112 protein-coding genes, 5 tRNA genes and 1 pseudogene (2 of these 118 cut by a window edge) are annotated in these 115,343 nt (G+C 48.3%); 54 read left to right on the top strand and 64 right to left on the bottom strand.

Annotation, left to right across the window (positions count from 1 at the left end; all coding sequences use genetic code 11):
- Both IEV98_RS15275 and proS read right to left on the bottom strand, forming a co-directional pair.
- Positions 1-274: the 5' portion of a Rossmann-fold NAD(P)-binding domain-containing protein gene (locus IEV98_RS15275; protein ID WP_188506894.1), read on the bottom strand. The gene continues 515 nt to the left of window position 1, outside the view; the window shows 274 of its 789 coding nt (coding positions 1-274); it begins with the start codon at positions 272-274; its stop codon lies beyond the left edge, outside the window.
- Positions 275-291: 17 nt separating this feature from the next.
- Complete coding sequence (proS, locus tag IEV98_RS15280) at positions 292-1,764, bottom strand: proline--tRNA ligase (RefSeq protein ID WP_188506895.1); 1,473 nt, start codon at positions 1,762-1,764, stop codon at positions 292-294.
- Between the two features lie 186 nt (positions 1,765-1,950).
- On the opposite strand from proS, the gene IEV98_RS24650 reads away from it, so the two are divergent.
- Both IEV98_RS24650 and IEV98_RS15290 read left to right on the top strand, forming a co-directional pair.
- The gene (locus IEV98_RS24650) at positions 1,951-3,135 is read left to right on the top strand and encodes a hypothetical protein (protein ID WP_307726862.1); all 1,185 of its coding nucleotides are present in this window, start codon (positions 1,951-1,953) and stop codon (positions 3,133-3,135) included.
- Positions 3,136-3,247: 112 nt separating this feature from the next.
- Positions 3,248-4,840, top strand: coding sequence for an OmpP1/FadL family transporter (locus tag IEV98_RS15290; RefSeq protein WP_188506896.1), 1,593 nt, complete (start codon positions 3,248-3,250; stop codon positions 4,838-4,840).
- Between the two features lie 95 nt (positions 4,841-4,935).
- On the opposite strand, the gene IEV98_RS15295 is transcribed toward IEV98_RS15290, so the two are convergent.
- Complete coding sequence (locus tag IEV98_RS15295) at positions 4,936-5,415, bottom strand: Dps family protein (RefSeq protein ID WP_188506897.1); 480 nt, start codon at positions 5,413-5,415, stop codon at positions 4,936-4,938.
- A 62-nt stretch (positions 5,416-5,477) separates the two neighbouring features.
- Positions 5,478-6,836, bottom strand: a complete 1,359-nt coding sequence (locus tag IEV98_RS15300; RefSeq protein ID WP_188506898.1) for an NfeD family protein — start codon at positions 6,834-6,836, stop codon at positions 5,478-5,480.
- 40 nt (positions 6,837-6,876) lie between these two features.
- Here IEV98_RS15300 and IEV98_RS15305 point away from each other — a divergent pair, with 40 nt between their 5' ends.
- Genes IEV98_RS15305 through IEV98_RS15315 form a run of 3 tightly spaced genes read left to right on the top strand, consistent with a single transcriptional unit; the run spans position 6,877 to position 9,175 of the window.
- Positions 6,877-7,632 (top strand): DUF4905 domain-containing protein, encoded by a 756-nt coding sequence (locus IEV98_RS15305; RefSeq protein ID WP_188506899.1) that lies wholly within the window; start codon positions 6,877-6,879, stop codon positions 7,630-7,632.
- A gap of 18 nt (positions 7,633-7,650) precedes the next feature.
- Entirely contained in the window at positions 7,651-8,544 is an 894-nt protein-coding gene (locus tag IEV98_RS15310) for a DPBB and LysM peptidoglycan-binding domain-containing protein (RefSeq protein WP_188506900.1), read from the top strand.
- Positions 8,531-9,175: a uridine kinase family protein gene (locus tag IEV98_RS15315; protein ID WP_188506901.1), complete on the top strand. Its 645-nt coding sequence runs from the start codon at positions 8,531-8,533 to the stop codon at positions 9,173-9,175. The genes IEV98_RS15310 and IEV98_RS15315 overlap by 14 nt, the downstream gene beginning before the upstream one ends.
- Positions 9,176-9,182: 7 nt before the next feature.
- Here the strand turns inward: IEV98_RS15315 and IEV98_RS15320 are convergent, their stop codons facing one another.
- The 3 genes from IEV98_RS15320 to IEV98_RS15330 form a co-directional block, all read right to left on the bottom strand.
- Complete coding sequence (locus tag IEV98_RS15320; RefSeq protein ID WP_188506902.1) at positions 9,183-9,842, bottom strand: 3-oxoacid CoA-transferase subunit B; 660 nt, start codon at positions 9,840-9,842, stop codon at positions 9,183-9,185.
- A gap of 10 nt (positions 9,843-9,852) precedes the next feature.
- On the bottom strand, positions 9,853-10,551 hold the full coding sequence (locus tag IEV98_RS15325) for a CoA transferase subunit A (protein ID WP_188506903.1): 699 nt from the start codon (positions 10,549-10,551) through the stop codon (positions 9,853-9,855).
- Positions 10,552-10,877: 326 nt separating this feature from the next.
- A complete protein-coding gene (locus IEV98_RS15330; protein ID WP_188506904.1) occupies positions 10,878-12,107 on the bottom strand; it encodes an MFS transporter in 1,230 nt (409 codons plus the stop codon).
- A 105-nt stretch (positions 12,108-12,212) separates the two neighbouring features.
- Between IEV98_RS15330 and IEV98_RS15335 the strand changes: the two genes are divergently transcribed.
- The 5 genes from IEV98_RS15335 to IEV98_RS15355 are packed head-to-tail and all read left to right on the top strand — an operon-like array spanning position 12,213 to position 14,921.
- Entirely contained in the window at positions 12,213-12,704 is a 492-nt protein-coding gene (locus IEV98_RS15335) for a DUF4442 domain-containing protein (RefSeq protein WP_188506905.1), read from the top strand.
- Positions 12,705-12,733: 29 nt separating this feature from the next.
- A complete protein-coding gene (locus IEV98_RS15340) occupies positions 12,734-13,348 on the top strand; it encodes an AlbA family DNA-binding domain-containing protein (protein WP_229738785.1) in 615 nt (204 codons plus the stop codon).
- 47 nt (positions 13,349-13,395) lie between these two features.
- A complete protein-coding gene (locus IEV98_RS15345; protein ID WP_188506907.1) occupies positions 13,396-13,839 on the top strand; it encodes a membrane lipoprotein lipid attachment site-containing protein in 444 nt (147 codons plus the stop codon).
- Positions 13,840-13,845: 6 nt separating this feature from the next.
- Positions 13,846-14,484, top strand: coding sequence for an SCO family protein (locus IEV98_RS15350; protein ID WP_188506908.1), 639 nt, complete (start codon positions 13,846-13,848; stop codon positions 14,482-14,484).
- A gap of 41 nt (positions 14,485-14,525) precedes the next feature.
- Positions 14,526-14,921 (top strand): c-type cytochrome, encoded by a 396-nt coding sequence (locus tag IEV98_RS15355; RefSeq protein WP_188506909.1) that lies wholly within the window; start codon positions 14,526-14,528, stop codon positions 14,919-14,921.
- Between the two features lie 10 nt (positions 14,922-14,931).
- Here the strand turns inward: IEV98_RS15355 and IEV98_RS15360 are convergent, their stop codons facing one another.
- Together IEV98_RS15360 and IEV98_RS15365 are read right to left on the bottom strand one after the other, a co-directional pair.
- The gene (locus IEV98_RS15360; protein WP_188506910.1) at positions 14,932-15,312 is read right to left on the bottom strand and encodes a DUF3037 domain-containing protein; all 381 of its coding nucleotides are present in this window, start codon (positions 15,310-15,312) and stop codon (positions 14,932-14,934) included.
- Positions 15,290-16,078 carry a HipA family kinase gene (locus IEV98_RS15365; RefSeq protein ID WP_188506911.1) on the bottom strand — a complete coding sequence of 263 codons (789 nt, stop codon included), beginning with the start codon at positions 16,076-16,078 and terminating at the stop codon, positions 15,290-15,292. The genes IEV98_RS15360 and IEV98_RS15365 overlap by 23 nt, the downstream gene beginning before the upstream one ends.
- 110 nt (positions 16,079-16,188) lie before the next feature.
- Between IEV98_RS15365 and IEV98_RS15370 the strand changes: the two genes are divergently transcribed.
- The 11 genes and pseudogenes from IEV98_RS15370 (at position 16,189) to IEV98_RS15420 (ending at position 25,545) form a co-directional block, all read left to right on the top strand.
- On the top strand, positions 16,189-16,416 hold the full coding sequence (locus tag IEV98_RS15370) for a DUF433 domain-containing protein (RefSeq protein ID WP_188506912.1): 228 nt from the start codon (positions 16,189-16,191) through the stop codon (positions 16,414-16,416).
- Between the two features lie 28 nt (positions 16,417-16,444).
- A pseudogene (locus tag IEV98_RS24740) lies at positions 16,445-16,753 on the top strand (DUF5615 family PIN-like protein); the annotation flags it as partial.
- A 109-nt stretch (positions 16,754-16,862) separates the two neighbouring features.
- Positions 16,863-17,411, top strand: coding sequence for a DUF1599 domain-containing protein (locus IEV98_RS15380; RefSeq protein ID WP_188506914.1), 549 nt, complete (start codon positions 16,863-16,865; stop codon positions 17,409-17,411).
- 13 nt (positions 17,412-17,424) lie between these two features.
- Positions 17,425-18,618 carry a BT_3928 family protein gene (locus IEV98_RS15385; protein ID WP_188506915.1) on the top strand — a complete coding sequence of 398 codons (1,194 nt, stop codon included), beginning with the start codon at positions 17,425-17,427 and terminating at the stop codon, positions 18,616-18,618.
- Complete coding sequence (locus IEV98_RS15390; protein WP_188506916.1) at positions 18,611-19,123, top strand: shikimate kinase; 513 nt, start codon at positions 18,611-18,613, stop codon at positions 19,121-19,123. Before IEV98_RS15385 ends, IEV98_RS15390 begins: the two co-directional genes overlap by 8 nt.
- A gap of 70 nt (positions 19,124-19,193) precedes the next feature.
- On the top strand, positions 19,194-20,138 hold the full coding sequence (locus IEV98_RS15395; RefSeq protein WP_188506917.1) for a glycerophosphodiester phosphodiesterase family protein: 945 nt from the start codon (positions 19,194-19,196) through the stop codon (positions 20,136-20,138).
- Positions 20,139-20,145: 7 nt separating this feature from the next.
- A complete protein-coding gene (locus tag IEV98_RS15400; protein WP_188506918.1) occupies positions 20,146-20,859 on the top strand; it encodes an ATP-binding cassette domain-containing protein in 714 nt (237 codons plus the stop codon).
- Positions 20,860-20,964: 105 nt separating this feature from the next.
- Positions 20,965-21,540 carry a hypothetical protein gene (locus IEV98_RS15405; RefSeq protein ID WP_188506919.1) on the top strand — a complete coding sequence of 192 codons (576 nt, stop codon included), beginning with the start codon at positions 20,965-20,967 and terminating at the stop codon, positions 21,538-21,540.
- 113 nt (positions 21,541-21,653) lie between these two features.
- Positions 21,654-24,056 carry a gliding motility-associated ABC transporter substrate-binding protein GldG gene (gene gldG, locus IEV98_RS15410; RefSeq protein ID WP_188506920.1) on the top strand — a complete coding sequence of 801 codons (2,403 nt, stop codon included), beginning with the start codon at positions 21,654-21,656 and terminating at the stop codon, positions 24,054-24,056.
- 27 nt (positions 24,057-24,083) lie between these two features.
- On the top strand, positions 24,084-24,653 hold the full coding sequence (locus IEV98_RS15415; protein WP_188506921.1) for an HD domain-containing protein: 570 nt from the start codon (positions 24,084-24,086) through the stop codon (positions 24,651-24,653).
- Between the two features lie 19 nt (positions 24,654-24,672).
- The gene (locus IEV98_RS15420; protein WP_188506922.1) at positions 24,673-25,545 is read left to right on the top strand and encodes a YitT family protein; all 873 of its coding nucleotides are present in this window, start codon (positions 24,673-24,675) and stop codon (positions 25,543-25,545) included.
- An 18-nt stretch (positions 25,546-25,563) separates the two neighbouring features.
- Here the strand turns inward: IEV98_RS15420 and IEV98_RS15425 are convergent, their stop codons facing one another.
- The 5 genes from IEV98_RS15425 to IEV98_RS15445 all read right to left on the bottom strand — a co-directional run bounded on the left by IEV98_RS15425 (position 25,564) and on the right by IEV98_RS15445 (position 29,141).
- Positions 25,564-26,607: an adenylate/guanylate cyclase domain-containing protein gene (locus IEV98_RS15425; RefSeq protein WP_188506923.1), complete on the bottom strand. Its 1,044-nt coding sequence runs from the start codon at positions 26,605-26,607 to the stop codon at positions 25,564-25,566.
- Complete coding sequence (locus IEV98_RS15430) at positions 26,600-26,983, bottom strand: response regulator (RefSeq protein ID WP_188506924.1); 384 nt, start codon at positions 26,981-26,983, stop codon at positions 26,600-26,602. Before IEV98_RS15430 ends, IEV98_RS15425 begins: the two co-directional genes overlap by 8 nt.
- A 7-nt stretch (positions 26,984-26,990) precedes the next feature.
- The gene (locus tag IEV98_RS15435; RefSeq protein WP_188506925.1) at positions 26,991-28,358 is read right to left on the bottom strand and encodes a sensor histidine kinase; all 1,368 of its coding nucleotides are present in this window, start codon (positions 28,356-28,358) and stop codon (positions 26,991-26,993) included.
- Between the two features lie 218 nt (positions 28,359-28,576).
- A tRNA-Thr gene (locus tag IEV98_RS15440) sits at positions 28,577-28,649 on the bottom strand.
- Positions 28,650-28,718: 69 nt separating this feature from the next.
- A complete protein-coding gene (locus tag IEV98_RS15445) occupies positions 28,719-29,141 on the bottom strand; it encodes an OsmC family protein (RefSeq protein WP_188506926.1) in 423 nt (140 codons plus the stop codon).
- Positions 29,142-29,213: 72 nt separating this feature from the next.
- On the opposite strand from IEV98_RS15445, the gene IEV98_RS15450 reads away from it, so the two are divergent.
- Genes IEV98_RS15450 through IEV98_RS15470 form a run of 5 tightly spaced genes read left to right on the top strand, consistent with a single transcriptional unit; the run spans position 29,214 to position 35,763 of the window.
- Positions 29,214-30,401 (top strand): cysteine desulfurase family protein, encoded by a 1,188-nt coding sequence (locus IEV98_RS15450; protein ID WP_188506927.1) that lies wholly within the window; start codon positions 29,214-29,216, stop codon positions 30,399-30,401.
- Between the two features lie 53 nt (positions 30,402-30,454).
- Entirely contained in the window at positions 30,455-31,669 is a 1,215-nt protein-coding gene (locus tag IEV98_RS15455; protein ID WP_188506928.1) for a polysaccharide pyruvyl transferase family protein, read from the top strand.
- Positions 31,666-32,850 (top strand): class I SAM-dependent methyltransferase, encoded by a 1,185-nt coding sequence (locus IEV98_RS15460; protein WP_188506929.1) that lies wholly within the window; start codon positions 31,666-31,668, stop codon positions 32,848-32,850. The genes IEV98_RS15455 and IEV98_RS15460 overlap by 4 nt, the downstream gene beginning before the upstream one ends.
- A 43-nt stretch (positions 32,851-32,893) precedes the next feature.
- Positions 32,894-33,886 (top strand): LLM class flavin-dependent oxidoreductase, encoded by a 993-nt coding sequence (locus IEV98_RS15465; RefSeq protein ID WP_188506930.1) that lies wholly within the window; start codon positions 32,894-32,896, stop codon positions 33,884-33,886.
- Positions 33,887-33,921: 35 nt separating this feature from the next.
- On the top strand, positions 33,922-35,763 hold the full coding sequence (locus IEV98_RS15470) for a UbiD family decarboxylase (RefSeq protein ID WP_188506931.1): 1,842 nt from the start codon (positions 33,922-33,924) through the stop codon (positions 35,761-35,763).
- Positions 35,764-35,827: 64 nt separating this feature from the next.
- Here the strand turns inward: IEV98_RS15470 and IEV98_RS15475 are convergent, their stop codons facing one another.
- The 3 genes from IEV98_RS15475 to IEV98_RS15485 all read right to left on the bottom strand — a co-directional run bounded on the left by IEV98_RS15475 (position 35,828) and on the right by IEV98_RS15485 (position 41,175).
- The gene (locus IEV98_RS15475) at positions 35,828-37,150 is read right to left on the bottom strand and encodes an ABC transporter permease (RefSeq protein ID WP_188506932.1); all 1,323 of its coding nucleotides are present in this window, start codon (positions 37,148-37,150) and stop codon (positions 35,828-35,830) included.
- Positions 37,147-38,082 (bottom strand): ABC transporter ATP-binding protein, encoded by a 936-nt coding sequence (locus IEV98_RS15480; RefSeq protein WP_188506933.1) that lies wholly within the window; start codon positions 38,080-38,082, stop codon positions 37,147-37,149. The genes IEV98_RS15475 and IEV98_RS15480 overlap by 4 nt, the downstream gene beginning before the upstream one ends.
- 81 nt (positions 38,083-38,163) lie before the next feature.
- Entirely contained in the window at positions 38,164-41,175 is a 3,012-nt protein-coding gene (locus IEV98_RS15485) for a TonB-dependent receptor (protein WP_188506934.1), read from the bottom strand.
- Between the two features lie 263 nt (positions 41,176-41,438).
- Between IEV98_RS15485 and IEV98_RS15490 the strand changes: the two genes are divergently transcribed.
- Positions 41,439-42,284 carry a 3-hydroxybutyryl-CoA dehydrogenase gene (locus tag IEV98_RS15490; RefSeq protein ID WP_188506935.1) on the top strand — a complete coding sequence of 282 codons (846 nt, stop codon included), beginning with the start codon at positions 41,439-41,441 and terminating at the stop codon, positions 42,282-42,284.
- 22 nt (positions 42,285-42,306) lie between these two features.
- Here the strand turns inward: IEV98_RS15490 and IEV98_RS15495 are convergent, their stop codons facing one another.
- Positions 42,307-42,903, bottom strand: a complete 597-nt coding sequence (locus IEV98_RS15495) for a DUF502 domain-containing protein (protein ID WP_188506936.1) — start codon at positions 42,901-42,903, stop codon at positions 42,307-42,309.
- Positions 42,904-42,956: 53 nt separating this feature from the next.
- Positions 42,957-45,413, bottom strand: a complete 2,457-nt coding sequence (locus IEV98_RS15500; protein WP_188506937.1) for a bifunctional UDP-N-acetylmuramoyl-tripeptide:D-alanyl-D-alanine ligase/alanine racemase — start codon at positions 45,411-45,413, stop codon at positions 42,957-42,959.
- Positions 45,414-45,475: 62 nt separating this feature from the next.
- On the opposite strand from IEV98_RS15500, the gene IEV98_RS15505 reads away from it, so the two are divergent.
- Together IEV98_RS15505 and IEV98_RS15510 are read left to right on the top strand one after the other, a co-directional pair.
- Positions 45,476-45,964 carry a regulatory protein RecX gene (locus tag IEV98_RS15505; protein WP_188506938.1) on the top strand — a complete coding sequence of 163 codons (489 nt, stop codon included), beginning with the start codon at positions 45,476-45,478 and terminating at the stop codon, positions 45,962-45,964.
- 64 nt (positions 45,965-46,028) lie between these two features.
- Positions 46,029-46,104, top strand: a tRNA-Gly gene (locus IEV98_RS15510).
- A 31-nt stretch (positions 46,105-46,135) separates the two neighbouring features.
- On the opposite strand, the gene IEV98_RS15515 is transcribed toward IEV98_RS15510, so the two are convergent.
- The 5 genes from IEV98_RS15515 to IEV98_RS15535 all read right to left on the bottom strand — a co-directional run bounded on the left by IEV98_RS15515 (position 46,136) and on the right by IEV98_RS15535 (position 51,605).
- Positions 46,136-47,158: a cytochrome-c peroxidase gene (locus IEV98_RS15515; protein WP_188506939.1), complete on the bottom strand. Its 1,023-nt coding sequence runs from the start codon at positions 47,156-47,158 to the stop codon at positions 46,136-46,138.
- Positions 47,159-47,214: 56 nt separating this feature from the next.
- Entirely contained in the window at positions 47,215-48,075 is an 861-nt protein-coding gene (locus IEV98_RS15520) for an MbnP family protein (protein ID WP_188506940.1), read from the bottom strand.
- Positions 48,076-48,156: 81 nt separating this feature from the next.
- On the bottom strand, positions 48,157-50,148 hold the full coding sequence (locus IEV98_RS15525; protein ID WP_229738787.1) for a TonB-dependent receptor plug domain-containing protein: 1,992 nt from the start codon (positions 50,146-50,148) through the stop codon (positions 48,157-48,159).
- A 1-nt stretch (position 50,149) separates the two neighbouring features.
- Entirely contained in the window at positions 50,150-51,076 is a 927-nt protein-coding gene (locus IEV98_RS15530; protein WP_188506941.1) for a hypothetical protein, read from the bottom strand.
- A 226-nt stretch (positions 51,077-51,302) separates the two neighbouring features.
- The gene (locus IEV98_RS15535; RefSeq protein WP_188506942.1) at positions 51,303-51,605 is read right to left on the bottom strand and encodes a hypothetical protein; all 303 of its coding nucleotides are present in this window, start codon (positions 51,603-51,605) and stop codon (positions 51,303-51,305) included.
- 313 nt (positions 51,606-51,918) lie between these two features.
- On the opposite strand from IEV98_RS15535, the gene IEV98_RS15540 reads away from it, so the two are divergent.
- The gene (locus IEV98_RS15540) at positions 51,919-52,221 is read left to right on the top strand and encodes a hypothetical protein (protein ID WP_188506943.1); all 303 of its coding nucleotides are present in this window, start codon (positions 51,919-51,921) and stop codon (positions 52,219-52,221) included.
- Between the two features lie 148 nt (positions 52,222-52,369).
- On the opposite strand, the gene IEV98_RS15545 is transcribed toward IEV98_RS15540, so the two are convergent.
- The 11 genes from IEV98_RS15545 to IEV98_RS15595 form a co-directional block, all read right to left on the bottom strand.
- Entirely contained in the window at positions 52,370-52,645 is a 276-nt protein-coding gene (locus IEV98_RS15545) for a Txe/YoeB family addiction module toxin (RefSeq protein ID WP_188506944.1), read from the bottom strand.
- Entirely contained in the window at positions 52,636-52,839 is a 204-nt protein-coding gene (locus tag IEV98_RS15550) for a DUF2683 family protein (protein ID WP_188506945.1), read from the bottom strand. The genes IEV98_RS15545 and IEV98_RS15550 overlap by 10 nt, the downstream gene beginning before the upstream one ends.
- A 102-nt stretch (positions 52,840-52,941) precedes the next feature.
- Positions 52,942-53,027 (bottom strand) — tRNA-Leu (locus IEV98_RS15555).
- A 143-nt stretch (positions 53,028-53,170) separates the two neighbouring features.
- Complete coding sequence (locus tag IEV98_RS15560; RefSeq protein WP_188506946.1) at positions 53,171-54,097, bottom strand: sugar phosphate isomerase/epimerase family protein; 927 nt, start codon at positions 54,095-54,097, stop codon at positions 53,171-53,173.
- 42 nt (positions 54,098-54,139) lie between these two features.
- On the bottom strand, positions 54,140-54,868 hold the full coding sequence (locus tag IEV98_RS15565) for a (Fe-S)-binding protein (RefSeq protein ID WP_188506947.1): 729 nt from the start codon (positions 54,866-54,868) through the stop codon (positions 54,140-54,142).
- Positions 54,865-56,169, bottom strand: coding sequence for an MFS transporter (locus IEV98_RS15570; RefSeq protein WP_188506948.1), 1,305 nt, complete (start codon positions 56,167-56,169; stop codon positions 54,865-54,867). The genes IEV98_RS15565 and IEV98_RS15570 overlap by 4 nt, the downstream gene beginning before the upstream one ends.
- Positions 56,170-56,295: 126 nt before the next feature.
- The gene (locus tag IEV98_RS15575) at positions 56,296-57,294 is read right to left on the bottom strand and encodes a sugar phosphate isomerase/epimerase family protein (RefSeq protein WP_188506949.1); all 999 of its coding nucleotides are present in this window, start codon (positions 57,292-57,294) and stop codon (positions 56,296-56,298) included.
- A gap of 18 nt (positions 57,295-57,312) precedes the next feature.
- Complete coding sequence (locus tag IEV98_RS15580) at positions 57,313-59,028, bottom strand: RagB/SusD family nutrient uptake outer membrane protein (protein ID WP_188506950.1); 1,716 nt, start codon at positions 59,026-59,028, stop codon at positions 57,313-57,315.
- Positions 59,029-59,070: 42 nt separating this feature from the next.
- Positions 59,071-62,574, bottom strand: a complete 3,504-nt coding sequence (locus IEV98_RS15585) for a SusC/RagA family TonB-linked outer membrane protein (RefSeq protein ID WP_229738788.1) — start codon at positions 62,572-62,574, stop codon at positions 59,071-59,073.
- 404 nt (positions 62,575-62,978) lie between these two features.
- Positions 62,979-64,025 carry a FecR family protein gene (locus tag IEV98_RS15590; protein WP_188506952.1) on the bottom strand — a complete coding sequence of 349 codons (1,047 nt, stop codon included), beginning with the start codon at positions 64,023-64,025 and terminating at the stop codon, positions 62,979-62,981.
- A gap of 67 nt (positions 64,026-64,092) precedes the next feature.
- Positions 64,093-64,692, bottom strand: a complete 600-nt coding sequence (locus tag IEV98_RS15595; RefSeq protein ID WP_188506953.1) for an RNA polymerase sigma-70 factor — start codon at positions 64,690-64,692, stop codon at positions 64,093-64,095.
- Positions 64,693-64,852: 160 nt separating this feature from the next.
- Between IEV98_RS15595 and IEV98_RS15600 the strand changes: the two genes are divergently transcribed.
- The 4 genes from IEV98_RS15600 to IEV98_RS15615 all read left to right on the top strand — a co-directional run bounded on the left by IEV98_RS15600 (position 64,853) and on the right by IEV98_RS15615 (position 68,027).
- Positions 64,853-65,998, top strand: coding sequence for a PQQ-dependent sugar dehydrogenase (locus IEV98_RS15600; RefSeq protein WP_188506954.1), 1,146 nt, complete (start codon positions 64,853-64,855; stop codon positions 65,996-65,998).
- A gap of 58 nt (positions 65,999-66,056) precedes the next feature.
- Positions 66,057-67,181 (top strand): CofH family radical SAM protein, encoded by a 1,125-nt coding sequence (locus IEV98_RS15605; RefSeq protein ID WP_188507210.1) that lies wholly within the window; start codon positions 66,057-66,059, stop codon positions 67,179-67,181.
- Between the two features lie 5 nt (positions 67,182-67,186).
- Positions 67,187-67,747, top strand: a complete 561-nt coding sequence (gene scpB / locus IEV98_RS15610) for an SMC-Scp complex subunit ScpB (RefSeq protein WP_188506955.1) — start codon at positions 67,187-67,189, stop codon at positions 67,745-67,747.
- 94 nt (positions 67,748-67,841) lie between these two features.
- Positions 67,842-68,027 carry a hypothetical protein gene (locus IEV98_RS15615; protein WP_188506956.1) on the top strand — a complete coding sequence of 62 codons (186 nt, stop codon included), beginning with the start codon at positions 67,842-67,844 and terminating at the stop codon, positions 68,025-68,027.
- Between the two features lie 145 nt (positions 68,028-68,172).
- On the opposite strand, the gene IEV98_RS15620 is transcribed toward IEV98_RS15615, so the two are convergent.
- From IEV98_RS15620 to pckA, 9 genes are all read right to left on the bottom strand, one after another.
- On the bottom strand, positions 68,173-68,511 hold the full coding sequence (locus IEV98_RS15620) for a helix-turn-helix domain-containing protein (RefSeq protein ID WP_188506957.1): 339 nt from the start codon (positions 68,509-68,511) through the stop codon (positions 68,173-68,175).
- 78 nt (positions 68,512-68,589) lie between these two features.
- Positions 68,590-69,948: a UDP-N-acetylmuramate--L-alanine ligase gene (locus tag IEV98_RS15625; RefSeq protein ID WP_188506958.1), complete on the bottom strand. Its 1,359-nt coding sequence runs from the start codon at positions 69,946-69,948 to the stop codon at positions 68,590-68,592.
- Between the two features lie 2 nt (positions 69,949-69,950).
- Positions 69,951-70,793 (bottom strand): 50S ribosomal protein L11 methyltransferase, encoded by an 843-nt coding sequence (gene prmA / locus IEV98_RS15630; RefSeq protein WP_188506959.1) that lies wholly within the window; start codon positions 70,791-70,793, stop codon positions 69,951-69,953.
- A gap of 9 nt (positions 70,794-70,802) precedes the next feature.
- The gene (gene tpiA, locus IEV98_RS15635) at positions 70,803-71,573 is read right to left on the bottom strand and encodes a triose-phosphate isomerase (RefSeq protein WP_188506960.1); all 771 of its coding nucleotides are present in this window, start codon (positions 71,571-71,573) and stop codon (positions 70,803-70,805) included.
- Between the two features lie 40 nt (positions 71,574-71,613).
- On the bottom strand, positions 71,614-72,804 hold the full coding sequence (locus IEV98_RS15640; RefSeq protein ID WP_188506961.1) for a putative sugar nucleotidyl transferase: 1,191 nt from the start codon (positions 72,802-72,804) through the stop codon (positions 71,614-71,616).
- A 78-nt stretch (positions 72,805-72,882) separates the two neighbouring features.
- The gene (locus IEV98_RS15645; protein ID WP_188506962.1) at positions 72,883-73,131 is read right to left on the bottom strand and encodes a type B 50S ribosomal protein L31; all 249 of its coding nucleotides are present in this window, start codon (positions 73,129-73,131) and stop codon (positions 72,883-72,885) included.
- 110 nt (positions 73,132-73,241) lie between these two features.
- A complete protein-coding gene (locus IEV98_RS15650) occupies positions 73,242-73,886 on the bottom strand; it encodes a carbohydrate-binding family 9-like protein (protein WP_188506963.1) in 645 nt (214 codons plus the stop codon).
- 21 nt (positions 73,887-73,907) lie between these two features.
- On the bottom strand, positions 73,908-75,041 hold the full coding sequence (locus IEV98_RS15655) for a phosphotransferase enzyme family protein (RefSeq protein WP_188506964.1): 1,134 nt from the start codon (positions 75,039-75,041) through the stop codon (positions 73,908-73,910).
- A 188-nt stretch (positions 75,042-75,229) separates the two neighbouring features.
- Complete coding sequence (gene pckA / locus IEV98_RS15660) at positions 75,230-76,846, bottom strand: phosphoenolpyruvate carboxykinase (ATP) (protein ID WP_188506965.1); 1,617 nt, start codon at positions 76,844-76,846, stop codon at positions 75,230-75,232.
- Positions 76,847-77,131: 285 nt separating this feature from the next.
- On the opposite strand from pckA, the gene IEV98_RS15665 reads away from it, so the two are divergent.
- Positions 77,132-77,974 carry an MBL fold metallo-hydrolase gene (locus IEV98_RS15665; protein ID WP_188506966.1) on the top strand — a complete coding sequence of 281 codons (843 nt, stop codon included), beginning with the start codon at positions 77,132-77,134 and terminating at the stop codon, positions 77,972-77,974.
- Positions 77,975-78,034: 60 nt separating this feature from the next.
- Here the strand turns inward: IEV98_RS15665 and IEV98_RS15670 are convergent, their stop codons facing one another.
- From IEV98_RS15670 to IEV98_RS15680, 3 genes are all read right to left on the bottom strand, one after another.
- The gene (locus IEV98_RS15670) at positions 78,035-80,305 is read right to left on the bottom strand and encodes an aconitate hydratase (protein ID WP_188506967.1); all 2,271 of its coding nucleotides are present in this window, start codon (positions 80,303-80,305) and stop codon (positions 78,035-78,037) included.
- 166 nt (positions 80,306-80,471) lie between these two features.
- The gene (gene rpe / locus IEV98_RS15675; protein WP_188506968.1) at positions 80,472-81,152 is read right to left on the bottom strand and encodes a ribulose-phosphate 3-epimerase; all 681 of its coding nucleotides are present in this window, start codon (positions 81,150-81,152) and stop codon (positions 80,472-80,474) included.
- A gap of 64 nt (positions 81,153-81,216) precedes the next feature.
- A complete protein-coding gene (locus tag IEV98_RS15680; RefSeq protein ID WP_188506969.1) occupies positions 81,217-81,423 on the bottom strand; it encodes a hypothetical protein in 207 nt (68 codons plus the stop codon).
- A gap of 255 nt (positions 81,424-81,678) precedes the next feature.
- On the opposite strand from IEV98_RS15680, the gene IEV98_RS15685 reads away from it, so the two are divergent.
- From IEV98_RS15685 to IEV98_RS15705, 5 genes are all read left to right on the top strand, one after another.
- Complete coding sequence (locus IEV98_RS15685) at positions 81,679-83,826, top strand: HD family phosphohydrolase (RefSeq protein ID WP_229738789.1); 2,148 nt, start codon at positions 81,679-81,681, stop codon at positions 83,824-83,826.
- On the top strand, positions 83,823-85,079 hold the full coding sequence (locus tag IEV98_RS15690) for an RNA polymerase sigma factor (RefSeq protein ID WP_188506970.1): 1,257 nt from the start codon (positions 83,823-83,825) through the stop codon (positions 85,077-85,079). The genes IEV98_RS15685 and IEV98_RS15690 overlap by 4 nt, the downstream gene beginning before the upstream one ends.
- Before the next feature lie 14 nt (positions 85,080-85,093).
- Positions 85,094-85,888 carry a dihydrofolate reductase family protein gene (locus IEV98_RS15695; RefSeq protein WP_229738790.1) on the top strand — a complete coding sequence of 265 codons (795 nt, stop codon included), beginning with the start codon at positions 85,094-85,096 and terminating at the stop codon, positions 85,886-85,888.
- A 29-nt stretch (positions 85,889-85,917) separates the two neighbouring features.
- Positions 85,918-86,316, top strand: coding sequence for a YciI family protein (locus tag IEV98_RS15700; protein WP_188506971.1), 399 nt, complete (start codon positions 85,918-85,920; stop codon positions 86,314-86,316).
- An 88-nt stretch (positions 86,317-86,404) separates the two neighbouring features.
- Positions 86,405-86,491: transfer RNA gene (locus IEV98_RS15705), tRNA-Ser, on the top strand.
- A gap of 262 nt (positions 86,492-86,753) precedes the next feature.
- Here the strand turns inward: IEV98_RS15705 and IEV98_RS15710 are convergent.
- Together IEV98_RS15710 and IEV98_RS15715 are read right to left on the bottom strand one after the other, a co-directional pair.
- Positions 86,754-87,608, bottom strand: coding sequence for an NAD(P)H-binding protein (locus tag IEV98_RS15710; RefSeq protein WP_188506972.1), 855 nt, complete (start codon positions 87,606-87,608; stop codon positions 86,754-86,756).
- A 116-nt stretch (positions 87,609-87,724) separates the two neighbouring features.
- Positions 87,725-88,117 (bottom strand): DoxX family protein, encoded by a 393-nt coding sequence (locus IEV98_RS15715; protein ID WP_188506973.1) that lies wholly within the window; start codon positions 88,115-88,117, stop codon positions 87,725-87,727.
- Positions 88,118-88,250: 133 nt separating this feature from the next.
- Between IEV98_RS15715 and IEV98_RS15720 the strand changes: the two genes are divergently transcribed.
- The 4 genes from IEV98_RS15720 (at position 88,251) to IEV98_RS15735 (ending at position 91,002) form a co-directional block, all read left to right on the top strand.
- Positions 88,251-88,625, top strand: a complete 375-nt coding sequence (locus IEV98_RS15720; RefSeq protein ID WP_188506974.1) for a winged helix-turn-helix transcriptional regulator — start codon at positions 88,251-88,253, stop codon at positions 88,623-88,625.
- Positions 88,626-88,683: 58 nt separating this feature from the next.
- Positions 88,684-88,759 (top strand) — tRNA-Lys (locus tag IEV98_RS15725).
- 260 nt (positions 88,760-89,019) lie between these two features.
- On the top strand, positions 89,020-89,364 hold the full coding sequence (locus IEV98_RS15730) for a hypothetical protein (RefSeq protein WP_188506975.1): 345 nt from the start codon (positions 89,020-89,022) through the stop codon (positions 89,362-89,364).
- A 51-nt stretch (positions 89,365-89,415) separates the two neighbouring features.
- Complete coding sequence (locus IEV98_RS15735; RefSeq protein WP_188506976.1) at positions 89,416-91,002, top strand: Na+/H+ antiporter; 1,587 nt, start codon at positions 89,416-89,418, stop codon at positions 91,000-91,002.
- Positions 91,003-91,014: 12 nt separating this feature from the next.
- Here IEV98_RS15735 and IEV98_RS15740 read toward each other — a convergent pair whose 3' ends face one another.
- From IEV98_RS15740 to IEV98_RS15750, 3 genes are all read right to left on the bottom strand, one after another.
- Positions 91,015-91,242, bottom strand: a complete 228-nt coding sequence (locus IEV98_RS15740) for a helix-turn-helix domain-containing protein (RefSeq protein ID WP_188506977.1) — start codon at positions 91,240-91,242, stop codon at positions 91,015-91,017.
- A 3-nt stretch (positions 91,243-91,245) separates the two neighbouring features.
- Positions 91,246-91,725, bottom strand: a complete 480-nt coding sequence (locus IEV98_RS15745) for a DUF2975 domain-containing protein (protein WP_188506978.1) — start codon at positions 91,723-91,725, stop codon at positions 91,246-91,248.
- Between the two features lie 159 nt (positions 91,726-91,884).
- On the bottom strand, positions 91,885-92,667 hold the full coding sequence (locus tag IEV98_RS15750) for a carbon-nitrogen hydrolase family protein (RefSeq protein ID WP_188506979.1): 783 nt from the start codon (positions 92,665-92,667) through the stop codon (positions 91,885-91,887).
- Positions 92,668-92,862: 195 nt separating this feature from the next.
- Between IEV98_RS15750 and IEV98_RS15755 the strand changes: the two genes are divergently transcribed.
- On the top strand, positions 92,863-93,876 hold the full coding sequence (locus IEV98_RS15755) for a DUF6929 family protein (RefSeq protein WP_188506980.1): 1,014 nt from the start codon (positions 92,863-92,865) through the stop codon (positions 93,874-93,876).
- On the opposite strand, the gene IEV98_RS15760 is transcribed toward IEV98_RS15755, so the two are convergent.
- Both IEV98_RS15760 and IEV98_RS15765 read right to left on the bottom strand, forming a co-directional pair.
- Positions 93,869-94,600 carry a DUF4397 domain-containing protein gene (locus IEV98_RS15760; protein WP_188506981.1) on the bottom strand — a complete coding sequence of 244 codons (732 nt, stop codon included), beginning with the start codon at positions 94,598-94,600 and terminating at the stop codon, positions 93,869-93,871. The two genes, IEV98_RS15755 and IEV98_RS15760, sit on opposite strands and share 8 nt — an antisense overlap.
- 40 nt (positions 94,601-94,640) lie before the next feature.
- Complete coding sequence (locus tag IEV98_RS15765; protein ID WP_188506982.1) at positions 94,641-95,366, bottom strand: DUF4397 domain-containing protein; 726 nt, start codon at positions 95,364-95,366, stop codon at positions 94,641-94,643.
- 318 nt (positions 95,367-95,684) lie between these two features.
- Between IEV98_RS15765 and IEV98_RS15770 the strand changes: the two genes are divergently transcribed.
- The 4 genes from IEV98_RS15770 to IEV98_RS15785 all read left to right on the top strand — a co-directional run bounded on the left by IEV98_RS15770 (position 95,685) and on the right by IEV98_RS15785 (position 102,976).
- Positions 95,685-96,812 (top strand): FG-GAP repeat domain-containing protein, encoded by a 1,128-nt coding sequence (locus tag IEV98_RS15770; protein ID WP_188506983.1) that lies wholly within the window; start codon positions 95,685-95,687, stop codon positions 96,810-96,812.
- Positions 96,813-96,872: 60 nt separating this feature from the next.
- Positions 96,873-98,111 carry a GDSL-type esterase/lipase family protein gene (locus IEV98_RS15775; protein WP_188506984.1) on the top strand — a complete coding sequence of 413 codons (1,239 nt, stop codon included), beginning with the start codon at positions 96,873-96,875 and terminating at the stop codon, positions 98,109-98,111.
- Positions 98,112-98,150: 39 nt separating this feature from the next.
- Positions 98,151-101,624 carry a PVC-type heme-binding CxxCH protein gene (locus tag IEV98_RS15780; protein ID WP_229738791.1) on the top strand — a complete coding sequence of 1,158 codons (3,474 nt, stop codon included), beginning with the start codon at positions 98,151-98,153 and terminating at the stop codon, positions 101,622-101,624.
- 71 nt (positions 101,625-101,695) lie between these two features.
- The gene (locus IEV98_RS15785) at positions 101,696-102,976 is read left to right on the top strand and encodes a sugar MFS transporter (protein WP_188506985.1); all 1,281 of its coding nucleotides are present in this window, start codon (positions 101,696-101,698) and stop codon (positions 102,974-102,976) included.
- 17 nt (positions 102,977-102,993) lie between these two features.
- Here IEV98_RS15785 and IEV98_RS15790 read toward each other — a convergent pair whose 3' ends face one another.
- Genes IEV98_RS15790 through IEV98_RS15810 form a run of 5 tightly spaced genes read right to left on the bottom strand, consistent with a single transcriptional unit; the run spans position 102,994 to position 105,076 of the window.
- Positions 102,994-103,395: a VOC family protein gene (locus tag IEV98_RS15790; RefSeq protein WP_188506986.1), complete on the bottom strand. Its 402-nt coding sequence runs from the start codon at positions 103,393-103,395 to the stop codon at positions 102,994-102,996.
- 11 nt (positions 103,396-103,406) lie between these two features.
- Positions 103,407-103,856, bottom strand: a complete 450-nt coding sequence (locus IEV98_RS15795) for an SRPBCC family protein (RefSeq protein WP_188506987.1) — start codon at positions 103,854-103,856, stop codon at positions 103,407-103,409.
- 26 nt (positions 103,857-103,882) lie between these two features.
- Positions 103,883-104,263, bottom strand: coding sequence for an iron chaperone (locus IEV98_RS15800; protein ID WP_188506988.1), 381 nt, complete (start codon positions 104,261-104,263; stop codon positions 103,883-103,885).
- Positions 104,256-104,630 carry a DoxX family protein gene (locus tag IEV98_RS15805; protein WP_188506989.1) on the bottom strand — a complete coding sequence of 125 codons (375 nt, stop codon included), beginning with the start codon at positions 104,628-104,630 and terminating at the stop codon, positions 104,256-104,258. The genes IEV98_RS15800 and IEV98_RS15805 overlap by 8 nt, the downstream gene beginning before the upstream one ends.
- Positions 104,631-104,656: 26 nt before the next feature.
- Positions 104,657-105,076 (bottom strand): SRPBCC family protein, encoded by a 420-nt coding sequence (locus IEV98_RS15810; protein ID WP_188506990.1) that lies wholly within the window; start codon positions 105,074-105,076, stop codon positions 104,657-104,659.
- Between the two features lie 141 nt (positions 105,077-105,217).
- Between IEV98_RS15810 and IEV98_RS15815 the strand changes: the two genes are divergently transcribed.
- Positions 105,218-106,195: a GlxA family transcriptional regulator gene (locus IEV98_RS15815; protein ID WP_188507214.1), complete on the top strand. Its 978-nt coding sequence runs from the start codon at positions 105,218-105,220 to the stop codon at positions 106,193-106,195.
- A gap of 50 nt (positions 106,196-106,245) precedes the next feature.
- Here IEV98_RS15815 and IEV98_RS15820 read toward each other — a convergent pair whose 3' ends face one another.
- The 4 genes from IEV98_RS15820 to IEV98_RS15835 form a co-directional block, all read right to left on the bottom strand.
- Positions 106,246-106,863 (bottom strand): SIMPL domain-containing protein, encoded by a 618-nt coding sequence (locus IEV98_RS15820; protein WP_188506991.1) that lies wholly within the window; start codon positions 106,861-106,863, stop codon positions 106,246-106,248.
- A gap of 36 nt (positions 106,864-106,899) precedes the next feature.
- Positions 106,900-107,325: a hypothetical protein gene (locus IEV98_RS15825; RefSeq protein WP_188506992.1), complete on the bottom strand. Its 426-nt coding sequence runs from the start codon at positions 107,323-107,325 to the stop codon at positions 106,900-106,902.
- Between the two features lie 160 nt (positions 107,326-107,485).
- The gene (locus IEV98_RS15830) at positions 107,486-108,127 is read right to left on the bottom strand and encodes a response regulator (protein WP_188506993.1); all 642 of its coding nucleotides are present in this window, start codon (positions 108,125-108,127) and stop codon (positions 107,486-107,488) included.
- Positions 108,117-110,039: a tetratricopeptide repeat-containing sensor histidine kinase gene (locus tag IEV98_RS15835; RefSeq protein ID WP_188506994.1), complete on the bottom strand. Its 1,923-nt coding sequence runs from the start codon at positions 110,037-110,039 to the stop codon at positions 108,117-108,119. The genes IEV98_RS15830 and IEV98_RS15835 overlap by 11 nt, the downstream gene beginning before the upstream one ends.
- A 493-nt stretch (positions 110,040-110,532) precedes the next feature.
- On the opposite strand from IEV98_RS15835, the gene IEV98_RS15840 reads away from it, so the two are divergent.
- Genes IEV98_RS15840 through IEV98_RS15855 form a run of 4 tightly spaced genes read left to right on the top strand, consistent with a single transcriptional unit; the run spans position 110,533 to position 113,830 of the window.
- Positions 110,533-112,053, top strand: coding sequence for a sulfatase family protein (locus IEV98_RS15840; protein ID WP_188506995.1), 1,521 nt, complete (start codon positions 110,533-110,535; stop codon positions 112,051-112,053).
- 36 nt (positions 112,054-112,089) lie between these two features.
- Complete coding sequence (gene xth / locus IEV98_RS15845; protein WP_188506996.1) at positions 112,090-112,866, top strand: exodeoxyribonuclease III; 777 nt, start codon at positions 112,090-112,092, stop codon at positions 112,864-112,866.
- Between the two features lie 2 nt (positions 112,867-112,868).
- A complete protein-coding gene (gene gloA2, locus IEV98_RS15850; protein ID WP_188506997.1) occupies positions 112,869-113,264 on the top strand; it encodes an SMU1112c/YaeR family gloxylase I-like metalloprotein in 396 nt (131 codons plus the stop codon).
- 14 nt (positions 113,265-113,278) lie between these two features.
- Positions 113,279-113,830, top strand: coding sequence for a DNA-3-methyladenine glycosylase I (locus IEV98_RS15855; protein WP_188506998.1), 552 nt, complete (start codon positions 113,279-113,281; stop codon positions 113,828-113,830).
- Positions 113,831-113,850: 20 nt separating this feature from the next.
- Here the strand turns inward: IEV98_RS15855 and IEV98_RS15860 are convergent, their stop codons facing one another.
- Positions 113,851-115,343, bottom strand: partial view of a M13 family metallopeptidase gene (locus tag IEV98_RS15860; protein ID WP_188506999.1) — the 3' portion only. The gene runs 514 nt beyond the window's last position; the window shows 1,493 of its 2,007 coding nt (coding positions 515-2,007); the start codon falls outside the window, past its right edge; it ends in the stop codon at positions 113,851-113,853.

The raw sequence follows: 115,343 nt of genomic DNA on the forward strand, positions 1-115,343 counted from the left end.
TCAGCAATTTCGTGAAACGATGGCTCGCTACATCAATATGGTCCTTACGCTTAATCGGCACACTGATAATCGCAACATCAAACACTTCCTGCTCAAAACGAGGGATGGGTCCCTTATGATCAAAATCGGCAACGAGCGAATGTAATCCCATCTTCCTCAATTGCCCGGCTTTATCCGGTGAGGTGCAGGTCGCCCATATCCGATGCCCCGCCCCAAGCATTTCGGCAGCGACATACGTACCTACCCATCCACAGCCAACAATCAGTATATCCATTTAGCCGATCTGCTAATTTAGTAAGCTTTTGCAAACAGTACACGTTGGGTCGATGGCTTCCCGGTACGTATACATACACCTGCTTCAGCTTTGTTGTTCAACGGTATACAACGGATCGTTGCCTTAGTTTCCTCCTTAATGAGTTTTTCGGTCTCAGCGGTACCATCCCAGTGGGCGGCCACAAAGCCACCATTTCCATCGAGCACCTCCTTAAATTGGTCGTACGTATCCACTGCTATGGTATTGGCATCACGGAATGCCCTCGCTTTATCATAGATATTGCGCTGAATATCCGCCAACAGTTGTTCGATTCGATCCGACAGGCCCGCTTGAGGTACCGTTTCTTTGGCTTGCGTGTCGCGGCGAGCTATTTCTACCGTGCCACTTTGCATATCGCGCGTGCCCACAGCGATACGAACCGGCACGCCTTTCAATTCCCACTCAGCAAATTTGAATCCCGGCCGCTGGGTATCGCGGTCGTCATACTTGATGGAAATTCCCTTAGCTTTCAATTCGCCGATTAGTACATCCACTAAGTTTCCAATCGCCTGCCGTTCGTCTTCCGTCTTATAGATCGGCACGACAACAACCTGTATAGGCGCGAGCTTGGGTGGCAGTACCAACCCCTGATCATCCGAATGTGCCATGATCAGTGCACCGATCAATCGGGTAGATACCCCCCACGACGTAGCCCAGACATGATCCAGCTTCCCTTCCTTCGATGTGAACTTTACATCAAATGCCTTGGCGAAATTCTGCCCTAGAAAATGGGAAGTGCCTGCCTGCAGTGCCTTTCCATCCTGCATCAACGCCTCGATACACAAGGTATCCAATGCACCCGCAAACCGCTCATTTTCACTTTTCCGCCCCCGTACCACGGGCAGTGCCATCCAGTTCTCCGCAAAGTCGGCATATACTTCCAACATGCGGTGTGCTTCCACTACGGCCTCTTCTTCCGTTGCATGGGCAGTATGCCCTTCCTGCCACAAAAATTCGGCAGTACGCAAAAACAACCGGGTACGCATTTCCCACCGGACCACATTGGCCCACTGATTTACTAAAATCGGCAAATCGCGATAAGACTCGATCCATCCGCGGTAGGTATTCCAGATGATGGTCTCCGAGGTTGGCCTTACAATCAACTCCTCCTCCAATTTGGCATCTTCATCGACCACAATGTTACCAGCGCCATCATTTTTCAATCGGTAGTGAGTTACTACTGCACATTCTGTGGCAAAGCCCTCCACGTGGGACGCCTCCTTGGAGAAAAATGATTTTGGAATGAACAACGGGAAATAAGCATTGCTGTGGCCAGTGTCTTTAAACATTTTGTCCAAAGCCGCCTGCATCTTTTCCCAAATGGCGTAGCCATAGGGTTTGATGACCATACACCCCCGCACGGCGGAGTGTTCGGCGAGGTCAGCCTTTGCAACAAGTTCATTGTACCATTGGGAATAATCCGTTTCGCGGCTCGTAATTCCTTTGCTCATCGTTGATTTTCTGTAAAATTATTATAACATTTGCGGATTGACGCACGTATTGAATTTCGCCTAGCAAAGGTATATGGTTTTGTCAAATTACCGAATAAAAAATGATCCGACAATTAAACCAATCTCCTATAAAACAGTCTATACGTACAAAAGCATGGGCTTTAACCAAACGAAAGGATAGTTAAAATGAAAACCAATAGATTAAAAATCAGCGTAATAGCTTTGGCAAGTTTGCTGTTTTTAGGTGCATGCAGCACCTCTCGGCAGGCGGCATTCCGCGATGATGTCTATAACAATAATACCCGGGCAGTGGAAGAAAGCTACCAAAGCCCCGATTATTATTATGACGAAGGCGCTGCGCAAGAAGAGCAGTATGCCGAAGAGGGCTATTACGAAGACGGATATACGGATGATGGTTATTCCAACGATTACTATGCCGATGACTATAGTGACAGTGAATACGCCAACCGGATCAATCGCTTTTATTACAATACGCCAGGCATGGGTTACTATGATCCCTGGTTTGATCCGTGGTACGGAATGAACTCGTTTTACGGCTCCGGTTGGGGTTGGAATAGCGGGTGGAGTCTCGGCTTCGGCTGGGGTGGTGGTTTCGGTTGGGGTGGTGGTTGGGGCCTCGGTTGGGGCAGCAGCTGGTACAATCCCTACTACGGCGGTTACTGGGGCTGGGGATCGCCCTACTATGGCAGAGGTTTCGGTGGCCCATATGCGTACAACCGTTGGGGTTGGGGCGGCGGATGGGGTGGTTATTATCCCGGCGGTGGCATTATTATAGACAATCGCCGCATGGCTGTCCGTTCCTCATCACGTGACCGGATGAATACCCGTACTTCCCGCTCTTCGTCGCGGAGTGCTACGCGCACGGCAATTTCAAGAGATGCCAGTGGACGCATTTCCACACGCACGGTAGCGGCACGAGGCAGTGAAGACTCGAATGTAAGGAGCGGCACACGTGCATCCGGTACGCGCGAAGGAGTTCGTCCGAGCGCTACACGCGGCTCGCGTAACACCGAAGGTGTACGGAGCGGTACTACGCGGAGACCCGCCGGTCAAACCGTGAGACCGTCATCCGGTACTTCTCGGAGGCCTTCAGAAGGAGTTCGTCCGTCATCTACCCGCCGCCCATCAGGTAGCAGCGCACGCCCTGCACGGCCTTCTTCTTCGCGGCCAAGCGCAACGCCGTCCCGTCCTTCGAGACCAAGTAGCGCAGCACCCCGTTCTTCTGGAAGCAGCTCACGTGGTTCGTCGGTATCGCCTCCTTCAAGATCTTCGGGCTCAAGTGGAAGCAGTAGCCGTGGAAGCAGCGGAAGCAGTGGAAGTAGCCGCGGAAGCAGCGGCAGAGGCCGTTGATAGTTAGTTATTAGCACATTTGACCCAAGGGCCAACTAAATTCTATTCTTGACGGGGCATTTCCCAGAACTGTAATTTAGTTGGCTTTTTCATAAACTTAGTTCGAACCCCTATGAATATGTATATAAAAAAAATAGCACTGTCAGCGCTGTTGCTAAGTGTATGTTGTATAGCTGCACAAGCCCAGTATTTACAAGACGTCCTTCGTTTCTCACAGCCTGAACAGGGTGCAACAGCACGGTTTAAAGGACTAGGGAATGCCCAGACTGCTTTGGGAGGCGACTTAAGCTCCATCTCGGGCAATCCGGCCGGTTTAGGTTTTTTCGGCCAATCAGATATCAGCATCTCCCTAGACTATTCCAATGACCTGAATAAGGCAGGTTACTTCGGCACCAACAGCCAAAATTCCGTGGACAAATTAGGTTTTAACCAAGCAGGCGTCGTATTTCATATCCCTGCCCGTAGAGCGAGGGGAAGTAACCTTACATCGGGCTGGCTTAATTTCAACATCGGCATAGGATATAGCAAAACCAATAATTTCAACACGACCGTTGGCTATACTGGTGAAAACCCCTCATCCACATTTGCACACTTTTTATCGGATGAAATCGACCTTTTCGATTCAAATCTAGGTCAGTTTGGATACGACAGTTACCTTGTTGATTTCAATGGAATGGACCCAGACAACACCTACCACTATCCTATTGCAGTAGAAGGTGGAAATTCTCAACAAAATGCGTTCACCAATACAGGATCGCAATCGGAAACCAACATTTCTTTTGGCGCCAATTATAGTAATAAATTTTATGTGGGGGCGTCGATCGGCTTTGCTGCTTTCAATTACAATTCAAAACAGTTGTTCAAAGAATTTGGTTATACGAAAAACGTGGGAGAAATCTTCCCGGACAATCCTGACTCCGAATTTCTCGACGAAACATCAGATGCTTATGACATTCTGAATGCAGAATACGATTTGGTATACGATTACGATCAAATCACTCGCGGCCGTGGTGTAAATGCGAAGTTAGGCTTCATTTACAAGCCCGTTCCCCAGGTTAATATCGGGATATCCGCCACCACCCCTACTTGGTATAACGTGACGGATGATGCCCAAGAATTGCTTGATGTATACTATTACGACAATGCAGATGCCACCGATCCTTTTTTTGAATATTTGTCCAATGAAGACGATGGTTCTTATTATCTCGAATATAAACTACGCACTCCTTACCGGCTGAATGGCGGTGTTTCCGCAATATTCGGGCAAGGGCTGATCAGTGCTGATGTGGAATATGTGGATTATACAAGCATGCACTTTTCTGCGAGCGATGCATTGGGATTAGACGAAAAAACGCGCATCGACCAAGACATGACCGACGGTGTCGCCAATACCTATAAGGGTTCGGTAAACGTCCGTGTAGGGGGCGAATACGTGTTGGCCGACGGCCTATTAGTTCGTGCAGGTTACGGGCATAATGGCTCGCCATATAAAAACCAAAGCCTCACTACGCAAACCGTATCAGGGGGTCTGGGCTATCGCGTTAACAATATGTATATCGACCTCACGTACCAACACTTTTCACAATCGTTTGATAGCAGCCCATATACGGTAGACGAATGGTGGGGAGCCGACGTTACGACGCCGGTAGCCGCAATAACGAACAGTCGCAGTAGTGTGTTCCTCACATTGGGCGTAAAATTTTAACATCAACAGTTAGTTTGAACAATAACATAAAGCGGGCGGTAGTTATCAACTACCGCCCGCTTTGCGTAAATAAATCCGCGTTTTAAATTGCGCTGCTACGCCTTATTCACAAAGGCCCGAAGCATCCAGTTTTGCTTTTCATTGAACTGCATGAACGCGTTGATCATGTCATTGGTGCCTTCATCGTCCGCTGCCGAGGTAATTTCAAGCAAGTCACGCTGCATGGCGATTAGTGCCTCCAGGTCGTCGATTATTGCCTTTACCATATCAATATCCTTCATACCGATCGTGTCGATTTCCCCGATTTCGGAATGCTCCACATAATCCTTGAATGTACTAAAAGGAGATTTCCCCAAGGTAAGGATACGCTCTGCCAATTCATCGATGGTGGTCAATGCATTGGTATACAACTCTTCAAACTTCGCGTGTAACGTAAAGAAATGGTTGCCGCGCACATTCCAATGGCATCCCCTCAATTTCTGATAATGGATATGGTAATTGGCCAGCAGGTCATTCAAGTGGTCAACAACAGGTCTTAACTTTTTTTCCTCTAAACTGATTGCTTTTGGGTTCATGATGTTAAAATTTATATGTCCGCTGATAAAACAGCGTAAGCTACAAAAAGTTTACATCGGCGTCATGATGTACGTTTTTTTCTGACAAATAAATTATAGTTCACATGCTTCTCCACATAGATTTCCTCACCAATGTCGATAAAGCCATCAAGTGCAACAGCATCGTACCACTTACCTTCAATTTCTACCTTTCCCGATGGGCGGAGTACAGTCTTGGCTACCCCCTCCTTATTCACCAACGCCTGGTCAGTCGGGGAGGATGTATAACCTTCCGTCGAACGTTGCTCATCCTGCAAAACAAGGCGTTTGAATGCCCGTGTATTGAGCAGACTCTTACCGAAAATCACCATCAATATGGTTGCCAACACTACCGAGGCAATGACCAATAGAAATGAATTGAACAACATACCCGGTTCAGCTATCGAAAAATTAAAATAATCATTGACCACCATACTGAAGGCCAGCCCACAGACCAAACAAATAATGCCCAATATACCCGCTACTCCAAATCCCGGAATAACGAATAGTTCCAATAGGATCAATACAATACCCGCTACAAAGAGGGCTATCTCCCAATTATCGGCGAGTCCCTGGATGTACAAGGGCGCAAAAAACAGCACGGCAGCGATGATGGCCACTACCAACGCAAATCCGATCCCTGGCGTTTGCATCTCAAAATAGATTCCGCCGATGATGAGCAGTATGAGTATTCCGCTGACCGCCGGATTGATGAGAAACGATATAATCTGATCGATGATTGTTACCCGATGTGTCGTGATATCGGAATTACTGATACCTTCGGCAGTCAACACATCGGCAATGGTCGACGCTTCTGCCTCCGCCAATTGGATCTTCACCGCTTCGGCGGATGTCAGGGTCAGGATTTTACCCGTGGGCTTGATATTGGGCAAATCCACATCGCCATCCACAAATGCCTCGGCAACCTTGGGATCGCGTCCCTTGGCTTCCGCCGTTGCTCGCATCAATCCGCGCATATAAGACTGGTGTTTCTCAGGAAGCACCTGGCCGGACTGGTCCACCACACTGGCAGCGCCAATACTGGATCCCTTACTCATATAGATACGATCCGCCGCCAACGATATCAGGGCACCTGCAGATGCTGCATTGTGGTTGATGAAAACAACGGTTTCCAAAGGCGAATCCAATATCCGGCTACGGATCGAATCGGCAAAGTTGACCATTCCTCCGAAGGTATTCATTTCAATAAGCATCAGATCTACCTTAGCAGCCTCCGCCTGGGAATACGCGTTCTTTACCGTCCGCCAAGCACTGGGCCCGATATCTTCCTTTAAATCAAATCGGTAAACCTGCTGCGCCTGCACGACCGATACAGCCAGCATCAAACAGGCTACGACCGCCGATAGCATCAACAGCTTCTTTTGTGGTATTTTTTTATGCATATCATTCAAATCGTTATATTTTTGAAGCCAGTAACGGCGAATGGATAAATATACATTAAAAACCGCATTCAGAAAAAGTTTTTTGGGCATCGTATGGCGGATTGAGGCCGATATGGCCAACAACATACTGGCCATAGAAACTCGCGATGAAGCCACCGGCAACCCATCGTTTTCCGTTTTTGATTACACGACCGGCACATCGCTTGTCCATGAGCGGCCTTATGGCGACCGCAATTGGGCCTTGGCCGGAACCACGGACAGGAAGCTGATCGTGCGGGCATTCGGCCAGAATAGCCCCGACAGCGCTGGGATAGCCTGCATAGATGCGACAACCGGTGAGCTCCTATGGGAGCAATTCAACTACATGCTGGTGGGCATAGGTGACCAGCAACTCACTGTACGGCATCGGAATTTTGCAAGTGGTTATGAACAACGCATCGATATCCATACCGGAAATTTAACACAAGTCGATCAACCGACGGACAAACCTGCGGAATTAGCTATCGTCTTACCTCAACGGCATATCGGTAATGTGCCTGCGTTGCTCGCAAACTATGAGATACACGGTGATATATTCTGCTGTCCGATCGGATCAAAACAGGTGTGGGCATTTCATGAAGTAACACACCAAAAATACCGCGTAAGACTGGTCATATCCAACGGTTTAAATATCTTGTCCGAGGAGGTTGTTTTAACGAATCTGGCACACATGATTCCCGAACTGTTCTTTGCTATTGACAGGCAGCTTTTCTTAGTCAGCGATAATAAACGGGAAATTGTATCGTATTTAGTATAATTGCAACGAATTTTAAACATGGACATCACATATCGGACCTACTTATATCGTGCATCTTTTTTCGCAGCCATGCTGATAGGCTGTTGCACCCAGTCATTGAAAGCAGCCTCAACCCCATTGGATTCCATCGGTGTGGAGTATGAAGACGGCAGGAAAATCATTATCCATCAATTGGAAGCCAAGGAAACCTACTATGGGTTGAGCCGGAAATACCACGTATCCGTGAAAAACATCATCGCGGCCAACAGGAATAAAGCATTAAAAATCGGAGACACCGTACGCATACCTGCTGAAACCATGAGTGTCGCCGCAAATACAAGTACGACGACCACGGCGCAGCAACCCACCGCCCCGCCACCAACATTGGCTCAAGATGAATATACATCCTATAAGGTGGGGAAAGGCGAAACATTGTTTACCATTTCCAAGCGTTTCATCATCTCTGTCGAGAGCATCAAAAGGGCAAACGGACTTGCCAACGACTCGATTAAAGTAGGCGCCATTCTCAAAATACCCCATGAGGAGCTACCCCCGCCGCCTGTCACAGCAAACGAAATCATCCTTACGGATACCACAACCAACGACGAGGCCGATGTAGAAATCCCCGCCAATCGGTATGGCATCCGGGAGATGACAGAAAAGGGCATCGGGGTGTGGATAGACGATTTGAACCAGGAAAGTGGCAGCATGTTGGCGCTGCATAAAACCGCTCCCATCGGCACGGTTATCAAAATCACGAATCCCATGACCCAGCGCATAACGTTTGCTAAAGTCGTTGGTAAATTCGCGGATACTGCTGAAACCCAAAACGCCATCATTGTCATTTCCAAATCGGCCGCATCGCTAATTGGCGTGCTAGACAGGCGTTTTCAGGTAGAAATAGCCTATGGTGCGCCCAATGAAGAAAACTAACCCCCCCTTCGTAATTGGCATTGCCGGAAGCAGCGGATCGGGAAAGACTTTTTTTCTAAAACGCTTTCTTGATCACTTTGCACCGCATGAAGTGGCGCTCATTTCGCAAGACGATTACTATATACCAGCGAATACAAAAACCCAGGAAGAAAACAAACGCTATAATTTCGATCTTCCCACTGCTATCGACCAGTCTGCATTCCAGCGCGACATCAATTTACTTTTCGACGGCCAAACGATATACCGCGAAGAATATACATTCAATAATCCGGCACGGAAGCCAAAAATACTCGAAACCAAACCAGCACCGATTCTGATCGTCGAAGGGTTATTTATTTTTTATTATACAGCGGTCAATGCGTTGCTAAACCACCGCATATTCTTGCATGCGGAAGAGGAAATTGCATTGCAACGACGGTTGAAAAGAGATTTTATAGAACGGGGCTACAATGAAGACGACGTGCGCTATAAGTGGGTAAACCATGTGATGCCCGCTTACCGGCAATACTTACTGCCTTTCCGGGACCAATGCGACCGCATCATCATCAACAACACAGATGATCCAGCCCCCATCATCACCATCACCAATGAAATATCTGCCGAATTGCGGGCCTTGGTTTCCACGTCGTAACCCGGTCTTATAAATCCATTTCGGGCACGTGAACAGGTGCAAAGAATTTGCCCGCTGTAGCATTTCTTATTTCATCAACACTGATGCCCGGCGCCCGTTCCAACAGGTGAAAACCACCATTTTCAGCATCTACCTCAAAGACGGCCAGTTCCGTAACGATCTTACGGATACACCGTACACCCGTTAGGGGCAACGTGCATTGACGAAGCAACTTACTTTCGCCCGCTTTGTTTACCTGCTGCATGGCGACAATGATATTTTTAGCGGAGGCCACCAAATCCATTGCTCCACCCATACCTTTCACCAGCTTTCCCGGGATTTTCCAATTGGCGATGTCACCGTATTCAGATACTTCCATCGCACCGAGAATGGTTAAGTCTACTTTTTGGGATCTGATCATTCCAAAACTCATGGCCGAATCAAATATGGCCGATCCCGGCAACATGGTAATGGTCTGCTTGCCAGCATTGATCAAATCGGCATCTTCTTCGCCTGCATGGGGAAATGGCCCCATGCCCAACAGGCCATTCTCGGATTGGAGCACTACATTGATGTTTTCAGGGATATAATTGGCAACCAATGTAGGTATCCCAATCCCCAAATTTACATAGTAGCCGTCTTTTATTTCCTTTGCAATTCGCTTCGCTATTCCGTTTTTGTCTAACATGTTATCCGATTTAATGACCACGTACAGTCCGTTGCTCGATACGCTTCTCGTAATTCGTCCCTTGAAAGATCCGATGCACATAGATTCCGGGAGTATGGATATGGTCGGGATCAAGCGCTCCCACGGGTACCAACTCTTCCACTTCGGCAATGGTGATTTTGCCGGCCATGGCCATAACCGGATTGAAATTACGCGCGGTCTGCCGGTAAACGAGGTTTCCTGCCGTATCGCCTTTCCAAGCCTTAACGATAGCAAAATCGGCATCGAAGGCCATTTCCATCAAATAATCCTTACCTCCGAAATTGCGTACTTCCTTTCCCTCAGCTACCTCTGTTCCCACACCAGCGGGTGTAAAAATAGCGGGCATTCCATAGCCTGCTGCCATGCAGCGAGTGGCCAGCGTGCCCTGCGGCACCAATTCCACTTCCAACTCACCGGTGAGTAGCTGCCGTTCAAACTCTGCATTCTCCCCCACATAGGAGGCAATCATTTTCTTCACCTGCCGCTTCCTAAGCATGAGCCCGATGCCGAAGTCATCCACACCGGCATTGTTCGAAATACACGTCAAACCAGAAATCCCCCGTGCAACAATTTCACGGATGCAATTTTCCGGGATACCACATAGACCGAACCCACCCAGCATAAGTGTCATCCCATCGGTTATGCCCGCAATAGCGGCTCCGGCATCTGTCACTACTTTATTGATCATACGCGCTTTAAAATTGGTCCTTCCCTATAAATCGGGATGCCGACAAGGTACAAAAGTTGCGATAATCCTACAAGTTGAAATGATGGAAACACGAAACTTCGCGCACTTAATTGGAATTTTTCTAAATAAAAATATTACCTTTGCAGCGCAATGTGTGAGGAATATCCTTTTTTTAGCATAGACCAGTTGCCCTGCTCACGGCCTTATGCTACCGACCCGCAAAATTTCAAAGGACTGAACCCCTACAGTGAGGGCTGTGGCTGTGATTTCAAAAAATGCTGCAAGAAATATAAACGTGGCAAACGGTGCGGGAAATGCCCAAAACGTTAGCGTTCCACAAAGTCCAAATCCCGGCTAAAACTTTCTTTCAATTGGCTAAGCGCAAATATGGCAATACCTGTAAGCAAGAACACCATGAGGTAAGCGGCCGTGATAATATCGGTACGCCTCACGAAAAATTCAAACAATAAGGTCGATGGTATCAACGCTCCGCGTACGAAGTTTGGCGCGGTTGTCGTTACGGTAGCCCGGAGGTTGGTGCCGAATTGTTCAGAAGCAATGGTCACAAAGGTAGCCCAATAGCCGATGGCAATCCCCATAAAGAAGGCTATCCAATGGAAACGTTGTTCGGTAAGCCCATCGCTGCCCAGGTACCATATCGACGAGACGATGATCAATCCTTGAAAAATAAATACGGCCAGCCTACGTGATTTGGTGATTTGGGCAAACAAGCCTGCGAGCACATCACCCAATGAAAGCCCTAGATAGGTAAATAGGATCCCTTTTCCGGCGCTCAGCGTTATCGGCGCATTCAGCGCATGGCCAAATTCAGGTGCCTGCGTGATCAGTATCCCTACAACAAACCAGATTGGCAATCCGATCAACAGGCAATATACATACCGTTTAAAGCGTTTTCGATTCGTAAACAACATACTGAATTTCCCTTTTTCAATCGACTTACCCGCCACGTCTTTGAACATGCCCGACTCAAACGTTCCGATCCGCAAGACCAGTAACAGCAACCCCATTCCGCCACCCACAAAATAGGCACTGCGCCAATCGAAAAATTCGGAAACATAATATGCGGCAATAGCCCCTAATACCCCTACCGAGGCCACGACCATGGTACCATAGCCCCGCTTGTTTTTGCTCATCGTCTCACTTACCAAGGTGATACCTGCTCCCAACTCGCCTGCTAGGCCTATTCCTGCGATAAAACGGATGATGGCATAGGAATGGATGTCGGTCACCAATCCATTAGCGATATTGGCGAGCGAATACATGAGGATGGATCCAAACAACACCTTGATGCGGCCAAATTTGTCGCCCAATATTCCCCATAATAAACCACCGAGCAGTAATCCACCCATTTGCATATTAAGCACATATTCACCATCTACTCGCATTTCGGATTCGGGGATACCGATATCGTGGAAACTCTGTACCCGAACGATGGAAAAAATGACAAGATCATAAATATCAACAAAATAGCCCAGTGCGGCTACGATCACCAGCAGCCAAACGTTTTTGGTTGTGGAGGGGTTTTCCTTGGTCATTGCTTGCTAAATTACCGCGTAAAAATAGCGTTTTAATCGAAAGCCGACACGTCGACGTCCAAGAATTTTCCGTCTTTCAAAATTTGTGGTTATCTTAGTAGTCGTATGCAACTATCGGAGAACGTATTGAAATGGGTCATGCGGTTGTATCCGCCTTTTTTTTTCCAGCGGATCTGGGTCCGTCGGTTCGAGAAGGGTTTTACCGCTGTAGAGGTTAAAATCAACCGGAGTTTACTAAACCGCAACTACAACGCTTCCATTTTTGGAGGTACCATCTTCGCGGCGGCGGACCCATTCTATGCGCTGATGTTTGATCAGATTCTCCAGCGAAAGGGCTTCAATACGGTAGTTTGGCTCAAAAGCGCGGCCATCCAATACATCAAGCCGGGGCGAACGGCGCTATTTTTCCATATTTCGCTGAATGACCAAGAAATACAGGAAGTCGAAACAGCGTTAATTGAACACGGCAGGTTTGTGAAAACCTATCCCATGACCATTGTCAATACAAATGGGGAAACCTGTGCAATCATGCAAAATGAAGTCTACATCAAGGATGTCCGACACCAACGAGCAAAACAAGCAACGAATACGTTATAACCGGAGTATCAGGCGTGACGATCAAAACATTGATATTACAAGGAGAAGGCGAGCAGCTCGACTTTAAAAACAGAATCAGTAGTTGCGAAAAAATCGCCAAGACATTAGTTGCCTTTGCCAACAGCAAAGGCGGCAAATTATTGGTAGGCGTTGCCGACAATGGTTACATCAATGGTGTAAAAAGCGAAGATGAAGAAAAATATATGCTGCAACGCGCTGGCCATCTGTATTGCCGCCCGGCTCTCGAACTCCATTTCGAGGAAATCTACGTGGATGACAAACTGGTGCTGATCGCGGAGGTTGCACAAAGTGACACCAAGCCACACTATGCGCTCGGCGAGGATCACAAATGGTGGGTTTATGTACGCGTGCATGACAAAAGCCGATTAGCGGGCAAGGTTGCCGTGGATGTATTGCACAGAAGCAGCCTGCCTGAAGGCGTACTGATCAATTATACCGACAAAGAAAAAGAATTATTGGCATATGTGCACCACCACGCTAAAACGCAATTACCGGAGCTGTGCAAGCACCTCAAACTATCCCGTCGTAAGACACAACGGATCCTCGTCAATCTCATCGTTGCAGGCGTCCTTGAGGTGCATAGCGGTAACCGCGAGGAATATTATACCGAGAAAACGACATAGATACTTATAGTTTCCCTATCTTTGTAAGCCAACAACATCAATGAAACATGAAGAAGATCATATTTCTAGCCAGCGCTACCCTACTGCTTTTTGCTGCGTGCAATAATGACGGCAACGATGCCAGCGAAATTGAGCGCCTCCGCGAAGAAGCCATTGCGATCCATGATGAAATCATGCCCCAGATCAGCGCGTTCGACCGGAATACGGTAAAAATAGATTCCTTACTGCTTAATTTACCCCAGTTGAAGGAAGCATATCCGGATATGGACACGACCCAAACCCGTGCAGATCTGTCGGGGCTTAAAAGCCAGCTGGAACAGGCAACCAATTCCATGATGGACTGGATGACGGAGTTCGAAGTAGATCCGCAGGATAAATCTACCGCCGAAATCAAGGCCTATTATGAGGAAGAGGTCGAGAAAGTAAAGGATATGAAGCAACTTTTTGAAGCAGCATCGAAATCAAGTACCGATAAGCTGGCCCAATTCTGACAAACCATGCGCATTGCTCCCCTAGTAGGTGCTTGTTTGCTCGGCCTGATGGCCGGATGTAAGCAGAAATCCCACAACTCACTCCCTATTTTAGGCCATCGTGAGCCGGTTACCAAAGTGATTGATGGCAACACGGTCACCGACACCTTATACCATAGCATACCGGATTTTCAGCTGCTCAATCAAGACAGTGTTCTTATTGACAACCACACGTTTGACAACGGCGTGTACATTGCTAACTTCTTTTTTACCCATTGTCCCAGCATCTGCCCGATCATGCAACGTAACCTGTTAAAGGTTTACGAGAAATACAAAGGTGACGAGCGGGTCCGATTTCTCTCGCACAGTATAGACTTCCGCCATGACTCGCCTGCTGTACTGAAAACCTACGCAGAAAAACTCGGTGTCACGAACGATCAATGGCAGTTCGTAACCGGCAGCAAGGCCGATATTTATAACCTATCTGACAGCTACATGGTTTATACGAAAGAAGACAGTAGCGCTCCGGGAGGATACGATCATTCGGGTCATTTCCTATTGGTTGATCAAGACAAGCATATTCGCGGAGCCTATGACGGTACGGACGATACGCAAATCCAGTTGTTGTTTGATGATCTGGAAATCCTGCTGAAGGAATATGAATAATGCGAAACCACTATTTGTATACATGCGCGGCTCTATTATCGTTGTACCTAGTTTTCCATTCGTGCCAGCATGAACAAGCCATCCGTACCGCTCAATACGCGGTAAACGGCCAGAAATTATATGTAGCCAATTGCCAGAATTGCCACGGCACCAAGGGTGAAGGTTTGGGCGGATTATACCCACCATTGACGGACAGCTTGTTCCTCAATACCCATCGGGAGCAGCTTGCCTGTATGGTCAAAAATGGCTTGTCGGGTCCCATCGAGGTAAACGGGCAGGTGTTTGACACGGAGATGCCCGCCAACCCAGCACTTGCTCCCATAGAAATCGCTTACCTACTTACCTATATCGGAAATTCATTCGGAAACACGATGGGCATTTTTTCGCTAGAAGAGATACAGGCCGCGTTGGCAGCCTGTGAAGCGGACAACCGATAAAATAAGTTGCTTACCTTACCAAGTCCTGGAATAAACGTTCGAGGGTTTGCTCCGCCATCTCGCAAAGTCCCGGATGTACCGGAGAGGTCTGGATAACGGAGCTCCGTTTGGCGGTGAGCCAGCGAAAGCGCTCCGCCAAGGGTAGCATCGCCAGAGGTCCCCCCTCCCGTTCACCCTTACATATCAAATGGAAAGCCCGAAGGTATTCATCCAGCTCATCGATATCAGCGATGGAAGGAAAAACACGCAACCTATCGTCTAATGTGTATCGCATATCCAGAAAGCGCTGTCCGCGACAATACAACACCACCCCTACGTTTAGGAATTCTTCGCGTTCCACCTTAGGAACCACGCGGATGGTCGCATACTCAAATAATTCTCGCTCTCGCATCTTGCGCCGCTTTAACAAAACCCTCCGATGCGGTAACGCGCATCTCCAAAAATTGCCGATATACCGTCCGCGCTTCGGCGGGTGATTGCCCTTCCGTCAACCACTCATCCGGCACCAATTGGACGATACGGTCGATTACTGATGCGGTCAACTTGGTCTTCAGTTGGGCATCGGCCTGTTCCAACGCCGAGGCCCATGGGAGCAACACATGGTCCTTTACTTGCATGAACGGCTTGATAGCCTGTTCCTCCCAATTTTCCCAAGAATGATGGAAGTACAGTGCCGCGCCATGATCGATGAGCCACAATTCTTTGTGCCACATCAACATGTTGGTGTTTCTCGCTGTTCGGTCTACATTGGTTAACAAACAATCCAACCACACAATCTGGGAGGCCAACTCAGCATCCAGCTTGGTGAGCACCGGATCAAAGGTAAAAGCTCCCGACAGGTAGTGCAGTGCCAGGTTGAGACCGGTACTTGCTCGTAATAAATCTTGGATCTCTTCGTCCGGTTCGGTCCGACCGAAGGCCTCGTCAAGTTGTGCAAACACGATTTCCGGAACCCTTAAGCCCAATGCGCGAGCAATCTCGCCACCAAGTAGTTCAGCAATCAATGCTTTGCTTCCCTGACCTGCCCCCCTGAATTTGAGTGCATACAGAAAGCCGTCATCAGCCGCAGCAATGGCCGGCAGCGATCCGCCTTCGCGCAGTGGCGTCACGTAGCGCGTCACCTGTACCGTTCGTATTGTTGAGTTATCCACGCCCAAAGATATTCAATTTGAAAATGTATCAATTTGAAAATTTGAAAATTAGCGCAAATCATCAAATCGGCAAATCTTTTTATATTAATCACTATTTTTACGTAAATTTGTGTATTATGGACTATAAGGATATCATTACGATTGAACCTGGAAAACGAAACGGCAAGCCATGCATACGGGGCATGCGAATCACCGTTTACGATGTGCTGGGATACTTGGCTTCAGGGATGTCGACGGAAGAAGTCTTGGACGATTTCCCAGAATTAACGAAGGAGGATATCCTGGCTTGTCTGAGTTATGCGTCTGATGCGGAAAAGCACACCCGGTTGCTTAAAATCGCATGAAATTTCTGATTGACAACAACACCTATCCTATAAATTGGCTGGTCATTTCTCCGCAGATTTCCCGGATTCAGCACATGTCAGAACGGCGTTGTCCGTCCAGGCCGACGACGGCAAAATCTGGCGGCATGCACACCGAAACGACTATGTGATCCTTACCGAGGATAATGACTTCGATGAATTCACACAGTTGTATGGATGCCCGCCCAAAGTTGTTCATTTGGTTTGTGGTAACCGAACCACGTCTTTTATTGCGGATCTGGTCTTAGCCCACAAAAAGGAGATTATTGATTTCGGAACAACAGATTCTGAAAGCTGTCTACTGAAAATCGTAGGTTAACCGTATCCGCCTGGCTATCATTCGTGGGCAAACGTTCGGATAATATACAAAACGTCGTTGAACTCTTAATTCGCATAAATCGCTATTTTTAGCTAAGTTTGCCAATAACATGGATACATCAACACAATACGACCGCATTGTTAAACATTGCCAACAATTATTCACAAAAAAGACAGCCGACTACGGCACCGCATGGCGCATCATGCGACTGCCCTCCATTACAGACCAACTCTATATCAAAGCACAGCGTATCCGCACCCTGGAAGATAAGAAAGTATCCAAGGTGGGCGAAGGGGTTACCGAAGAATATGTAGCGATTGTTAATTACTGTGTGATTGCCGTCATGCAGCTGGAAATGGGATTACAGGGCGACGACAATTTACCCATTGCGACCGTTGGGCAAAAATACGACCAAGTGATCCAGGAAACCAAAGAACTGATGTTTGCCAAAAACCATGACTATGGTGAAGCGTGGCGAGACATGCGGCTTACCTCGCTCACCGACCTGATTTTGACGAAAATCTACCGAGTAAAACAAATCGAGGATAACCAAGGGGCAACCATGGTTTCCGAAGGCGTAAAAGCGAACTATCAGGACATGCTCAACTACGCCATCTTTGCGCTCATCAAACTTGGAATCGCTGACAGCAAATCCTAACGGCACACCACAGATGCATACTCCCAACAATCCCCAAACACGCTCCAATTATTTATTGGGATTTTCCAGGTTGATTACCGGCCTGCTATTTATTTTTTCAGGGCTCATCAAGGCAAATGACCCCACCGGATTTGGCTATAAGCTGGAAGAATATTTCCATGTATTTGGCACCCATTTTCTCAATGATTATTCGGTAACCATTGCGGTAGCTATTTGTGGATTGGAAATCTTGCTTGGCGCATTGCTATTGCTCGGTTTCTGGAAGCGGATGGTTGCATGGGGCTTGCTACTGCTCATTTTATTTTTCACCTTTCTTACCTTCTATTCTGCCTTTTTTGAAGTAGTTACCTCCTGCGGATGTTTCGGTGACGCCATACCGCTTACGCCTTGGCAGTCGTTTACCAAAGATTTGGTGTTATTGGCACTAATTCTTGTGATCTTCGTCAATAGAGCGCAAATCCGACCCGTCATCTCCAATGTGGCGACACAATCGGTCATCACCATCGCATTGATCGTCCTTTCGTTGGGCATAGGTATCTATACGGTCAATTTTTTGCCATTCATCGATTTCCTGCCGTACAAGAAAGGCAATAATCTCCCCAAGCTCATGACGCTGCCGGAAGGGGAAGTCGGCGATCAGTATGAAGTTATTTACACCCTCAAGCATAAAACATCCGCCGAGCAAAAGAAAGTATCCGACAAGACCTATCTTTCGGATGAGCTTTGGAAAGATGAACAATGGGAAATCATCGGCGAGCCGGAGAGCAGGCTGGTCAAAAAGGGCTACCAGATTCCGATTCCGGATTTGTTGATTACCGATGCCAATGGCGATGATTTCACCCAGCAACTCATCGAAAACCCCTATTATAATTTAGTGGTTGTCGCGTGGGATCTGGATAAGACAAACCGCGAGGCCTTGCAGCGCATCAATGCGTTGGTGATGAATGCCGCTGAAGCATACAACATCCGAGCCATATTACTTACCGCAGGAAGTACACAAGACGCCGAGCGGATCAGCAATGAACTCGATTTATTGACGGAAATCTTTTATGCCGATGCGGTACCGCTAAAAAGTATGGTGCGCGCCAATCCTGGTGTCTTATTGCTGCAAAATGGTATAGTCATCGACAAGTGGCATTACAATACGCTGCCTGATTTCGACTCCTTGGACAAACGTTATTTTGGAAAGGCTTACGAAAATGAATAACCGCAAACCGATTTTCCTAGTTGGCTTCATGGGCAGTGGCAAAACCACCTGGGGACGCAAGCTTGCTCAAAAAACCGAGCGGTCCTTTATCGATCTGGATGACGAAATCACCACGGAAGCGGGCATGACCATTGCAGACTATTTTTTGTGCCACGGGGAAACGGCTTTCAGGGAATTGGAAAGCCGCGTATTAAAACAGCTGCCATTGGAACAACCGGCCATCGTCTCTACCGGTGGCGGCACACCCTGCTATTTCGATAACATGGCATGGATGAATAAAGCCGGAAAAACCATCTACCTCTATTTGCCCCCAAAAGCGTTGTGGAATAGGCTCATGCAAACCGATATCACCTCGCGCCCAGCGCTTAAGGGGCTATCGGGCATTGAACTATTGAACGACATCACGTCAAAACTCGCCGACAGGACTCCGCATTATGAACAGGCTACACACGTGGTCGACCAGCTATCCCTGCAATTGGAAGACTTGGTCAACTTAGTCGGTTGAATTTTTTCTTACAAATCGCTATCTTTATACCGATTTTACCGTTGATTTATTAGCAAAAGCATCCTATTTTATGGTTCGGCGCGTTATCCCGCTCTTGATATCCGGTCTGATTTCAACACTTGCGGTTTCCTGCTTGCCTTCAGGTATTGGTGGTGGCGAATACCGATACGCGGCTAATGAAATAAAACTATCCTCCGTAGATCAACTATACCGGTTTCTCACGTATACCGAAAAGCGCTACCCCCTGGTCAGCGCACATCGTGGCGGACCGGCACCGGGATTCCCTGAAAACGCACTCGAAACGTTCGTAAACAGCAGCCGCCATCAACCGATCATCATCGAATTCGACGTACGCATGACCAAGGATTCCGTGCTTGTACTCATGCACGACGAGACGCTCAATCGCACCACCAACGGTACGGGAAAATTAGCCGAATTAGAATTTTCCGCACTCAAGAAACTCCGATTGAAGGATCCAGACGGTAAGGTCACCACATACCGCATACCCACCTTGGATCAGGCCCTGCAATGGGGAGCGGGCAAAGTGATCTTTACCGTTGACGTGAAACGCGGTGTACCTTATTCCGCTGTCATTGACGCCATCCGCCGCAATCAAGCTCAGCCCTACAGCGTGGTCATTACTTACAATGCAGACCAAGCGGCAGCGGTACACCAATTGGCTCCGGATTTAATGATCTCGGCTTCCATGCGCTCGCCGGACGACCTGGTCCGACTCAGTGACCGCAGCATTCCCGACAACCGGCTTGTTGCATTTGTAGGTACCAGCGAGGTATCCCCCGCTATATACGAATTTCTCCATGGCCACGGTATGCTGTGCATATTAGGTACGACAGGCAACCTGGACAAGCAAGCCGCCGTGCGCGGTGATACGGTGTATACCAGTCTGATAGCACGAGGGGCTGACATCCTATCAACGGATAGGCCCCAAGAAGCAGGCAAAGCGCTAAACGCTTATCGGAAAGCCCACAAACTGACGTCCACGTTCATCAAATGACGAATCTATGTCCATTCAGGTGTCCAATCTTCAAAAATCTTACGGTCGGCAATCGGCGATAAAAGACCTTTCATTCCATGTTGCCCCGGGTAGGATACTCGGTTTTCTTGGGCCCAATGGTGCCGGGAAGTCGACCACCATGAAAATCCTTTCGGGTAGCCTCCCCCCCTCTTCAGGAACAATTTCCGTATGTGGCTTGGATATACAGCGCGCCAGTCTCGCGGTTCGTAGGCGTATCGGTTACTTGCCAGAAGACAACCCGCTCTATCACGATATGTATGTGCGTGAGGCGTTGGCCTTCGTTGCAGGGATTCATGGTATACCCGACAGGCAGACACGGATAAGCGAAGTGATCGCGATGACCGGACTTGCTGCCGAGCAACATAAAAAAATCAACCAGCTATCCAAAGGGTTCCGCCAGCGCGTCGGTTTGGCACAGGCCATCCTGCATGACCCCGACGTATTAATTCTGGACGAGCCGACTTCGGGGCTCGATCCTAATCAATTGCATGATATCCGCACACTAATCAGGGATCTAGGCCAGGAAAGGACCGTCTTGCTTTCTACCCACATCATGCAAGAAGTAGAAGCGATATGCGACGATGTAATTATCATTCATCAAGGCCGAATCATCGCTGATTTTCCGCTTGTTGAACTGGTCGCGAGGTACCCTGATAAGAGCCTGGAAGCGTTATTTATCCGGATTACTACAAACAACTGACCGCATTTCGTTCTGTTTTTAAACAATATGGCACGTTTTATGTTTATTAACCATATAGTTAACCCTATATTAATTTAGTTGATAACAAACATTAAACGAAAAACCATGAAGCGCGTATTTTTATTTTCAGCATTATTTTTGGTAGGTGCGTTCGCCGTGAATGCACAGGAGATCAATAAGCCGCAGACTTCGGCTAATGTAGGCATGACACCCGTACAACAAGGGAATTGGATTGTAGGCGGGAGCTTAGGAAGCCTGGGTTATAGTTTCGAAGGCGAGAATTTCAATATCATGCTAAATCCTCGGGCAGGATATTTTATTTCGGATGGCGTAGCTATAGGCTTGAGCCTTATAGGCTCATTGGCAACCGTCCCCGATGCCGATGACTTGTGGGGCTATGGCGTTGCACCATTTGTACGCTATTATTTTCCAGAGGGGTCCAGCGCCAGTGGCCGTTTCTTTGCACAAGGTGATGTCGGCATTTCTGGCAGTTCACCGGGTTCCGGTGCCTCCTTGGCGTTAGGCGCTAATGTGGGTTATGCCCATTTCATCACCAATAGCGTGGCGCTTGAAGTTACAGCGGGTTATAATTATAGTAAGGCAACCGTCTCGGGATCAACCGGACAAAGTGGGTTGGGAGTCGCTTTAGGCTTCCAAGTATATCTGCCCGGCCAGCGATAGGCGCTTAAACTTAAAACAAGTAAAACAAGAAAGCACGAACAGTCAATTGTTCGTGCTTTCTTGTTTTACAGCCCGCTAATTCCTAATTTCGGTGCTTCATAATACAAGAGAATTTGCTCACCATCTTTAAAAAAGAAATCGCTGCTTATTTCAATGCGTTGACGGGCTACCTGGCTGTCGGCCTATTCCTATTAGCCACAGGGCTACTGCTTTGGGTATTTCCCGATACCAGCATCCTTGCCTATGGCTACGCCTCCATGGAGAGTTTCTTTCAAATCAGTCCGTATTTGTTCCTGTTCCTCATCCCAGCCATTACCATGCGGAGCATTGCGGGGGAGAAAAGCGAGGGCACGTGGCAATTGTTACTCACCCGTCCTATCCGCCGACGGGAAATCCTGCTGGGTAAATACTTTGGCAGCCTTTCTATCGTCGTGTTGGCATTATTGCCAACACTGATCTATTACTATGCGGTGTATTCGCTGGCGATGCCGATCGGTAATGTAGACACCGGCGCCGTCGTGGGCTCCTATATTGGTTTGTTACTTCTTGGCTCCGTATTTACGGCGATCGGCATTTTCGCATCGGCATGGAGCAATAACCCAATTATCGCGTTTCTTGTCGCCCTTTTCGGCTGCTTGCTCTTGTTTTATGCGGCTGACCCGCTAAGCCAATTGCAATTCCTGTCGCCGTATGCGTACGAAGTGTCATTTCTTGGCATCCAATCCCATTACGAAGCAATCAGCCGGGGGGTATTGGACAGTCGCGATCTCATCTATTTCCTCAGTGTTGCATGTGGTTTTTTATGGGGAACCCAGCTGCTTTTAACCAAAAGTTGGAAGTCACGGCGACAAATCGTGCTGCAGGCGACTGCGGTCATCATAGGCACGTTATTGGTCAATATGCTCGCCTCTGTCTATTTCGGCCGGATCGACTTTACCACCGAGAAGCGATTTACGGTTTCCGCATTGACAAAACAAACAGTCAGCGAACTGTCCCAAGCGGTACACATCACCGTATTGTTGGATGGCCAGCTACCGGCGGGCTTCGAACGATTAAAAAAGGCAACCAACGACCTCTTGAACGATCTGAATGCCTATTCCAACGGAAAGTTGACAATCAGTTTCATCAACCCTTTAGCGGGCGATGCTGCACAGCAGCAAGCCAATGCCGAAGCACTCGCCGAGTTGGGCATCACACCAACGAATCTCAACATACGGACGGAAACAGGGCTTAACCAACAATTGGTATTTCCAGCCGCACTCATCCGTTATGGCGACGACGAAATGCCAGTCAACCTCTTGCAAAACAGCATGGGGGTTTCGCATGAATTGGCGCTCAACAACTCCATTCAGAACCTGGAGTATGCTTTTGTCTCAGCACTCCGTAAAATAACCTCCGGGGGAAGACCCCTTATTGGTTTTACCGAAGGGCATGGTGAACTGGACAACCGCCAACTTCACGGCGCTATCCAAAGTTTGATGAATGGGTACGAAGTAGGCTTTGTAAACCTCGATAGCATCTCACTGGAGGGGCTCAGCCAATTAAAAGCGCTCATCATCGCTAAACCCACAAGCGCATTCAATGAATTGGAGAAATTCAAAATCAACCATTTCGTACTGAATGGCGGCAGCGTACTCTGGGCCATCGACCAATTGGATGCCGATCTGGATAGCCTCCGCACTTCCGGACAACACACGGCGGTCGCACGGCAACTCAACCTCGATGACTTACTGTTTACGTACGGCATCCGGTTCAACTACGACCTTATCGCCGATATGAATTGTGCGCAAATCCCACTGACGGCAGGTAAGGCCGGCAATCCAGGGCAGATTGAACTCACCCCCTGGCTTTTTTATCCCGTCTTTATACCGACCACACCCCATCCCATACTCAAAAATCTGAATGGTATACGGAGTGAATTTGCCGGCACACTGGATACGATTGCTGTACCCGGTGTACACAAGGCTATCGTCCTCCAATCGTCGCCGTTTTCAAGACTGCTCAATCCGCCAGCGACCATCTCCCTGCAGTTAGCAGCCGAAATACCTGATCCCGAACAGTTTAAAGATCAACGCCATCCCGTGGCCGCGCTGCTGGAAGGCAACTTCACTTCGGCTTTTCTCAATAGGCCTGTACCAGCTGGAATAATGCCTTCCACCATGGTGCCCGATCGGGGAAAACATGCCAGAATGCTCGCCATAGCAGACGGCGATGTGTTTAAAAGCCAGGTCAACCCTTCCGATGGATCGCCCTACCCGCTGGGATGGGATCGGTATACCGAACAGCGGTACGGCAACGAATCATTCCTGCTCAATGCCGTGGATTACCTAACCGACGATACCGACATCATTTCCCTGCGGGAGAAAGAAATCAAACTCCGGATGTTAAACCAGGCAAAAATAAAAGAAGAACGACTTTACTGGCAGCTCGTAAATGTGGTGCTTCCACCACTGTTGCTGCTATTGTTCGGACTCGTGCAATACGAAATCCGGAAACGTAAATATCGAATAAATTAATATATTAGCAACCGATAAAAATCGGACATGCAACTCGATTTGGCAGAACAATACATTTTGAATCGATTGAAAGAAGAGCTTTCGCCCGATCTGACCTATCACGATGAATTTCACACCAGGGATGTCTATTCGGCAACGCTGCAAATCGCGCAGCAGGAGGGCGTCACGGGCGAATCGCTGCAGTTGCTGCTTACAGCCGCGCTCTTTCATGATGCAGGATTCCTGATCAATGCCAAGGGACATGAAGTCTCGTCGTGCACCATCGCACAAGAAGTATTGCCGGGATTTGGCTATACGGAAGCCGACATACAGCTGGTTTGCAAACTCATCATGGCCACGGCAGTACCCCAGCAACCGCTACAACACCTTGAAGAGATTATCTGTGATGCCGATCTGGACTACCTTGGCCGGGATGATTTCTTTCGCCGCAGCGCGTTGCTTTACGAAGAAATGCGCAATCTGGGAACCGTAGCGTCTAAAGATGCCTATGACGCCTTGCAGCGCGCTTTCCTAGCCAATCACCATTACTTCACGGCGACAGCTAAAAGGCTAAGGGGCAAAAAAAAAGAAGAAAACTACAAATTACTAATTGCATAATTGTTTATAAAAAGTGACCATGAAGGATAGCCAATGGCGGGCCATAGCTCGCGATGTGATTTATGTCATCTGCGGGATATTGTGTTGCGGATTTGCCCTCAAAGGATTTTTAATCCCCAACCATTTCTTTGATGGGGGGATGACGGGCATTGCCCTCCTGGTGCACGAGATATATGGGGTGAATATTGCTTATGTCATTGTACTGGCCAACCTGCCATTGATCATCATGGGCGCATTTCAGGTAAACACCAAATTTGCCTGGAAAACACTGGGTTGTGTGATCTTACTGGGAATTTGCCTGCTATATGTCCCCTACCCACCCATTACATCCGATAAATTGCTCGTATCCATATTTGGAGGCGTTTTTATGGGATTGGGCGTGGGCCTTGCCATGCGCGGTGGCTGTGCATTGGACGGCATTGAGGTGCTCGCATTGTATACCCTCCGGCGAAGCAGTTTTACCATCAGCGAAATCATCCTCGGCATTAACATCATTATTTTTCTGATCGCTGCCATCCACTTGGGTTTGCCCACAGCGCTGTATTCGATTTTGACGTACTATACCGCTTCCCGGACCATCAGCTTTGTCATTGAGGGGCTGGAAGAATACACCGCCGTAAACATCATCTCATCGAAGAGCGATATCATCAAAGAGCGGTTGGTCAATGATATGGGCAAGGGCATTACGTTATACAAGGGTGAACGCGGATTCCTCAAGGAAAGTTTCGATGTCAGCCATCCGGTCGACATCGTCTTCACGGTAGTGACGCGGTTCGAAGTTAGGCGGCTCAAAGCGATGGTTAGGGAAATCGACCCGCAAGCGTTTGTCTATACCAACACCATCAAGGAGGTAGCCGGTGGCGTCCTTAAAAAACGGGCACGGGAGCACTAAACCAGCCGAAAATTTAACTTATTCGATTACCTCGTAAATCAAAACAGGCTTGGCCTTGTTTTTCAGCGACACGGCGCCAAGTTCGTTAAAACTAAAAGATTGCTTGGCCTGTTGATAAACGTGCTCCGCAACAAGAATTTGGCCGGGCTTGGCGGCTCCCTGCAGTCGCTGGGCAACATTCACGGTGTCACCAATCACGGTGTAATCCAACCGCTTCAAGGATGCTGACCCGATATTACCCGAAATCATTTCGCCCGAATTCACGCCGATGGATACCATGGGCCTGAATTCATCCCCCGCTAAATCGACTGGCGGCATGCCGGCGATACGGTCCCGAGCAGCTAATGCTGCATCGATGGCGCGGTCCACGTGATAGTCCCCTCTGAATACCGCCATCACCGCATCGCCCATAAACTTATCGATATGGCCCTGTTGGTTGATCATTTCCTTTACAATGACATCAAAAAGTGTGTTGAGCATTTTCACCACACTGTCGGCTCCTGCATGCTCGGTAATTGCCGTAAATCCACAGATATCCAAAAATACCACACTCCCTTCAATAGTTTCGTTGTCCGTCAAGCTTTTTTCAAACTCTTGATGCGTCATGAAATTGAGCACATGCTCGTCTACATACATTTTCAGGATATTGTTTTCCTTGATAGCCCGTAATGTATCCTTCAATTGATCGACATGCTGGAGTGTCTTTTCGATGGTGGTATCCAAATCGTCGAAATTGACCGGCTTGAAAACAAAGTCAAAGGCGCCCCGGTTCATAGCTGTCCGGATGTTATCCATGTCGCCGTAGGCGGATACCATCACCGCTTTGATGACCGGATTGGCTTCCGGCAATTTGGTGAGCAGCGTAAGTCCGTCCATGCCCGGCATGTTGATATCGGTGAGGATAACATCGATATCATCTTGCTCTTTCAATAGCGCCAACGCCTCATTCCCATCGCGTGCAAACACAAATGAATAGACTTTCTCCCGGATCTTTTTGCGGAATTTCTGACGGATGAGGATTTCCAGGTCAGCTTCATCGTCTACAACCAGTAGTTTAGCCATGTGTATCCAAGTCTTTTAGTTTCTCTTTCAGCAACGTGAAATCGAGCGGTTTCGTCAAAAAATCATTGGCACCGAGCCGCATAGATTGCTGATAGTTGGTTTCGTCGCCATATGCCGTAATCATCATTACGAACGGCGGTGCGGTACCGTGCGACTCCCGGATGTGGCGAAGCAGCTCCAATCCACTCATCCCGGGCATGTTCACGTCGGATAGAATGAGTACCACCTCTGATTCGCCGGAGGCTAAGTAGCGAACCGCCTCTTCGCCCGATAAGGCAAAATCCAGTACCACATCTCCATTTTTGATTTCCTTGCGGAACCGCTGCCGGAAGAGCGGTTGAATATCTGATTCGTCGTCTACTACTAATATGTTCATGGTTCTGCTATGCTGGTATGGTGATGGTAAATACCGTATATTCGCCTTCCACCGTGTCTATCCGTATTTCGCCACCATGGGCTTTATGGATGATGTCATAACTCATCGACAAACCCAGGCCGGTACCCTGCCCCGTGGGTTTCGTCGTAAAGAAGGGTTGATAGATCTTATCCAAGATGGTTTGTGGGATACCGGTACCATTGTCACGCACGGTGATTTCGACAGCTGCACCACCATCCGCCCGTTGTACGTTTCGCGTGGCAACGGTCACCCGAGGGATATAACCGGCTGGAGCGTCTTTTTTCTTTTCGCTAACCGCATAAAACGCATTGTTGAATAAATTGAGCAACACTCGCCCAAGATCCTGCGGCACTACAGCTATCCGATGCAGGTCCACGGCAAAATCAGTTTCCATCGATGCATTGAACGCCTTGTCTTTGGCGCGCAGTCCATGATAGCTCAAACGCAGGTATTCATCGGCCAACGCATTGATATCGGTCTCATCTTTCTTACCTGCACTAATCCTTGAGTGTTGCAGCATACTCTTTACGATGCCGTCAGCACGTTTGCCATGCAAATTAATCTTCTCCAGATTTTGGGTCAGGTCGCCGATGATGTCGTTCGCGTCTTCGGCAGTGTCCGGCGAAAGGTGGGCCAAGGGGCCCGTTTTCAATTCATCGAGCAACTCGATGCTGACTTCCGCAAAATTATTAACAAAATTCAATGGATTTTGAATCTCGTGAGCGATTCCTGCTGTGAGTTCTCCCAATGAAGCCATTTTTTCGGATTGGATCAGCTGCGCCTGCGTGCGTGTAAGCTCCGCCAACGTCTCCTCCAGTGCTTCTTTTTGCTGCCTTAATTCGGCCGTACGCTGGGCTACCTCAGCCTCCAAGTTGACCTTCATCTCGGCCATGATACGACTGCGCGTCTCTTCGGCTTCCCTTTTCGCACGTTCGCTTTCCAAGGCCCGCCGTTGGCTGCGATTAACGAACCACATGGCGCCAAACCACAGCAACCCGAATAGATTTGCGCTTTCAAACACATATTCGTAGGTATCGTAGAAATCCGCACTGACCAATTCCACCACATCGCTTACCAGCGAAAGCAAAAAATAGGGAATCATGGAAAACATCAAGCTTTTGGCTACCCGCAGCTCCGCACGGGAGTATATCAGCCACAGCAAGACAAATACACAAGCCCTGATGGCCATGTTAATAGCCAACGAATCGGCAACGACATCCAATATGAGCAGGGCAATGGCCAGGTACCGCCCGATGACTATATACCGGCGAATGTCGTAATCCACATGCGAGGGGTCTACTTTCTTCCCGAGATAGTTGACAAGGATAAGTGCAAAGAGAGGTTCTATCAACATGTAGCCATCGGATTTGGGATTCAAACATAGGCAAATTTGACTTTACAAACAATTTGCCGGATGTAAAAGCTAAAAATCGCTAATTTATTAAAAGAGGTGGCACGGTTGATATACCTATACCAAATCAGAATAAGTTGCCGATAGGACGGGACAATTAAGCCAAACGTCAATCCATCAAAAAAGCCACAGACCATGGGTCTGCGGCTTTTTTGATGGTGAGCCGACGATGGGATTCGAACCTACGACCTACGCATTACGAATGCGTTGCTCTACCAGCTGAGCTACGTCGGCAACGGCGGATTTACACCGGTGCAAACTTAGCTAAACTTGGTTTTATTTGCAAGATTGCCGATGACAATTCTATTGGCCTTCCAAGCTTACTGCCAACTCAATCGTGGTATCCAGTAATTTGGAGATGGGACAGATTTCCTTGGCCTTTCCGGCAATTTCCTTAAACTCCGACTCGGAAATGCCCGGTACCGTTCCCTTCAGGTCTAGCTGTACGGAGGTAATGCTCCCATCTTCAAAAGTCACCTTCGCATCGGTATGGAGATCGGTGGGTTCATAACCTTTTTCGCTCAGCAAAAAGCTAAGCTGCATGGTAAAGCAACCCGCGTGTGCTGCGCCAATCAGTTCTTCCGGATTGGTACCCACGCCATCCTCAAAACGTGTCTTGTAGGAATATTGGGTCTTATCCAACACGTTACTTTGCGTACTGACGGTGCCGCTACCGTCCTTTCCGGTGCCTTGCCAATGGGCACTCGCTTTTCTTGAAAATTTCATATCATTCGTGATTGTGATGTAAAGTTACTCAGAAAACACCCGTTACGCTGAAATTGTTTATAAATTCGCAACATGGAAAGGCTGATATACCTTGACAATAACGCAACCACCCCACTTGATCCCCGGGTGTTGGAAGCGATGATGCCTTATTTCACTGTTAATTTTGCCAATGCTTCCAGCCTAACACATCGCGCAGGCCGACTGGCGGCGGCTGCAGTAGATGCAGCCCGGGAACAGGTAGCCACGCTCATTGGCGCATCACCCAAGGAAATCACGTTCACTTCCGGCGCCACGGAGGCTATCAATATGGCGATAAAGGGGGTGTTCGAGCACTACGCAGCAAAAGGCAAACATTTTATTACGTGTAGCACCGAGCACAAAGCGACATTGGACACCTTTGCTTATTTGGAAAAAAGGGGCGCAGAAGTCACCTATCTACCAGTAACGGAAGACGGTTGCATCGACCTGGGGCTACTGGAATCGACCATTCGCGCGGACACCGTATTGATCGCATTGATGCATGCCAACAATGAAACCGGCGTCCTCCATCCGGTGGGGCACATCGCAGCGATTGCCAATAATCATGATGTATTGTTTTTTTGCGATGCTACCCAAGCGGCGGGTAAGGTTGCGGTGACTTCAGGAGCAGATGGCCCCGATCTGCTCTGCTTAAGTGCACATAAGCTTTATGGGCCAAAGGGTATCGGTGCACTGTATGTTCGGAGAAGGAACAAACGTATACAAACTGGGGCGCTACTGCACGGTGGCGGTCAGGAAAACAAACTCCGCGCAGGTACGTTGAATGTGCCGGCCATCGTCGGGTTCGGAAAGGCCGCCGAAATTGCCCGGCAAAGTCTTTCCGAAGAAGCATTGCAGCTCACCACCTTGCGCGATGAACTAGAAGCTGCACTATCGAAACTACCGGCCACGATGGTAAACGGATTGGGAGCACCGCGGCTTCCTAGTGTAAGCAACATGACCTTTAAGCATCTCCGGGCTGACCAGATCATGGTCAAAATGCCCGATATTGCATTGGCTTCAGGCTCTGCCTGCGTCAGTGGCACACGTGATCCTTCCCATGTATTGGTTGCCATGGGGCATTCGGATGCCGATGCGCATGCCTCGCTGCGCTTCAGCCTAGGAAGATTCAACACCGCAATGGATATCCGGTCTGCCATCGTGCAGGTTACGTCAGCTGTAGAGCAACTGAGGGCCTCTTCCCCCATCTGGCAGCTACATCTATCGGGTATGGTTGATTGACGAATGTACTTTAGGTATGAATCTTGTTGAACCCTCCACAAACATTTCATAGATTGGCTACTAAAAACAATATTTTGATCATCGGCGCATTCGATCGTTTCAATTACGGCGATTTGCTGTTCCCACTCGTCATCGAAGCGCAATTGAAAACATACGAACATCCTTTCGAAGCAACCTATTTCGGTATCGTCGACAGCGACCTTAGTGCATTGGGCGGCAAGCCGACCGAAGACATACGGGCATTTTATCGGGCTTGCAACGACAGCACAGGGCATACCAGTGTGATTATTGCCGGCGGTGAGGCTGTAGCCGTCACTTGGAGCTCCCTATTGCTGGCATTGAATAAACCATTCAAAAAGACCCATCGTTTCCATCATCGCATCAATAAGGTATTTAATCTGAATGTAGTTGCCAGATGGATATTGCATGGCAAAACAGACCTGCCTTTTGTCTTCACGAAGTCGGATTTTGGTGGTGTCAACCGGATTATTTTCAATTCGCTCGGTGGTTCCGAACTCGATCCAGCCATTTTCGACCAGTTTCCAAAGCTCAATAACCAATTACGCCAAGTGGACTATTTCGCGGTACGCGACAAGGCCACACAGGCCAACCTCGCCAAACAGGGTATCGATACACAACTGTATCCGGATTCGGCGATTCTAATGTCCAAGTTTTATCCGATTACCCTGCTGGCGGAACAGGTTTCTTCGCCGGTTGCTGAATTTGTTGCTGCAAAGCGCGGAGCCTATGTGTTTTTTCAGATTAAAGACAATCATGCTAAAACAAATGAGGCACTTCTTGCGGCGCAACTCGACAGGGTCACTGCCCATTCGGGCATGGACTTGTGCTTTTGCCCAATCGGTAAAGCGCTCAATCACGACGACCACCTGGCGCTACAGCGTATCGCCCCGTTGATAAAGTATCCACCCACCGTATTTAATGACGTGAGCATCTGGGACATCATGTACCTCATCGCCAATGCCGGTGTATATGTGGGTACCAGTCTGCACGGAGCCATTACCGCCATGAGCTATGCAGTGCCCTATGTGGGGATTACGGTACCCAAACTCAATAGTTACCTGCAAACGTGGGGCGTAGCAGGGATAAACCATACGGTACCGCTTGATGGCATCGCTGACGGAGTTGACCGGGCGATGAAAGCCGACCGAGCTGCGCTTAACCGATCGCGGGAAAACCAACTGAGGGCTGCTGAGGAATCCTTTTCGTACATCCAGCAAGTGGTTTTCCTACAGTCGATACCATCATGAACCCACATATCCTCACACCGGAAGTACAGCATTACCTGCTGGAACATGAACTGGCCGAACCGGTGCAAGTGGCGCTCCGGAAAAGCCCTTTTGCCACCGTATCTGCGGCTGAACTGGCACAACAATTGGATTCCCGGCAACGATGCCGAAAAAAGCTTCCGTTGTGGCACGATACGCCTGGCATTTATTACCCGGAAAAACTCGCTGTGGAACAAGCCTCATCGCAGGCCACGGCCACCCACAAATGCAACCTCGTTCCGAAAGGGATCCGGATGATCGATCTTACCGGCGGATTCGGCGTCGATACCTTCTTTTTTGCAGAGCGGGCCAAGACCGTGATTCACTGTGAAAAAAACACTGAACTTTCAACGATTGCTCAGCACAATGCGATCACTTTAGGTGCGCAAAACATTGACTTCGTCACGTCAGACGGTCTGGTGTATTTGCAAGGGTATCCAGACGATGCGTTCGATATCGTCTACATCGACCCGTCACGACGTGTGGCACAACGCAAAGTTTTCCGCCTTGAAGATTGCGTACCCGATGTCGTTGGCGAACAATACCGGTTGCTTCAAAAGGCAAAACGGGTCGTTATCAAATCCGCTCCTTTGCTCGATATCGCTTCCGCTTTGCTCGTGTTGCAACGGGTAAGCGAAGTACATATCGTCAGCATGGCCAATGAGTGCAAGGAATTGTTGTTTGTCCTCGATCGGGAATGTATAGAAACCCCATTGATCATCGCTACAGCGCTGAAAAAAGGGAATACTGCAGCACGCTTCGTTTTCAGGACATCGGAAGAAAAGGATGCCGTGGCTGATTTTGGATATCCTGCGGGCTACCTATATGAACCGGATGCAGCACTGCTCAAATCCGGAGCATTCAAACTCATCGGCCAACACTACGGACTGAAAAAGCTTCATCGCCATACGCATCTCTATACGTCCACGGTGCGGCGCGACAATTTTATTGGCAAGACGTTCCAGATCACGGAAGTAATGCGTTACGCCGACTTCAAAAAAAACCACGTAAGCGCTCAAGGTAACGTTAGCACGCGGAATTTCCCACTGAAGGCCGATGCATTGCGCAAGCAGCACCGGATCCGTGAAGATGAAAATTGCCATTTATTTTTCTGTACGGGTACCGACGAGGCGCTGTTGGTCATCTTTGCATCAAAATGCTAACCGTTGCTTGCTCTTGGGGCGACTAATGCAGACCTTTGCCGCTATGTCCAAGCAAATCACGCTTTCCGCACTCGACCTTTCCGTAGTTATCGAGGGCGGTAATGCCACCACAGCGATTGCCCGCACCGTAGAGGCGGCCCGCCATGTCGAACAGTTGGGGTATGCCCGTATATGGCTTGCCGAACACCACAACATGGAGTACATTGCCAGCTCCGCAACGTCGGTATTGATCGGCCATGTTGCCGGCAAGACCAACCAGATCCGTGTCGGCTCTGGGGGCATCATGCTACCAAACCACGCGCCGTTGGCCATCGCCGAACAATTCGGCACACTGGAGTCACTGTATCCCCAACGCATCGATCTGGGCCTCGGACGCGCTCCTGGCACCGACCAGCTGACTGCGGCCGCGTTGCGCCGAAACAACATGGGCACGGCTTACAACTTCCCTTCAGACATCCGCGAGCTCCAGCTTTACTTCAGCGATGAAAATAGCGACGGCCGTGTACGCGCTTTCCCGGGTGAGGGGCTCGACATCCCGATCTGGATACTGGGCTCCAGTACCGACAGCGCATATCTTGCTGCAGAAATGGGATTACCCTATGCCTTTGCCGCTCACTTTGCCCCTTCGCAATTCTATCGGGCGATTTCGCTTTATCGGCAAAATTTCAAGCCGTCGCCGCAACTCGATAAGCCCTATGTGCTGGCCTGCGTCAATGTCATTGCGGCTGATACGGACGAAGAGGCCCAGGTATTGGCAACCAGCATGTATCGCATGTTCCTCGGCATCGTTACGAACACACGCCGACCGCTACAGCCGCCTGTTCAGTCGATGGAGCCCTATTGGTCGCCCGACGTCGAAAATGCAGTAAAGCAAATGACAGCGTGTACATTTATCGGAGACCGAAATACCTTAACGCCGACCTTGTCCACATTCATCGAAGAAACAGGCATTGATGAATTGATGACCACCGGAAATATCTACGACCAAGGTGCCCGACTGAAGTCGTTTAGTATTTTGAAGGACATACTCGGTTAATTTCGGCTATCTTTGGGCACAGACAACACGATCATATGGGATACCGTAGCCTTACCGAATGCATCAGTGACTTGGAACGTCATGGGCACCTCATCCGCATCAAGCGGGAAGTAGACCCTTATCTGGAGATGGCTGCCATCCACATGCGCGTCTATGATGCACAAGGTCCTGCCCTGTTGTTCGAAAACATTAAAGGGAGCCCTTTCCCGGCGGTATCCAATTTATTTGGCACCTTGGATCGCTCACGCTTCATGTTCAGAGACACGCTCGAAAAGATCAAGGTGTTGGTAGACGTCAAGTCCGATCCCATGCAGGTGCTTAAAAACCCCTTCCGCTATACCCATGTGGCAGCAACGGCGCTTTCTGCACTACCGTGGAAAAAGAAGTCAAACGCACCCATTTTGCACGGTACCACGCGAATCAGCGAATTACCGCAAATCGTCAATTGGCCGATGGATGGTGGCCCATTCGTTACGATGCCGCAGGTATATACCGAGGATATGTCCAACCCGGGTGTGATGCGCGCCAATCTGGGTATGTACCGCATCCAGCTAGCGGGCAATGACTATATACCCGATAGCGAAGTGGGGCTTCATTACCAGCTCCACCGGGGTATTGGAATCCATCAGACCAAGGCTAACGAACTCGGCAAGCCACTGAAAGTAAGTATTTTCATTGGCGGCCCGCCGGCCCACGCATTGGCCGCGGTGATGCCCCTGCCGGAAGGGTTATCCGAATTGACCTTTGCCGGTGCATTGGGCAACAGGAGATTCCGGTATTTCTACGACGATGAGGGGTTCTGCCTTTCGGCGGATGCTGATTTTGTCATCACAGGAACCGTCTATCCGCATGAAAACAAGCCTGAAGGACCCTTCGGCGATCACCTGGGGTACTACAGTTTGGTGCATCCTTTTCCGCTGATGCGTGTACATCAGGTATATCACCGGAAGGACCCCATTTGGTCCTTTACCGTGGTAGGCCGCCCACCGCAGGAAGACACGAGCTTCGGGGCATTGATACACGAAATAACCGGATCAGCCATTCCCCAGGAAATCAATGGCCTTCATGCGGTCCATGCCGTCGACGCCGCAGGGGTGCATCCCTTGCTATTTGCCATTGGCAGCGAGCGCTATACGCCATACCTGCAAACTCCTGGGCGACCGCAGGAAATCCTAACCATAGCCAATCAAATATTGGGCAAAAACCAGTTGAGCCTGGCCAAATATTTGTTTATATCGGCCCATCAAGACCATCCAACCTTGGATATCCATGATGTGACAGCATTCTTGACCCATATATTTGAACGGATAGATTTGGAGCGCGACCTGCATTTCCACACCCAAACAACCATCGACACACTTGACTATACTGGCGATGGCCTGAATGCCGGCTCCAAAGTCGTCCTAGCAGCTGCCGGTCCAAAAAAACGGACATTAACGATAGAGCTACCCGGTGGTTTTGAGTTACCCCAGCCATTCCGTGCCTGCAAACTTGCGCTACCGGGCATCCTGGCTGTCGAAGCGCCGCCTTTTTTAGATGAAGAAGCCGAAAGCACACGCATCGATGCCTGGTGCCGCGAGGTCCGGGATACCGATTTCCAAGGCATCCAACTACTGGTGCTCTGTGATGATGCAACATTCACAGCTGCGAAGGTCGATAACTTCGTGTGGGTTACTTTTACGCGGAGCAACCCGTCAAATGATATCTACGGTGTAGATAGCTTTATCCGGCATAAGCACTGGGGATGTAGTGGGCCATTGCTGATCGACGCCCGTAAAAAGCCCCATCACGCTCCCGAATTGATCAAAGATACCGCAACGGAAAAGCGCGTAGATGCATTGGGTGCCAAAGGTGGGCCGTTGCACGGCATCATCTGATCCCACAAAAAAGTCCGACCATACTGGCCGGACTTTCCGATCATATCAACATTAAAACTAAAAATCAGCCCTTATAGCGGAACCATTTAACCAGCTCTTTGTAACTGGCCTTTTTGCCGTACATCAGGATGCCCACTCGATAAATACGGCCGGCCACCCAGGTAGTGAGGATAAACCCACCAACAAGCAATACCAATGATAGCACGATTTCCCACGTAGGCACTCCAAATGGAACCCGCACGAGCATGGCTATCGGCGAGGTAAACGGAATCATGCTCAGCCAAAACGACAGCGGCCCATGCGGATCATTTATCAACACGCCGAAAGACAGAATATAGGTAAACAGCAATGGTATGGTAATCGGAAACATAAACTGCTGTGTCTCCGTTTCACTATCAACCGCAGAACCCACAGCAGCAAACAACGCACTGTACAACAAATATCCGCCGAAGAAATAGAGCAAAAAGGTAATGACAATTGTCTGGAAGTCGACTTTACCCAGCTCTCGCGTGACCTTGCCAAACATTCCGTCTTGGGATTTCGCAACTTCCTGCACTTCATCACCAGATAGCCCTTGTTCGGTCAGTTGTTTACGGATTTCTTGTCCATCCGTCATCCCGACGCTAGCAACGCCCATCAATGACGAAGAAAGCACAATCCAAAGGATAAATTGAGTAAGCCCCACCAATCCGATACCGATGATTTTACCCATCATCAATTGAAAAGGTTTAACGGATGAAATGATTACTTCTACAATGCGGCTACTTTTTTCTTCGATGATACCGCGCATCACCTGTGCACCATACAGGAACAGGCAGATGTAGACCACGATGGAAAGCGACATCGCGATTCCCATCGCGGCACCGGCGCTGCTATCCTTTTCTCCCTCTTCTGTAATTTCCTTTGCAGAAAGATGCACTTCCGGATTAATGCTCTCCACGGTGGCACGATCAATTCCTGCCTCGGCGTAGGCGATGTCACGGAGCACCTGCTCCAATTGGTTGCTCACATCTCCCTGAACCCCCAAACTCGCCGTCTCCTTTGCAAACAGCTCTACCTGGGCCGACTCCGCCATATCAGGTGGAATAATCAACAGGAAAGTCTTCCCTTCTTCATTCAATATCCGTGCTTTTTCCTTCGCAATATCGTCAGATACTTCCAAGAAGGTGATCTGCTCGTTATTATTCATTTTTCCTGCAAAAAGACCACTTTGGTCGATCAGGTGTACGACAGCATGATTACTCTCAAAGCTCTTTGCGGTAAGGTATATGGTTAGTGCATAGATTCCGATCAAAAATAGCGGAACCAAAAAAGTAACCAATAAGAAAGACTTTTTCTTTACCCTGCTGAGGTACTCGCGTTTGATAATAAGTAATATCTTATTCATTCTTGTTCCGATATTAGAGGATTTGAAGCCTTAGTGGTAACCTGCTGTACGAAAATATCATGGATGCTCGGAATGATTTCCTTGAGTTCATGTATTTGGACAATCGGCAGCAAATGGGCCAATACATCATTGATGGTCCTGCCTGCTGCAATTTTTATCGTGAGTGCCGTATTTTCCCCTTTATCTTCCCGGCTTTCAATAGCAAACAAGCCTTCCACGCTGGCCAGTTGCACATCGTGAGACAGGTGCTCTACACGATAGGTATTCGTCCGGTAGGCCTTTTTGATTTCCCTTACTTTGCCATCCAGTATTTTCTTCGATTTATTGATCAGGACAATGCTGTCGCAAAGTTCTTCAACGGACTCCATCCGGTGGGTAGAAAAAATAATCGTGGCGCCATTCCGGTTAAGCGACAATATCTCCTCTTTGATGATGTTTACGTTCACCGGATCAAACCCTGTAAACGGCTCATCGAGTATGATCAAGTCGGGTTGGTGCACAACGGTCGCCACAAACTGTACTTTCTGCTGCATCCCTTTGCTCAGATCCTCTACTTTTTTATGCCACCAGCTCTGCATTTCCATTTTTTCGAACCAATGCTTTATCCGACTTGTTGCCTCCTGCTTTGAAAGTCCCTTCAGTTGAGCGAGGTAAAGCATTTGCTCCCCGATTTCCATTTTTTTATAGAGACCACGTTCTTCCGGAAGGTATCCGATGCGACCGATGTGATCCGGGCTTAACGGCTGGCCATCAAAGAACACCTCCCCGCTGTCTGGAGCAGTAATCTGATTAATGATACGGATAAGGGATGTCTTACCTGCACCATTCGGACCGAGAAGGCCGAAAATGCTCCCCTGCTCCACGCGCGTGGAAACATCATCCAAAGCCCGATGGTTAGCGTATTGTTTTACGATATTTTTGATTTCAAGCATATGTGTGTTTCGTGGTTTTCGTACCGATAGGACACACCATTGCTTGGATTGTTACAGCCGATCTTAAATTAAGGCCATCACTCAATTCAACAGTTCATCAAACGTAATCGACACGTAGTACATCCCGCCAACTGAAGGATTACCCCACCCTGTCGTATAAAGCTTGTTGCCGATGTTGGTACCCCCCAGTTTTACGATGGATTTAAACGCGGGAATTTTCTTGCTGACCTGTGCATCAAACGTGGAGTAAGCGGGGATTATCGAATACCTTCCGACATTGACAGCGGGTGTACCGATGGAACCGTTCCACAAAAATTCGGTCTGGTGGCGGAAAGTAAGACCAACCCCCCATCCCGTGCGGCCAATATCCCGGTTAGAGAAGCCCACATTGAAGCGATATTCCGGAGAGTTGAAAAACGTGATAAACGACGGATCGCTTTCCCGCAACTTATCTTCGTTGAGCAGTACATTCTGTGTCACATTACCCGTGAGGGTATATCCTTGCCCGATGAGGTAGTCCAACCCCACGCCCCATCCCGAATTTTTGAGTACCTGTGGAGCATTCACCGGCATGCTATAGACATTCCTGCGGGTGGGATCGGCCAGATCCGCAATGGATCCACCCGGGTCTTTCAATTGCACCAGTACCGCGACCCCCTCAAAGGTGAGGAACCGGTTATAGTAGTAAAATACATCTACAAAAAATCGGTTATCGATAGCGCTTTTGTAACCGATTTCATAAGTTTCCACCTTCTCGGGTTCCCATTCTTTGAATTGGTAGGGTGTGACATCACCGTTTTGTATATCAGTGAGTGCATATACGGGATTGCTGATCATATCGTAGCGCTCGCGGAATAACGGCAGCCCACCCACCAGCCGCGCCTGAGGGGTGTTCAGGTCGATGTATTGGTTCTGCGTTGTCGGGATGCGGAAACCCCGCTGGAATGACGCCCTGAAGTTGTGCTGTTCCGCGACGGTAAGCACACCGGATATACGCGGACTGAACTGACCTTTGAAATTTTCATTTTTGTCGTACCGCAATGAGGCAGTAAGCTTGAAGATATCGTTGAAATTGCGACCTGCTTGTACATACGCCCCCCATTCACGGATGTTAAACTCATTGCCATCATTATCTAGGGCAAACAGGGTACCCTCCGAATTGAGGTCGTAAACCCGGTAGTTTGCCCCTGCAATCAATTCAACAACGCCCGGATCGATCTGCCTTTTGAAGTTGTACATCGCTTCCGCATGATACAGATTGGAGCGATCGAGGAAGTTGGCCCCCATCGGTATAGCGCGCGTTTTGATATCCGCCATGGTGGCGTCAAACTCGCTACCTCTTGGCAGGAACATGCCGTCCGCGGTCTCCAATGCCGGAGCCATTGCGCTGTTCATCCATTGTTCGCGATTGGCTCCTGCATGTGCATTGGCAGCTTGCTGTGCAGCCTGCAGTGCTGCACCATGGTCTGCCCCGCCCTGTGTGGCTTGTTGATAGGCCATCAAAAGCGCACCTGCATATTGGGTATAGGCATTTTGTACGAACGCGGGGGCGCCCGCACCGATGGCGGTCTGCAGGTATCGCTGGCCCATCAGGCTCCCCAGCACACCTAGCGCATGGGCATCCCCGGAATTTTCGCGGGTGGTGTAACCCCTGACGAAAAAGTTGTCGCCACGCAGCTCAGCCTTGTATTGTCCCATGGTGAAATTCTGGATATTATAGCGGTCTGCCGCGGTATAGATCGTAGACCCTTTGCCCCAATTACCCTGCAGGATGGCCTCCACATCATCATTGATGCGGTAATGCAAGGAGGCATTGAGCTTGAGACTTTTGGTGGGATAGTCTGTTAGCTGCTGCTCGGAATAGCCCGGTGCCTGCTGATAGTATTGGGGTACCATATTCTCGAAAATACTCCGCGCTGCACCCAATTGCTGCGCTGGGTCAGCCCCGGCGATGAACTGCGGCAGTGTGGCGTTGCCGATTTGCGGAATGGGCGTGGTATAGATTGCGCCCAACGCCGCTGATGAACCCTCACTGCCATCGCCCGGCATCCCGTTGCCATAAAGGATATCATAAAGATTGGCACCTACATCGCCATACCAATTGACCCCGTCATAGGTGGGGTTACCCTGTGTATTACCGACATTGTTTTCGAGGTTGGTGCCATTGGTGAAACTTTGATCGCGATAGTCCGTAGCCTGCCAATCCTTGGCCGTAAGATAAGCCACATTGGCTTTGAAGGCAAAGCGATCGTTAAAAGCTTTCGCAAACCGGACAGCGACATCATAAAAAGCGGTCGTTTGCTGGGTCCGGTTGGAGGCGCTCATCACGCCCGTTTTGACATAGGCACTGACACCTTGGTAGGTGAAGGGTGATTTGCTATTCATCAACAACAGTCCGTTGATGGCATTAGGCCCATACAACGCCGATGCCGCCCCCGGGAGCAGCTCAACGCTTTCCACATCCAACTCAGACATGCCCACCACATTACCCACCGGGAAGTTGAGTCCCGGAGCTTGATTATCCATCCCGTCCATCAATTGAACCAAGCGGGTATTGCCATTGGAAGCAAACCCGCGTGTATTCACCGACCGGAACGTCAGTGATTGGGTACTCATTTCGACCCCCTTGAGGTTTTGCAATGCATCGTAGAAACTGGGCTGTGGGCTTTCGCGGATACCAAGTACATTCAGCTTCTCTATGGAAACCGGAGATTTCATGACACTTTCCTCCATACGGGACGCCGATACGACTACTTCCGATGCCATAATGGATTGCTCTTGCAAAATAATCGACAAGGCCGATGCAGCTTGCTCGGTTACCGTTATTTCCTGTGCCGCGAAGCCAACGGAAGAAATAACCAACGTGACTGGCGGTTGGTCACTAACGTGCAGCGTAAAGTGACCCTCATTATTCGTGATGGTACCTAATACCTTGCCTTTGACCTGAATGCTTATCCCAACCAACGGTCGGGCGGCGGCATCGGTAACAGTTCCGGAGATGGTCGTCTGCGCAAAAGCCTGACGGAGACCTAAATTGAGCACCGATAGCAACACAAACCATCCGATGCACTTACGGGGGCGTAATCGTTTCATAGTTGTCGTGTTTATAATGGGTATAACAATATTACAAAATATTTCGCTAGGAAGCGAAATACCAGTTTAACATTTTTTAACAACTATGGTTTTAAACTTTCCGGACCAAATTCACTCTTAGCTATAAGAAGAACACAAAACAGGGAAAAGAATAGTTTAATTGTTCATACATTTTTTGGTTAAGTTTGATGATGAGCGCCCACTTCGCCTTTTGGCGGGTGGGCGTTTTTTTATATGTTTGCTCCAATACCAATTCTCACCATATGCAATACATCAGCGTCATTGGATCGGGCACCATGGGTAATGGAATTGCCCATACATTCGCACAGTTTGGATTTGAAGTCTCGTTAGTAGACATCGACGATGTGGCATTGACAAAAGCAATGGCTACCATCGGCAGCAATCTGGATCGCCAGCTAAAAAAGGATACCATCACCGAGGCCGACAAGATGCACATACTTAACCGCATCACCACTTTTACCGATTTGGCCGACGGCGTGCATCGGGCTGACCTCGTGGTCGAAGCAGCTACAGAAAACGAAGAAATAAAGCTGGTACTATTTAAAGAACTGGATAAGTCATGCCCGCATCACACCATCTTGACCAGCAACACCTCTTCCATCTCCATCACTAAAATTGCATCCGTGACGCAACGGCCCGAAAACGTCATCGGCATGCATTTTATGAACCCCGTGCCGGTCATGAAGTTGGTGGAAGTCATCAAAGGCTATTCCACATCAAAAACCACAACAAACAGTGTTATAGCGCTTTCAAATCAAATTGATAAAGTAGCCATAGAAGTGAATGATTACCCGGGGTTCGTAGCTAACCGTATCCTGATGCCCATGATAAACGAAGCGATATACACGTTATTCGAAGGCGTTGCCGACGTCGAAGCGATCGATGCCGTCATGAAGCTTGGCATGGCGCACCCGATGGGACCGCTGCAATTGGCCGACTTTATCGGGCTGGATGTATGTCTGGCTATCCTCCGTGTATTACACGAGGGGTTTGGCAATCCTAAATACGCGCCTTGCCCGCTGTTGGTCAATATGGTAATGGCCGGTAAACTTGGGCGAAAGGCCGGCCAAGGCTTCTATACCTATTAAAAACCGATAAGCTTCAGATGATTCATTCCAGTCCGCTTACGCCACCCGACACCACGAGTTTCATGGCGTCTGTAGCACTCATATGAAGTCGCTTTACCCGCTCGGTCTTAACGATAACAACCTGACCAGCAAATGAGTAAGAGTAAGGAAAATAAACCACCACTTCACCTTCGAGGCCAATCTTGCTGAGATCGCGCTGGGTAAGGAAACCGATCTTTTTCAACCCAGTTTCGTTTACCTCTACCAATACCGGTTCATTGAATTTCTTGGCATCGCCCACAAATGCTTCCGTAAAATCCTTGATCGAAGAATATAGCGTGTTGAACAACGGAATCCGATTGATGAGGTCATTGAACCAATTGTATATCGGAGCCGTAACGACGTTGGTAAACACCATTCCAACAGCAACCAGCAGAACGATGACCGTGAGGATACCCAAGCCGGGCACATACAACGGCCTTCCGGCGTCATCCTGCCAAAACCAGCTGCTTAAGTTGAGGGCAGAATCTATGCTCGCCACAATCCATACCATCAGGAACAACGCCCCGGCCAATGGCAACACGACCAAGGTGCCCTTGATCAAATAGTTAAAAAACAAGCGTATTGTTTTGTTCTTCATCGTATTTCCATTCTAAGTACTAAATACCAATCACCAAGTACTCACCATTTCTTTTACCCATAATAGTATACCCGCTTAACACGTTGCGATATACCCGTCAGCAATTCATAAGGAATTGTCCCGATGTTTGCAGCAAGTTCCGTTACATCGCCAAATACGATCACTTCGTCTCCCTCTGCGGCATCGATACCGTCCAGATCCAGCATCGTCATATCCATGCAGATATCGCCCACCGTCCGCACTTTCCTACCTTTTACCGTCATGTATCCGACTCCATTCCCAAAGCGGCGATCATAGCCATCGGCATACCCGATATTGACGGTAGCAATCGTACTTTCTTTCACTAAACGGCCCCGTCTACCGTACCCCACGCTATCGCCCGCCGCTACCTGCCGTATTTGTGTAATCACCGTTTTCAACGTACCGGTCTGCTGTAGCAACAATCGGCTATCCAACTTGTTTTCAACACCATATAATCCGATTCCCAGCCGAACCATATCTAAATGGGCTTGGGGCCATCGCTGAATCGCCACGGAATTTGCGATGTGCCGGATAACCGGGTATCCCAATGCGGCGGTCAGTTCATTCGCGAACTTCCCGAAAGCATTCAGTTGGCGTTCGGTGAATGCATCGTGCTCGGCGTCACCCGCAGCAGCCAAGTGGGAAAATATGGATTGCACTTTTACCGCATCGGTATTTTGTAGCCGGCTAGATAGCCTCTTGGCATCCTGCACAGGAAAACCCAGCCGGTGCATCCCCGTATCCACTTTAATATGAATGGGGTAACCGGTTACATCCTGATTTGACAACACACGAATAAAGTCGTCCAACACGGTAAAACTGTATAGCTCCGGCTCCAAACGTCGGGCTACCAATGCCTCAAAAGAAGCCGGACTTGGACTCATCACCATGATCGGCAGCCGTATCCCCGATTTCCGCAACTCCACCCCCTCGTCTACATAGGCAACGGCAAGATAATCCACTTTATTGAACTGCAATAGGTTAGCTACCTCAAAACTACCGCTCCCATATGAAAACGCCTTGACCATCGCCATTAGTTTAACCGGACTAGGTAGCAGCGTCTTATATTGGTTCAGGTTGTGCTCCACCGCATTTAAATTGATCTCCAGCACCGTGTCGTGCACTTTGGCCATCAACGCCCCGCTGACGCGCTCGAACGCGTACTTTCGGGCACCTTTTAATAAAATTGCCTCATGCTCAAAAGTTAAGTCCGCCAGTGAATCCAATAGCGAATCGGTATCCCGAAAAGCAATGTGGTTAAGAAATCCGAATTTATCGGCTCGCTCCAGCAGTTGAGGACCGACCGTAATGATCCGGTCAATTTTATTGTCGGCCAGCAAATTAGATACCTTTGAATAAACCTGTTCTTCATGACCATCAGCACCCGGGATATCAGACAGTATCAAGGTACGGGTGGGATGCTGCTGCTGCTGCCGCAGGAAATCCAGCGCAATGGCGAGGGAAGATAAATCGTTACTGTAGCTATCGTCGATTACCGTGCAATTATTAATCCCTTTTTTCATCTCCAACCGCATTTCAACGGGCTGCAGCAACGCCATCCGATGGGCGATAACCGACTGTTCGTAGCCCATCGAAAGCATCACCGCCCAACAACACAGGGCATTCGATTTCGCCGCCGCATCCGTAAACGGGATGACAATGGCCATATCCGTGTTTGCATGACGCGCTTGAATCCTGCACCGTTTATCAGCGATCATTTCATATCCAACAACCTGCAAAACCACATTTCCGCTCCCCCAAGTCGTATGCGCCCCCATCGATGGAACCGTTACCCCCTGCACATCGTCCGGCGAATACACCGCGTGCTTGGCATCTTCAAACAGCCGCAGCTTCTCCGTTATTTTTTCCGTCGTTGACGAAAACCCATCATCGTGCGCCGGTCCGATACTCGTCAATACCGCGATATCGGGACGGATCATCCGCTGCAGGGCCTGCATCTCTCCAGGCTGGCTGATTCCGGCTTCGATAATGGCCAACTCATACGTATCATCCAGTTGCCATAGTGATAAGGCCACGCCTAGCTGGGAATTGTAGCTCTTGGGACTGCGTATAATTCGATATTCAGGTGCAAGGAGCTGCGCAAGCCATTCCTTTACGATGGTCTTGCCATTACTTCCCGTAATACCGATGACCGGACAGGCAAACCGGCCGCGGTGATAGGCAGCCAGGGCTTGCATAGCCGCCAGTGTATCGCGAACCACGATAAAATTAGCCGCAGGGAAATTTGCATGGTCGATTTCATCGTTGGACACCACGAAATTGCGTACGCCGCTGGCATATACCTCTTCGATAAATTGATGACCATCACGTCTTCCCGCTAAAGCAAAAAATAACGCATATGCCGGATTAGACACCTTTCTGCTATCATGCAATAAGGTCTCAATCCTAGCCGACCCATCACTGATGGAAACGCTTACTGATGGAATGATTTCCGAAACCTGGAGGATTGTATAAAACTGCTCATGCATAACCACGCCACGAATTTCAACATTTTTTAGGTACTGCAAGAATTTATTACCATTTTGGTTTCATGGATGATCTCACCAGCAACAATCGCAAAACATTCACTCCACAACAGGCAAAATCCAAAGCTGAGGCCTATTGTGCATACCAGGAGCGCTCGCAACAAGAAGTACGGGATAAACTTTATTTTTGGGGATTGCACCAAGCAGCTGTTGAACAGATCATTGCCGAGCTGATCGGTGAGAATTACCTGAATGAAGAACGGTTTGCAATGGTTTACACCTCCGGCAAGTTCAGGATGAAAGGTTGGGGAAGGCATAAAATAAAACAGGGTTTAGTACAGAAACAGGTATCCCCCCCACTGGTCCGCATCGCCTTGGCAAGTCTGGACCAGCGGGAATATCGCAGCAAGTTGCATGGGCTCCTGCAGGCCAAGGCCCGATTGGAGAAGGAAAAACATCCCTACAAACGGAAAAACAAGTTGCTGCGGTACGCGCTGGGAAAGGGATTCGAAAGCGAGTTGATCCTTGAGCTGTTGAATGACAATGAATTGTGATTTTTTCCAAAAATTATTTGACAGAAGTCAAAAACTCCACTATATTTGCATCCACAAACAGCAAGCGAAAGTAGCTCAGTTGGTAGAGCGCAACCTTGCCAAGGTTGAGGTCGCGAGTTCGAACCTCGTCTTTCGCTCCAAGAACCTTTCTATCGATGATAGAAAGGTTTTTTACTTTCCAACAAACTGATGATCACTTAACGTTTTAATGAACGAAATAACATCTTCTTTTTCCTGTTCACTTAGCGGTATCCGATTGCCATTCTCTTTCAAAATCGGGTCAAGATTTTCGGCAGCTAAAACGCCACTATCAAAATAATCCAAAACGGCTTTCAACGTTGGAAACTGGCCGAAACTCCCATAGGGTGCGGTGTATTCGGCATTCCGTAAAGAGGGCACGCGAAAACTCATATAATCTGCAGGAATCCCGGTTACTCTGGCACGCCCCGCCTCTTCCGTACTCGTGTTCAAAGGAAAGCCAACATTCCTGAAGCTTTGGTCAGTAAACAGCGCTGTACTATGGCAGCTCTCACATTTCTGCTGAAAAATTTGATAGCCCCGTGCCTCGCTTTCCGTAAATGTTTCGCCCTCGTTCCGCTTTACTTTATCGTACTTACTGTCGGCGGATATCAACGTATATTCGAACTGTGCAATACTGCGGTAAATCCTGTCGGGCGTAATGTTTTCATCGCCGAATGCCTTCCTGAACAAATCCTTGTATCCGTGGTCATCCTTTAGTTTTCCAATGACTTCCAGCATAGACGAATTCATTTCTTCGTGTGTGATGATGGGAACCAAGGGTTGGCTCTCTAAAGTAAGCTTGCTGCCATCCCAATTATAGAACTTCATAAACGCCAAATTTTGAATGGGTGGCGTATTCCGAAGTCCGACCCTGTCATAAATCCCGACAGCTTGGGTGCTGTTATCGGCAAAAGCACGCGATGGGTTGTGGCAACTGGCGCATGAAATGGTGTTATTGCCGCTGAATTTTTTCTCGTGGAATAGTTTTTCACCCAACGCCACACCATATTTTGTAGGGCTATTCTCGCTTACCGAACCGTTCAATGGCGGAAAACCATACGGTATATGTAGGGGCATTTCGGGATTGTCGTAGGGCTTTGGCTCAATGATATCCTCCCTGTTACAGGAGAGCAACAGCAATAAAACGGATAAGACTACGATTGCCTTTGTCATGAATCTGAAAAAAGAGCCACCGTTATCGATGAATCCAGGTGGCTCCTAACCTAAATTTAATTTTCTACACTACCGATGGAAAACATTCCCGAGATGTCGCTGGAACCGTTTCCGCCAAGGTTATCAACAAACAACACCATATTCGCTGCTGTGTGGACACTCGGTGTCGCATTTCCGGCCCCCAACGTAACTGTATTGGTCTTTCCGCTCAACAATTTGTCAAAATCCGCGTTGATAGTAATCCGTGGCGCATTCCTGCCAACCACCGCATTTTGTGGAAGCGTCAAGGTGATATCCCTGTATGCATCAACTCCCTGGGTATAGGTATCGGGGTCTCCATTGGTCCCCTCCACCGTGCTTCCCGTATGAATGGATAGTTCCTTATGGTCGGTATCGTAGAAACCCTCAATCTTTGTAAAGCGATAACCCGTCCCCCATTCCCAATGCATTTTGGTATCGTTGGCCCCCGCTTTTGTATAAAAATCAGGAAACCTTACCTCGTCCAAGGTATTCAGTTCGTGTTTCACTCCCAAACCGAATTTCAGCTGCCTGTATTCACCTACGGGAATATTAGTCAGCAAATAATCCAGGGTTTGCGGCTTTGAATGGTCTACGACGGTTGCCCCTTTATCCAAATCATTGATATGATACGGAATTTCACCGCCGTCTGCTTTAATCAGGCGGATATTGCTTATCACGTATTTCAATTCGGCAAAGTGATGGACTTGCCCATCGGCTGACGTATTCGCTGTAGCCTCGGAAGATGTAGCGGCCCCAAGCACGATCGTCGTGTTCTTAAATGCGTTGTTGAAATGCAACGTGACATTGTTGGCAACCGGATTATCATCGTCCTTGTTACAGGACACCAATACCGATAAAGAAACGAACAGTAAGCAATATTTTGTTAGTGTTTTCATGAGCGTAATTTTTTTAGTTTTCTATTTGATTTTTGATTAATGATTCATTTAAATAAGTCCAGGATATGCACGTTCATCGTTCTAAAAATTGAATTTCAACGAAGTGAAAACATTGCGCCCCATCCTCGGGATATTGCCCCAATCTGCGTAGGTACTATAGTATTCGTTGAACAGGTTCTCCGCTCCGATCTGCAAAACTGCTTTGTAATTCCTAAAGCTGAATGTGTAATCCGCTGACATATTAAACACCATATAGGCTGGTGTAAGGTCTTCACCATATTCGGGGCTGTAATGCTCCTGTGTAAGGTCACCGTTCACCGAAGCCCGAATGCCAAACTGCCTGTGCATATAATAAAGTGAAGTCTGATAGCTCAGCGGGCGTATGAACGGCAAATTCCCATCTTTATCGTCCGTTGCCCTGGCATACATTAGTGTTCCGTTCCAGTGCAGATGTTGCAAAATATCGTAGTTGGCATGCAGAGTCGTATTAAAAAGTCGGGCGTGGTTTAGCGATGTATATCCTTTCACGCCCACCGATTGATAGTTCATCGGGCTTCCCAAACTCAAAATCCGTCCAACGATATAGTTTTGAATATAAAAATAGTTTACTTTGGCTTCTATGCCCATTTTTTTGCTTTTAAACCCTGCGCTCGCATTAGCCTCATAAGAAACCTCATTTTTCAAATCAGGGTTCCCGATGTAATCATAGCGGTCAAAGCTGTTATAGATGTAATATCCATACCCTTCTGAGACGGATGGTGCCCGATGTCCATAACCCGTCCCGATAGAAAAATCAAATTGATTGACATGGAGTTGGTAGCTGGCGTGCAAGCCAGGCAATATCCTATCTTTTTCCTGTGGCGTACCGGGATGGAAAATCCAATTGAACTCCACATACTTGGAGTGGTTGTAATTCCAGCCCAAAGACCCCCCGAAATTCAATCGGCTCATTGCTGAAATATCCCATGAATTGTTCATCGAAATCCCTGCGAAACGGGTAGTAACCCAAGGCCAGCTATACGCAAACATCGTTTTCTTGCTCCGGTCTTGCGGATACATCGTCATTTCCGCGATGGATAGATTATTATACACATTCAACTGGATTTCGGAGCTGCAATCACCATTTCTCAAATTAGCGCGGGAAACCAATCCATAGGTGGTACTCCAACCCGGCATATCCATGTGAACGAGATTTTCGGGTCGCTTGGTGTCATCCATATAGTGTTCTATAGCGTTGAAATAAATTTTGGTATCCCAAGCCCTCAACAGCCCATCTTCAAACAATTGTTTGTAAGACGCCGACGTGATAAACGCACGGGAAAGCCACAAATCCATGGGAAGTGCAGGGAAACCCACATCTTTTGCTTTGTCATAGATCGCATCCACCCTGATCGACGAGAGCGGACTTGTTTTATACGCAAGTCCTACAGCCGTATTAAATTTATTGTATTGCGAATGGTTTACTTCATCGTTATTTCCGTCGTAATAATTACCCGCTTTTCGAAAGGAAATGCTTCCATCGGCCACAAATTTATCGCCTGAGTAGGACAGGTTTCCAAGATTGAAAAACTGTTTGTTATTGGATTCAAATCCGGTCTGGTATGCGCCGTTCCACTTCTTATCAAGGCCGAACGGCGTACTTTTCCTTTTCAGGTCAATGCTCCCAGCCACAGTTGCGCCATGCATATTACCCCCTTGCCCCGACGTGATATCGATGGTGGAAAGATTGTTACTTTCCACATACGACGTGACGGGATCCATCTTATCCGTACACGCACCAAAAACATGCATGCCGTCAATGGTAATGGTGGAACGCTCGGTACTCATGTTGTTGAGCAATGGCTCCCATGCGTACGCACCCCGTTTGATAAAACTGATATGGTCTGACGAGGCTAGAAATTCATCCACCGAAACCGCCATTTTCATCTCGGTTTCGATTTTTCTTTTGGCAATGGCTGTTATTGCCACCTCTTCAAGTCGTTTGGTGGTATCGTTTTGAACATGCGTATGTTGAGCGTTAACATGAATTCCAAGAAAAAGAAACAAAAAAGAAAAGCTTATATTCTTCATCATCTTAGAATAAAATGTCGATGTGCAATTCACTTTTCACGCCCTCCACGCCCGGCGTAAAATCAGTCGGTACTAGGGTACCTCTTAGTATTTGTCCTTGCTGGTTCAATAGGATGAAATTCAACGTCCAGTTTCCCGTCATGGTATAGTTGACCATACCATGGTACAGTCCATCGCTTCGCTGTGTCAAATCTTTATTATTGGGCGAAGAATGGTTCCCCATAGATGGCTCAGGCATCCGTGGATCCAATTGCAAGGTATAATCACTTACCTCCGTGTATGAAAACTGCGAGGCATCCGGAAAGTCGCTGGATGGAGGATTGTTTGGTTTATTGAATCGATATATACCGGCAACCAATTCGTTTTCGCCAACCTTGGGCTTTTGAGGTGAAACTAAGGCAATGAAATACTGCTCGTCATCCTTCCCTTCAAACATGGCCATGTTCATGTTTTTGTTAGCTTGTTCATGGACGGAGATATCTTGCTTTGCCGTATGGATTTGATCAGCGATGGTGAAGCTGATATAAAGCTCCCAACTTCCATCGGCATCGCTTCTATCCGTAAATACCGCGTATCCCGAAAAATAGCCGTCATCAGGCTTATCAATCAAATCGTAGCGATGAGGACAGGAAACATTGCGCTTGTCCACATTCGTCCTAATGGGCAAAAATGTTACGGCAGAAACATTTACTTTTTCGTTGGTCTGGCTATCCGTGATTTCCAGACGGACTTCGTTGTAGCCGGTATAGAATGTTCCGTTAAGGGCTTCAATACTTATTTTATAGCCGTCGCTATTGATGGCGTAAGCCTCTTTAAACTCCTTGTATTCGGGAACTACCGTATCTATTTCCGCTTCGTAGTCTGTTTTCTCTTTCGTACAGGACAACACCACAAAGCATACCGTGGTAAGAAAAAATAGTATTTCTTTCATATTGATCAGAAAAATATCTTAGTGAAAAACAACTGAAAACCAGCAGCTCATAATCAGACTTAAAGCGCAAGAATGGCGGCAGGGATGATCCTACATGGGATTAACAACGCACTTATCGCTGATAGCTACCTATAAGCTATCATTTTCCTCATCGATACCAACAAGTGAATTGATCTCATCAACAAACCGTGTCAAATTGCCTTAAGCCAAATGCTACCGGTATGGATCAGCTGATCGGGGGGCGGAATACGGGGGTATTGTAATTAAATCTGTAATCAATCAGATAAGGTGAAAAATGGCTTTGGTTGACTTCTTCTTTCGGCTGATGCGGAGTCAAGACGGTACGGCCATTATGCACGTAAAGCGAATTATACTCATATACCACCAAATTTTTCTTTGTCTCGTCTTTCTCCTTCTCCCTTATTTTCTGCATCAGCACACACTGGCCATTACAAAGGAGCTCGGGCCGGTCTTTGTTTATGCATTTTGCAAGGTAATCGGGTAAATGGATCTGATATTCCAAGGTCATGATGCTGCGATAAAATGACTGCAGCGTCAAAGCGAAAAACAGAACATATGTACAAAAACGTATCAAAACCCCTTATTTTGCATTAATCTACCCTCGCCAAATATACGGAAAGAATCGTTTATAGAAATGACCAACATCACTTTTGTCTTGAAATCATAAATATCCTCGCCGTTTTGCCGTCGAACCGACCTAAAAGCAATTACAATCTATGTTCAATTTATAGGGGTTTTCTAGGGGTTTTCTAGGGGATTTCTAGGTAATATATAGGTATCTATTCCTTATAATTATTAAGAAGATATGATTTAATTTATTTATGAATTTTATTTTATCGTATTCGTTTTTTACATCGACTGATGCGGGGCTTTCTGTTTCGTGGGATGTTTCTGCGGCAAAAGACAGCCTCGTGAACGACCAGAATACCATCATCCTGGTGCGCCCCGTCGGTGTAAATTATTGGGATATCCGTACGTCAGGTATTACGCGGGGTATGGGTCAATACCTTTTTCCTTTGCCTGTAAAACTTACGGAAACCGACGTCCACGTGTATTTAGCTTTCAATGACACACTTTCCGGCGAGCTATCCGAAAGCAGGCACGTGCATGTGCTCAACTTATAAAGCTGAATAACAAAACCTTTTAAAATAAAAAAACGGGAAAGATGATACAAATTACATCTTTCCCGTGCTGTACAGGCAACGTGCGAAATGTCGAACTTTCTGGAGGATTATGAGGCGATTTTATACGAAAAGGGTCGCTGCGAATAGCTTATTTCAGGTAATGGCCACGAAGTGACTGAATTTCAAGAATCACAATCGTATTGTCGTTGTAAACTTCATAAACCATACGATGTTCGCGATTGATTCGCCGTGACCAAGAACCGGATAATTCGTGTTTCAAAGGTTCCGGTTTACCAATCCCCTCAAACGGATTTTCTATAATAGCGACGATAAGTTGCTGTATTTTCTTCTGAATGGTTTTGTTCCCAGACTTTTTCCAGTAATTCAAATCCTCAACGGCCTGAGGGGAATAGATTACTTCCATAGGTCTTCCACGGCTATTTTTACGCCTTTACCATTTTTGATATCTTCCCTGCCTCTGAGAATTTTCTTGACAAAATCAGGGTCATATGGACTTTCTGAACTCTTCGTTTCAAAATCCATTTTCAATGCCTTGGCAAAAGCTTTGATAGCCTCCAACTGCGTTTTATTCTTGGGACGAATCAGTATAGTATCCATTACACAAAAATATTAAATTTTCTGTAATATATAACCGCAGTTATTTAACGGAGCGAAACACAAAATAAAACCCCTCTCTACTCGTCGTAAAGAGGGGTTTCGTACTCGGGGCGGGAATCGAACCCGCACTTCCTTTAAGGGAAACAAGATTTTAAGTCTTGCGTGTCTACCAATTTCACCACCCGAGCAACATGGCAACTCCTATTTCAGTCCGCAAATATAGCGTGTTTTGTGTATTTCCAAAGGTGTTTTTACATATTTTTCCGTCGGCAAGTCCAAAAGGGGCTTCCCAGCAAAACAGAACGCACTCGTTACGCCCTAGCTGACCATACTAGCTCAATTCCGCCCCTACCCGCTCCAATAGCCGCTTGGTCGCTTTAATACCTTCTTCTTCACTCAGTTCGCTTCCTTCGTACTCAATGCCCACATATCCTTTGTATCCGGCATCCTTCACAATCTGGAGCATCTTACGATAGTCGATATTCACTTCATTCCCGCGCTCATCAAACACATTGGCTTTGGCACTCACGCCTTTCGCAAAGGGCATCAAATCCGTCACGCCTTGATAGCGGTCATATTCATAAAAGTTCCCGAAATCAGGCAGACTGCCACAATTTTCTTTGCCCACACCTTGTAGTACCGCGCTTAGCCAGTCGCCGTGCGAGGATATACCACCATGATTTTCCACGATGACGCTAATACTGTGTTGTGCGGCAAATTCGCTCAACCGGCCCAATCCGTCTATGGCCGCGGCCTTGACTTCTTCTGGCGTACCTTCTCCGGCCGCATTTACCCGGATGGCATGGCAACCCAGAAACTGTGCCGCCTCCACCCACTTGTAGTGGTTCTCTACAGCCTGAAGCCGCTCTTTCTCTACGGTGGAACCCAAAGGACCTTCGCCGTCAATCATAATCAGTACATTCTTGACACCGTTGTCTTTTGCGCGTTGATTTAGATCCGTCAAGTAAGCCGTGTCCTTGGCTTTGTCTTTAAAAAACTGATTGACATATTCTACCGCGTGGATACCGAAGGTATTCGCAGCCGTCGCCGAGAAATCAAGATTATCCAGCTTGCCATCAAAAATCGTCTTATGCAGCGACCATTGGGCAAGGGAAATATCGAAAAATAACTTCTTGTCGGACTCCGACTCATCACCTGAACTACTTTCCGAGCGTCCCGTGCAGGCCAACGCCGGAAGAATAGACAAACCGAGGGCACCCGCGCCTAAATGTTTCAAAAACGAACGTCTATCTGTCATGTTTTGTTTATATGAGTTAATGGTTAGCGAAAAATAAATATACTAAATATTTGCCCAGCCATGAGCGAGTACATCGGCTAAATGCATGGTCTTAATCGCCAGTCCTTGTTTATCGATATAGGACTGAAGATGCAGGAGACAGGAGGAATCCGTAGAGATAATAAAATCAGCTTCCATCTCCAAGGCATGGTGCACCTTCTGCTCCGCCATCGCGCTGGATATCGCTTCGAACTTCACCGCAAAGGTACCTCCAAAACCACAGCACGTGTCGGTATGACGCATTTCGACGAGTTCCAAGCCTCCTACTTTACTCAATAGCTGCCTGGGTTCCTCCCGAATGTGGCATTCTCGCAATGCCGAACATGAGTCGTGATATACGGCCCGCCCTTCCAATTCAGCTCCAAAGTAATCCTTTTTGAGCACATTCACAAGAAAATCAGACAGCTCATGGATATTTCCCTGGATAGTCCTGCAGCGGTTGTGCACCAGCGTATTGGTAAAAAGGTCATTGTAGGCATTTTTCACCATGCCCGTACAGGATGCCGAAGGCGATACAATCATGCGGTCGTCCGGGAAATCCTGGAGGAACTTATTTCCTACTTGCTTCGCCTCATCCCAAAATCCCGCATTATACGCGGGTTGGCCGCAGCATGTTTGCTGGGGGTTGTACTCCACATTACATCCGGCTTTTTCAAGTACCTTCACGGTGCTAAACGCCGTTTCAGGAAACAACTGGTCTATAAAACATGGGATAAACAATTCTACGGTCATTCTTGCACGGCTTTTTTCAATAGCAACATCCTAACTAATAACACCAGTCCCATCACAAAAAACAGGCCTAAACTCAATGCAGAATACCGGATATTATTGGTTACCTGCTCAATGAGCGCAAATGAAAATAATCCGATGACGATGGCTATCTTCTCCGTGACATCATAAAAACTAAAGAAAGACGCCGTATCGGCTTCCCCGGCGGGCAATAATTTAGAATAGGTAGAACGGGAAAGCGACTGTATACCGCCCATCACCAAGCCAACCAAAGCAGCTAATATATAAAAATGGATTTCGTGATTGATATAAAAGGCCGCAATACAGATCCCGATCCACACACAGACCACCAAGATCAATACCCTCACATTCCCGATAAAGCGGGCCAACAATGACATAAGGTAGGCCCCTCCAATCGCCACCAGCTGGATAAGCAAAATGGTGGCAATAAGCTTGGGTGCTCCCAGGTGCAGTACTTTTTCGCCAAAGGCGGCCGCTACGATCATAACGGTCTGCACGCCCATGGCGTAAAAGAAAAATGCGGGCAGAAAGCGCTTTATTTCCGGGATTCCCTTCAATCGTCGCCAAACATCCTGCAATTCTCCAAATCCTTTGCTAAGCACGTGTTTGGTAACACGCTCATTATTCCGTGTACCGTCGGGCAGCTTCTTGAACGGAATTTGCGCAAAACCTATCCACCAGAGTCCGACCAAGAGAAACGACAGCCGCGGTGCAAACGTGGGATCCGTAATGCCAAACCATTCTGGCTTAAGTATAAAAACGAAGCAAATAACCTGGATGGTCACGCAGCCGATGTAGCCGTACGCAAATCCCTGAGCACTGACGCGGTCTTGCTGATCGACAGTGGCGATTTGGGGCAGGTAAGAATTATTAAACAATACGCCTCCCACATACCCCATCGCCGCCAAGGTGAAGCAGATAATCCCCCATTCGAGCGTTTCGAGTTTAAAAAAAAATAGCCCCATGCAAGCGATGCCACCCAAATAGGTAAATGCCATCATAAACGTCTTTTTGTTTCCCTTGAAATCGGCAACCGACGACAATATTGGCAGCACAAACGCCATGAGCAGGTAGGCCACCGATAACGCGAAGTTGGACAATGCGGTGTTGACTACACGGAGACCAAAAAAATCGACACGGTCGCCATGCGCGTCCGTAAAGGTAATGGCGGTATAATATGCCGGAAAAATGGTGGAAGTAATAACCAAGTTATAGGCGGAATTTGCCCAATCAAACATCGCCCAAGCGCGTATGGTTGGTTTATCATTTTTACGTATCGTCATTCGTTTTGTTGAGTGGGCTAAGATAGGAAATAGTTGGATTTACCAAGGAAACCCACGATAAAAAGGGGCGTCCAAAAGCAAAATACTTTCGGACACCCCATCCTATCGGGTATTTATTTTAACAGGTTATGTCAATGCCATCCCAAGCTGTTCAAGCATCGCCTTGGTTTTGGTTATCCCCTCATCAGCCGATAGACTATGTCCTTCATATTCAATACCTACATACCCAGTAAAGCCTGCATCCTTCACCAATTTCAGGATGCGCCGGTAGTCGATACTGGTTTCCTCACCGTTGGCATCGAAATCGTATGTTTTGGCACTCACACCTTTGGCGAAGGGCAGCAGCTCGGCCGTGCCTTGATAACGGTCGTATTCCTCCAGGCATTCCGTATTCAGGTACGCCTCTAGCGTCCGCTCAACCGGTTCGCTCCGCTTGATGCAAAAATTACCGGGATCGGGCAGTGTGCCGCAATCCGGGAGGTTTATGGCCTGCATAACCTGACTTAGCCATTTGCCATTAGAGGAGTATCCGCCATGATTTTCCACGATTACGGCAATGCCGTAATCGTGGGCAAATGTAGCCAAGGCCGTCAGGCTCTCCGTTGCATAACGCGCCACATCCACAGCAGTTCCCTGTCCGGCCGCGTTAACACGAATGGCGTGGCATCCCAAAAATTGCGCGGCTTCCACCCATTTATAGTGGTTTTCCACGGCTTGCTTCCGGTTAGCCGCATCCGCATCGCCCAGGTCTCCTTCTTGGTCACACATGATGAGTACACTGGTCATGCCGTTGTCGTCACACCGGGTTTTCAGCGCGCTGAGGTACGATCGGTCATTCGCCTTATCCATGAAAAACTGGTTAACATATTCGACGGCCTGGATCCCGAAATTTTCCTTCGCATACAGCGGGAAGTCGAGGTGATCCAGCTGTCCCCCGAAAATCGCGCGGTTCAAAGACCATTCCGCGAGTGATATTTTAAAGAACAGCTCGGTGCCGCCGGCCGCTCCCTGCGCCCCAGCACGTTGGCCATCGCATGAAAGCAAAGGCGACAGGACGGGTATGGCAGCAGCTGCTGCCATACCCGTACCCAACTGCTTTATGAATCTCCTTCTCGTATTCATCATTGCGTTGCTTTATGGTCCTTAGTTCTGCACCAATACGCCCCCACTCCGATCGATCTGGTCTTGTGGAATCGGGAAGTAATTGTTCTTCTCCGTGAATTGAAGCCCGCTATACGAGCTGATGAGACTTCCTTCGAAAGCAGAGTAAGCTTCCAGCACCTCTTTGGCAATCCCCCAACGCACCAAGTCGAAGAACCGGTGCCCTTCAAGTGCCAGTTCCAACCGGCGCTCAAAGCGGATGGCATCCAGGGCATACTCCTTACTGGCGAACGCCGGATAGGGCTGCACATCATACGCGGCGACCGCGGCACCCCCCACTGACTTATGGGGAAGCTTAGCTGCTCTTGCACGCACGTTGTTTACCCGCGCCAGTGCGTAGGCTAAGTCGCCGGTTTCTGCAGCACATTCCGCCGCCATGAGGTACACATCGGCTAAACGGATGATATTCACATTCAAGGACGTGACGTAATTGGTGCCACCCGATTGTGTATTTCCCGGAAAATCCGCTTGGTCGATCATGTGCTTATAGCCGACAAACGGCCCGCCGAATGCGGGGTCGCGCAACCAGGGATCACCGGGCATGATACCCCAATCGTGGTAAGGCACGCCCCGCCTACCGACGGTATAGTCAACCCGTGGATCGATCGCCAGTGTCTTATCTACGGTGTAATTTTCCTTAGCTGTACCGCTAAGCCCGAAATCGGACTTGAACGGGTTTTGCTGGAAAGAGCCATCCAGCATGGGCAGCCCCTGCGAAGTTACTCGGAAGGAGTTGACCAAGTCAAAGCTGGGATTGAAAAACCCACAACAATTGGCCGGTGCCGATCCATACAGTCCGCCAAGCATATCGCCAACATTGGCGTTATCACCACCACCATTAGGATTAATGGCATGTTGCGCTGCGAAAATGGACTCCGGTCCGTTTTCGGTATTCACATCAAAATTATTCAGGAAAGGTAATCCTTCCAGATTGGGACGGGCTGCAATAACCTCCTTAAATAAGACCAATGCTTCTGCGAACTTCTGTTGATACAGGTAAACTTTACCTAGGTACGATTTTGCCGCGATCTGATCTGCCCGACCTTTATCGCCCATTGGCGGATTGCCGTCTGCGGGCAAATTCTGCACCGCAAACTGGAAATCTGCCTCAATCATCGGCAACACATCCACGTTGTTAGGCACTTTGGCTGCATCGACTGTAGACATGGTCTCGTCTATGTATGGAATGTTTTTAAACACGCGCCAAAGGAAGAAATAGTAATGGCCCCTGAGCATCTTGGCCTCTGCTTCGATTTCTTTGGCCCGTTGGTCCGTAAATTTATCCGTGGCGGTTTCCTGCACCACCGTAAGCTGCCGGAGCGTGGTGTTGCAACGGGTAATACCTTCGTAATAATTATTCCACATGGTGGATAGATGCTCATTGACACTGATCGCGGTATGCCGCTCGATATCGAACATCACAGCCTGATCGGCCAGTTCACTGCCCTTATGTGCGTTATCAGCAGCCACCTCACCAAAAAGCCACTGGCTGGGTGCAGAAGCATAGTTACCCCAGGTGCCATCCCGGTTGCCGTTCATCAAGCCGTAAGCTCCGGTAAGCAACCATTCGACCGCCTTGGTATTTTGGACCTGTTCATCGGCCAATTGGCCCTGCGGGCTCCGCTCCAAGAAACTATCGCTACAACCTCCAATGCCCAACAGCATAATCAATACAGATATTTTATAGTATAATTTCATCGTTCAAAAATTTTATGGTTTGAATTACGCCATTACCGTTCGCTAAAAAGTAACACTTAGTCCCAATAGGTACTGCCGTGGTACTGGGTATACCCCCATATCAACCCCTGGAGCACTAAAATCAGACGTGTATTGGCTCACTTCAGGATCCATGCCGCTGTAACCAGTGATGGTGAACAAGTTGGTAACGCTACCGTATACACGCAGGTTAGCCACCTTACCGCCAAACATGCGTTCCGTGGGGACCGTGTAACCTAACTGCAGGTTCCGCATCCGGAAAAAGCTGCCGTCTTGCACGTAGTAACTGGACGATTGGTACTCGATGGTCGGTGCATCAGCATTCGGTGATGGCATCATGCTCGTGGGGTTACTTGGGCTCCAGGCATCCAGCACACGTGTACTCACGGCTCCGGGGAATGCATAAAAGTCGGTATACTGGCGTGTCAGGTCGAACAGGTCATTGCCCTGTGAGCCATTGAAAAACATACCGATATCAAATCGCTTATAGGATGCATTCAAACTAAGCGAATAGATGAAATCCGGATGCGGGTTGCCGATTACGGTAAGGTCAGCCCCATCAACGACACCATCCGGTATACCGTCCGGGCCCGATACATCGGCGAATTTAAAGCCTCCTACCCGAGCGCCACTGTACGATGCACTGCCGGCAATGTCTGCCTCATTTTGGTATATGCCCAATACTTGATATCCATAAAACGCGCCAAAGGGAGCACCAGCTTTGATGACTGAAGTAGTCACCCCGCGCAATGTGAGGTAAGGCTGCTCCGTGACGGACGGCGCCAACTCGATGATGTCGTTGGTATATTTGGTGAAGAATGCCCCGACATCAAACTGGAACGCATTTTCATCTGCACTCGCTGCATAATGATAGTTTAAAGACACTTCGATACCCGAATTCTGGATATTACCGGAGTTAATAAACGGTGACGAGCCCCTACCCACCGCAGCGGAGGGTTGCGGCACGGGGTACAATACACCTTCCGTCCGTCGGTCGAACCAGTCGACCGCACCATCGATCCGTTGGCCGAACAAGGTAAAGTCAAGGCCTACGTTTACCGACTTGGCCTCTTCCCATTTTACGCCTAGGTTATCATAATTACTGGTCCATAATCCACTCGCCAGTTCATTCCCCCCTGTGATGGGGTAGAAGGAATGATTGATCCCCGACGCGTACCTTCTCACGTACTGGAACGTTGGAATGCGCTGGTTGCCCGTAACGCCGTAACCTGCGCGGAACTTCAGGTCGTCCACCCAGGTGACGGTATTCATAAAATTTTCGTTGGAAACGCGCCACGCCACACTGGCTGCGGGGAAGGTGCCATAACGGTTTTCAGGCCCGAAATTAGACGATCCATCGCGACGTACCGTTGCTGATAACAAATACCGGTCGGCAAACGCGTAGTCAACCCGACCGAAAACGGAGAAAAGTGATCCCTCCGCGCCTGTGCTTCCAGCACTGGTATTAGCGGCCGTGTTCAAGTAGTAATAATTCAGGTCGCCGGCGACGAAAAACTCGTTCCCATTCCCATTCAACTGATGGTATTTCGATTCTACCGCTTCCGTACCCAGCAGCACAGTGAGGTTGTGGCGGTCACTGAACGTATTTTTGTACGTGGCGGTATTAGACCACGTCCATTCGGAGTTATACCCCTGGTACTCACCTAGGGTATTATTCGTGAAACTCCCTTCGGAACGCTCCGGATTGGGGTACCCAATTGAAACGCCATTAAAGTTTTCATAACGAAGGCCGAAGGTACTCCGGAAATTGAGCCCTTCCAACAGCTTGATATCGGCAAAGGCACTTCCGAAAAACTGGCCGCTTTTATTTACATTGTCTTTGGAACGGTACAGCACGGAAAGCGGATTATCGGCATTCCCCATTTTATTGCCGCGGGTACCCGCAAAATTGCCCATGATGTCGTATACCGGGATAATGGTCTGTATCCGGTAGGCCCAACCGATAGGCGACCCCTCTCCTTGGTAATCTCCCGATCTGTTTTCATTGACGCCGAACCCATGGCCGCTGGTATAGGAATATTGCATGTTCTCACCCAGCGTCACCCGGTCGTCGAGAAAGGTGAACTGGGTGTTGCTGCGGATGGTAAACCGCTCAAAGCCGGTATATTTATAGGTTCCCTCCTGCTTGAATGCGCCGCCGCTTATGGCATAGCTGGCATTTTCGCTGCCCCCCAAAATGCTGAGCTGATAGTTTTGCATGGGAGCATCCCGCGTAATGGCATCAAACCAGTTGGTACCGGCATGATTGGCTTTCGTAATCTGGTAAAACTGGGCCGGGTCCATACTGTAATTGTATTTCGATGCGTCGGCATCCGCCGCGGTGATTTCATGACCGGTTGCAGACCCTGCCAAGAGGTACTCCGGCAATGTCGGACGATCGGGGTCCGACCCGTAATTCGTGCCGGTGGTTTCACTGGTACCGGGGGTATCGCCGGCATTTTTAAACCGCGCATAAACATACTCCCCGAACTGCATCGGATTCAGGAATTCGGGGAAGCGATTTCGCATCGGCTGCTGCGTACCGTAGTAGGTATCGAACGTGATCTTCGGTGCGCCCGTCGTCCCTTTGCGGGTGGTAATGATTACGACACCGTTATTCGCACGGGCACCGTAAATGGAAGCCGCCGAGGCATCCTTCAATACCTGCATATTTTCAATGTCATTGGCGTTCAGCCAACCCAGCTTACCCTCATAAGGCATCCCGTCGATGATATACAAGGGGTCGTTGTTATTGATGGTACTGAATCCCCTGATGCGGATCTGCGGTGTGGCACCCGGCGCACCGGTATTGATGATCTGTACGCCAGTAGCTTTCCCTTGCAACGCTTCAATGGGGCTGGCCGCCGGCTGTTGTTTCAAGTCTTTTACATCGACTACGGCGACCGAGCCGGTTACATCCTTTCTGAGTTGGGTACCATACCCCACCACCACCACCTCATCCAATGTACTCAACGAGGTCTGAAGGGCGAGGTCATAAACGCGTCGATTGCTATCCACCACAAACTCCTGGGCTGCAAAGCCGATGTAGCTCACTTCCACCGTCGTGTTTGGCATCACCTCCAGTGAGAACCGACCGTCGTCATCTGTACTCGTACCCTTGGCAGTGCCTTTCACTTTCACCGCCGCACCCAATATCGGCATGCCGTTGCTTGCATCTGTGACCTTACCGGTAATGGTAAGCTCCTGAAACTTATTGAAGAGCAAGATTTTATCATGTTCTACCTTATAGTCAATGCCGATCGGTCTGAAAACCTCCTTGAGCACATCAGATAAGTCGCCGTAAAGTGATGTGATCTTGATTTTACGGTTGGTCTTGATAGCAGAAGAGCTGTAAATGAAATGCGCACCCGATTGTTCCTCAAGCGTCGCAATCAGCTCTTTTATGGTGGTGCGTTTGCCAGCCACTTCGACCCTTTTGTCAAGCGCACCCTGGGCGTCCACCTCGGTTGCATGGCTTGTAAATACGACAATCGACGTAATAAGGGCATATAAAAAGGTTAGTCTCATCGCAGTTTTGGTTAACGCAATAATTCGATCTTTTTTCATATTTTTGAAAAATTTATGGTTCGTAAACGGATTTTTTGAACTGTAAATCATACCGGAATGAATCGATTCCGGGTTACGGCCGGCAATACCCCCATATTGCCGGTTTTTGTTTGTTAAGTTTTCAGTTTAATCATTTTAATGTGCTTTTGGTTCAACCTCATCGGCTTCCATCAACGGTTATTCACTTGGCAAGTGCCAAAGAAAGCCATTGAAACCCCGTTTGGTCTCGGGGCTCGGAAACAGATTCATTAAAATACAGGCTGGCAACGCCTCCCCGCTGCCCGGTAGTTGGTTAAGTTTTGTTGTCTTTCATCATATCGTGCATTAGTGTGTTTGGTTATAAAAATGTGTGTTCATTGTGGTCGCTATTTATTCTTCAGGAAAATGGTTGTGCCCGCCACTTCATAACGGGTACCGGTAACGGTGCAGATGATATCCAACTGCTTGAACAACCCGATTCCACTGATATCACCCGTAAATGTAATCTGGGTTAAACTGCTATCCGCAACCACGCTCAGCGCATATAGCCCACTAAGCGTTTCAGCCAGGTCGGGCATCGGGATATCCTTGAATGTCTCGTGGCGGATGGCATCCACCTGTTCACTAAGGGGTAACGGATTCTCCGCAATGGTTTCTTCAATTCCATTCGGCAACAATACGGCCCTTTGATTGGTCGTGACATACGCTTTATCCGGTGCGGAAAGCACGCGTTTCATAAAGTTACGCTTGCCTACGTTATAAAATACGTCAACCTTGCCGGAATACACGATGACTTCACCTTTTGCATCCCCTTTGGGCGCCGTGATCTTGAATTTCGTTCCCAATACTTTGGTAATCATCCCCTCATGGAAAACCCAAAACGGATTTTCTTTATTGGCAGCCACCGAAAAAAATGCATCGCCGACCAACCGGACTTCCCGGCTTCTTTCTTTGAAGTGTTTGGGATATTCGAGTAACGCCCCAGGATAGAGCTCCACCAATGACTGATCGGAAAGGATGATGTTCATACGGTGCTTGGTGTCATTCTTCACCAGCATGATATTGCTATCCAAAGCGACATCCCGGGATGCAAACGATGGCTGGACCGGATAGCAGACGATGCGGAAATATACAATGGTTCCTGAGGCGACTAATAAAGCCGCTATAGATGCTGCGACCAACCAAAGCCTCACGCGCTTCGACCGAAAAAACGATAATGATGCAATTGTGCTGGTTTCATGATCATCATCCAGCTGCGGACGGATCTTATCCCATAGGGCGTCTTCTATGGCATCTAAATTTTCGGAACTGATTTCGCTATGGTCGTTTCCATCCAGCATATGATACCAATGATTCACCAGTTGTTCTTCTGCTGGCGTACACTGTCCCGCTAGGTAGCGCTGCAATAAACGATGAAAATTGGCTCGTCCCATTATTCCGCGAAAGGTTATAATCCGTATTAATTATGTAGTCCATCGAAAGGCTGCAATCCCTAAAAATTTATTCAAAAAAATTTTGAAGGAGTAACGCGATGGGTAGAAAGTCCTTCAATGCAAGGCGCATGGTCTTCAGCGATTGGGTGATGTGGTATTCCACTGCTTTTTCAGACAGGTTGAGTTTGCTGGCGATTTCCTTCACCGAATAGTGTTCGGTGCGACTTAATGTGTAGATGGCTTTTGTTTTGGGTGGCATCAACGCCACCCCTTTATCGATAGCGTCATTAAGCTCCTTCATGTGGACAGATGCTTCCACCGGATTTTGAGGGTCCCTTTGTTCACGAAGGAAATGAAACGTGTAGGTTTCCTCATACCATTGGGATTTCAGGTAGGTAATGAAGCGGAACCGGACAGCGGAAAACAAATATGCCGCAACATTTCGAATCGTTATGGATTTCCGATTTTCCCATAAAGAGACGAACACATGCTGCGTGATGTCTTCGGCCAGCGTCGGATCACCGGACCGCTTCATGACCTGGGTATAACACCGTCTCCAATACCGTTTGTACAGCGCTTCGAATGCAACTTTGTCGTCTCTGCTTATTCGGGTAAGCAACTCAGCATCTGTTTCGATGATGGATTTGTTCAACAAGGCCTTATTCATTGGTTGACACAAACCTAACAATTCGGTTACAGATATCCAAGTACTGTGTTCATTATTCGGAATATTTGCGCAAACAGTTATTCATTTGCAATCCGTTAACCTAAACCCCTATGCATTTCCTATCTTTGGCCATTGAACTGTATTGTTACCGTACGCAACCATGAAAGCGCCTCACCTATTATTCAGCATCCTCGCCATCGGCATGCTGCAAACAAGTTGCAACAGCAATAGCAGGCATGACGATATGCCCAAAACCAATACGCCGATCAGCTCCGAAAACCAGAACTTCTATGTGGATACACTCCACACCGGGCTCAATAATCCTTGGGGCATGGTTTGGTTACCCGATGGCCGTATGCTGGTCACGGAGCGCAAAGGCGAGCTATTGGTGTTCGAAAACGAACAGGATACAGGCACTAAAATCAGTGGTTTCCCGGAAACCTATGAACGTGGGCAAGGCGGTTTGATGGACATCCAGCTTCACCCCAATTACACCGAAAATGGGTGGATATACGCTACCTACGCCAAGCCGGGGCAAGGGGGCGGCAGCACGGCTCTAATCCGATTCAAACTGGGGAATAATGAAATCACCGACCTGGAAACGCTCTACCAAACCATGCCGCTATCGACATCGGGCGTACACTTCGGAAGCCGGATCATTTTCGATAAGGCCGGCTACCTGTATTTCAGTACGGGTGAACGGGGAACCAAGGGAAATGCTCAAAACCTGGCCAACGATCTGGGCAAAATACACCGGCTGCATGCCGATGGCCGCATCCCGGGCGACAATCCCTTTGTGAATACTTCCGGGGCAAAGCCGAGTATCTGGTCATATGGGCACCGCAATGTACAAGGCATGGTGTACGACGGTTCCAATGACCTCATCTATGCCACCGAACATGGGCCACGCGGCGGTGACGAACTCAATATTATTGAAAAAGGTAAAAATTATGGGTGGCCGATCATCACCTATGGCATTGATTACAGCGGCGCCATCATTTCGGAGCTCACCGGAAAACCGGGGATGGAGCAACCCATTCATTATTGGACACCATCCATTGCGACGTGTGGATTGCTGTATTACACAGGTGACCGCTACGCCGGTTGGCAAGGCAATCTTTTTGCGGGCGCCCTGGCATTAACACACGTAGCCCGTATCGAAATTTCCAACGGAAAATACACCCATGAGGAAAAGCTTCTTGAAGGCATCGGTCGCGTAAGGCATATCGCCCAAAGCCCAGATGGCTTTATTTACATACTCACCGAAGGCCCTGGCATGCTACTAAAACTGATGCCACTCGAATAAAACGCGATGCGTGCTCAAAACCTGCCGGGTTTATCAAAAACTGCGTATCTTTGTGATCATGAATGTGGACAATCTGCTTAGACGGGCGTTGGATTTTGAATTTCTTTCCATTGATGAGGGAATTCACCTGTACCACCACGCACCGATCGCCGACTTGACCTATGTGGCGAATGAATTGCGTAGGATACAGGTACCCCATGGCAAGGTAACCTGGCAAATCGACCGCAATGTGAACACCACCAATGTGTGCATCGCAAATTGCAAGTTCTGCAACTTTTTCCGCAGGCCGGGCCACGAGGAAAGTTACATCACCGACATCGAAACCTACAAGCGTAAAATCGAAGAGACATTCCGCTATGGCGGCGATCAGTTGTTGCTACAAGGGGGCCATCATCCCGATCTTGGATTGGCATTCTACGCCAATCTCTTCAAAGAACTGAAAGCGTTATATCCGACATTAAAATTACATGCGCTTGGCCCCCCAGAAATCGCTCACGTTGCCAAACTGGAAAACATGCCGCACATCGATGTGCTCCGCGCACTCAAAGAGGCAGGGCTCGACTCACTGCCCGGTGCTGGTGCGGAAATATTGAACGATCGAGTAAGACGCCTGATATCCAAAGGCAAATGTGGCGGTAAAGAGTGGTTGGACGTGATGCGGGCTGCCCATCAGGTCAATTTACCGACGTCGGCCACCATGATGTTTGGCCATATCGAGACCATTGCCGAACGGTTTGAGCACTTGACGTGGATACGGCAGGTGCAAGCAGAGCGGCCTGCAAACACCTACGGCTTTGTTGCGTTCATTCCCTGGCCCTTTCAGGATGATGGCACCTTGCTCAAACGCCTCCGCGGAATTACCAACAATGTAACGGGCGACGAGTATATTCGCATGATTGCATTAAGCCGCATCATGTTGCCCAACATTAAAAACATACAGGCTTCTTGGCTAACCGTGGGAAAAAGCATAGCACAGCTTTGCCTACACGCTGGCGCCAATGACTTCGGATCAATCATGATTGAGGAAAACGTCGTGTCCGCTGCGGGAGCACCGCATCGATTCACTTCCAAATCGATACAGGATGCCATCCGGGGCGCTGGATTCCAGCCTCAGCTTCGCACGCAGAAATATGAATTTCGGGACATACCCGAAACGATGGAAGAACAGGTCATTGATTATTAAGAAACTTGGAAAAGTTGAGTCAACACATCGAAGCGCTAATCTATGCTTCGGAATATGGCATCGGCATCGCCGAAATCAAGCAGGTCCTCGAGTCATCGTCGGCTATCGACCTCGAGGAGCAGGTCATCATCGCGGCGGTGGAAGAAATCAAAAATCGCTACCTTCAGGAAGCGTATATACTCGAATTGAGATTCATAAACAACGGATACCAGTTTTTGACCAAACCGTTATACTACGACACCATCAACCAGCTACAGTCTCACCGTTCAAAAAAGAAGCTTAGCCCGGCGGCACTGGAAACGTTGGCCATCATTGCCTATCGCCAGCCCATTACGAAATTAGAAATTGAACAAATCCGCGGGGTCAATTGCGATTATTCTGTGCAACGCCTACTTGAAAAAGAACTGATTAAAATTATGGGAAAATCCAACACATTGGGTAAGCCCATATTATACGGCACGAGTGACATTTTCATGGACCATTTTGGCATCGCCAATACCGCCGACTTGCCGAAGCTGAAAGAAATCGTCCAAGACGACAATACAATAGGCAATACCAGCGAATGAGCGACCAAGATATTTTTTTCAAAAAATATGTTTTGAAATCAAATTCTTGCTACTTTTATCCTATAAAAAAACTACAGTATTTTTTAATATGATTATGGAAACGCCAATGATGCACGACAATGATTTAGCGATGTTGGAGGACGACGTTTTGGTCACTTTTGACGATGGACCGGAAGATGATGACTCGGATGGTCTCTTCGAGGATGAGGATGATTTTGAGTTGGATGAGTTTGACTCGTTGGATGAATTTGATGATTTCGATGACGATGACGACTACTGATAAAAAAATCCCCCTATTTGAAAGTATTCTTACCTAACCAACGATTACGGTATAATTACGCGTCATACCCATACGCCGTAAAGGGCGTATGGGTATCCATCCATTTCTATTTGCAAACTTTCGCTTCCAGCGGGGCCAATACAGGCTATTCCGTGGGCTTTCTATGCAACATTTCGTAAAGATCGATTACCTTTTTCTGTAATTCAATCACTTCCGCGTCGCGCTCTTGAAGCTTCTTGTTAGCCGATGCCAGTTCCGAAGCCTGTCTTTTTTCCTCTTCGGAATCCGTAGTGGCCAGTAATTGGACCACGGTAAGGCCAAAAAGCCGTGATATTTGATCCAATCGGGATAAGTTGACATCTGTTATGCCAGTCTCGATTTTGGAGAAAGCCGGTATGGATATATCCAGCCGCTTGGCGACGTCTTCCTGGCTCCACCCTTTCTGGTGCCGCAAGAGCCTGATCTTTTTTCCTAATGCATTCATTGGTAAGATGGTAAGTAGAAATCTAAGTAGTTGCGTGATGCGATTTCCGTAATCGGGAATCGAATATAATCAAACTTTTCATTTATATAAGAACTTATCGGCGAAATTAACAAGATTTATGCCACCATAATTTCCGGAGCTCATGAACAATAGGTTTTTGCCCGATGGGGACATTTCATTCAGGTATTGTTTCATGTTTTCAATGCGGCTAAAATAGACCAAATTAGGCTGATTGAAGGCTTTCTTTAACGTGTCTTCCGAAATCGCTTCGGCATTTCGTTGTTTCAGTGTTTCCTGATTGATGAATACTGCGGGGTATTCGGCCTCATGCATCGTATCTTTATACTCATTCAGATAGGCTTCGTTAAGGCTACTATAGGTATGCAATTCAATAATAGCCACCAATGCCTTGCCAGGAAATTGCTCCTTGAGCGCATGGATACTTGCTTTCAATTTGGCCGGTGTGTGTGCAAAATCCTGATAGACGACACTATCGTTATCACTCGCCACATATTCCAAGCGCCTCGATGCGCCCTTGAACTGACGGATTGCCGTAAAAAATGCTTCGCGCGTTACGCCCAGCCACTCGCACACCGTAAAAGCGGCGGCGATATTAGACAGGTTGTGCTTTCCAAAAACCTGCAACGGGATATCCCCCATATGGCTGTGCATATAGGTTATTCCTTTATTGATGGTATATTCCGGCGTACGGTAACCGTGCTTATTTATCTTAGATCGGTCTTCGAGGACCAGCTCCTGCAGGGTCTTATCCTCTTTGTTATAGACCAGTGTTCCCTTGGGCTCAATATGCTTGATGAATAGCCTGAATTGATTCACGTAGTTTTCAAACGTCGGGAACGCATTAACGTGGTCCCACGCCACACCGCTGATGAGTGCAATATTCGGTCGGTATAAATGGAATTTGGGTCGCTGATCAATCGTCGACGCGAGGTATTCGTCGCCTTCGATAATCATAAGCGGGGCGTCCTTGGTAAGTCGCACCATATACTCAAATTCATCCAGCTTTGCACCAACCAAGTAATCGAACTCCCGCCCGATAGACTTGAGTACATGCATGATCATGCTTGTAATGGTAGTTTTACCATGACTTCCACCTATTACAACCCGTGTTTTCTCCTTTGCTTGCTCGTAGACAAACTCCGGATACGAATAAATACGGATCCCTAATTCCTGGGCTTTCAACAACTCCGGATTGTCTGCGTTGGCGTGCATACCCAATACAACTGCATCAATATCCGCCGTAATATGCGTGGGGTCCCATCCAAGCTGGGGGAGCAGCCCCGCATTGGCAAGATTGGTACGTGATGGTTCGTAAATATGATCATCAGAACCACTCACGATATACCCTTTCTTAGCCAAAGCAATAGCGAGGTTATGCATAATGCTACCGCCAATGGCAATAAAATGTACCCGCATAACTATAGTTTCTTAATAAACCGTGCAGCTACCCAGCCGTCCAACTCCTTATGATTTTCATAAACGAGCCCATGCGGGATTCCAGCGTTTGTCAACGCCTCCAAATCGCTTCCGGCGTAAAAGCCACTCATATACAGCACACCGCCCGCTTCGAGCGACCGAGCATACTCACGCAATTGGTCCAACAAGATATTGCGGTTGATATTGGCAAGTATCACATCAAACCGTTGGTTCACGACCAAATCGACCGAGCCGCATTTCGTCACCACATGCGCCACATCATTCCGCATCTTATTTTCCTCTACACTCGCAATACACACCGGATCGTTGTCAATCGCCCAAACCTGCGATGCGCCGAGTTTCGAGGCCAATATAGCTAATATCCCAGTACCGCACCCCATATCCAACACGACCTTCCCTTCAAATGCATCCGTTAACAAGTAACACATAATCAACGAAGTAGTTTGATGGTGACCTGTGCCAAAAGCCATTTTCGGATCGATGATGATTTCATAGGGATATTCCGGCTTCGGGGGATGGAAACTAGCCCGCACATAGCATTGATCAGCCACAACGATCGGCTCAAAATTGCTTTCCCACACTTCGTTCCAATTCTGCGGAAGGATCTCATGCACCTGATAAGTCACTTCAAAATCTACAGGCTGCTGTATCAACAGTGATTCGAGCGCCTGCAAATCGAGCTGATCCGATGCGATGTAAGCTGCGAAGCCGTTACTCCGGGGTTCAAACGTATCGAAGCCCATGCCGCCTAAGTCGTGTATCAGCACATCTTGATGCCACCCTTCGCCCCCTTTACAAGAAAAAATGATTTCACTGTACTTCATCGCGCGTTGCTATGAGCGATTGAAAACTTTTACAATTTCAATAAAATCACGTGATTTCAACGACGCACCACCGATAAGGCCTCCATCGATGTCGGCCTGTGCAAATAGTTCGGCTGCATTTTTGGGATTGCAACTTCCACCATACAGTATCGTTGTGCGGTCCGCCACTTCCTGATTAAAGTGTTCGGCCAGTTCATTGCGGATAAAAGCATGAACCTCCTGCGCCTGCTCCGGTGATGCGGTAAGCCCGGTACCGATGGCCCAAACGGGTTCATATGCGAGTACCACGTTGTCAAATGCATTGTCCGACAGGTGGAAAACTCCCTTTTCCAATTGCGTCCGGATTACTTCGAAATAGCGGTTTGACTCGCGCTCTTCCTTTGTTTCGCCCACGCAGAAAATAGGAGTCAATCCGTGTTCCAGCGCCGCATCTGCTTTTTTGCTGAGCACGTAGTCATCCTCATGGAAATATGCTCGGCGTTCTGAATGCCCTAAAATGACGTACCCTGCGCCGGTTGACTTTACCTGGAGTGCCGATATTTCCCCTGTATAGGCGCCAGCTTCTTCAAAGTAAATGTTTTGTGCGCCCACAGCAACCTGAGGAGCGCCTTTGGCCAGCTGAGCGATGCTGTGAAGATGAATAAACGGAGAACAAACAACCACCGCTTGGTCACCGATCACTTCATCCTTAGCCATGTTTACGATTTCGGAAAAGAGACTGATTCCCTGCTGATAGTCAAGATTCATTTTCCAATTTCCGGCAACAATTTTCTTTCGCATGATGCTTATTATTCTTAGTTAAGTAATTAAAAATACAGTTTTAAAAATCCCGTTGGCTTTCGGTCAATTCAAATACAGCTTTCAACAGCCGTTTTTCAAGTTCGTTAAATTGAAGGTTACGACGCTCATACACCAATTCTGTGGTTTCAAATAACTTATCCAACTGGTAGGTGGAAAAACCTTCACTGCCCCCCCAGGCAAAATCGGGGATAAATGTAGGTGGCATGCCCGAACCGAAAATACTTGCCCCCACGCCGACAACCGTACCGGTATTGAACGCCGTATTGATTGCACATTTTGCATGGTCGGCCATAATCGTACCGCAAAACTGCAACCCGGTATCCCGGTATCCCGTCTTCCGATAGTCGTATAAGCGTACTGATTTGTAATTGTTCTTTAAATTCGAATTGTTGGTGTCGGCGCCCCAGTTACACCATTCTCCCATCACGGCACTACCAAGATAACCATCATGGCCCTTGGAAGATCGCCCCCATATCACACAGGTATTCAACTCCCCGCCCACCCGTGAATGCGGGCCGACCGTTACATTGCTATATACGCGACTCCCCATTTTTAGTTGCGAGCCCTCCCCTAATGCAAAAGCCCCCCGGATAAGGCTGCCCTCCCATACTTCACTGTCCTTCCCCAGATAGATAGGCCCCGTCGTGCTGTTGAACGTCGCAAATTCTGCTTGGGCACCCGCTTCGGCAAACACATTGTCACCAATGAAACGGTTACTGCCTGATAATATTGCCGAAGATCTTCCCGTTGTTAGGCGTTCGAAATCCAAACATAGCTGTGTACCATTGCTCAGAAATATATCTTCGGGATGATTAATCTGCGCCACGTCATGGTCGTATACCACCGGTGAATAGTCGACGAGATTCGGCAAATCTCCTTGCCGCACTGCACTGGCTTCCGTGCGTAGCGCTATGAATTCGTCGCCACGCATTAATACCTGTCCCGTGCTTAGCGCCATCACAGCGTCGGCCAGTCGATTATCGGGGCAGCAATTTCCTTTGATCAGTAAAACATCGTCGTCTTGGCGGCTTAGTGGATATTTTTCTTTCAGGTAATCCTCGCTTAAGAACGAGTATGAGGCGTTCAGCCATTTCCCCCATTTTTCGGCTATGGTTAATATCCCCACTCGCAAATCAGCCACAGGACGCGTCAATGACAATGGATAGAGCCCCATCCGCCATCCCGCTTTGTCAAATAGAACGATATGCATAGGTTTCCATTTAGAACGGCTAAAATAAAAAAGTCCCGATAAAATATCGGGACTAATATTTTTTTATCTGCTTTGGCGTTACTTTTTGGTGTAACGGTTGCGGAATTTATCAATACGTCCTGCGGTATCGACCAATTTCATCTTACCGGTGTAAAAAGGGTGGGAAGTGTGTGAAATTTCAAGTTTCACCAATGGGTATTCTTTTCCATCCTCCCATTCTATGGTTTCTTTGGTGTCAATGCATGACTTAGTCATGAAGGCATATTCATTTGACATGTCCTTGAAAACCACCAATCTGTAATTCGTTGGATGCAAGTCTTTTTTCATTTTATTTATGAGTTACTAATATTCCTAATTGAGCGTGCAAAGATAGGCTATTCGAAATTAATTTCCAATATTATTTTACCAATCGTCGCATATTTGTAGGGCTCCTTGGGCTACAGAAATAGCAATTCACCAAAAAAACGGGGTAGGTGGAAATTCGGGAGAGGATGATCGATGTCATTCCATGCAACAAAATGCGGCAACGGCAGCTCATCACCGCATTTGTAAAAATTACCGGTACAGCGTAGTCCAGCCAATGAGTCGATGGCGTCTGCATCGAATACCTCAAAAGGAATATTCAACAGCAATCGCCATTCGGTATCGCTGCTATCCGTCGCCTTCGCTTTAATGTTACTATAACTTCTCAGCTGTTCGATGGTATGTTTGGCCAGGTATCGCCGCTCGGTTCTATCTGCATTCCCATAACCAATCAATGCGGTGCCTAAGCAATTAAACTCCAGGTTATAGTAATTTTTGCCGTCAAAAGACAGGAAAAACTCCACACAGCTATCCTTATATACGGGATCATTGGTATTCCGATATTCGGCTTTGAGGTGCTTTTCCCTAACTTCATATTGGAGCAGCAGGCCATCAACCGTATGCGCAATCTTGAATTGTACCGAGGGTCGATATGGAAAGGCTGGCCAAGGCACCCTGGCGATATCAACAGCATCCAGGGGGGCCATTGCCGCCCATAGCGCTTCCGCTGATGTGCGCCGATCGACCTGTTCCAAAAACGGAATGACAAGTGTTTTCATGTTGGCCTCCTTTTGCCTGCGTTAGCCAACCTGCTGGTACCGACCCATTACCCGGGCAACAATTGCCAGCAATTCCGGCTCGTGTGCTTCCAGTTGCTCCACCAATTTGAGTTGCGCTTTAGCGCGCTGCAGGTTATGGTCGGCATGATGGATTTTATAATAGTGATCACCTTCCAAAAAATCCGTAAGAAAACGCACGGCTTGCATATAGGGCAGCAGCAATACCCCATCTATAAGCGATTCGACTTCCTGCGGCATTAAAAAGGAATGGGCCTCTTCAAAATACCCTGCTGTATAGGCCTCAAATAATGGAATATTCAACGTTATCTTACTTAAGTCTGCCTCATCCTCAGCGGCACTGTTGATGATCGTCCGGATGGCATCCCCAAAGTCATAAGCCACGTATCCGGGCATTACGGTATCCAGATCAATGACACATTGTGCCTTATCATCCGCATCAAGCAGTACGTTATTGAATTTGGTATCATTGTGCGTGATGCGTATAGGAAGTCGGCCCTGGGCCGCCAAGTCCAATATCCCATGCATGCGCTTTTCTCGGGCTTCTATAAACGTCAGTTCATCACGCACCCGATGCACCCGGTTTCTCGCATCGCGCGCTATGGCGCCATGCAGCTTATCCAGTCGCTTGCCGATGTGATGGAAATCCGGGAGGACTTCGTGGATCAACCCCACATCCAAATCTACCAATAGCCGCTGAAACTGCCCGAATGCACGCCCCCCTTCCCTCGCCTGCTGCGGAGTTTCGACAATGTCGTAGCTCCGGGTGTTATCAAGCAGGATAAACATCCGCCAGAAATTGTGCAGTCCATCTTGTTGGTAAGTTTCCGCTGCTTTGGTAGGTATCAAGGTCAGCACACTGCTCTCCAGTGCGTGCGCGGGAGTCCTTTCAGACTCGTAACGCATCCTTAAATGCTGCGTTACCAGCTGTATGTTTTGCATCACAGCAACCACATTTTTAAATACATGATGGTTCACACGCTGGAGCAGATAGCGTTTCGCTCCGGGCCCGTCGGTTAGCACACGGTATGTATCGTTAATATGCCCTGACCCAAACGGTGACACATCGATAACGTTACCTTCGATATCGAACATACTGGCTAACGCTGCTAGTTGCTTTGGACTAAAATCGCTCATAAAGATAATAGGGACACACCGTCTTTTTCTGTTAACAATGACACGCAATATGCAAATTCGCATACGAATAACCATATCGTTTTATCAAACAATCGTTTGCGTTATTTTAAAAAAAGTCAAACAACCGTTTGCATAAAAAATCCCCGCAAGATTACACTCACGGGGATGTACACATGATTATTAAACAATTAGACGATCGATGCGGATTCCAATGTGGTCGGCGAGGCGGATAACACATCCTCGCTCACCTCATCTTCATATTTTTTGAAGTTATCGATAAAAAGCTTCGCTAATTGGTTGGCTTTGGCGTAATACGCACTTTCATCGGGCCACAATTGTACGGGGTCAAGCACTGAATCCGGCACATCGGGACAGCACGTCGGATAGCGGAAGCCAAACACCGGATGCGTCCGGAAAGTAGCCTCCTTAAGCACCCCCGTCAAAGCGGCCTTGATAATGGATCGGGTATACCCCAATTTGATACGACGGCCAATGCCGTATGGCCCGGCAATCCAACCGGTATTGATCAGCCACACATCAATGTGATTGCCCGCCAGCCTCGCCCGTAATAATTCAGCGTAGTGGGCTGGATGCAATGGCAGGAAAGCCTCCCCGAAACATGCCGAAAAAATGGCTTTAGGCTCCTTGATTCCCACTTCAGTGCCAGCCACTTTAGCGGTGTAACCCGACATGAAGTGATACATTGCCTGCGTAGGAGACAGCAGGGATACGGGTGGAAGCACACCAAATGCATCCGCCGTAAGGAAGAAAATATGTTTGGGCGCAGGTGCCCTGCCCCCGGAAACACTGTCTACCACATGATGGATGGGATAGGCTACGCGAGTATTCTCCGTTTTGGAAACGTCGTCATAATTCGGCGTGCGGGTTCCGGGAAAGAAATTGATATTTTCGATCAGCGCACCGAAGCGGACTGCCCGGAAAATCTCGGGCTCCTTATCCTCATCCAGTCCGATACATTTGGCATAGCACCCACCTTCGAAATTGAAAATACCATGGTCGTCCCAACCGTGCTCGTCGTCGCCAACCAACATGCGCTCCCTATCGGCTGATAGCGTGGTCTTTCCCGTACCCGAAAGACCGAAGAACAATGCCGTGTGACCGTCTTGATCCGTATTTGCGGAGCAGTGCATCGAAAGTACATGCTTCTGGAGCGGAAGGATGTAATTCAATACAGAGAAGATACTTTTCTTGATTTCACCGGTATAGCCGGTTCCTGCTATCAAAATCACCTTTCGTGTAAAGTTGATAATAACGAAATTAGGGTGATGAAGACCATATTTTTCGGGATCCGCGCAGGTATAACCGGGCGCGGCCAAAATGGACCATTCTGGACGTGCGGCGGGGTCGGGTGAGGCAGGCCGGATGAATAGGTTATTCACGAATATATTCTGGTAGGCAGTTTCCGTTACGGTTCGCACAGCGATGCTATGGCTGTCGTTCGCGCCGGCAATGGCATCGCGAACAAAGATAGCCTTGCCATTGAAGTATGCGCCAACCTGTTCAAACAATTCGTCAAACGATGCCCCGGATATCGGTTGATTGACGCTGCCCCACCAGATGGAATTTTCCGTCAGCGTATCGCGCACAATGAACCGGTCATAGGGTGCTCTACCCGTAAAACATCCGGTATCTGCAGCCAGCGCACCGGTCGCGGCAAGACTCCCCTCACCGTTGATGATGGCATACTCAACCAATTCGGCCACGCTGCTTTGATAGTGTACCTTTTCTCGGTTCTTGATAAAAAGGTAATTCAGCTCAGGAATAGCTATTTCTGAAGCATTCATAGCAATAATTTAACTGTTTTTATGAAATTAATGCGACAAATGTAGGGATTAAAAATTCACAACATCGCATAAAAAACATTGAAAATCAGCTTTTTGTAAAATATACACTAAGTTAACACACTGTTATACAATACCATTTATCGTTTTAGCTTTTTCTGAAAAAAAATTTATCACGATTTGTGCAAACGTTTCAATGTTCCGATTGTATTTTTATTCCTTAGCAGTGAGTTTTTCTGCCATCATTTTTTATCTTTAGCGGTTAACCACAACAGATCTTGAAGCAGCATGAAATTATACAGCATTGATACCGGTTTTTTTAAGCTCGATGGCGGCGCGATGTTCGGTGTGGTACCCAAATCGATATGGAAGCACACAAACCCAGCCGACGAACGGAACATGTGTACCTGGGCTACCAGGCTATTACTCATCGAAGAAGGCGAGCGGCTGATATTGGTTGATACCGGAATCGGGGATAAACAGAGCGAGAAATTTTTCAGTCATTATTACCGACATGGTGATGCGACACTTGATGGCTCGCTCGCCGCCCACGGCTTCAACAGGAATGACATTACCGACGTATTTCTCACGCACCTCCATTTCGATCACGTGGGTGGGGCTGTGGTCCGAGAGCAGGGTCGGCTAGTACCAGCCTTCAAAAACGCCACCTATTGGAGCAACAAGCAACACTGGGATTGGGCACTGTTTCCCAACCATCGCGAAAAGCCTTCTTTTTTACAGGAAAACATCATCCCGATTTACGAAAGCGGACAGCTTCGCTTTATCGATGTTGAAGATGGGGTGAAATTTTCTGACAACATCAGCGTGCGTTTTGCCTACGGACATACCGACGCTATGATGTTACCTCAGATCAGTTATCACGGCAAAACACTGCTTTACATGGCCGACCTGCTCCCTTCGGCGGGCCATATTCCCCTACCCTATGTGATGAGCTATGACGTACGCCCCCTGATCACGATGGAGGAACGGAAAAGCTTCTGGCAGGAAGCTGTAGATCATGACTATGCATTGTTTTTGGAACACGATCCCATTAACGAATGCTGTACCATTCAGCTCACCGATAAGGGATATCGGCTGAAAGATGTTTTTCCATTGCGGGAATGGTTATAAAAAAAGCCGTTTCCAGTATTCCCAAAAACGGCTTCGTATAGTTTAGTTAGTACGTGACGATTATGCCGAGGCTTGGCCCTGGCGGATAATGTTCAATGCGCCTCCCGCTTTGAACCAGCCGATTTGCTGTGCGTTATAGCTGTGGTTTACCGTTATCTCATCCACTGCACCGTCGGCATGGCGGACAACCAAAGTCAGCGGCTTGTCGGGCGTAAACTCGGTAAGCCCCACGATGTCGAAGGTGTCGTCTTCCTGGATACGATTGTAGTCTTCCTTGTCTGCAAACGTCAACGCCAACATCCCCTGCTTCTTCAAATTGGTTTCATGGATACGGGCGAACGACTTAACAAGCACTGCGCGGACGCCCAAATGACGGGGTTCCATGGCCGCATGCTCACGCGACGAGCCCTCGCCATAGTTCTCATCACCCACCACGATCGTACCTATACCAGCGGCTTTGTAATCCCGTTGCGTAGCCGGTACCGGACCGTAGGCTTGGGTCAATTGATTCTTCACGGAATCCGTTTTATCATTGAAGAAATTGACCGCACCGATAAGCAGGTTATTGGAGATGTTATCGAGGTGACCGCGGTATTTGAGCCACGGTCCAGCCATGGAGATATGATCGGTAGTGCATTTACCTTTTGCCTTGATCAATAGCTTCAGGCCGGTGATATCCGTGCCTTCCCAAGCCGGGAATGGATCGAGCAGCTGCAACCGATCGGACGTTGGCGACACGGCCACCGTGATGCTGCTGCCATCTGTAGCGGGCGCTTGATAACCCGGATCTTCCACATCAAAACCTTTCAGCGGAAGCTCGTCACCCGACGGCGGGTCCAATTTCACGGTTTCCCCCTTATCGTTAACCAGTGTATCGGTTATCGGATTAAAAGATAGGTCACCAGAAATCGCAATAGCAGCGACCAATTCAGGCGAGGCCACAAACGCGTACGTATTGGGATTGCCGTCTGCCCGTTTCGCAAAATTCCGATTGAACGAGTGAACAATGGTGTTTTTTTCTGCCCGCTCAGCGCCTACCCGCGCCCACATGCCGATACACGGACCACAGGCATTGGTAAAAATCGTCGCATCCAAATCCGTAAATGTATCCAGCAGGCCATCACGTTCTGCGGTGTAGCGCACTTGTTCGGAGCCGGGGTTAATACCGAATTCAGCTTTCGTTACCAATCCTTTCGCCACCGCTTGCCTTGCCACGGAAGCCGCGCGCGACAAGTCTTCATAGGAGGAGTTGGTACAGGAGCCGATCAATCCCCACTCCACCCGCAGTGGCCAGCCATTTTTCGCAGCCTCTTCTTTCATCTTTGAAACCGGCGTAGCCAAATCAGGCGTGAAAGGCCCATTCAGGTGCGGCTCCAACTCCGACAGGTTCACTTCGATTACTTGGTCGAAATAGCGCTCCGGATTAGCGTATACTTCGGCATCTGCGGTGAGGTGCTCGCTGACGGCATTGGCCGCATCAGCGACATCAGCCCGGCCCGTAGCCCGGAGGTAACGTTCCATCGATTCATCGTAACCAAATGTTGATGTAGTTGCGCCGATCTCGGCGCCCATATTGCAAATAGTGCCTTTACCGGTACATGACATCGACGTCGCTCCTTCACCGAAATATTCCACGATACATCCCGTACCACCTTTTACCGTCAGGATACCCGCAACCTTCAGGATTACATCCTTCGGCGCAGTCCAGCCATTGAGTTTCCCCGTCAGCTTAACCCCGATCAGTTTCGGGAATTTAAGTTCCCAGGGTAATCCCGCCATCACGTCACACGCATCGGCGCCACCTACACCGATGGCAAGCATGCCTAAGCCACCTGCGTTGACGGTATGTGAGTCTGTACCAATCATCATACCACCGGGGAATGCATAATTCTCCAGCACGACCTGATGGATGATACCCGCCCCTGGTTTCCAGAAACCGATACCATATTTATTGGATACGGACGCTAGAAAATCGAACACTTCCCTACTTTCCGTGGTCGCCACGGCCAGATCCTTCTCCGCCCCCTCTTTGGCGCGGATCAGGTGATCGCAATGAACGGTAGATGGGACGGCGACACGCGGTCTTCCTGCCTGCATAAACTGCAACAGTGCCATTTGGGCCGTAGCGTCCTGCATAGCTACACGATCGGGCGCAAAATCCACGTAAGAAGCCCCACGCTCATAGGCCTGTGTCGCTCCACCATCCCACAAATGGGTGTATAAAATTTTTTCGGTCAGTGTCAAAGGCCGGTTTACCACGTTACGGGCAGCAGCAATCCGCTCTCCGTACTGGGCGTAGACCTTCTTGATCATGTCGATATCAAATGCCATCTATCAATAGTATAAATATAAAGAAATCAATAACGGGTGATAAGGCGTCGTTATTTTAATAATTTTTGCGAATTTACAAAAAAAACAAGTTTCCCCGAGGATTGCTGGCCGGCCCAATTAATTTGGAAATATTCTAAACAACTTGGTGGCCGTTTGACTGAAAAGCTCACACGGAAATCAAATCGGGTGTCATGCGCTTCAACTCAGCAATGGCATGAACGGGGTTTTTGGCCGCAAAAACAAAATTGCCCGCCACTAGCACATCTACCCCAGCCTTCAACAGCGCGAGCGCATTATGGTTGTCGACCCCCCCATCGACCTCAATAAGCAGGCTATCGTTTCTTTCCGCCGCCAGCGCCCTTAGTTCTCTTATTTTCCGGTACGTGGATTCAATGAATTTTTGTCCACCAAAACCCGGATTCACTGACATCAGGAGTACGACGTCCACGTCATCCACAATTTCATGAAGCTGCGAGATGGGTGTGCTTGGATTAATGGCCACACCAGCGGTGCACCCCAGTTCTTTGATGGCATGTACCGTCCGGTGCAGGTGTGTACACGCCTCGGCATGTACCGTGATGTTATCAGCACCTGCCTCCTTGAATTGCTTGATGTATTTATCGGGCTCGACAATCATCAGGTGTACATCCAGTGGCTTGCGTGCATAGTGTGCGATAGATGCCAGAACAGGAAATCCAAAGGAAATATTGGGCACAAAGACACCGTCCATGATATCAATGTGAAACCAATCGGCCTCGCTTTGGTTGACCATCACGATGTCATCATGGAGATGGGCGAAGTCAGCGGAAAGTACGGAAGGGGCTACAAGGTGTTTGCGCTTGGACATGGTTCTTTTTCGGCAAAGATAAGCAATTGATAACGAATCTCCGCCAAAGGAACTGGCTATCCTATTATTTATCCGCAAGGAAATCAAAGCGTTCACCCAATTCGGGCAAATACCTTACGGCGGGGTCCTCCTCATTGACGTATCGCCCCTCTTGTAGACTTCCGTTAAGCAGCCTGTTCAATAGTTTCCGTACCAATGGATATTCAAATTCCGATTTATCCAGAGTGATCAGATACGCGTTGTCGGTGATTTCAATACTTGATTTTGTCATGACGTGACTATTTATTTCCGGTGTGAAAGGTACCGTACCAATACGAAGCCAGCATTACCACCAGTTTATTTTACCGTTAAAAAACGACCGCCCGTCACAACACGGCCAGGAAGCGCTTTACATTCCGCTTTTTATATATGCAATGCAGTTATTTTGCATATAAAAGCAATTTATCTAAGTTTGCCGCATACGACCTGAAGTCTTCAGTCAGGTAAATGTGATTTTTTTAGTAAGTTTGGGATAAAATACGACAAAGTGGCAAGGTTAAAAATCAAATATAAATCGACCGATAAACGCGGAAGCTATGCGTACCTGCCCAAATACGGAATGATATTGGCCAGCATCGTACTGATCACGATGTTCTTACCAAAGCAACCCCGCTTCCGGTATGAATTCGAGAAAGGCAAAGTATGGATGCACGAAGATCTGATATCACCGTATAACTTTGCCGTGCTTAAAACCCAAGCTGAACTCGATAAAGACCGCGAAAATGTCTTGAAATCCGTATATCCGATCTACAACCGCAATCTCCAGGTATCCGAACAGCAGCTTACCCGATTCGATACTGATTTTCCGGAGAAATGGCAAGCGTCCGGATTGGACACGTTAAACGAGAACGCGACCACTTATCAACAGTTTGGAGAGCAGGTGCTGACCGATATTTATAAGCGAGGTGTCATTGCGTTGAATAATAAATTCCAGGGCGAACACAAACATTACAATTTCACCCTGCTAACCGACAATGTAGCCAAACAAGTTAATACCGCAGCTGTTTTCACCATCGAAACCGCCATGGAGTATTTGGCCAAGACGGTTGATAACCGATCAGCCATCAAACAAAAAGATTGGCTTGTTAATGTACTTAGTGACTATATCAGTGTAAACAACCTATTCAATGAATCCCTTACTGCAAAGCTGGAGGAAGATGCGCTGGCCACGATTTCGACCACAAGGGGCATGGTGCAGCGAGGTGAACTTATCGTTGCCAATGGCACTACCGTAAACAATGAAATCTATCAGAAAATCGAATCCCTGCGGAAAGCGTATGAAGAAGAGGCCCGTATCGGCGGTAATCGTGCGTTGTTGATGATGGGGCAGTTTTTCATTGTCGCCTTGGTCGTCTCGCTACTGTTCGTATTCATTTACCTCTTCCGGAAAGACATCTATTACAACAACCGATTGATTTTACTCATTCTGATTGTCATTACCGGTATGCTATTGGTGTTGTCTTGGGCGATTACGATTAAGCTCCCGAGTCTCTATTACATTCCTTATTGCATTGTCCCGGTTATCATCCGGATCCTTTTCGATACCCGCTTGGCTCTCAATATCCATCTGTTGATGGTCCTATTGGCGGCCTTCTTTGTACCCAACAGTTTTGAGTTTGTATTCCTGCAGTTTTCCACGGGCATGGTGGCGATTTACAGCATCAAAACTTTGGTAAAACGCGAGCAGTTCCTGATTTCCTCTGCCATCATTTTGGGCACCTATTTAGTGGCCTATGTTGGTATGGGCCTTATGCGCGATGGGTCCTTCAACAACCTCTATTGGTCGAATATTGCACCTTTCATATTTAGTGTACTGCTCACCTTGCTTGCGTATCCGCTCATCTACGCGTTCGAACGGGTATTTGGCATTATCTCGGACGTGACATTAATGGAGCTTACGAACAGCAACTCCAAGCTGCTCCGCGAACTCTCCTACAAGGCTCCGGGCACATTCCAACATTCGATGCAGGTAGCCAACCTGGCAGAAGCGGCCATTTATCAGATAGGCGGCAATACCTTGCTTGTGCGGGCGGGCGCGCTTTACCACGATATCGGAAAAATGTCAAATCCGCAGTATTTCATCGAAAATCAAACCAAGGGTTACAATCCACATGATGGCCTTTCCTTCGAACAAAGTGCGCAGATTATCATTTCACACGTAGCCAAAGGAATAGAGCTAGCCAAAAAACACCAATTGCCCGATGTCATCATTGATTTTATCCGCACGCACCATGGTACAACGCGGGTGGATTATTTTTACCAGTCTTACATTAAGTCGTTTCCGGAAAAGTTTGTAGACGAAGAGCTATTCCACTATCCCGGCCCCATCCCGTTTTCGCGCGAAACAGCCGTATTGATGATGGCTGATTCCGTCGAAGCAGCATCGCGAAGTTTAAAGGAACCCACGGCCAAAAGCCTCAACGACCTGGTAGATAAGATCATCGAATCCAAATTGAGCCAGAAGCAATTTATCAACAGTAGCATCACGCTGAAAGATATCACCTTGGTAACTGAAATATTCAAGGAGATGCTGAAGAGTATCTACCATGTCCGTATCGACTACGAGGGCGGAAAAAAGGGTGTTTCCGCACAAAAAACGGACATGGAGACGGCCGAACGTACCGATTCGCCATGACCCCGCATCTGCCTCAGCTCCTAGGCGAGATTTACCGCAACGAGTCGCGCCTTATATTTGCCGCACTCGTTCGCTTGCTTGGAGATTTTGATCTTGCCGAAGACGCCATGCACGATGCGTTCAAGACAGCGCTTGAGCAATGGCGTAAAAAAGGCATTCCCTCGAATCCGCGGGCATGGCTTGTTTCCACCGGTCGGTTTAAAGCAATCGATCTTATCCGGCGCCAATCCAAATTCGACCCATTGCAGGCGGTACATGCTGAGCAAATGGTGGCTGAAACCGTCGACCCGTCCAGTCAGGTTGACAAAGCGATCGAAGACGATATGCTGCGGCTAATTTTCACCTGCTGCCACCCCGCGCTATCGCTCGATGCGCGGACCGCCATGACCATGCGTGAAGTTTGTGACCTGACCACCGAAGCAATTGCCAGTGCATTTCTCGTTACGCCAGCGACCATGGCCCAGCGGATTGTACGTGCCAAGGCTAAAATACGTGAGGCAAAGATACCATTCGAAGTGCCGCCGGAGCACGAGTTGCCAGACCGGATGGATGCCGTACTCCAGGTAATTTACTTGGTATTCAACGAAGGCTATTACACGTCGTCGGGCGGATCGGCAATACGCGTTGACCTTTCAAGCGAAGCCATCCGGCTAGGGCGCCTGCTGCACACTTTGCTACCCGAACCCGAAGCTGCGGGATTGCTTGGTCTCATGCTACTGCACGAATCCCGTCGGTCAGCCCGCACCACGCCGACGGGAGATCTCATTCTTTTGGAAGATCAGAATCGCTCGCTTTGGGATCGCCATCTGATTGCCGAAGGATTATCGCTGGTAGCGCATGCATTTTCTTCCAAACCGGCAGGCCCCTATGCGTTACAGGCAGCCATCGCGGCCCTGCATGCCGAAGCAGCGCACTCCGATGCTACGGATTGGGCACAGATTGCCGGACTATACGGCCTGTTGTTACGCATACACCCATCCCCTATTATTGAACTAAACCGCGCTATCGCCATTGCTATGCACAAGGGCCCTGAGGCCGGCTTGCGGCAGATCGATGCGATTTTGGAGCGCGGTGAACTAAATAGCTACCATTTGGCTCATTCCGCACGAGCGGAACTTTGCCGGAAACTCGGCCAAATAGCCGATGCGCGGGCATCCTGGGAACGCGCCCTTGCCCTCGCACAACAAGACCCCGAACGGCGATTTATCGAGCGAAAGCTCAGCGAATTGGGGGCTGCGTCATATCCCGATTAAAAAAATCACATGGCTTGTCGATTTTGTCTTCCACCATTCGACTACTTGGTGAACACAATAAATTAATTGCAATAAAACGGCAAAAGATCATGACTGAAAACAAAAAGTCCATTGGAAAAGAGAACGGAGGCGCCAGCAAAACGCGGGTCCGGGTTGAGAGCTTTTCCATCTCGCTTGACGGCTACGGAGCAGGATCAAATCAAAGCATTGACAATCCGCTCGGCATTGGCGGGGAAGCGCTACACAACTGGTTCCTTCCGACACGGACGTTCCGGACGATGCATCGTTCCTTCGACCCTCGCGCCGGACAGGAGGATGGCACGACCGGACTCGACGACGACTTTGCACAGCGAGGGTTCAAGGATATTGGCGCCTGGATTATCGGCCGGAACATGTTCGGACCGATCCGCGGCCCCTGGCCGGACATGAATTGGAAGGGCTGGTGGGGTGCCAATCCACCCTATCACGTTCCGGTTTACGTGCTGACCCATCACGCAAGACCTCCATTGGAGATGGAAGGTGGAACCACCTTTTATTTTATTACGGAAGGCATTCATGACGCACTTGCCAAGGCCCGGGAAGCAGCTAATGGGAAGGACATCCGAATTGGAGGTGGGGCTAACATCATCCAACAGTACCTGCGCGAAGGATTGATCGATGAGCTGCATATCGCCATTGCACCGACGATACTCGGTGAAGGCGAACGGCTGTTCGACGGCGTTAACTTACGCCAATCTGGTTACGAATGCGTCCGTTTCGAGGCATCGGAGATGGCGACCCATATAATCTTCCAACGCAGTGAAGCATAAATTTTGATAAACAAACAAAAAGAATCATCATGAAATATATTTGTCTTGGATACATGAATGAAGAGGTATGGGAAACGCTATCAGAAAGCGATCGGAACACCTTTATGGACGCGTGTTTTGCCTATGATGATGAACTTCGGAAGAATGGTCACTTTGCTGGTGGGGAGGGCCTGCAAGATGCCCGGAATGCCGCCACATTGAGGTGGCGCAATGGCAAAGTATCCGTGACCGACGGTCCCTTTGCCGAAACCAAAGAGCAGATCGGGGGCATCATGGTACTCGAAGCAACCGACCTTAATCATGCCATCCGTCTGTTGTCGAAGCACCCCTCGCTCCAATTCGGGCACGGTGGGAGCAGTTGGGAAATCCGGCCGGCGGCCGACCTAACCGCGCTGGTTGAAGCGAGTAAGGACCGAGGCAAGCGGTAGTAAAACGAAGATCGGCGCGACGTTGTTTTTTTTGGCATTCAAATTTTCCGAAATTCATTTTTTTGTAGTACGTTTGCAGGCGCAAAACGGTGAGGTGCCTGAGTGGCCGAAAGGAACAGTTTGCTAAACTGTCGTACTGGAAACGGTACCGAGGGTTCGAATCCCTCCCTCACCGCAAAAGGAATAACAAGCCCGACAATAGTCGGGTTTTGTCGTTTTTTGGCTTTTCTGAGCTCGCTCAAACAAAAGCTAAAAACGACAAAAGTAATGAGCGAAGTGAATAGCTTGCTATTGCTTTGAAGCCCCCTATCCGAGATGGCTGTGGCCCTGCGCGCTGGCACAGCGGGATACAGCCAATCCCTCCCTCACCGCTAAGCCCAAAAAAACCCGGCTATCGTCGGGTTTTTTTATTCTACAAACCAACTGGCCAACTAGACCTACAGTTCTCCGATATACGTGCTAACAGCCCTGCGTTTCCGTCCCAGCAACTTTTCCAATCGATCGTCCACTGCTTCGAATTCCCCAGCGCGGATACTCGCCGCCATGCTAACGGTGAATTCGATTTCGGCCTGCGGCACACCCGCTTTCCCCAGTTCCTCCACAAAATCCGCTTCGGGAATATCGAGGTACGCGGCATCCACCCCCTTTCGAGCGTTGAGTAGTCCCGCCAAACCCGCAAACGAAAGCGCCTCAGCACCGGTAATCCGGTAATCAACATTTTCGTGCTGGCCGGATTCGGTCAACACAATAGCCAGCGCTTCGGCGATATCCTCACGGCTCACAAAACTGACCTTCCCGTTGCCTCCCGGATAATAAATCACTCCGTCCTGCAGCGCATTTCCAATGAAAAGCGGTATGGTCTCGAAGTACATGCTATTCCTGAAGAACGTATAGGCAAGCCCGCGGTCTTTGATGGCCTGCTCGGTCGCCCCGCAGGTTCGGCCAGCCAAAAATACAGCATCCGCCCCCGGGACAAGCGTACTGGTATACACGATTTTCCGGACACCAGCGGCCGCGGCTGCCTGTACCACATTAAGTTCCTGCCTGCTTGCAACAGATCCCGAGGCAGAAGAAGATACCTGAAGTAGCGTTTCCACGCCGTCCAACGCTTCCTCCAAAGCAACCGTGTCATCGTAGTCTGCGGTACGGATGGCAATACCGGGGTGCCGGTGAGTCCCCAATTTTGCGGGGTCGCGCACGATGGCCACCAATTGGCTTGCCGGTGTTTTTTGCAAAAGGTGGGTGAGGGTCAGCTGCCCCAGGTGCCCACTTGCTCCTGTCAATGCAATCATAAGTTCATTATTTTTATTTACCGGCAAATCTATACGACACCGCGATTAAAAAATTGAACAAATCGGCCAATGCGGGAAATCAGAGGACCAGGTCAGGAACGCTCGGCAAAGGCGTATTATTCGGATTTTTCACGCATCCTACTGGCCATTTCAGGTGTCAACCGTTGCAAAGACACATAAGATGCCGCCAATACGACAAATGCGATGATCGGCCCAATCACCACGGATGTAGGATCACCGCTGGCGATGTGAGCGATGGCGGCCGAAATGAAAGTGATGCCAAAACCCACATAGGCAAACTCCTTTACCCTTGTCGGTATAAAGGGTAGTAAAAGCAACAATGCCCCGATAATCTTGGCTACGCCCAGCTGTATCCTGAAATAATTAGGAAAACCCAAATGAACAAACCCTGCCTGGACGCTGGAATCTGTGAAGTACGCGTAACCACTAAATAACATCATCAATGATACCAATCCCGTAGTAATCCAATAAACAAGTTTCTTTTTCATATGCCATACAATTTTTTGATGGGGACAAAGATAGTTGATAGTAGCTATATATTATATATTACTATACTGTTGTATAGTTTCTGTTTTTCAATGTAATAGGCTATCTTTGCGAAGGAACAAATAATCCATAGCGATGGAAGAGTCACTTAAATTGGATCATTCGGAATGCCAAAATAAAATCCGGCCGGTGAGAGATGCCCTGGAATTGCTGAGCGGCAAGTGGAAACTTCCTATTATCCTCTCCCTTTGGCTGGGTGACAAGCGCTTCTCCGAAGTATCGAAGGAAGTAAATGGCATTACCGACCGTATGCTCTCCAAAGAGCTACGGGATCTGGAAATCAACGGTCTTGTAAAACGGGTTATTCACGATTCCTATCCCGTTGTTGTGGAATATACCCTTACCGATTATGGAAAAACCTTAAAACCGGTAATTGACGCATTGGGTATATGGGGCATGGCACATCGCAATCGGTTGATGAGCGAATGGAAAAAAAATCCCACAGGCTAATGCATATTTTTTTATATTTGCGTCGGATTTCAAAATCCCTGATCTCTTTAAAGTACCAGACTCCGTAGCTCAGCTGGTAGAGCAACTGACTCTTAATCAGTGGGTCGACAGTTCGAACCTGTCCGGGGTCACCAGTTTACGAAAGCTCTTCCTTAAAAGAAAGAGCTTTTTTTTGTGCATATACCCATAGGCTGAACCCATCCACCAAAAGCACAAATACGTATGGAAAATAGTCACAAATATTTTATATTTATTCCATCAAATTCAACAACAATATTATAAACACCATATATGAAACCGTCATGATTTTCAAAATCACATCGGCAACTGATTAAACCGGGCTTACGGGCTCTTGAACAGCTATATTGCAAAAACTTGCGAAAAATCACATTATATGAAAATCGTAGCTTCAATTCTATTGCTAGTATCAGCATTCCTGAGCGTCAAGCACGGTTGGGATGCTTTCCAACCAGCCAATGGCGAACAAGCAAAAATGTTAGCCAATCTTGGCATCACGAAATCTGCCATGCCATTTTTCGGTGTATTTTCGATCCTTGTAGGATTGATGTTATTCTTCCCGCAAACATTCTTTATCGGCAATGTTCTAAATGCGGTGACCATCGTACTCATCATGGCGCTGTCTTTACGGGCAGGTGACTACAAAATGGCATTGATTGAAATCCCATTCCTGGCCTTGCCATTACTGCTGATATGGTTGAAATATCCGTTTAGATTCTAGCGCTGATTCTCGCTGTGTTTGGTAGGTACCGTACGCTTTTTACCCTGGCTTATGCACACACTTTTACCTTTTCTGCTCGCAATGGTGGCGCTTATTGTGCTGCTGAATATGCTAGCCAAAAAACTGAAAATCGCCTATCCCATACTGCTGGTTGTGGCCGGATTGCTAATCTGTTTCATTCCCGGTTTACCGATGGTGAAAATAGATCCCGATTTGATTTTTTTCATTTTCCTCCCGCCTTTGTTGTTTGAGGCGGCGTGGTCTGCCTCCTTCAAAGAGATGAAGAAATGGTGGCGCATGATTACCAGCTTTGCTTTTTTAGTGGTATTCTTTACTGCGTTCAGCGTGGCTTTAGTTGCCAACTATTACATTCCGGGGTTTACCATCGCATTGGGTTTCCTGCTGGGTGGGATTGTATCCCCACCCGACGCGGTAAGCACCGGAGCCATCACTAAATTTGTAAAAATACCGCGATCCACATCAGCTATTCTGGAAGGCGAAAGCTTACTGAACGATGCCTCTTCGCTCATTATTTTTCGCTTCGCGTTGGTGGCCGTCGGCACGGGCCAATTTATTTGGGCGGAAGCCGCCACCAGTTTTCTATGGATGGTTTTTGGTGGTGCCGGAATGGGCTTGTTCCTGGGTTGGCTTTTTGTACAGATTCATAAAAGGCTACCTACCGATGCGCCGTCAGACATTGTTTTTACACTCATCAGTCCCTATTTCATGTATTGGGCGGCTGAGCAGGCGCACGCCTCGGGTGTACTGGCAGTCGTATCGGGCGGTTTGCTGATGTCTTTGAAAAGACTGGAATTTTTAAACAGCACGAGCCGGATACGGGGTTACAGCGTTTGGGAAAGTTTTGTTTTTATCCTAAACGGAATCGTATTTCTGATTATCGGATTGGAGCTTCCCGAAATTGTAGCCGGAATCCGTGCGCAGGGTATTCCGTTAGGAACTGCAATCGGGTACGGTATGTTAGTTACGGCCGTATTGATTGGCGCAAGGATAATCAGCTCATATGCTGCAATGATAGCCACCGCGATCTTCCGACCGGGTCTGCGTCCGCAGTTTACTTCTGCTCGAAGACGTTGGGGGATGCCGGTGCTCTTGGGCTGGACCGGGATGCGGGGGGTAGTATCATTGGCCGCAGCGTTGGCCATACCCGTCAAGCTCGATAATGGAATGGCTTTTCCGCACCGGGATCTGATTCTCTTTATCACCTTTGTGGCCATATTACTCACGCTGCTGGTACAGGGTTTAACACTTCCGTATTTGATTAGAAGAACCGCATTATTCGATGGGGTTTTTGATGAGGAAGACGAGGAAGCCACTCGCAGGAAAATGAAACAGGGATTGAAACAACACGTTTACCGATTCCTTAAAGACAAATACGAAGCCGACCTGATCGGAATGACAGGGATGGATAAATTCATGAAGCAATGGGAAGAACGGACAAAATCGATGGAAGAAGATGCCTGGATGAACGAAAAAACCAAAGCAATTTTCATTGAGCTCATTGAGTCACAACGCAGATATCTGACCGAACTGAATAAAAATCCGAAGATCGACGAAGAAATCATCCGCCAGCAATTGTATCAGCTGGACCTGGAGGAAGAACGGCTGAAAATTGTATAGCTCGAAAACGACTTACGGATCGGTTGCCTTCTCCTCTGCATTCAAATATTCCAAAATGTCGCCCGGTTGGCAGTCTAATGCTTTGCAAATTGCTTCCAAAGTGCTGAAACGAATTGCTTTCGCCTTTCCTGTTTTCAAGATAGAAAGATTGGATAATGTCAGATCAACTCTTTCAGAAAGTTCATTCAGCGAAATTTTTCGCTTCGCCATCATCACGTCTAAATTTACAATAATGGGCATCGCTTAAATTGTTAAGTCATTTTCAGATTTCATATCTACTGCATTTTGCAATATTTTTTCAAATATGGCGGCAGCCGTTGCAACTACGATAGAAACAAATGTAACGACGATACACATGGCAAGAAAACCCGCAGGATCGTCCTCCTGGTGATGGGATAACTTTATGAAAAGTCCGGCCAGCACGATCAAAACACCTAGGATGATCGCACATCGCTTGATGTTCTTTAACCGCCTGACAGCGTTTGATGAGAACACCTTATTTTGTCCGATGCAGCCAAGTAATTTGAATGCGTTGTACAATGCGACAAAAAAAGCGATTGACGCCGCGTACCCATACAAGATGAACGGGTCAGCGTAAATACTGAACACGTCTAAGTTTGTGGATCGCCCCTCAGTAAAGGGGAACCAAATCAATATGGCAAGTGCTACCATGCCGATAAGCACGGTGGCTGCCTGAAGGAATACTATTGAAATACTTTTCATACTGATTCACGAATTTATTTCTACGCAGCAAATATAATAAAATATTATTGATAAACAATAAATATTTATTAATTACAGACATTAAAACCGGTAGTTACAGACCGAACGCTATCCGACCAACATCCGGTTCCAAGACGAGACAGACCAAAAAGTGATGAATTATTGTATTGGCTTAAACCGGTTGGCCAAGAATCCAGTGGCCTTTTCCAAGTTGATGTCACTAACCGTAATTCCCGGCTCGCCATACTGTTGATGGACCAAGCACATACCATCCGGGGCGATGATGGCAGATCCCGATTCCTGGTAGGTTGTGGCGTAGTTCACGCTGGCAAAATAGATGGTGTTTTCCAGTGCCCGCATCTGCATGGCCTTCTCATAATACGGATTGTCCTTATGGCCCCATTCTTGCAAAACGATTCCCTCCTTATTCCCGCCCGAAAAATGAGGATGGAACACCACCTTCGCCCCTTGCCGAGCGGCCCAGCGTACGGTTTCGGGATAGCGGAATCCTTCGTGGCATATGGCGATGCCGAACACCAGCCCATTCACCTCGAACACCTGCCGTGTATCACCCGGGGTCCATATGTCGTCTTCAGATGGATCCAGTTGTACCTTGGCCTGATGCCCCATTATTTGTCCATCGGCAGCAATGACCTGCGCCACGTTATACACCTTATCGCCGATGAACCAGTCCATGGGCAAGATGATAGCGATACCGTGCCGGGCAGCGATGGCCTGCGCATCGGCCAACGCCCTTTCCAGAGCCTCGGGCGTCCTATCGCTGCTTGCGTAGCCCATACCCGGATATCCGGGCAGGAACGACTCGGGGAAACAGACAATCGTCGCCCCACTGAACTTAGCAGCCTGTGTAAGCTGCTCTAACCAAGCCCCTCTTTGTTCCCTATCCGGGCAAATCGGTGGCGAAGCCAATGCGATTTTCATGGTACTAAATTACGGTAATTTTTATTCGTTATGCCAAGTATGACGCAAAGAACATGATACCTTCGCTGTGGGAAAATGTAATCCGCAGGTCACAAACATCAAGTGATTGAATATTATTTATAATTATTCTAAACTGATTTCTATTTTTGTGGTGTTGCAAAATTAAAAGTAAACGCAATATTCATAAAGACCTGCATGCCTGTCTCCTACCGAGACAGGTATGACAGGCGCCACTCTCCATCATCGACCGTCGCGGCCCATCGTTCTGATTCTCCGAATTTACGTATACTTGTGCATTGGAACAAGATTGACATCGAACGAGGTAAGCCGTTGCTTACTGAACTATTTTACAATACCATGAATGGATTTTACCTACAGGCGCTTTTAAAGATCATTGGCATCAGTGCCGCTTCGGGGATCACCTATTCCAACGGCCTTATCCATCTGGTATCCGATAATGGCAATTACCTTTACGAATACCCCATGGCTACCGGGCAGCTGACCCGGCACTTGCTCAGGGATGGAGCGCAGACCGAACAGGTCGCCAAGGCGCAGAAGATGGATTTTGAAGCCATCGTCGAGCGGAACGATGCGGTGTTTGTTTTCGGATCGGGTTCTACCCCTGCCCGGGAAGTTGGGTTTGCGGTTTCCAAGGCCGACCGCCGTATCGACACCTTGCAGCTGCATGATTTATACGAAGCCATGCGTCTGGTTGCTGGGATCGCCCCGGATGACTTCAATATCGAAGGGGCCGCAGCCTATGGCACCGATTGGTTATTCCTGAACCGGGGGAACGGCCCGAGCGGACGAAACGTCCTGTTTACCGTTCACGGGCCTAACCTCACCAAGAATTTCCAGCTCGCATTTGATGAAATCGAGCTGCCCCTGATCGACGGATTGTCCTTCGGCTTTTCGGACGCGACGATTGTCGGGAACACCCTGTATTTCATCGCTACGGCGGAGGCAGGCCAATCCACCTACCATGATGGCCAAGTCGGCGGAAGCCTGTTCGGTGCCATCGATCTAGAGAGCCGGAAGCTCCTGTCCACCCAGGTTATTTCCCGCTCGCAGAAATTCGAAGGGATTACTTCCTACCCTGCGGAATCGGATGGCGTTTCGTTTTTACTCTGTGAGGATAATGACAACGCCACCGATACGGCGACGGTTTATCGGCTTGATGTCCCTTTATGCCGTTCTTACGTCAATTAACGCCCCGATGACGTACAACGCCGATGTAGTAAGGAGCCGACTCTCCACCATCACCCGTTAGGAATATGGTCAAATAGTCACCGGGATCCAGCGCGACGCCTGTGCGCCGGGCAAGTTGTTCGCCGTCTTCATCCCGTATGGTCAATACGTGCGTTCCAACATTCGTTGTCGCGATAAATTCCTCACCGGCTTTGCCGGTTGCCGGTGTTTCGGTAGGTCGGTCGCGGAAGGCCTCAATCGGTTCTGCTTCCGCGATGTGTAACGTTGCGCGGTGGGACGTTTCGGCGAGATTAAAAAAGCGCACGGCAGCGATGGCTGCCGGATCTTCCGTATCATCCGGCACACGATCCTCGGTCAGGAAGTGTTGCGGAGTCGCTTCCGTACCAAAGAGGAACGATGTATAATATTTATTTTCCAGCAACACAAGCGTGGTATCCACCAATTGAGCCGATTCATTAGACGAAATGATTTCCATCTGTAAATTATCGCGACTGGGTATCGCATAAAAATCAACACTCCGGTATAGTAACCCCTGATTCAATGGCTGAAGTCCGCGTCCTACATCCACTCTATGTAGAACCGCCTCTGCCTCCGAGAATGCGTTAACGACAGCTAATCCCGAACGGACGTCCGGTTCAGGCTCCTCGTCCTTTATGCAACCGCCCAGCAGGACCATCCCTAACAAGAGAGACAGCGCTAAGGCAAGGGGTACTCTTCTCTTCATAACGGAATTATAGTTGGTTTTCATAACATGCTGTGGTTACTTAATTGACCCATTGCCGCACTACCCCTACGTAGAAGGTGCTTGCATCGCGTTCATCGCCCGTAAGGAAAACACTCGTATAGCTACCCGCAGGCAGGTCAACCGTACCCTGTCGCGTTGCCACCGTTTCCCCCTCTTCATCCACTACGCTTAGCGTATAGGTACCGGTAGCCACCGGTATAAATGCCTCTCCTGCTTTGCCAGTTTGGGGCGTTTCCAGCGGCCGGTTACGGAAGGCAGCGACCGGCTCGATATCACCGATGCGTAGGGTTATCCGATGGTCGCTATTTGCCAGGTTAAAAAATCGCACCGCAGCAATGGCCTGAGGGTCGTCCACGTTTTCAGGTATCCGATCTTCAGTGACGAAATGCCTAGGATCATCATGCGTACCGTATACAATGGAAGAATAATACACGCTGTCCTGCACGGTCAGTGCTGTATCGACGAGTCTGTTTTCCTGATACGTCGAATAGATTTCCAAGCGGCGCGCCTCCCCGGGGTAGATGTATACAGGCCATTGGGGTCCATAGCTCCGGTATGGAAGTGGATTCAGTCCCTGTATCGTATTGCGGTCCACATAGTAATATACGCCCCCATTGGACTCAATAAACGTATTGATAAAGGTCATACCACCTACCCGTTCAGGTTGCGGATCACCACCTTTTAAACAACTGCCAAGCAGCCCAACGCTGGCTACCACAGCAACGATCAAACTCAACTTTTTCATACCTTACTAACGTATGGAGCTAAACAAATGCTACAACCGCCATTTGCATTTTGATATTGTCCATTAGCTTATTAGACGCGCGGTACATTTTCGATTCGACATGGATAATATCTATAACGTAAAACAAATTTACGCCCATTTCGTTTGGGTCCGTTTAAAACGGATAACCGGCCTTAAAAAATTTATGCCACCTACAGGGGAGAACAGGATAGTTGAGAAGACTTTTGTTAGTACTTTTCGGCACGATAAAAAAATCAATTAAAAACGATTATGTTCAATTTTATTCCTGTGTCCCATAGAATAGGTACCCGGACGCTTATGTCAACTCTTTTTCTTTGCAGTGTTACCGCCACTTTTGTATGGGCGCAACAAAAAGAAAAAATAGCATTCAAACCGTATTTTGTTGCGGCCGAAAGTTTTGAGTCGGTCGGCGTCATAGATGTGAATAACGATGGCAAGCCCGATTTGGTTTCAGGCGATTTTTATTATCTTAACGAAGGCGATGCCACTACCCTCTTCCGCAAACGCCATAGATTGGGGGATCAGCCGGCATTTGGGGAATATTTCGACGACTTCGCGACAATTCCATTGGATGTCAACCAAGACGGGCGCATGGATTTTGTTACCGGTGGTTGGTTTGGTGAGGCATTACGCTGGCACGAAAATCCGGGAACAAACGAACAATGGCCAGCCCACGAAATCGCGAAAGTAGGAAACGTCGAAACCGTGAGAGCATGGGACCTGGACAACGACGGACAGGTCGAGATTGTGCCCAATACCCCCAATTCGCCACTTCATTATTTTAAGCTCGAAGGCCCTGGCAAATTTGTTCGTTACGAAGTGGGGGATTATAAAAGTCATGGACTTGGTTTTGGTGACATTAATGGTGACGGGAAAGGTGACTTCATCGTCAAAAATGGCTGGATAGAAAATAAGGGGGGAAATCAGTGGGTCTTTCATCCCGATTTTGACATGGGGGCGCATGCCAGTATCCCGATTATCGTGACCGACCTAAACGGAGACGGCAAAAATGATCTTATTGCTGGTACGGCGCATGACTACGGCATCTATTGGTACGAACAGCAGATCGGCGCCAACGGAAAGCGTTCTTTCAAAAAACACCTGATCGATGACACCGCTTCCCAATATCACGAATTGGTTTGGGCCGATATCACAGGTGATGGCAAACCGGAATTGATAACCGGCAAACGCTATCGAGCGCACAACGATGGCGACCCCGGCGCGCACGATGAGGTCGGTTTGTATTACTTCACCTGGGATGGCAAATCATTCACAAAAAACAGCATAGCTTATGGCCCTCCGGGTATCGGAAAAGGCACCGGCATCTATATGCAGGTTGCCGACTTGAGAGGTTCTGGAAGAAGTGACATTGTTGTAGCTGGAAAAGACGGCCTCTGGGTATTTTTCAACGAGGGGCTTAAATAAGGTCATGACGAACAACCCATCTTAATTTTATTTGCCGACACATCATTATTCAAATCCCAAATGTCAAAGACAAAATCATTTTTGTTAGCCAGCGTATTATGCTTTACACTGCTGGCCGGTACGTGCCTCCAGCTTCGGGCCCAAAGACAGGAAAGTCCTGTTCCGTTAGCGTTCAAACAAGGAGGTCGGATCGTTTTTTTGGGGGGCTCGCTCTTCGAAAACGAACTGGAAAAAGGGTATCTCGAATTTGCCATGACCAGCCGCTGGCCCGATCTGGATCTTACGTTCCGGAACCTCGGCTGGACCGGCGACAATGTATTCGCAGAAGCGCGCAGCACGTTTACGACGCCACCTACCCCCTATCAGCAATTGTTTCAGCAAATCAGAAGTACTAATCCCGACCATGTATTGATTGCTTACGGCGGCGTTGAATCTCAAAATGGGAAAGAGGGACTCAATCGGTTCGTCGAGGGGCTCGAAGCAATTATTGATTCGGTCGATGCCCTTGGCGCGCAAACGATCCTGCTGTCAACGATTCCCGTAAAACTTGCGGGCAGCCTGGAAAACACGGTTATTCAAAACAAAAACCTTAAGCTGTATGCTGATGCGATTTCATCGATCGCGTCAAAACGCAAAAAAAGGTACGTAGACCTTTATTCGCCCATTGCTGGAAACACTAATAACCTATTTCTCGACAACGGCATTCACCTGAATGACGCGGGCTATTACTACCTTGCCCAGGTACTCGAACAGGCCTTGGGATGGCCACCCCGGGAATCAAAAGTAACCGTGGAGACATCCAACGCGAAAGCTACGGCTTCCGGTCCCGCCAAAATCATTTCCAGCCAAGACGAAAAAATTGTTTTCAGCCTGCAAGAGGCTATCCTTCCCCTCCCCGAAATCGCTTCGAGAAAATCAAGTGCAAAAACGTCCGTATCTGTGCAGATAAACGGGCTGAAAAACGGGCGTTACACCTTAATGGAAAACGGACAGCAATTGGTTACGGCATCGGCAGCCGACTGGGCAAAAGGCGTCGTGCTCGATCATGGCGTCTCGCAGGAGCAGGCTATCAGGATCTGTAATGACATCGTCAAAAAGAATAAACTATTTTTTCAGCAATACCGCCCAATGAACCGGACGTATATTCTGGGATTCAGAGCGTACGAACAAGGCCGGCACAAACAGGGGCTTGATGATCTGAATTCCCTCATTGCCGGGCTGGAAGAACAAATTAAACTGCACCGAAAGCCGGTCGTCAAAACGTATGAACTCAATCTCAGTTCCACGTCCAGCAACTGAAAATAAACGCATAATCTTCATATTGCAATCTCAACATAGATGAAATTGATAAGCAAATTAGCTACCTTCCAAAGACTACTGGTTATACCGATGCTGCTATTGACCGCCTGTTCCATCAATAAGGATGATGATAAGGAGTATGGTGAGCATGATCCCGAGAAAGAACTGGAATCTTTCCAGATCGCTGACGGATTTGAGGTTACCTTATTTGCCGCCGAACCACTTGTGATAAAACCTATCCAAATGAATTGGGATGCTCAGGGACGGTTGTGGGTTATCAGTAGCACAGCCTATCCACTCTCAAAAACCGGAGAGGAAGCCAACGACAAAGTATTCATCCTTGAAGATACCGATGGGGACGGCGTTGCCGACAAATCAACCGTTTTTGCAGATGGCCTGAATCAGCCCACCGGTATTCTCCCTGGCGACGGTGGGGTTTATGTGGCGAACTCCACGGAAATCCTTCACCTGTCTGATACGGATGGTGACGGCAAGGCAGACACCCGAAAAAAAATACTAAGCGGGTTCGGAACAGCAGATACGCACCACCTGATCCATACGTTTCGCTGGGGGCCTGAAGGGAGGCTGTACTTCAACCAATCGATTTACATCCATAGCCACGTGGAAACTCCCTGGGGCATCCGACGGCTTGAGGGAGGTGGCGTATGGAAACTCCAGCCGCATACCCTTGAACTTGATGTTTATGCAAAAGGGCTTGTGAATCCATGGGGACTCCGTTTTGACCAGTATGGACAATCGTTTCTCACTGATGGCGCCGGGGAAGAAGGAATCAACTATGCGTTTCCGGGCGCTACTTTTCTTACTTCTCCGGGCGCCGAAAGAATACTTCGTGGACTGAATCCGGGACAGCCAAAACACTCCGGCTTGGAGATCGTCTCCGGGCGGCATTTACCTGATTCGTTGACCGGTAGCCTGATCACCAATGACTTCCGCGCCAACCGCGTCAATCGCTTCCAACTAGAAGGCCAAGGTAGTGGATACGCTTCCAAGCAAATGTCCGACCTGCTTTGGACGGACCATGTTGCCTTTCGGCCGGTAGATATTTCAGTCGGACCGGACGGTGCCATTTACATTGCCGATTGGTATAACCCGATCATCCAGCATGGAGAAGTTGACTTCTACGATCCCCGGCGTGACAGGGAACGTGGCCGGATATGGCGCATAACAGCTAAAAACAGATCGTTGGTAAAAAAGCCAAAATTAGTCGGCGCTGCTGTAGCTGATCTTTTGGATGCATTGAAAGCGCCCGAGGCATGGACGCGATCACAGGCCCGGCAGTTACTGAAAGAGAAAGGAGCTAACGAAATTGCCGCGCCGCTGCAAAACTGGATCGATAAGCTTGACAAAAAAAGCAGCGATTACGAAAGACTGAAGCTCGAAGGATTATGGGTATCACAAGCGATTGACAACTACAACGCCCCGCTTCTGGAAAGCTTATTGAACGCGCAAAGCCACGAAGTACGGAGTGGAGCCCTGCGGGCATTACAACTTTGGCATAACAAAGTCGATAACCTGGATGCCATCCTGCAAAAAGCGACCAAAGATACACACCCGCAGGTACGTCTCGAAGCCGTTATTGCGCTGAGATACCTAAACGGTGCTATGGCAGCAAAAACAGCCCTGGATGTGTTGGATCAGCCGATGGATGAGTTCCTTGACTTTGCGTTATGGCAAACCATACGGCAATTTGAACCCAATTGGATGGACAGCCTGAAAAGCGATCCGGAGTTCTTCGGGAATCCGACGAAAACATCGTATGCATTAAAGTCGGCAGCCAGTACGGAGGCGATCACCTTATTAACACAGCTTTATAAAAAGGGTCAAGTTCCCCAGCAATATCAAAAAGATGCCCTATCGGCCATAGCCGGACGGGGCCAGGTAAAAGACCTGAATGACATTCTAGACGTTGCTGTCAACGGATTTTCCGAACATAAACGCGACGTATCCGCGGAGCTCACTGCTGTTGCAGATGCCGCATTGAACAGGCAGGTAACAGCAAATCGCCAACTCGACCGCCTCCAAACGATTATAAGTGGTACCGACGAAGCTTCTGCCATCGCAGCGATGAAAGTAGCCGGAGCGTTGAAGGTAACATCGCTCCAGTCTTCGCTTAAAAAACTGGTGAACCACGCAAATCGTAACTATGCAAAATCCGCCATGGGGGCGCTAGCAGCCATAAACCCGGCAGACGCACAAACCGTACTGAAAGGCCTGACCAGGGAACAACATCCACTGGATCTTCGTTTGCTAGCTGTTTCGCAGCTGGCAAACCTGAATGCGCCTGAAGCGGCCAGGATCGGAGTAGGATTGCTCAACAAGCTGGAGAACCCGGAGCAGGCTCAAGACGTATTTAGCGCATTTATCACCGATAGTACGCGGACCAATGCACTGGCCGAACAACTAGCAACTAGCCGGATACCGGAAGCCGTAGCGATTGCGGCCCGCCAACACCTGCAAAGCGCAATCCCCGGAGGCCGCAGGGAAGCAGCTGAAGTCAAATTACTGATCCAAGGCCTGGAAGCTTCCGGCGGCGTATTGCCGGTTGAGCGCATGTCACTGGATCTCAATCCTGATCAAATCAAGAACCTCGCTTCCGAAGTACAGAAACGAGGTAATCCCGTCCATGGGGAGTTAATTTTCCGCAAACGGGAACTTGCCTGCCTGACGTGCCACGCAATCGGCGGAGCCGGCGGTCTTATCGGGCCTGATCTAAGCAGTCTTGGAACAAGCTCTCCAGCTGAAACGATCATTAAATCGGTTATCTTTCCGACCGAATCGATCAAAGAAGGCTATGAGATGCAACGCGTGGTTCGCAAAGATGGCAGTGAAATCATCGGGTATCTGGTCGCCGACAAGCCCAGCGAGATCGTCGTAAGGGATTTCACCGGTAGTGAAGTCCCCGTTCCGAAAGACAATATACAGACCAGAGAAAAAGTACCGGGTTCGCTCATGCCTCCCGGACTAACAGCAAGCCTGGATGAACAGGAATTTATCGACCTGATCACTTTCCTCTCAAAACTGGGTACATCTGGCGACTTCAGGGTACCTACAGATCGGTTTGTAAGGCGCTGGGAAGCATTGCCATCCGATGATGACGTGTTGAAACGGATTAAAGAAGGTGGTATCCAGGTTGTTTCCGAAGATAGCAAACTGGGCGGACCGTCTCACTACAGCACCGTTTCCGGGGCACTGCCAATCAGCGAGTTACCGATTGTAGAAACTGGTGGAGACAGGCACTATAGCTTTGTAAAGTTCCAACTAGAAGTCCTTACACCGGGTGATGTGACACTTAGCTTTAACGACGCGAACGGTATAACGGGCTGGGCGGATGCAACAGCCGCAGCTATTCAAAATGGCAAACTCACCGCTTCGCTTGCCCCGGGAACACGGCAGATTACACTCGCAATAGACCGGAATGTGCGCAAGGAAGGATCGCTGTTGGTAAGCCTTGCCGACGGCGGCGCGCAAACCAGATTGGTCATGGGAAAATAGATTTTTTGCTTGGAATTCAACAGATTTCGCTATTTTAGACAGCTTCCATTTTCAAGGAAGGACCTATATTTATGAGCAAAAAATCAATTTTCATTAAAGATGGTGTGAATTATGCCACGCCTTTCATGGCCATCAGTGTGTTGTTCCTTACCTGGGGAATCGCACACGGCTTACTGGACACGCTAGATAAGAACTTCCAAGAATTATTGCACTTGAAAAAGTGGCAGTCGAGTTTTATACAGGTCTCGCTCTATGGGGCCTATTTTTGCATGGCCATACCGGCCGGTCTGTATACCAAAAAATACGGCTATAAAAAGGGAATCATATTCGGATTGAGTCTTTTCGGGATAGGTGCATTACTTGCCGCGGGCACGGCGCCGCTGCAGTCGTTTGTGCTATTCTTATTCTGCTTATTGGTTATCGGCGCAGGTTTGGCAACACTGGAAACCGGGGCCAACCCCTATACCACCAAGCTGGGCCCTCCCGAATCGGCAGAAAGGCGAATCAATATCGCCCAATCGTTCAATGGTTTTGCGTGGGTAGTGGGTCCGCTGATTGCCCTATCTATTTACGGCAACCGCAGTCATGTCGAAGGCGAGAAAATGATCTCCATTGTCCTCCCCTTCGCTATCATCGGATTATCCGTTCTCGCCATTGCCTTTGCTTTCTCCCGATTAAAGCTGCCTAAAATTGATGAAGAGGATTTGATGCACGCACACGGAGCTGCCCCTACCCCCGGTGGTGAAATGGAAATTTCCGATCCTTCGCATCCCGCTTACATTTCGAAGAAACCATTGTGGAAAAACAAGCACTTTAAATGGGGTGTTGCTTCACAAGCATGTTACGTGGCTGCTCAAACCGGTGTATTCAGCTACTTGATCAATTTTGTCACGGATCATGACATGCACCCCAGGTTTGACGTGCAGTACGGCCCTTATTTTTTGTCACTGGGCTTCTTTCTATTTATGATCGGCCGCTTTTCCGGAAGTGCGCTGATGAGGTACTTTAAGCCCTCCAATATGTTAGCTTGTTATGCACTAATCGTATGCGCATTATTGCCCATCGTATCGTTAAAACTGGGATGGACGTCATTAGTTGCACTTTATGGCGTTTTCTTTTTCATGTCCATTATGTTCCCAACCATATTTGCTTTAGCTATTAGGGGCTTGGGCACCCACACCAAGCAAGGGGCTTCTTTTTTAGTGATGTCCGTTGGTGGCGGGGCCGTATTCCCTCCATTAATGGGCTACGTTTCTGATATCTACGGCATGTCCGCAGGCTTTTTTGTCCCGATACCGTTATTTGCATTCATTGCCTACTACGCAATTGCGGGATATAAAATTCGTGTGTAGTTTCAGGAACTCATTTATTAAACACCCAATATCCACCTCACATCAAACGCATCGGTTATTTCAACAAGTCTTTGGCTGTCATCATTCGTGTCAGAAGAATTGGTCTTATCAAATTTCAGCTTTTCAATAAGCGCTTGTCGATCATCCGCTTTTTTACAATGCAAAAAAATAGACAGGTAATTCCCAAGTATCCTTCCTTCGTTGTGTACCAGGTCCGAACCGTGAATAATGATGTTATCGGACACAAGCGACCCACTAACGACAGGCATTTCGGTGTAACCTTGCAATTCTTTTTCAAAAGTTTCAAAATGCAATGTGCCACCAAAGCATGTTTGATAAAATGTGAGTGCTTTCCGACAATTACCAGAAAATGTGACGAAAACCGCACTCACAAATTTACCGTTGTTAGGCTCAGTCATAATCGATTAAATTAAGCATCAGGAATCTCAGGTTCTACAAGCTTTATCAACTTCTCTAGCGATTCCTGCCAGCCTAAATAACACATTTCTGCTGGTATTACCGCAGGAATCCCCTCCTGTAACACCTTGAGTTCGGTACCACTTGAAACCGCATTGAGCCATACCGTTGTTGTCATTTCTCCAGGTAAATTGGGGTCATCAAACGTGTCGGTATATTTAATCAATTCATTGGGTTTAATTTCAAGATACGATCCACCAAAAGAATGTCCATTCCCGGTGCTGAAATTGATAAACGTCATGTGATACTTCCCCCCAACCTTGAAATCCATGTGCTGCACGGTGCATATAAAACCGTAAGGCGGAAGCCACGTTGAATGGGCTATGGGGTCGGAAAATGCCCGAAATACCTTTTCTGGACTGGCTTTGATTACCCGATGTAATGAAACTGAATTATTTTCCATTGTATTAAAATTTAATTGGTGATTACTTATTTCTTATTACTTGTTGCCTTTGTCTCATTTTCCTTTTTCCTGAATGCCACGATTTTATTAATCAGCGCTTCCGGCAGTGGCTTATCCATTGGAATCTGGATAACCGACTTACTGGTTTTGTATCCCACCAGGTCAGCCTTAAAGTGTTCCCAAAATGCATCGCTATAGGGATGCGACAAGGAGATGTGTTTGGGAAATGCACAGTAATAGATCAAATAGCCGTGGTATTTAAAACAAGGTATTTGATAGCTGATGCTTTCCGTTGCATCGGGCACTAGTTCATTGATGATTTTCCGGACGGTTTGCATCCGCGCTAACGTTTCACCACCGAATGCCTGGTGATACTCGTCAATAGTTTGATAATCGGTCTTAGCCATTGGTCCGGATTTTATTGTTGTATAGATAAGAAACCGCCAGAATACCCAACACCACAAGCGGCAACAGCATGAATCCTATGTTTTGATCTACGCAGGCATGACTGATGAATGCAAAGATCAAATTGAAGGCAAGCCCTGCATACGCCCATTCCTTTACCTTACTTGATAAGTTAGGGAGGGAAATCGCTATAACGCCGAGTGCTTTACAAATGATCAGTGTGTATGCGAAGTAATCGGGATAGCCCAACGGCTTTGTCCCTACGGTTGCTTGTTCCGGTGCAAAAAGCAGGGTGCTAAGCGGCATCACACCTTCCCAAAGGATAATGATGACTGTCGCTATCCAAAAGATTATTTTATTCTTTTTCATCTTATTCACAATTAACGGTTTATAAATTAGTTTGATTCGACATATTTCACAAAATTGTCCAAGATGGCTTGCCATCCTTGTTTCTGAAATTCAGGGTCATTTTCTGTTTCTGCATCAAAGGTGGTTGCAATGTGGGTTTCGCCATTTTGCTCGGTAAATAATGAGGTAGCTCGTCGTCCATCAGGCATGGTATACGTGATTTCCCTATGCAGCTCTACTGCATCATAAGTACCTTCAAAGTCAAAGCCGAAACTACCGTCTTTCGCTTCCATCCGATTCTTGAACTTACCACCCACGCGCAGGTCGTTTTCACTGCTTGGGGTATGCCAGCTTGGATCAGGCGTGTTCCATTGCATAATGTCGCTTGGTGTATTCCAAGCCTTCCAAACTTTTGCTACGGGAGCATTTACAGTAGCTTCTACCGAGATTCTTGTTACTTGTGCCATTGTTACTAATTTTTGTTTGTTAAATTTTACAATTCAAAATTACGACAAGGAACAAAACGGTGACTGTAGTGAAAATGACAATTTGGGGGGTGAATTATGACAAAACTATTTTTTACCTTGCGGCTTCATACACTGGTTGATATGCATATTGCTGTATTTGTACCTGAATATGGGGTGATTGAAGCCGTTACACCACCATTCAGAACCTTTAACACTGCCAATGAGTTTTTAACCACATTTGGTAAAAAGCCCATTTTTAAAGTGGAATATGTAGGCTTAAAAGATTACGTACCTGCCAACAATGGTGAATATATGATCAAAACCGATCGGTTGCTCAGCGATGTAACCGAAACGGACTTACTGATCATACCGCCTACCTTTGGTGATACCGCCAAAGGAATTCAGGCCAACGCAGAAGCGATACCTTATTTTAAAAAGCTATACGAGAACGGTTCAAGTTTGGCCAGTTTGTGTATCGGCGCCTTTCTTTTGGCCGAAACAGGACTACTTAACGGCAAAAAATGCTCTACACATTGGGCCCATATTAACGAATTCAAAGAACGATATCCCGACGTGGAAGTAGAGGACGGCGCGATCATAACAGAACATGATAATATTTACAGCAGCGGTGGTGCGAGCAGTTTATGGAATTTAATCTTATACCTGGTTGAAAAGTTTGCGGATCGGGAAACAGCGGTGATGATTTCCAAATATTTTGCACTGGATATCGGGCGGGATAGCCAATCTCAGTTCGCGATATTTAAAGGTCAACGGAATCACGGTGACGATGACATTCAAAAAGTGCAGGATTACATTGAACAGCACTATTGCGATAAAATATCAATAGAAACATTGGCAACATTGATCAATACCGGCCGCAGAACTTTTGAACGGAAATTTAAAGAAGCTACCAACAATACCCCCATCGAGTACATACAACGCGTGCGAATAGAAGCCGCCAAAAAATTCTTTGAAGCATCAAGAAAGAATGTAACCGAAATCATGTTTGATGTAGGTTATACGGATACGAAAGCCTTTCGGGACACCTTTAAAAAGATCACCGGACTTACGCCAATTGAGTACCGGAATAAGTTTGCAAGGGTGGCCAATGAGGTATGATTATTTAAGGATCTTGACAACCAAGGAAAATTCGATAGATTAGCTGTCGGCTATTTTGTAGCGAATTTCACCAACAGGTAATATTTGCCCGTTTCCTCACCTGCGTAAAATGCATCGGGCTGCCCGGCGTACAGCCGACTTTGGTCGGTCACCAATACCACGTCTCCTACATCCTTTCCCAAGACTTTGGCAATGGCAGCCGCATTCTCGCGGGCGTCCTTTAGTGCAGCTGCGATAATTTTTTCCGGGTTGGTCAAGGGCTTATAATAGGTCTGCCCACCAGATACGTAAATCCCGTTCAGTCTTTTTATGTTCACGAGTTTGCTCAATTCCGCCTCAGATGACGTATCAAACTGTAAAATAATGGATTCTTCTTCTTGTGCAGATGAATAGTATTTTGGCTTCTCTGCCGGCTTAAACCGGCTCCGGTCGAAACCGATTCCTTTCATGCGTTCAAAAAACTGCTCGGTTAGCTCGTCTAACGACGGCTTATCCTGCTGATCATAGCTGTAGTAATTTAACGGTGATACGGTAATCTCCGCTTGGTATCGTTCGACCTCACGCTGATATTCGGCCGTTCCTTGCACTTCAATTACGGTTTCTTGGGCAAACAGTGTGGCGGATAGCATCATCGCGCAGGTAAACATGCATAGCTGTTTCATCATCATATAAGTTTGAGTTTTTCAATCACTAAGCGTATGGCACTATGCCACCACAACTATAAATGATGCGATGACCATCCATGCACCTACCAAAATGCCCACGACACCCAGTCGGCCCTGTTGGGGAGCCACCCGTGCCCGCAGACGTTCTGCCTTCTCTCTTGCGGTGACGCTGTTTGACAAAAACAACTTGCTGATGAGCGGGTAACCCAGCATAAATCCGAGACCTGCCTGCACCACGCTGCCGGCCAGCAATGTCGCCCACCAAATCGGAGCCGATGTAAGCCACCCCAAATTCAGCATAGCTTGCAGGATACCCCAAATTCCGAAAAAACAAAAGACCAGGCCAATCCAACCTTGAAAAGGGGCTACTTTTTCCAGTAATTCCGCCGCATTCGGCTTCCGCGATAAGATCAGTGATGGCACAGCGATAATGCTGAGTAAAATAAGTGTGATGCCGTAAATCATGTGCTTAAATTTATAAGTAAAAAAATAATTAAAATATCCGACAATATGGGTGATGATCGCTGTAATCATCGGATATTGATTGGAAACAAAGGTCCGGCAAAACCAGGGAACGACCAACACGGTTTTCCTCGAAAACCACACCCCTGTTTTCAGGGGTGTCTTATTCTGCCAGCCCCAATTTAATGGCGTATTTGGTCAGCCCGGCTAGGTTGCGCACATTTAGTTTAGCAAATAGTGTTTTCCGATAAGTTTCAATGGTATGTTTACTCAAAAACAGCTTATCGGCAATCTCTTGGGTAGTGTACTCTTCGGCAATGAGTTTCAATATCGACTTTTCCCGCTCGGTAAGCATTTCCAACGTTTCCTTTTTCTTGTTGAACGCGCTATCGATATAAGCTTGCTTCACCGATTCAGAAAAATACTTCTCGCCCCCAAGTATCGACCGGATAGCCTGTAAGAACTCCGCCGAATTAGCATTCTTGGAGAGGTAACCATCCACGTCATACTGGACCAGCGCGTCGACCATGCTTGTATCCATGTGCATACTTACTACCAATGTTTTGATTTCCGGATGCTTGGCTTTCAGCTGTTTGTTTAGTGCGATACCGTCTAAATCTGGCATGCTGATATCGGTAATTACCAAGTCAATCACTGCATCGGGATGGCTTTCGATATACTGAAGGATGTATTTGCCCCCATGTGCGTGATAAAGCACATGCAGATCTTCTTCCTGTTTAATGAGCCTTACAAGCCCCTCTAAAAACAGACGATGATCGTCTGCCAGTACAATGTTATGCTTCATTCGTCGTATGATTTAAGGGAATTTCAATATCGATCACCGTGCCCCGCCCCGGCTTAGAATCAATTGCCATGGTTCCGCCATGCGGCTTCAGTCGTTCCCGGATGTTGCGTAGCCCGATTCCGCCAGCTGTGCTCTCGGTATTGAACCCCTTGCCGTCGTCTTCAAAAATCAACACCAATGCGCCATCTATCCGTGTAAGCTGAATGGTAATCTGTGCAGCCTTCGCATGCTTGTGCGCATTCGTCATCAGTTCCTGAATAATGGTATACACCACCACCTTCAATGGCGTGGGCAATGCATTTACCGCCGCCTCTGGATACGCACGAAACGTTACGGCTGTCTCCGGGACTGTGCGGAATCCCTGCAGGTATGTTTCAATCAATACCGTAAACCCCACATTGGTGAATTTTTGGGGTAGCAGGTTATGCGACAGGTCCCTAACCTGCTGGTAGGTTTCATCTACCTTTTCCACTAAATCAATTGTATCACGTCCGGTAAGCGACAGCTGCATCTTTATCGCCGCCAGATTGCCGCCGATACTATCATGCAGCTCGCGGGCGATCCGTTTGCGCTCGGTTTCCTGCCCGGCTACGGAGGCAGCCAGCAGCTCCAGTTCCTTCTCTTTCAACATAGCCCCGATCTGCTGTCGGCTGGCTTCCTCACGGATGGCATTCAGCCTGCTCTGCGCCTGTAGTTTCTGGTAATAAACATACAATAGGCCGATTACCGGTATTAAAACCACGATAAAGCCAATAAGTAACGCATACTTTACCGTCTTCTGGTAGCCGAGCTCACTCTCCTTTACTATTATTTCCTTTTCTTTTTGGGCAGTAAGGTACTTGACTTCCAATTCATTGACTTCCCTGCGATTTTGTTGTTCGGCGATTTCGCCGGAAACACGCCGGTATTGCGACATGAGCGCATACGCATTTTCATAATCGCCGATTGCAGCATGCAGTTGCTGCAAGCTATTGAGCGCATCGCGTTGAGCTTCCAAATCTTCCCACTGCATGGCGTTTACATAGACCATCGATAGGAGAATCTGTGCATTATGGTAATCTTTCTGCACCATCAGCATATCCCCCATACGTTGCCCTGCCTGGATGTAGGTATCGAAATACCGGTGCTCCAATGCACGGTCCTTTACCTCTTCATACATCGCAAATGCACTATCCGATCGGCCTCCTGCCTCGGCAACCCTAGCTTGATACAGCTGGGTTTCCAGGAGCTGCTTCAGTTCACCGGTCTTGGCAAAATAATGCTGGGCCAAACTCAGGTATTCATCCGCGCGCTGTAGCTGTCGCTGGGCTAGATAAGCCTTGCCCAGTTGCTTGTTTATTTGCTGCACCAAACCGGTATCTTTCGATTGCGTCCGTATTTCCTCATAAATGGGAATAGCTTTCCGATATTCTTTGCGCAGAAAATAGACGGTGGCGTTCCCAAACCGGTTTTGGTCAACGATAGCTGGATCGGCCAATTGTTCGCCTGCAGTTATCCCGCCCAAATAGTGCCGCAAGGCTTCTTCGTACAGCCCTTTTTCCTGGTAAGCCCGTGCCAATGCATTCCCGGCCGATGCGGTATACCGTAATTTCGCAGGTTGATTTAATGCACTTTGCGCCACCCGCCGCTGCATCTCGCGTGCATAGAAAATCACGGAGTCGTGCGTACCGGCGGTTTCATGAAAATGAATCAACGCTTGCGCGGCAACCATCCATTCATCGATATCGCGAGCCGCGTGCCAACCGGCCAGCAGGGAATCGGGTGTCTTAATGGGCAACGATCCAAACGCGGAGAATTTCGATCCGGGTGCCGGATATAACGTTTGGCCCGGACACACCAGTACCACCACGTAAAGTCCTACTATCGAAAACAACCATTTCACGTCAGCGGCAAAGATAGCATTTCCTGTCAACGCGCGGGCTCCTACCCGTGATTCGATGCTGTTTATACACCAAATTGCCGTAAATGATGGTCGGTATGTTTATAAGCCAATAAACCCGTTTGATTTTTGTTCAGCTCACCAAAAAACGAATGCACAAATTGATGTTCATCGCTTAGATGAGCATATTCTTGAACTGTAAAATGTTCATTTTACCCCACTTGGCATCATTGCCTTCGTGAAGCGAGTGGATCCTATTTATTAGTTCATCTCTTGTTAATTGGTTACACATCGATTTCATTGTCAAAACTGCTTTAAGGGTAGTTATTGAATGACAAAGTTCGAAAATAACTTAAAAATTGACTTCTTCAAAATTGCTATTATGAAGCCGAGTCCCTTGTCAAACAACCAGATAAAATCAAATATCGGCTTATATTTTTTTAAGAATTGCGGAAAAGCAACTCATATTCCGATCAGTCTTTCGTATATTAGTGCGTTTTATTCAAGACTTACACAGCTACTAACTATGAATTTCAGCGAACGCCTTGCCAGCCTTTCCGGCAAGCCAGACATCATCATGATCATCACCGATCAGGAACGAGCTACGCAGCATTTCCCCGATAACTGGGAAAAGGATAACCTCAAGACGCTAACGTTCTTGAAACAAAACGGCTTCAGCTTTGACCGTGCCTTCTGCAATACCTGCATGTGCTCCCCTAGCAGATCCACCTTATTGACGGGCCTTTATCCGGCACAGCACCACGTAACGCAAACGCTCACCGAAGGCGGGAAATATTCTCCAGGTGAGGTTACCTTGGATAGTACCCTACCTAATGTGGCGCGCATGCTCGCCAGCAATGGCTACGACGTACATTACCGTGGCAAGTGGCATGTGAGCAAAGGCGCCGATGGCGGCAGTCCGGCCCCATCGGATATCGCGATGTACGGCTTCAGGGGTTGGCAAGCACCCGATGCCGGCGAAGACACCGCGCCCGAGAATTTCGGCGGCGGCTTTGCCAACCACGATGGGACCTACATCCAGCAGGCCATTGACTTCCTGAAAAATGCAAGGGAGCTTCGCGCCCAGGGAAAGGGAAAGCCGTATTGCCTTATCCTCTCCCTAGTTAACCCCCATGATGTGCTTTGCTATCCCCGGGGATTCCAGTACGGCTATGACGACAACTTCCTTAATGGGCCGTTAACCCTACCCCAAACCGTCAATGAAGACCTTGTCGCCAACGGCAAACCCGCAGCACAAGCGCAGGTAAAGACCTCGGCGGGCTTGGGCCTGGGCCTGCTGGATACGCCCGAAAAGCAAACAAATTACCTCAACTTCTACGGCAATCTGCTACGCTTAATCGACACGGAAATCGGTTTCTTTATCGACGAATTGTATAAAGAGGTGGACGGCAGCAAATTGGCCGACCAAGCACTGGTGATCCGCCTCGCTGATCACGGCGAAATGGGGATGGCTCACGGCGGAATGCGCCAAAAAGCATTCGTGGCGTACGAAGAGGCGTTGCGGGTACCGATGGTCTTTTCAAACCCGATACTATTTCCGGAAACAGCAAACTATAAAGGCACCCAACAGCTGGCTTCGCTGATCGACATCATGCCTACAATTGCCGCCGTAACGAACGCGGCCCCGCCGGAAGGTTTACGGGGCACCAACCTATTGCCCTTGCTGGACGAGGATAGGCCGGTACAGGACGCCATCCTGTTTACATTTGACGATACAAAGGCCAGTGCTGCCGACAAAGCCAGCGTGGTTAAGGCGGCAAACCGGATACGTTGCGTGCGTACCGCCGAATGGAAATACACCCATTACTTCGATGCATTGGGCGGATACCCGGACGAGTTTGAACTCTACGACCTGCGCGATAAGGAAGCCCTCGAATACGAGAACCTAGCGCATAATCCGGCATATATCGAGATTAGGATGCAAATGGCCAAACTATTGGAAGAGCAGATCAGACAGAAGCTGTCGATCCATCCCGAATCCTTTAATGAAAACGAATTCGCCGAATGGTACCAGCAACAAGGCTAAAGAGATAATTCCATACCCAAAAAGATCATTCATTTGATGAAAATAGCAACATACAACGTCAACAGCATCAATGCCCGGCTTCCTATCGTACTCCGTTGGCTCGAAGAGACGAAGCCGGATGTGGTTTGCCTTCAAGAACTGAAGAGCATTCAGGAAAACTATCCCGACGAAGTCCTACGTGATGCCGGCTACGAATCCATCTGGCACGGCCAAAAAAGTTGGAATGGCGTTGCCATACTGTCACGACTGGGAAAACCCGAAGAGATTTGCCGTGCACTACCGGGAGATCCGGATGATACGCATAGCCGTTATATCGAAGCGAAAATCAATGAGGTCATCGTCAGCTGCCTGTATCTTCCTAACGGAAACCCTGCGCCCGGACCCAAGTTTGATTATAAACTCCGCTGGCTTGATCGGCTAATCGTACATGCCCAAGCATTGCTCGACCAAAAGATCCCTATTGTATTGACCGGTGATTTCAATGTGATTCCTACTGAAATCGATGTATACAAGCCCGAAAGGTGGGTTGATGACGCACTTTTCCGCCCGGAAACGCGCGATGCATTCCGCCGATTGATGGCCCAAGGGTGGACCGATGCAATCCGAAAACTGTATCCTGATCAAACCATTTATACGTTTTGGGATTATTTCCGCAATGCCTTTGGACGAGACGCGGGACTGCGCATCGATCATTTCTTGCTGAGCCCCGGTCTAGCTCCTCGCTTGCGGGCAGCCGGTGTAGACCGCCAAGTGCGGGGATGGGAAAAAACGAGTGACCACGCACCGGTATGGATTGAAATTGATGGTAATTAACGATGCTGCTCGCTGTTCATCATATCGCTGTCATCTGTTCGGATTACGAGCGTTCAAAACGCTTCTACACCGAAATATTGGGGTTAAGTATCCTTCGTGAAACCTACCGCCAGGAACGGCAGTCCTACAAACTGGATTTGGCCCTGGGCAACCACTATATTATCGAGCTGTTCTCCTTTCCTCAGCCACCCCAAAGGCCCTCGGGGCCGGAGGCATGTGGCCTGCGGCATTTAGCTTTTGCCGTAGACGACCTTCAAGACACGATTACGCATTTACAAGGAAAGGGTGTTCAGGTCGAACCGGTCCGCATCGACGAATATACCGGCAAACGCTTTACCTTTTTCCGCGATCCAGACGGGTTGCCGTTGGAGCTTTATGATGCATCAATAAACAGCTAAAACACCATTTAATCATGTCCTACTGCGATTATATACCCACTATGCAGCCCGAGGCACGCCGGGCGTTGCACAAAAATTACCACGACAACCACTATGGATTTCCGATCCACGATGACAATGAATTGTTTGGACGGCTCATCATGGAAATCAACCAAGCCGGATTGAGCTGGGAGACCATTCTGCGCAAAGAAGAAGCGTTTCGGAAAGCGTATGATCATTTCGACATTGCGAAAGTGGCGGCCTACACCGAAACAGACCGTGAACGCTTATTGGCCAACGCGGGCATTATCCGCAATCGCTTAAAAATAAACGCGGCCATCGAAAATGCAAAAGCAATACTTCAATTGCAAAAGACACACGGATCTTTTGAGAAGTGGCTGGACCACCATCATCCCAAAACATTACAAGAGTGGATGAAATTATTCAAAAAGACCTTCAAATTCACAGGCGGTGAGATCGTCAACGAATTTTTGATGAGCACGGGTTACCTTCCCGGCGCGCATTCCTCCCATTGCCCTGTGCACGCCGAAGTATTGAAAGCGAAACCGTTGTGGGCTGCGAAATAACGCTACTTTTTGAAAATAAATTACCAAATTACGATCCGCTTATTCTTCGGCACGAATAGCTTATCCCCTTCCTTGATATCAAAAGCTTCGTAAAATGCATCCATATTCACCAGCGGACCGACTGCCCGGTATTGAGCCGGCGAATGTGGATCCGTCTTTACCTGGTTGACTACAAACGCTTCCGTGGTCTTCGTCCGCCAAACGGTTGCCCAAGAAAGAAAAAATCGTTGTTGCTGCGTAAAGCCATCGATTGAACCCGGATCGCCCGTATCCTTCAAATATAGCTGAAGTGCTTCGTAAGCCACGGACGTTCCCCCTAAGTCACCGATATTTTCACCTAAGGTGAACCGCCCGTTCACGAAGACACCAGGCACTGGCTCGTATGCTTCGAATTGAGCAGCCAATGCGGAAGCGGCGGCTTCAAACGCGGCTTTATCACCTTCTGTCCACCAATTATTCAAGTTTCCGTCGCCGTCGTATTGAGAACCACTGTCGTCAAACCCATGAGACAATTCATGACCGATAACGGCACCAATCCCACCGAAGTTGACCGCTGGATCTGCTTTGTAGTCATAAAATGGCGGCTGCAAAATCGCAGCGGGAAAAACAATCTCGTTATAGGGAGGGTTATAATACGCGTTCACCGTTTGCGGTGTCATCTCCCATTCGGTTTTGTCTACCGGTTTATCTTGCTTCGCAAGTTCTTCCTCAAACCGCCAACGGCGGGCGTTCACAACGTTTTCAAATAGCGAGGATCCAACTTCAAGTTTAGCGTAATCCTTCCATTTATCCGGATATCCGATCTTGACGTTGAACTTACTCAGTTTTTCAAGCGCCTTTTCCTTGGTTTCGGCAGACATCCATTGCAATTGCCCGATCCGGTGAGCAAAAGCTTTCCGGAGGTAGGAAACCAATTCCTGTGCGGTAGCTTTTGCTTCCGCAGGGAAATACTCGGCAACATACAATTTCCCCAATAATTCGCCGGCCATGCTGTTCACAAACTGCAGTCCGCGTTTATCAAGTGATCGTTGTTCCTTTTGTCCCCTTAGCGTCTTTCCCCAAAAATCGAAACTGATTTGATCCAATTCGCTCGTCAGCATCGTAGCCGCATCCTCAACGATCTTATAGCGAAGAAATTCTTTGATCATTTCGAGGTTTTCGGGTTTCAGCACCTGGTCCAGTTCCTCGTAGTACTTCAATTCATCGATGATCACCGTATCGGCTGTGAACCCCAGATCCGCCAGGTATTGGGCGAGGTCGATGTGCTTCACCAAGTTTTTCAGGTCAGCTACCGCCACGGGGTTATAGCGGAGCGAAGCGTTGCGCACTTCCTCCACCGTAAGCATACGGCTAGCCAATTCCTTTTCGAAAGCAACAATTTTGGGACCTTTCAAATCGCGGGTTCGCTGCCCCGCCTTGGGAAGCAGTACATTGATATAGCCCTGATAGTCTGCTAACGTCTTTGTGTTGGTCTCATCCTCTTTCTGATAATAAGCCCGTCCCAGTCCCAGGT

The organism is Parapedobacter pyrenivorans (genome assembly GCF_014636865.1).
Classification (GTDB): Bacteria; Bacteroidota; Bacteroidia; order Sphingobacteriales; family Sphingobacteriaceae; genus Parapedobacter; species Parapedobacter pyrenivorans.

Excerpts from the sequence above, each read along its gene's own strand:
- IEV98_RS15430 (WP_188506924.1), bottom strand. The coding sequence starts at position 26,983 with ATGAACATATTAGTAGTAGACGACGAATCAGATATTCAACCGCTCTTC.
- IEV98_RS15500 (WP_188506937.1), bottom strand. The coding sequence starts at position 45,413 with ATGCATGAGCAGTTTTATACAATCCTCCAGGTTTCGGAAATCATTCCA.
- IEV98_RS15820 (WP_188506991.1), bottom strand. The coding sequence starts at position 106,863 with ATGATGATGAAACAGCTATGCATGTTTACCTGCGCGATGATGCTATCC.
- IEV98_RS15515 (WP_188506939.1), bottom strand. The coding sequence starts at position 47,158 with ATGACAAAGGCAATCGTAGTCTTATCCGTTTTATTGCTGTTGCTCTCC.
- IEV98_RS15650 (WP_188506963.1), bottom strand. The coding sequence starts at position 73,886 with ATGAAAACACTTGTCATTCCGTTTTTGGAACAGGTCGATCGGCGCACA.
- IEV98_RS15450 (WP_188506927.1), top strand. The coding sequence starts at position 29,214 with ATGGAAAGGCTGATATACCTTGACAATAACGCAACCACCCCACTTGAT.
- IEV98_RS15315 (WP_188506901.1), top strand. The coding sequence starts at position 8,531 with ATGAAGAAAACTAACCCCCCCTTCGTAATTGGCATTGCCGGAAGCAGC.
- IEV98_RS15670 (WP_188506967.1), bottom strand. The coding sequence starts at position 80,305 with ATGGCATTTGATATCGACATGATCAAGAAGGTCTACGCCCAGTACGGA.
- IEV98_RS15720 (WP_188506974.1), top strand. The coding sequence starts at position 88,251 with ATGGAAGAGTCACTTAAATTGGATCATTCGGAATGCCAAAATAAAATC.
- IEV98_RS15815 (WP_188507214.1), top strand. The coding sequence starts at position 105,218 with ATGCATATTGCTGTATTTGTACCTGAATATGGGGTGATTGAAGCCGTT.
- IEV98_RS15710 (WP_188506972.1), bottom strand. The coding sequence starts at position 87,608 with ATGATTGCATTGACAGGAGCAAGTGGGCACCTGGGGCAGCTGACCCTC.
- IEV98_RS15580 (WP_188506950.1), bottom strand. The coding sequence starts at position 59,028 with ATGAAATTATACTATAAAATATCTGTATTGATTATGCTGTTGGGCATT.
- IEV98_RS15730 (WP_188506975.1), top strand. The coding sequence starts at position 89,020 with ATGAAAATCGTAGCTTCAATTCTATTGCTAGTATCAGCATTCCTGAGC.
- IEV98_RS15530 (WP_188506941.1), bottom strand. The coding sequence starts at position 51,076 with ATGAAAGAAATACTATTTTTTCTTACCACGGTATGCTTTGTGGTGTTG.
- IEV98_RS15590 (WP_188506952.1), bottom strand. The coding sequence starts at position 64,025 with ATGGGACGAGCCAATTTTCATCGTTTATTGCAGCGCTACCTAGCGGGA.
- IEV98_RS15300 (WP_188506898.1), bottom strand. The coding sequence starts at position 6,836 with ATGCATAAAAAAATACCACAAAAGAAGCTGTTGATGCTATCGGCGGTC.
- IEV98_RS15390 (WP_188506916.1), top strand. The coding sequence starts at position 18,611 with ATGAATAACCGCAAACCGATTTTCCTAGTTGGCTTCATGGGCAGTGGC.
- IEV98_RS15565 (WP_188506947.1), bottom strand. The coding sequence starts at position 54,868 with ATGACCGTAGAATTGTTTATCCCATGTTTTATAGACCAGTTGTTTCCT.
- IEV98_RS15290 (WP_188506896.1), top strand. The coding sequence starts at position 3,248 with ATGAATATGTATATAAAAAAAATAGCACTGTCAGCGCTGTTGCTAAGT.
- IEV98_RS15615 (WP_188506956.1), top strand. The coding sequence starts at position 67,842 with ATGGAAACGCCAATGATGCACGACAATGATTTAGCGATGTTGGAGGAC.
- IEV98_RS15700 (WP_188506971.1), top strand. The coding sequence starts at position 85,918 with ATGAAATATATTTGTCTTGGATACATGAATGAAGAGGTATGGGAAACG.
- IEV98_RS15420 (WP_188506922.1), top strand. The coding sequence starts at position 24,673 with ATGAAGGATAGCCAATGGCGGGCCATAGCTCGCGATGTGATTTATGTC.
- IEV98_RS15560 (WP_188506946.1), bottom strand. The coding sequence starts at position 54,097 with ATGACAGATAGACGTTCGTTTTTGAAACATTTAGGCGCGGGTGCCCTC.
- IEV98_RS15640 (WP_188506961.1), bottom strand. The coding sequence starts at position 72,804 with ATGCATATCGTTCTATTTGACAAAGCGGGATGGCGGATGGGGCTCTAT.
- IEV98_RS15330 (WP_188506904.1), bottom strand. The coding sequence starts at position 12,107 with ATGACCAAGGAAAACCCCTCCACAACCAAAAACGTTTGGCTGCTGGTG.
- IEV98_RS15570 (WP_188506948.1), bottom strand. The coding sequence starts at position 56,169 with ATGACGATACGTAAAAATGATAAACCAACCATACGCGCTTGGGCGATG.
- IEV98_RS15465 (WP_188506930.1), top strand. The coding sequence starts at position 32,894 with ATGTCCAAGCAAATCACGCTTTCCGCACTCGACCTTTCCGTAGTTATC.
- IEV98_RS15645 (WP_188506962.1), bottom strand. The coding sequence starts at position 73,131 with ATGAAAAAAGACTTGCATCCAACGAATTACAGATTGGTGGTTTTCAAG.
- IEV98_RS15800 (WP_188506988.1), bottom strand. The coding sequence starts at position 104,263 with ATGGCTAAGACCGATTATCAAACTATTGACGAGTATCACCAGGCATTC.
- IEV98_RS15545 (WP_188506944.1), bottom strand. The coding sequence starts at position 52,645 with ATGGAAGTAATCTATTCCCCTCAGGCCGTTGAGGATTTGAATTACTGG.
- IEV98_RS15785 (WP_188506985.1), top strand. The coding sequence starts at position 101,696 with ATGAGCAAAAAATCAATTTTCATTAAAGATGGTGTGAATTATGCCACG.
- IEV98_RS15380 (WP_188506914.1), top strand. The coding sequence starts at position 16,863 with ATGGATACATCAACACAATACGACCGCATTGTTAAACATTGCCAACAA.
- IEV98_RS15360 (WP_188506910.1), bottom strand. The coding sequence starts at position 15,312 with ATGCGAGAGCGAGAATTATTTGAGTATGCGACCATCCGCGTGGTTCCT.
- IEV98_RS15775 (WP_188506984.1), top strand. The coding sequence starts at position 96,873 with ATGTCAAAGACAAAATCATTTTTGTTAGCCAGCGTATTATGCTTTACA.
- IEV98_RS15345 (WP_188506907.1), top strand. The coding sequence starts at position 13,396 with ATGAAGAAGATCATATTTCTAGCCAGCGCTACCCTACTGCTTTTTGCT.
- IEV98_RS15485 (WP_188506934.1), bottom strand. The coding sequence starts at position 41,175 with ATGAAACGATTACGCCCCCGTAAGTGCATCGGATGGTTTGTGTTGCTA.
- xth (WP_188506996.1), top strand. The coding sequence starts at position 112,090 with ATGAAAATAGCAACATACAACGTCAACAGCATCAATGCCCGGCTTCCT.
- IEV98_RS15535 (WP_188506942.1), bottom strand. The coding sequence starts at position 51,605 with ATGACCTTGGAATATCAGATCCATTTACCCGATTACCTTGCAAAATGC.
- IEV98_RS15520 (WP_188506940.1), bottom strand. The coding sequence starts at position 48,075 with ATGAAAACACTAACAAAATATTGCTTACTGTTCGTTTCTTTATCGGTA.
- IEV98_RS15575 (WP_188506949.1), bottom strand. The coding sequence starts at position 57,294 with ATGATGAATACGAGAAGGAGATTCATAAAGCAGTTGGGTACGGGTATG.
- IEV98_RS15750 (WP_188506979.1), bottom strand. The coding sequence starts at position 92,667 with ATGAAAATCGCATTGGCTTCGCCACCGATTTGCCCGGATAGGGAACAA.
- IEV98_RS15385 (WP_188506915.1), top strand. The coding sequence starts at position 17,425 with ATGCATACTCCCAACAATCCCCAAACACGCTCCAATTATTTATTGGGA.
- IEV98_RS15830 (WP_188506993.1), bottom strand. The coding sequence starts at position 108,127 with ATGAAGCATAACATTGTACTGGCAGACGATCATCGTCTGTTTTTAGAG.
- proS (WP_188506895.1), bottom strand. The coding sequence starts at position 1,764 with ATGAGCAAAGGAATTACGAGCCGCGAAACGGATTATTCCCAATGGTAC.
- IEV98_RS15425 (WP_188506923.1), bottom strand. The coding sequence starts at position 26,607 with ATGGCTAAACTACTGGTTGTAGACGATGAAGCTGACCTGGAAATCCTC.
- IEV98_RS15350 (WP_188506908.1), top strand. The coding sequence starts at position 13,846 with ATGCGCATTGCTCCCCTAGTAGGTGCTTGTTTGCTCGGCCTGATGGCC.
- IEV98_RS15690 (WP_188506970.1), top strand. The coding sequence starts at position 83,823 with ATGACCCCGCATCTGCCTCAGCTCCTAGGCGAGATTTACCGCAACGAG.
- IEV98_RS15445 (WP_188506926.1), bottom strand. The coding sequence starts at position 29,141 with ATGAAATTTTCAAGAAAAGCGAGTGCCCATTGGCAAGGCACCGGAAAG.
- IEV98_RS15600 (WP_188506954.1), top strand. The coding sequence starts at position 64,853 with ATGAAAGCGCCTCACCTATTATTCAGCATCCTCGCCATCGGCATGCTG.
- IEV98_RS15715 (WP_188506973.1), bottom strand. The coding sequence starts at position 88,117 with ATGAAAAAGAAACTTGTTTATTGGATTACTACGGGATTGGTATCATTG.
- IEV98_RS15780 (WP_229738791.1), top strand. The coding sequence starts at position 98,151 with ATGAAATTGATAAGCAAATTAGCTACCTTCCAAAGACTACTGGTTATA.
- IEV98_RS15310 (WP_188506900.1), top strand. The coding sequence starts at position 7,651 with ATGGACATCACATATCGGACCTACTTATATCGTGCATCTTTTTTCGCA.
- IEV98_RS15490 (WP_188506935.1), top strand. The coding sequence starts at position 41,439 with ATGCAATACATCAGCGTCATTGGATCGGGCACCATGGGTAATGGAATT.
- IEV98_RS24650 (WP_307726862.1), top strand. The coding sequence starts at position 1,951 with ATGAAAACCAATAGATTAAAAATCAGCGTAATAGCTTTGGCAAGTTTG.
- IEV98_RS15540 (WP_188506943.1), top strand. The coding sequence starts at position 51,919 with ATGAATTTTATTTTATCGTATTCGTTTTTTACATCGACTGATGCGGGG.
- IEV98_RS15305 (WP_188506899.1), top strand. The coding sequence starts at position 6,877 with ATGGATAAATATACATTAAAAACCGCATTCAGAAAAAGTTTTTTGGGC.
- IEV98_RS15480 (WP_188506933.1), bottom strand. The coding sequence starts at position 38,082 with ATGCTTGAAATCAAAAATATCGTAAAACAATACGCTAACCATCGGGCT.
- IEV98_RS15395 (WP_188506917.1), top strand. The coding sequence starts at position 19,194 with ATGGTTCGGCGCGTTATCCCGCTCTTGATATCCGGTCTGATTTCAACA.
- IEV98_RS15620 (WP_188506957.1), bottom strand. The coding sequence starts at position 68,511 with ATGAATGCATTAGGAAAAAAGATCAGGCTCTTGCGGCACCAGAAAGGG.
- IEV98_RS15435 (WP_188506925.1), bottom strand. The coding sequence starts at position 28,358 with ATGTTGATAGAACCTCTCTTTGCACTTATCCTTGTCAACTATCTCGGG.
- IEV98_RS15320 (WP_188506902.1), bottom strand. The coding sequence starts at position 9,842 with ATGTTAGACAAAAACGGAATAGCGAAGCGAATTGCAAAGGAAATAAAA.
- rpe (WP_188506968.1), bottom strand. The coding sequence starts at position 81,152 with ATGTCCAAGCGCAAACACCTTGTAGCCCCTTCCGTACTTTCCGCTGAC.
- IEV98_RS15595 (WP_188506953.1), bottom strand. The coding sequence starts at position 64,692 with ATGAATAAGGCCTTGTTGAACAAATCCATCATCGAAACAGATGCTGAG.
- gloA2 (WP_188506997.1), top strand. The coding sequence starts at position 112,869 with ATGCTGCTCGCTGTTCATCATATCGCTGTCATCTGTTCGGATTACGAG.
- IEV98_RS15810 (WP_188506990.1), bottom strand. The coding sequence starts at position 105,076 with ATGGCACAAGTAACAAGAATCTCGGTAGAAGCTACTGTAAATGCTCCC.
- IEV98_RS15495 (WP_188506936.1), bottom strand. The coding sequence starts at position 42,903 with ATGAAGAACAAAACAATACGCTTGTTTTTTAACTATTTGATCAAGGGC.
- IEV98_RS15680 (WP_188506969.1), bottom strand. The coding sequence starts at position 81,423 with ATGACAAAATCAAGTATTGAAATCACCGACAACGCGTATCTGATCACT.
- IEV98_RS15770 (WP_188506983.1), top strand. The coding sequence starts at position 95,685 with ATGTCAACTCTTTTTCTTTGCAGTGTTACCGCCACTTTTGTATGGGCG.
- IEV98_RS15475 (WP_188506932.1), bottom strand. The coding sequence starts at position 37,150 with ATGAATAAGATATTACTTATTATCAAACGCGAGTACCTCAGCAGGGTA.
- IEV98_RS15370 (WP_188506912.1), top strand. The coding sequence starts at position 16,189 with ATGGACTATAAGGATATCATTACGATTGAACCTGGAAAACGAAACGGC.
- IEV98_RS15405 (WP_188506919.1), top strand. The coding sequence starts at position 20,965 with ATGAAGCGCGTATTTTTATTTTCAGCATTATTTTTGGTAGGTGCGTTC.
- IEV98_RS15765 (WP_188506982.1), bottom strand. The coding sequence starts at position 95,366 with ATGAAAAAGTTGAGTTTGATCGTTGCTGTGGTAGCCAGCGTTGGGCTG.
- tpiA (WP_188506960.1), bottom strand. The coding sequence starts at position 71,573 with ATGCGAAAGAAAATTGTTGCCGGAAATTGGAAAATGAATCTTGACTAT.
- IEV98_RS15665 (WP_188506966.1), top strand. The coding sequence starts at position 77,132 with ATGAAATTATACAGCATTGATACCGGTTTTTTTAAGCTCGATGGCGGC.
- IEV98_RS15805 (WP_188506989.1), bottom strand. The coding sequence starts at position 104,630 with ATGAAAAAGAATAAAATAATCTTTTGGATAGCGACAGTCATCATTATC.
- IEV98_RS15825 (WP_188506992.1), bottom strand. The coding sequence starts at position 107,325 with ATGATTTACGGCATCACACTTATTTTACTCAGCATTATCGCTGTGCCA.
- IEV98_RS15745 (WP_188506978.1), bottom strand. The coding sequence starts at position 91,725 with ATGAAAAGTATTTCAATAGTATTCCTTCAGGCAGCCACCGTGCTTATC.
- IEV98_RS15415 (WP_188506921.1), top strand. The coding sequence starts at position 24,084 with ATGCAACTCGATTTGGCAGAACAATACATTTTGAATCGATTGAAAGAA.
- prmA (WP_188506959.1), bottom strand. The coding sequence starts at position 70,793 with ATGAAGTACAGTGAAATCATTTTTTCTTGTAAAGGGGGCGAAGGGTGG.
- pckA (WP_188506965.1), bottom strand. The coding sequence starts at position 76,846 with ATGAATGCTTCAGAAATAGCTATTCCTGAGCTGAATTACCTTTTTATC.
- IEV98_RS15735 (WP_188506976.1), top strand. The coding sequence starts at position 89,416 with ATGCACACACTTTTACCTTTTCTGCTCGCAATGGTGGCGCTTATTGTG.
- IEV98_RS15505 (WP_188506938.1), top strand. The coding sequence starts at position 45,476 with ATGGATGATCTCACCAGCAACAATCGCAAAACATTCACTCCACAACAG.
- IEV98_RS15325 (WP_188506903.1), bottom strand. The coding sequence starts at position 10,551 with ATGATCAATAAAGTAGTGACAGATGCCGGAGCCGCTATTGCGGGCATA.
- IEV98_RS15740 (WP_188506977.1), bottom strand. The coding sequence starts at position 91,242 with ATGCCCATTATTGTAAATTTAGACGTGATGATGGCGAAGCGAAAAATT.
- IEV98_RS15790 (WP_188506986.1), bottom strand. The coding sequence starts at position 103,395 with ATGACTGAGCCTAACAACGGTAAATTTGTGAGTGCGGTTTTCGTCACA.
- IEV98_RS15550 (WP_188506945.1), bottom strand. The coding sequence starts at position 52,839 with ATGGATACTATACTGATTCGTCCCAAGAATAAAACGCAGTTGGAGGCT.
- IEV98_RS15295 (WP_188506897.1), bottom strand. The coding sequence starts at position 5,415 with ATGAACCCAAAAGCAATCAGTTTAGAGGAAAAAAAGTTAAGACCTGTT.
- IEV98_RS15840 (WP_188506995.1), top strand. The coding sequence starts at position 110,533 with ATGAATTTCAGCGAACGCCTTGCCAGCCTTTCCGGCAAGCCAGACATC.
- IEV98_RS15400 (WP_188506918.1), top strand. The coding sequence starts at position 20,146 with ATGTCCATTCAGGTGTCCAATCTTCAAAAATCTTACGGTCGGCAATCG.
- IEV98_RS15460 (WP_188506929.1), top strand. The coding sequence starts at position 31,666 with ATGAACCCACATATCCTCACACCGGAAGTACAGCATTACCTGCTGGAA.
- IEV98_RS15585 (WP_229738788.1), bottom strand. The coding sequence starts at position 62,574 with ATGAGACTAACCTTTTTATATGCCCTTATTACGTCGATTGTCGTATTT.
- IEV98_RS15855 (WP_188506998.1), top strand. The coding sequence starts at position 113,279 with ATGTCCTACTGCGATTATATACCCACTATGCAGCCCGAGGCACGCCGG.
- IEV98_RS15625 (WP_188506958.1), bottom strand. The coding sequence starts at position 69,948 with ATGCGGGTACATTTTATTGCCATTGGCGGTAGCATTATGCATAACCTC.
- IEV98_RS15760 (WP_188506981.1), bottom strand. The coding sequence starts at position 94,600 with ATGAAGAGAAGAGTACCCCTTGCCTTAGCGCTGTCTCTCTTGTTAGGG.
- IEV98_RS15795 (WP_188506987.1), bottom strand. The coding sequence starts at position 103,856 with ATGGAAAATAATTCAGTTTCATTACATCGGGTAATCAAAGCCAGTCCA.
- IEV98_RS15755 (WP_188506980.1), top strand. The coding sequence starts at position 92,863 with ATGCCTGTCTCCTACCGAGACAGGTATGACAGGCGCCACTCTCCATCA.
- IEV98_RS15655 (WP_188506964.1), bottom strand. The coding sequence starts at position 75,041 with ATGAGCGATTTTAGTCCAAAGCAACTAGCAGCGTTAGCCAGTATGTTC.
- IEV98_RS15525 (WP_229738787.1), bottom strand. The coding sequence starts at position 50,148 with ATGATGAAGAATATAAGCTTTTCTTTTTTGTTTCTTTTTCTTGGAATT.
- IEV98_RS15335 (WP_188506905.1), top strand. The coding sequence starts at position 12,213 with ATGCAACTATCGGAGAACGTATTGAAATGGGTCATGCGGTTGTATCCG.
- IEV98_RS15605 (WP_188507210.1), top strand. The coding sequence starts at position 66,057 with ATGAATGTGGACAATCTGCTTAGACGGGCGTTGGATTTTGAATTTCTT.
- IEV98_RS15470 (WP_188506931.1), top strand. The coding sequence starts at position 33,922 with ATGGGATACCGTAGCCTTACCGAATGCATCAGTGACTTGGAACGTCAT.